Origin of the sequence: Pseudomonas putida (assembly GCF_025905425.1) — a bacterium.
Classification (GTDB): domain Bacteria; phylum Pseudomonadota; class Gammaproteobacteria; order Pseudomonadales; family Pseudomonadaceae; genus Aquipseudomonas; species Aquipseudomonas putida_AF.
Genome location: NZ_CP109603.1, coordinates 470,001 through 583,779, shown reverse-complemented (window position 1 = coordinate 583,779; position 113,779 = coordinate 470,001). Strand labels below are relative to the sequence as shown.

The following is a 113,779-nucleotide window of genomic DNA, read 5'->3' as shown; positions in this document are numbered from 1 at the left end:
TAATACGCCGCGGCCTGCCCCTCGGGCACGTCATACGCCACCAGGCGGAACCCGGATACACGCCGCTCGCGCCCGTCCTCCCACAGCGACACCAGGTCCACGTGCTCGCCAGGCTCGAACCCCAGGCGGCGAATGTCGGCCTCATTGACGAACACCACCTCACGCAGGCCGAACACCCCACGGTAGCGGTCATCCAGGCCATACAGGGTGGTGTTGTACTGGTCGTGCGAACGCAAGGTCTGCAGGATCAGGTCCGGTTTGTCGCCACGGGCCAGCACCTGGGCATTGACCAGTTGCTCCGGCAACTGACTGGCACTGAAACGTGCCTTGCCGGTCGCGGTGCGCCAGTTGCGATCCGCCGCGTTGTTGCCCAGGTGGAAGCCGCCCGGGTGCTGCAGGCGCTCGTTGAAGTCGGCAAAGCCTGGGATCACATCGGCGATCATGCTGCGGATACGGCCGTAGTCGGCAATGGCGTAGTCCCAATCGATCGGCTGCTTGCCCAAGGTCGCCTGGGCCATGCCGGCAACGATGGCCGGTTCCGAACGCAAGTGCGGCGAGCGTGGGCGCAACTGGCCGTGGGAGATGTGCACCATGCTGAACGTGTCTTCCACGGTGACGCCCTGCGGCCCGCTGCCCTGCAGGTCGATCTCGGTACGGCCCAGGCACGGCAGGATCAACGCATCGCGGCCGGTGACCAGGTGCGAACGGTTGAGCTTGGTGGAAATCTGCACGGTCAATGCGCAGTTGCGCAGGGCTGCATGGGTGCGCGGGGTGTCCGGGGTTGCCTGGGCGAAGTTGCCGCCCAGGGCGATGAACACCTTGGCTTGCCCTTCTTCCATGGCCTTGATCGCCAGCACAGCGTTATGCCCATGGGCGCGGGGCACACGGAACTGGAAGCGTTTTTCCAGGGCATCGAGCAACCCGGCCTTGGGCTTCTCGTCGATACCCATGGTGCGGTCGCCCTGCACGTTGCTATGGCCACGCACCGGCGACAGGCCAGCGCCGGGTTTGCCAACGTTGCCGCGCAGCAGTTGCAGGTTGACGATTTCCTGCACGGTGGGCACCGAGTGGCGGTGCTGAGTAATGCCCATGGCCCAGCACATGATGACCCGCTCAGCCTTGCGGTACATACGCGCAGCCAGTTCGATCTCGGCTTGGGTCAGGCCCGACTGCTCGACGATATGCGCCCAAGAGGTGGCCTCTACCGCCGCCAGGTAGGCATCGACGCCGCTGGTGTGCTCGGCGATGAAGGCATGGTCGAACACCGCCGGCTCGCCCTTGGCCTGGGCCTCACGCTCCCACTGCAGCAAATACTTGGCAATGCCACGCATGGCCGCCATGTCGCCGCCCAGGGCCGGGCGGAAATACGCGGTGTTGGTCGGCTCGGAGCCATTGCTGAGCATCTCGAAGGGGTGCTGCGGGTGCTGGAAGCGCTCCAGGCCACGTTCCTTCAGCGGGTTGAAACACACCACCTGAGCGCCACGCTTGACCGCCTCACGCAGCGGTTCGAGCATGCGTGGGTGGTTGGTGCCGGGGTTCTGGCCGATGACGAAAATGGCGTCGGCCAGTTCCAGGTCATGGAACACCACAGTGCCCTTGCCCACGCCGAGGGTTTCCGACATGCCCACACCGCTGGCCTCGTGGCACATGTTCGAGCAATCGGGGAAGTTGTTGGTGCCGTAGGCGCGGACGAACAGCTGGTACAGAAACGCTGCTTCGTTGCTGGCCCGCCCCGAGGTGTAGAACTCGGCCTGATCGGGCGAGTCGAGCGCTTGCAGGTGCTTGGCGACCAGGGCGAAAGCATCATCCCAGGAGGTTTCGACGTAGTGGTCGGTGGCCGCGTCGTAGCGCATCGGGTGGGTCAGCCGACCCTGGAATTCAAGCCAGTAGTCGGTCTGTTCGGCCAGCGCACTGACGCTGTACTTGGCGAAGAATGCAGGGTCTACCGAGCGACCGGTGGCTTCCCAGTTGACCGCCTTGGCGCCGTTTTCGCAGAACTTGACCATGTCGTTTTCCGGCGACTCGCCCCAGGCGCAGCCGGGGCAGTCGAAGCCGCCGTTCTGGTTGGTCTTGAGCATGGCCCGCAGGTTCTTGAAGGCGTTTTCGCTGCCCAGCCAGCTCTTGGTCACGCTCTTGAGCGCCCCCCAGCCGGCGGCGGCGCCTTTGTAGTCCCTGATATGTTCGTCCTGGCTCATGCGGTGAATCCTCACACTCGGTGTTTTTTCCAGACTATTGAGCGTGGGGCAGCGCCGTCCAATCGAAAGATCTTACGGCCTGATAAGCCGTTTCGATCATGGTTTGGTCATTGCCTCGCGCCCCCCGCAACCGTGATAGACGAGATTGATCAACCAGTCGGGGAAAGCAATTTGACGGGGGTGCGGCCAGGTTATAGCTTGGAGCTGAGTCCATCCCATTCGAGCGCAATCGTGGAACAGAACAGCCGGGCCCTGATCGACGGCTTCAACCGGAAAATCGACTATCTGCGGATGTCAGTCACCGACCGCTGCGACTTCCGGTGCGTGTACTGCATGGCCGAAGACATGCAGTTCCTGCCGCGCCAGCAGATCCTCAGCCTCGAAGAACTGTTCCAGGTGGCCGAGCGCTTCGTCGCTTTAGGCACCCGCAAAATCCGCCTGACCGGTGGCGAGCCGCTGGTACGCCAGGGCATCGTCGAGCTGTGCGGGCGCATCGCCGCCCTGCCCGGCCTGCGCGAACTGTGCCTGACCAGCAACGGCTCGCAGCTCGGGCGCTTGGCCCAGCCGCTGTTCGACGCCGGCGTATCGCGCCTGAACATCAGCCTCGACAGCCTGGACGCCGGGCGCTTCAAGCAACTGACCCGCACCGGCGACCTCAACCAGGTAATCGCCGGCATCGACGCCGCGCGCCAGGCAGGCTTTCGCAAAACCAAGCTCAACTGCGTGGTGCTCAAAGGCCGCAACGATGACGAGCTGGCAGACCTGGTGCGCTTTGCCATCGACCGCGAGCTGGACATTACCTTCATTGAAGAAATGCCCCTGGGTGCCATCAGCGAACACCAGCGCGGTGAGTCGTTCTATTCCAGTGACGAAGTGCGCGACAGGCTGGCCGAACAGTTCACCCTGATCGAGTCGACCGAGTCGTCTCAAGGCCCGGCACGTTACTGGCGCCTGGCCGAAGCGGCACATACCCGAGTGGGGTTCATCTCGCCGCACAGCCACAACTTCTGCGCCACCTGCAACCGCGTGCGCCTGACCGTCGAAGGCCGCCTGCTGCTGTGCCTGGGCAACGAGCATTCGGTGGACCTCAAGCAGGTTCTGCGTGCCCACCCGGGCGACGCCGGGCGCCTGGAGAAAGCCATCCGTGACTCGCTGCACCTCAAACCCTACCGCCATCACTTCGAGGTGGGTGGCGAGGTGCAGATCCTGCGTTTCATGAACATGACCGGCGGCTGAACAGCCACCTCTGGATTTCCATGATCGTCCACCCCCGCCCTGATGTGCTGCGCGTGCTGTTCACCCTCAAGGGTTCGATCATCAAGCGCATTGCCTTGCGCTGCCTGATGGTCACCCTGCTGGCCGCGCTGATCGTGCTGGTCGAGCGTCACTACCCGGCATTTTTCTACCCGGTCAGCGCCACGCCTTTCACTTTGCTGGGCCTGTCGCTGTCGATCTTCATGAGCTTTCGCAACAACGCCTGCTACGACCGCTGGTGGGAGGGCCGCAAGGCCTGGGGCAAGCTGATCATCGAGACCCGCTCGTTCGTGCGCGAAAGCGTGGTAATCGCCGACCCGGCGCTACGTGCCGCGTTGCTGCGCAGCTTGTGCGGCTTTGCCCATGCGCTCAATGCCCGGCTGCGCAACGAGGATGACCTGGCAGCCGCCCGGCCTTGGCTGGCCAACCCCGACGCAATCAGCCCGCACAATGTCTGCGACGCCATTTTGCGTGAGGTCGGCGGGCACTGCTCGCGGTTAGCCGAGCAGCAGCAGATCAGCGATTGGCGCTACAGCGTGCTGGAGCAGCGGCTGGTGGGGCTGACGGAAGTACAGGCCACCTGCGAACGGATCAAAGGCACGCCGTTGCCGTTCCCCTATACCTTGTTGCTGCACCGCACCATCTACATCTTCTGCCTGCTGTTGCCGTTCGCCTTGGCTGAACCGCTGGGCTGGCTGGCACCGCTGTTTACCACCATCGTCGGTTACACGTTCTTTGGGCTGGATGCGATTGGCAATGAGCTGGAGGACCCGTTTGGGCGGGATGAGAACGACCTGCCCACCGATGCGCTGGTGCGTACCGTGGAACGCGATGTGCTGGCGGGGTTGGGGGTTGAGCCACTGCCACCGGCGCTGGAGCCGGTGGGGTATGTGTTGAGCTGAGTTTTCTACTGCTTGTGCTGGCCTCTTCGCGGGCAAGCCCGCTCCCACAAGTTTCGCATCAACACTGAACCTGTGGGAGCGTGCTTGCCCGCGAAGAGGCCAGCACAGGCTAACCATTACCCGCGGCTTGCACAGGCCTCGATGGATTTCAGGTGCGGCACGAAATTGCACGGCCGGTGCCGCGCATCCAACTGCTCGGCCAGGATCCCTTCCCACGCCGTGCGGCAGGCCCCGGTCGAACCTGGCAGGCAGCACACCAACGTGCCGTTGGCCAGGCCGGCCAATGCCCGGCTCTGAATGGTCGACGTGCCGATATCGAGAATGGACAACGCCCGGAACAGCTCGCCAAAGCCATCGATACGTTTGTCCAACAGGCATTCAACGGCTTCAGGCGTACTGTCACGCCCGGTGAAGCCGGTACCGCCGGTGATCAGCACCACCTGCACCTGCTCGTCGGCAATCCAGGTGGCGACCTGGGCGCGGATCTTGTACAGGTCGTCCTTGAGCAGCGCACGCGCCACCAGGCGATGGCCGATTTCCACCGCGCGGCTGGCCAGCAGCTCGCCGGAGGTGTCGTTGTCGTAGGTGCGGGTGTCACTGACGGTCAGCACGGCGATGTTGAGCGGTACGAAGACCGCGTCGGGTTTGACGCTCACGTGGGCTACTCCTGAAAGGGCATTGTCACCACGCTAGAGGCACGGCCAAAGGGCGTCCAATCGATATGGCGTACCGGGTGATCAATGACATCTATCGCTGACTTGGTTAAGGTCAGCACAACCAGACGCCAGGCACTCCCATGGACATCAAGCAACTCAAGTTCCTCATCGCGCTCGACCAGACCCGCCACTTCGGCCAGGCCGCAGCACTGTGCCACATCACCCAGCCGACGCTGTCGATGCGCCTGCGCAACCTGGAAGACGAACTGGACCTGGTGCTGGTAAAACGCGGCCAGCGCTTCGAAGGCTTCACCGAAGCTGGCGAGCGCATTCTGGCCTGGGCCCGCACGCTGCTGGCCGCCCACGACGGCCTGCAGGCCGAAGCCGCCAGTTGTCGCGGCCAGGTGGTCGGCAGCCTGCGCCTGGGCACCGTGCCGCTGGCCAGCTTCAACCCCATGCAATTGCTGTTGCCGCTGCGCGAAAAATACCCCGAACTGCAGTTTCAGCTCAGCTCGCACAGCACCGAGCAGATCATGGATGGCCTGAGCCGCAACCAGCTCGACCTGGGCATCTGCTACCTCGACCAGGTCAACGCAAGCTTCTTCGAAGTGATCGAGCTGGGCACCACCACCATGGGCCTGCTGCACGATACCCGGCACTTCCAGTTCGAGGCCGACACCCTGCGCTGGGAAGACCTCGGCGAGATTCCGCTGGGCTTGCTGAGCAAAGGCATGCACTACCGTCAGTCGCTGGACCTGAGTTTCCGCAGCCGCAGCCTGGAACCCAACGCCGTGCTGGAAAGCGACTCGAGCTTCCAGCTGATCCAGGCCATCAACACCGGCGTGTGCTGCGCGATCATGCCCCTCGATTGCGGGCTGGAAGACTTGAGCGACCACATGCGCATCCTGCCCATCGTCGACGCCAGCATCCACAGCCCGGTGGGCCTGCTGCTGCGACGCAGCGAGCCGCGTTCGGCGATTGCCGAGCAGTGCTTTGACGAAGCGAAGTTGCTGTTTCAGCCCACCTGATTCGCCGTCGCCAGACGGTATTGGCGCGGGGTGAACCCCGTCAATTGCTTGAACTGGCGGCTGAAGGCACTGTGGTCGGTGTAGCCGCACTGCATCGCCACCTCGGTGATCGGCAAGTCGCTGTGCAGCAAGCGATGGGCGTGCTCCAGTCGCGCCTTGTGGATCATCTGCCGCGGCGTGAGGTGGAACACCCGCTTGCAGTAGCGCTCCAGTTGCGCCACGGAAATACCCGCGATGCGGGTCAGTTCGCCCAGGCTGATCGGTTGGTGAAAATGCCGTCGAATGTGCTCATCCACGGCTGCCAGGCGCTGGTAGGCAGGGTGGGTGTCGGCGGCTGACTGCAGGTCGACCGAGATGCCCACCAGGCCGATGATGGCGCCTTCGGGGTTGCGCAACGGCCGCTTGTGGGTCAGGCACCAGCCGGGTTCGCGGCTGCCGTACAGGTGCAGTTCGAGCTGGTCTTGCAGGACCAGGCCATCCTTGAGCACGCGACGGTCCTGCTCGGTGTAGCCAGGGCCCAGTTGCGCCGGGAAGACTTCGGCGCTGGTCTTGCCCAGCAAGGGCTGCAGACGCTTGAGGCCGCAGCGCTGGACCAGCGTGTCGTTGGCCAGCACGTAGCGGGCGTCGGGGTCTTTGATGAAGATCGCGGCGTTGGGGATCGCGTCGAGAATCGGCAGCATCAGGGAGACCCCGGCAAGCAAGGCCTCCAGAGTGGCGGGGCGGTGCTGGTCCAAGGACTGGTAGAGGGTTGCCAGGGGGGCTTTTGTCATCTCGATTCTCGGGGGTTTAGGCGACTGGCCTCTTCGCGGGCAAGCCCGCTCCCACAGGTAAACCACTGAACCTGAAGAGAGTGGTGTACCTGTGGGAGCGGGCTTGCCCGCGAAGAGGCCAGCACTGCTGATGCATCTCTGCAGCCCTTGTGCGACATGGCCTCCAGCCTATCCAACCCGCCCCGCTAGCCGCCAGCCTTTTCTGCAACTGTGCCGATTTCGTCACCCGCCCTGCAGAAAACCATCAAGAACCGATGCCCCGATCGGTCCACTCTATGCCCCACGCAAGCCGCCCAAGACCTACAAGAACGCGGCCCAAAAAGCCGCACCTCGTGACATCAGACCTGCCTATCCAAAACCTACAAAAAGGCGCACCCATGTCAGGCAAATTCAAAAAACAGCTGTCACTGCTCGACCTCACCTTCATCGGCCTAGGCGCCATCTTCGGCTCCGGCTGGCTGTTCGCTGCCAGCCACGTCTCGGCCATCGCCGGCCCCGCCGGTATCCTCTCCTGGTTCCTCGGCGGTTTCGCCGTGCTGTTGCTGGGCATCGTCTACTGCGAGCTTGGCGCTGCCCTGCCCCGCGCCGGTGGCGTGGTGCGTTACCCGGTGTACTCCCATGGCCCGCTGCTCGGCTATCTGATGGGCTTCATCACCCTGATCGCGTTTTCCAGCCTGATCGCCATCGAAGTGGTCGCATCGCGCCAATACGCCGCGGCCTGGTTCCCCGAGCTGACCAAGGCCGGGTCCAGTGACCCGAGCGTGCTCGGCTGGTTGCTGCAGTTCGCACTGCTGGGGCTGTTTTTTCTGCTCAACTACCGCAGTGTCAAGACCTTCGCCAAGGCCAACAACCTGGTCAGCGTGTTCAAGTTCATCGTGCCGTTGCTGGTGATCGGTGTGCTGTTCACCTTTTTCAAACCGGCAAACTTCGAAGTCCAGGGCTTTGCGCCGTTCGGCCTGTCGGGTGTGGAAATGGCCGTGTCGGCGGGTGGCATCATCTTCGCCTACCTGGGGCTGACGCCGATCATTTCGGTGGCCAGTGAAGTGAAGAACCCGCAGCGCACCATTCCAATCGCGCTGATCCTGTCGGTGCTGTTGTCCACCGCGATTTACGCCCTGCTGCAACTGGCCTTCCTCGGCAGCATACCGACCGAGATGCTGGCCAACGGCTGGGCCGGCGTGACCAAAGAGCTGGCACTGCCCTACCGTGACATCGCCCTGGCACTGGGCGTGGGCTGGCTGGCCTACCTGGTGGTGGCCGACGCGGTCATCTCGCCAAGCGGTTGCGGCAATATCTACATGAACGCCACCCCGCGCGTGGTCTATGGCTGGGCACAGACCGGGACCTTCTTCAAAGTCTTCACCCGCATCGACGAGCAGTCCGGCATTCCCCGCCCGGCCCTATGGCTGACCTTTGCCCTGTCGGTGTTCTGGACCCTGCCATTCCCGTCGTGGGAGGCGCTGATCAACGTGGTCTCGGCGGCCCTGGTACTGAGCTATGCCGTGGCCCCGGTCACCGTCGCCGCGCTGCGCCGCAACGCACCCGACATGCCGCGCCCGTTCCGGGTCAAGGGCATGGGCGTGCTCGGCCCGCTGTCGTTCATCATCGCCGCGCTGATCGTCTACTGGTCTGGCTGGAACACCGTGTCGTGGCTGCTGGCCCTGCAAATCGTGATGTTCGTGCTGTACCTGCTGTGCGCCCGCTTCGTGCCGACCCAGCACCTGTCCATCGGCCAGCAAGTGCGCTCGTCGGCCTGGCTGATCGGCTTCTACGCCGTGACCATCCTGCTGTCGTGGCTAGGCAGCTTCGGCGGCCTGGGCGTGATCGGCCACCCGTTCGACACCGTGGTCGTGGCTGCCTGTGCCCTGGGCATCTACTACTGGGGCGCCGCGACTGGCGTGCCAGCGCACCTGGTACGCCTGGATGGTGAAGATGAAAGCGAAGCCGCCGCCGACACCTACCCGGGCCAACGCCCTGCCGCTGTCGCTTCCTGACCCCGGCCACCATTCAAGGGACATGCCCATGAAACACATTCACGTCATCGACTCGCACACCGGCGGCGAACCGACCCGCCTGGTCATGAAAGGTTTCCCGCAGCTCAACGGCCGCACCATGGCCGAACAGCGTGACGAACTGCGCGAACTGCACGACCCATGGCGCCGCGCCTGCCTGCTGGAGCCACGCGGCAACGATGTGCTGGTCGGCGCGCTGTACTGCCCAGCGGTGTCGCAAGACGCCACCTGCGGGGTGATTTTCTTCAACAACGCCGGCTACCTGAACATGTGCGGCCACGGCACCATCGGCCTGATCGCCTCGCTGCAACACCTGGGCCTGATCGCGCCCGGCGTGCACAAGATAGACACGCCGGTTGGCCAGGTCAGCGCCACCCTGCATGAAGACGGCGCAGTCACCGTAGGCAACGTGCCCGCCTACCGCTATCGCCAGCAGGTGCCTGTCGAAGTACCGGGCCATGGCGTGGTGTACGGCGACATTGCCTGGGGCGGCAACTGGTTCTTCCTGGTGTCCGAACACGGCCAGCGCATCGAGCTGGACAACGTCGAGGCACTCACCCACTACACCTGGGCGATGCTCAAGGCCCTTGAGGCCCAGGGCATCACGGGCAAGCACGGCGAGCCGATCGACCATGTCGAGCTGTTCGCCGACGACCCCGACGCCGACAGCCGCAACTTCGTCATGTGCCCCGGCAAGGCCTACGACCGCTCCCCCTGCGGCACGGGCACCAGCGCCAAACTGGCCTGCCTGGCCGCTGACGGCAAGCTCGACGAAGGCCAGACCTGGGTCCAGGCGAGCATCACCGGCAGCCAGTTCCAGGGCCGCTACCAGCGCGAGGGCGAGCGCATTCGCCCATTCATTACTGGCCGCGCCCACATGACCGCCGACAGCACGCTGCTGATCGACGAACAGGATCCTTTCGCCTGGGGCATCTGACCCGCCCAGGCCTTTTTATTCGCACCCCGACTGAATACTGCAAGGAGTGACACCCATGAGCGACAACATCTTCACCGGCTGCATGCCTGCCCTGATGACCCCCTGCACCGCCGCGCGCACACCGGACTTCGACGCCCTGGTACGCAAAGGCCTTGAGCTGATCGAAGCCGGCATGAGCGCCGTGGTGTACTGCGGCTCGATGGGCGACTGGCCGCTGCTGACCGAGGCCGAACGCCAGGAAGGCGTGGCGCGCCTGGTGGCTGCCGGCATCCCGACCATCGTCGGGACCGGCGCGGTGAATACCCGTGAAGCGGTCGCCCACGCGGCCCATGCCGCCAAGGTCGGCGCCGCCGGCCTGATGGTGATCCCGCGTGTATTGTCCCGCGGCGCCTCGCTGATCGCCCAGAAGCACCACTTTTCGGCCATTCTGGCCGCCGCACCGAAGCTGCCGGCGGTGATCTACAACAGCCCTTACTACGGCTTCGCCACCCGCGCCGACCTGTTCTTCGAACTGCGCCGCGAATTCCCGAACCTGATCGGCTTCAAGGAGTTCGGCGGTGGCGCCGACCTGCGCTACGCCGCCGAGCACATCACCTCCAAAGACGATGACGTGACCCTGATGGTCGGCGTCGACACCCAGGTGGTACATGGCTTCGTCAACTGCAATGCCACCGGCGCCATCACCGGGATCGGCAATGCCCTGCCCCGTGAAGTGCTGCAACTGGTAAGCCTGAGCAAGCAGGCCGCCAAAGGTGATGCCAAGGCCCGGCGCCTGGCCCGCGAACTGGAAGCGGCGCTGGCGGTGCTGTCGTCGTTCGATGAAGGCTGCGACCTGGTGCTGTACTACAAGCACCTGATGGTGCTCAACGGCGACCGCGAGTACAGCCTGCACTTCAACGAAACCGACGCCCTCACCGATGCCCAGCGCAACTACGCCGAGCAGCAATACGCGCTGTTCCGTCAGTGGTACGCCAACTGGTCGGCCGAGCAGAACGTCGCCTGATCACTGTGGGAATAACCGTGGGAGCGGGCTTGCCCCGCGAACACCGGCAAAGCCGATGCCATGCACCGTGGTGCCTGCTTCGCGGGTAAACCCGCCCCCACAGGGTAAGCGCTACACCCTTGCACCTGAATCTGACTCCATAGGAGGCTCCATGCCCCTGACAGGCAACCTGCTGATTGGCCAAACGCCGGTAACCGGCAGCCACGACGCCATCCGCGCCATCGACCCGGCCACCGGCCAAGCGCTCGAACCCGCCTACCTCGGCGGTACCGGTGAGCACGTGGCCCAGGCCTGCGCACTGGCCTGGGCGGCGTTCGATGAATACCGCGAGACCTCGCTCGAACAACGGGCACACTTTCTTGAAACCATCGCCGAACAGATCGAAGCCCTGGGCGATGCCCTGATCGACCGCGCCGTCGCCGAGACGGGCCTGCCCAAGGCACGCATCCAGGGCGAACGCGGCCGCACCTGCACGCAACTGCGCACGTTTGCCCGTGTGGTACGTGCCGGCGAGTGGCTGGACGTGCGGGTCGACAATGCCCTGCCCGAACGCCAGCCTCAGCCGCGCCCCGACCTGCGCCAGCGCCAGGTGGCCCTGGGGCCGGTGGCGGTGTTTGGCGCCAGCAACTTCCCCCTGGCCTTCTCGGTGGCCGGCGGCGACACCGCTTCGGCGCTGGCCGCTGGCTGCCCTGTGGTGGTCAAAGCGCACGGCGCCCACCCTGGCACCAGCGAGCTGGTTGGCCGGGCAGTGGCCCACGCCGTGAAGCAATGCGGCCTGCCCGAAGGCGTGTTCTCGCTGTTGTACGGCGCAGGCCGTGAGGTGGGGATTGCACTGGTCAGTGACCCGCGTATCAAGGCCGTCGGTTTTACCGGCTCACGCAGCGGTGGCGTTGCGTTGTGCCACGCCGCTCAGGCACGCCCGGAGCCAATCCCGGTGTATGCCGAGATGAGCTCGATCAACCCGGTATTCCTGTTTGAGGCAGCCCTGCAAAGCCGCGGCGAAGCACTGGCGCAAGGTTTCGTCGCTTCGCTGACACAAGGCGCCGGGCAGTTTTGTACCAACCCTGGCCTGGTGATCGCCCGTCAAGGGCCGGCGCTGCAACGCTTCGTCACCGCCGCCAGCGAACAGGTGCAACGCACTGGCGCCCAGACCATGCTCACCCCCGGCATTTTCAACGCCTATGAAACAGGTGTCGGCGCACTGGCCGAGAACAGCCATGCCCAGGTTGTCGCCAGCGGTCAGCCAGCGCAAGGCCCTAACCAATGCCAGGCCCAGTTGTTCGTGACCCAGGCCAGCGCGTTTCTGGCCGACCCGGCGCTGCAAGCCGAAGTCTTCGGTGCCGCATCACTGGTGGTGGCGTGCGACAGCGACGCGCAGATTCGTCAGGTTGCCGAGCACCTGGAAGGCCAACTGACCGCTACCCTGCAACTGGACGAGGCGGATATCGACAGTGCCCGCGCACTGCTGCCGACCCTTGAACGCAAAGCCGGGCGCATCTTGGTCAACGGTTGGCCGACCGGGGTCGAAGTGTGCGATGCGATGGTCCACGGCGGGCCGTTCCCGGCCACCTCCGATGCCCGTACCACGTCGGTGGGCACAGCGGCGATCCTGCGCTTCCTGCGCCCGGTGTGCTACCAGGACTTCCCTGACGCTCTGCTGCCAGCGGCCTTGCAACACGGCAACCCACTGCAACTGCGCCGGTTGCTCGACGGCAAGCGGGAAGGCTAGGCCATGGTCGAGCCGCTTAACGCTGCTGAAACAGACATCGCCGTGGTCGGCGCCGGCATCGTCGGCGTCGCCTGTGCCCTGCAGCTGGCAAGGCAGGGCCGTCGGGTGCTGTTGATCGACCGCGAACAACCCGGCCACGGCGCCTCTTTTGGCAACGCCGGGCACTTGGCTACCGAGCAAGTATTCCCGATCGCCGACCTGTCGATCCTGAAACGCCTGCCCAGCATGCTCATGGACCCCATGGGCCCGCTGCGCCTGGACTGGAAATACCTGCCCAAGGCCATGCCCTGGTTCACCCGCCTGCTGCTCAACCTGCGGGCGGCGCCGTTTCAACGCAGCGTGGCCGGCATCCGTGCGCTGAACGAAGGCAGCCTGGGGGCCTGGCAGCGTTTGCTGGCATCCATCGAGCGCGGCAACCTGCTCAAGGAAGATGGCTCGTTGCTGGTGTTCGAACGCCCACAATCACGCCAGGCGCTGGAGGCCTTGCGTGCGCGTATGCGCCAGCAGGCCGTGCCGGTGGACTTCTGGTCGGCCGAAACGGTGCGCACAGCGGCCCCGCAGTTGAGCCCGTCGCTTCTGGGTGGCCTGTTCTTCCCGCGTACCGGGCACTTTCTCGACCCCTACCGGTTGGTCTGCGAACTGTTCGAAGCGGCCAAGGCCTGTGGTGTGCGCTTCGTTCGGGCAGCGGTCAGTGACGGTCAAGTGGAGGCTGCCGGCGTCACCTTGAGCAGCGACCAGGGCCCGCTGAAAGCCCGTCAGGTGCTGGTGGCCTGCGGCGCGCATTCGGCGAAGCTCACCACAGCCCTCACCGGCAAGCGGGTACCGCTGGACACCGAGCGTGGCTACCACTTGATGTTGCCGGGTGAACATCAACGGCTGCCGTTTGCCGTCACCTCGCTGGAGCGCAAGTTCATCATGACGCCCATGGCCGAAGGCTTACGGCTGGCCGGCACGGTGGAGTTCGCCGGGCTCGATGCGCCGCCGAGCATGCAGCGGGCGTGGCAGTTGCATCGGCTGAGCAAGGGCTTGTTTCAGCAAGATCTGGATGCCGAAGGGGCGACACCGTGGATGGGGTTCAGGCCGTCGTTGCCGGACTCACTGCCGGTGATCGACCGGGTGTGTGATGGGCGGGTGATGCTTGCGTTCGGGCATCAGCACCTGGGGCTGACCCAGGCAGCGGTGACGGCGGAATGGGTGGGGCGGTTGGCTGACCGGGAGAGAGGGCCGCACATGGAGGCTTACCGGCTGGACCGGTTCTGATCAGGGCCGGCCTCTTCGCGGGGCAAGCCGGTCCCACAGGCTCCCCGCTGGCCTTGAGGTTGGCGGCTACTTGTGGGAGCGGGCTTGCCCCGCGAAGAGGCCGGCCCAGGCTACTGAATAATCAGCAACTCAGCGATAACGCTCAAGCCAGTGCGCATAAGGCGCCGGCAAGGTCCACGACGCTTTATCCACGCCCAATTCCTTGGCCGCGAAGTACGCCCAGTGCGGGTCAGCCAGGTGCGCACGCCCTACCGACACCAGGTCGAGCTGATTGGCTTTAAGCGCGCCTTCAGCCAACTGCGGCGTACCAAAGCCCCACGCCGACGTCACCGGCAGGCCAGCCTCGCGGCGTACGCGCTCGGCAATCGGCCCCATGAACGCCGGGCCCCAGGGGATGTTGGTTTCAGGGATGGTGAAACCGACGCTGACACTCAGCAGGTCCAGGCCACCGGCTTTGAACATTCGGGCCAACTCGATGGATTCGTCCAGGGTCTGCTCATCGCGGCCGTCATACTCCAGCACACCAAAGCGGGCCGTCAGCGGCAGATTTTCTGGCCAAACCTCACGCACGGCGGCCAGGGTCTCCAGCAGGAAGCGGCTGCGGTTCTCGAAGCTGCCGCCATAGGCGTCGGTACGTTGGTTGGAATGCTCAGAGAAGAAGCTCTGGCCCAGGTACCCGTGGGCAAAGTGCAGCTCGATCCACTCAAAGCCCGCATCACGTGCACGGCGGGCGCCATCGACGAAGTCCTGCTTGACCCGGGCGATGTCGTCCAGGGTCATCTCGCGCGGCACTTTCGGCAGGTGGGCGCCGAAGGCGATGGCCGATGGGGCGATGGTGTCCCAGCCGCGGGCATCGTCGGCGGCGATATGGTCGTCACCTTCCCACGGGCGGTTGGCGCTAGCCTTGCGCCCGGCATGGGCGATCTGAATGCCCGGCACCGAGCCTGCAGCCTTGATCGCCTGCACCATCGGCACGAACGCCTGGGCATGGGCGTCACTCCAGATACCGGCGCAGCCGGGGGTAATGCGCCCTTCCGGCGCTACCGCCGTGGCCTCGACCACCACCAGGCCGGCACCGCCACGGGCCAAACCGGCCAAGTGCACGTGGTGCCAGTCGTTGACCATGCCGTCTTCGGCCATGTACTGGCACATTGGCGGGATGGCAATGCGATTGCGCAGGGTGACGTCTTTGAGGGTATAGGGTTCGAACAATGCGGACATGAGGGACTCCGGGGTCATTTGAATACGATAGTTCGATCATAATCGAACTATGGCAATAATTGAAAGGCCCGTTATCATGTCGACCATGCGAGCCTACAAACATCCCAACCCTGAAGACCTGATCCTCGAGCGCCTGCTTTACGCCCTGAGCGACCCCGTGCGCATGGAGATCGTGCGCCACTTGGCGGGCGTTGCCGAGGCCAGCTGCGGCGAGCTGGATGGCGGCCGGCCGAAGTCGAGCATGTCGCACCATTTTCGCGTGTTGCGCGATGCGGGGCTGGTGCATACGCGTAATGTCGGCACTACCCATATGAACTCGTTGCGCAGTGAAATGCTCGACGAACGGTTCCCTGGGTTACTGACGTGCATTCTTCGGCAGCAATAATTCCTGTGCGGGCCTCTTCGCGGGGCAAGCCCGCTCCCACAGGAGATTAGCGGGGTATCTGTGGTATCGGGCTTGCCCGCGAAGAGGCAGGCATGAACAACATCACAGGTCTTTCTTGATCAGTGCAAACCTGCACACCTGCCCTCCCCTCAACATGCATTCCTCATGGCTGACCTCTGCGCCTCCCAACGCCCCGATCAACGCCAGGTCCAGCTCGCAGACCACGGGATGCGCCTTGGCCAAGTGATGGAACACACAATTGTGCGCCACGATCTGCGGCTCCCCGGCTGAACGAAAGAACACCTCGGCCTCATACCCGGCCGTGTTCATGTGCTGCACGATGCGCGCCTCATCCACCACCTGCTGTTCCAGGTCCGCCGCCAGCTTGCGCCCCAACTGGCGCATCAGCACCCGCAGGGCGTCATGGCCGATGATCCCGGCCACTTCACCGATCAGCAGATTGGCCAACAGCGGGTACTGCCGTGGGAACAGCTCACGGGCATGCTCGGTGAGCTGGTGCAGTTGCTCCGGGCGCCGCCCGGTGGGCCGGGTGGCGCCGCGCATCACCAGGCCGTCGCGCTCCAGTGCGGCCAGGTGCTGACGCACGGCCGTACGCGTAATGGCCAGGGCCTGCGCCAGGTCGTCGATGCTCATGCCTGCCGGCTGGTGCAACAACGCATGGAGCAGGTCCTGTTGGGTACGGCCAAGCCCTTCGAGCATCAGAACTTGTCCGGGAACTGCTTGACCAGCGCTGCCGTCAAGGCGTCCGCCAGTGCCAGGATATGCTCGCGCATCATCCCCCAGGTGCGTGCCTCACCGGCGTAGTCGCCCGCGGCAAGCTGGTCGATCTGCGCAATATGATGGCCGCCATGGGCGCCCAGCATGGTGATCAGCGTCTGCTCGGGCAGGTTGGGGTTGGCCTTGGCCAGGAACGCGGCAATCGCCTTGGCGTTGCTGGTCAGGTCATCGACGGCGGCCTGCTGGCCTTTTTTGTCCTTGCCCACGGTGGCATCACTGTAGTGCTTGATGGCACCCCAGTGGCCGGCGAGCAGTTTGAGCAACTGGTCGGCTGCCGTCTGGCCGTACAACGGCGCAATGCTGTTGGCGATCCGGGTGGCATCGGCGACCACTTCGTTGGCCGCGACTTCGGCTTGCTTGGCATTGCCGGCCTGGTTGGCCACAGCGTAGTTGCGGACCCAGAAAATGTGCTCGACCCAGAGGTCGCGCAGGGCCAGGCGCGTGGTCAGTGCACCAGCTGCGGCGGGTTTGGCGGCGGGGGTAGCGGTTGAGTAACTCTGGCTCCATGCCGGCTGTGCGCACAGCGCTAGCAGCAGTAAGGCAGCAATCTTGAGGTTCATGACGGCACCCTCCTGGAGGGGGATCGACTGACAAGATTAATTTAAGCATCAAAATATGTTTTTATTAGTTCCCGCCTGGGTTTCCGATCAGCGGCTTTGCCCGGAAACAAAAAAGCCACGAGGTCACCCCCGTGGCTTTCGTTCACAACAGTGTCGCTTACAGCGCCATGTCGTTCTCAGGCTTGCTTTCAACCGGCTGGGTTGGCGCACCGCCGAAATCAACGCTCGCGTCGATCACTGGCGGCTTCTCCAGCTGCAGCACTTCAGCGGTGTAGTTCCACTCTTTCTGCGTGGCGGCTGCCGAATCATTGAGCTTGGTGCCATAGCTCGGCACGATTTCTTTGATCTTGGCTTGCCACTCAGGCGTTGCCACTTTCTCTTTGAACACGGTTTCCAGCACGGTCAGCATGATCGGTGCAGCAGTCGATGCACCTGGCGAGGCACCCAGCAGGCCGGCAATGGTGCGGTCTTCGGAGGCCACGACTTCGGTGCCCAGCTTCAGCACGCCGCCCTTCTCGGCATCACGCTTGATGATCTGCACGCGCTGGCCCGCCTGCCACAGGCGCCAATCTTCTTTCTTGGCGTTCGGGAAGTAGGTGCGCAGGGCTTCGAAGCGGTCGTCGTCAGACAGCATCAGCTGGCCAGCGAGGTACTCCACCAGCGGGTATTGTTCGATACCGACCTTGGTCATCGGCCACACGTTGTGCAGCGTGGTGCTGCCCAGCAGGTCGAGGTACGAGCCGTTTTTCAGGAACTTGGTCGAGAAGGTGGCGAATGGCCCGAACAGGATCACCCGCTTGCCGTCCAGCACGCGGGTGTCCAGGTGCGGTACCGACATGGGCGGTGCGCCAGTCGAGGCAATGCCGTAGGCCTTGGCCATGTGCTGCATGGCAACGGTCGGGTTCTCGGTCACCAGGAACGAGCCACCCACCGGGAAGCCTGCGTATTCCTTGGCCTCCGGGATGCCCGACTTCTGCAGCAGCTTCAGCGCGCCGCCGCCGGCACCGATGAACAGGAACTTGGCGTCGGTGGCCGATTCGGTACCGTCCTTCAGGTTCTTGTACTCGACGTGCCAGGAGCCGTCCTTGTTGCGGGTGATGTCCTGCACTTCGCTGGACAGCTTCAGGTCGAACTTGTCCTGGGTCTTCAGGTGGCCAACGAACTGGCGGGTGATCTCGCCGAAGTTGACGTCGGTGCCAATCGGCGTCCAGGTCACGGCCAGCTTCTGGTTCGGGTCGCGGCCTTGCATCATCAGCGGGACCCACTTGGCGATCTGCGCGTGGTCCTCGGAGTACTGCATCGGGCGGAACAGCGGGCTTGCCTGCAGCGCGTCATAACGCTTCTTGAGGAACTTGATGTTGTCATCGCCCCAGACGAAGCTCATGTGCGGGGTGCTGTTGATGAACGAATGCGGGTTCTTCAGCACACCCTGACGCACCTGCCACGACCAGAACTGGCGGGAGATCTGGAAGGCTTCGTTGATTTCGATGGCCTTGGTGATGTTGACGTTGCCGTCTTTGTCTTCAGGGGTGTAGTTCAGCTCGGCCAGCGCGGAGTGGCCGGTACCGGCGTTGTTCCAGCCGTTGGAGCTTTCTTCGGCGACGCCGTCCAGGCGCTCGACCATTTCCATCGACCAGCTCGGCTCCAGCTCGTGCAGCCAGACCGCCAGGGTGGAGCTCATGATGCCGCCGCCGACCAGCAGCACGTCGACTTTCTTGGTTTCTGCCGCGTGCGCTTGCATGACGCTCGCCGCGACAGCCAGACCCAGCAAGGTCTTGCCAGCTTTCTTGAACATTGATCGATTCCAATGATTAGCACGTAAGGGAGGCCTAGGCTGGGCCTCGTATCTCTCTGTCCTTTAGCGCGCGCTTGTTATTGATCATTGGAGTCAGCAGCCAAGAGAAACAGTCAACGCACAGCCGATGGTCGAGTTGACCCGCCATGGCTGAAACGATTTTCCGATTGTAACTGAATTGCCAGCACAAACAAATTGAGGGGCTGTGCGTCAAGGCGACAGGTTGTCCCAGGTGTACGGAAAAGTGGATACGTGGACGACTGCTGGAAAAACAAAAGACCCCGGCCATTTGCATGACCGGGGTCCTTGGATCACGCCGCAAGCGCCGCGATCAGGGTATCGCCAAGATTACTGCTGCTGAGGCAGTTTATCGATTGGGCCGCAGCCACCGATGACCTTGGAGATGGAAACCGAAGGGTGGAACAGGTAGTCGTACGAGCAGTTCTTCTGCTGGTTGTAGACTTGACCAGTGCAGCCGGACAGCAGGGCAACGCCCGAAACGACAGCAACGGCAACAGTGGCTTTCAACAGCTTTTTCATACTAAGTCCTTTAAATGAATCGTCGGCCATCGTACTGATGGCGTCCGAATCATACAGAACCAAGGCATTGGATCCAAGTCGCTCAGGCCGTGATGTAACAATACGTCGCGTTATCGCCGTATTAATGGACAGTTGAAAAGTAGGCCGCAGCGGAAGATAGTCTGTAGTTCTGCCCCGCATCTGCACGCTTACAGGAGTTTCCCCATGCTCGGTGTTACCGACTACGGCGCCTTTGTCATCGCCTTCATCATCGTCCTGGCCATCCCCGGCCCGGGCAACTTTGCCTTGATCACTGCCACGGGCAAGGGCGGCATCAAAGCTGGGCTTGCGGCAACCTGCGGGGTGATTCTGGGTGACCAGGTGCTGCTGTGGCTGGCCGTGGCCGGCGTTGCCACCCTGCTTGCCGCCTACCCCGCCGCCTTCCACGTGGTGCAATGGGCGGGGGCTGCGTACCTGGCCTACCTGGGGCTGCGCATGCTGCTGAGCAAACCTGGCGGCGCCCCGCGTGCGAGCCGCATGGACAACGGCCATTACTTGCGCCAGACGATGATGATCACCTTGCTCAACCCCAAGGCGATCATGTTCTACATGGCGTTTTTCCCGCTGTTTGTCGACCCGGTGAAGCACCAAGGGTTGGTGACCTTTGGCTTCCTGGCGGCGACCGTGGCGGTGGTGACGTTCCTGTATGGGTTGATTGCGGTGGTGCTGACCCACAAGCTGGCCGAACGCATGCGCGCGAACCCACGGATTGCCAACCTGTTCGAGCGGTTGGCGGGGGCTTGCCTGGTCGGGTTCGGGATCAAGCTGGCGGCGATGCGCTGAGGGTTGTCATTCGGGTTCGAGATTGCCGGGGCTGCTACGCAGCCCCAGGGTTTATCCAGAACGCATAAACAACAGGAGAGCGCAGTTCTCATTTCCTGGACTATAAAGGATGGCAAATCAGCCTTCCGCCCTACAGCTAACCTTCAGTTTTTTCCCCTATCTTGTAGTCCATTTCCCAAACATACTGCCGATCCGCTCAAACTGTTGCGAGTGCTTGGGTCGCGCTCTAGTCTCGCCCTGTCGTTGCCAAATCAACGACTGGCTTTGACAGGCCGACAACCCAAGTTTCCGTTACAGCGCTTCATGGCGGCTGTACATAGGGCACATTCGTGTGCGCCGGGTTGCTTGGGTACCGGTCTGTCAACCTGTGTATAGCTGCCTCCATTCGTTTGACAGCGTTGCCAGGCAGCTCCACTTACCCAAGGAGCTTTCATGCGCAAGATAGTCCCCGATCCGCCCTACTCCCTCGATTCCTCGCAGATACTGCAGGACACCCTGATCCAATCCACAGAGTACGTCCTCTGTGCCCTCTTCGTAGCCCGCCAATCCGTGCAACTCAAACCCACCTCCCCCAGCTCGATCGTGATGCAGGCAGTCATCCACGAGATGGAGGCAGTACAAAGCCTGGTGGAGTCCGCCTTGATGCAATTGCAGATGCAGCCGCACATCCCCGCAGCGCCGGGCACGGTGCATTGAACATTCGAAAAGCTGCGTAGCCAGGCCCGGCCCCTTCGCGGGCTTGCCCGCGAAGAGGCCCGACCCGGCACTAAAGATTCCAGGGAGTTCAAATGACGACTACAGCCACCCCAAAGCCGCCCACTACCGTCGGCCTGACAACGTTCTACCAAGGCGAAAACCAAACCCACCCACTCTTTCGCATCGAACCCGGCATCTGCTGCCAAAGCGCCCGCGAACAGGCATCCGAGCTGATGGGCTACGTACGCGACATGACCCTGACCGGGTTGATGGATGGCGATCAGAAGTTGATCTGGGCTTCGCATTACCTGAGCGCGATGGCCAAGGCACTGCTGGATGATGCGGAGCTCGGGATGATGAAGCATTAACGCCAGACAACGAAAAAGCCCCGCAGATTTTCATCTGCGGGGCTTCTCGATATATGGCGGAGAGATAGGGACTCTAAGATTTCAGTTCTACAGCCCACAAACCACGGCATCTATTGGCTTTTGTAGGCTTGAGTGGTCAAAATGAGTGGTCAAATTGGAGATTACTCAGATGGCCGACCACCTCACCCAGAAAGATGGAGAATCGACATGGTATGTCCGTATGGCAGTGCCTGCCGATGTGCGGCATGCCTTTGGTGGGCGTGCCAAGCTAATCAAGACCACCGGCACCAGCAACCGGGCCGAAGCGATGGACAGACGACTACCGATCCTCGCACAGTGGAAGGCTCAAATTGCAGCAGCAAGGGAGCGGAAGCTCGTATCAGGCGACCAGTGGCGACTTGCTCAGCACCAAGCAGGACTGGGCATTCAGACGAGCCGGAGTAAGGCTGTCAACTTCCTGCTCACACCACCTGACTTAAGCACACCACCGCCCCCACCACCTAGGGGACGGGCTGCCCTGATACAAGACCTTCACCGCATGGCTGATGATTTAAGATCAGATGGGATCAACGATTTTGCGGATAGATTTATTAACCATGCGGATAAGATGTTGCGGCTCTTTGAGAAAGGCATAACGCCACTCGAAGGTCTCGAACTACAAAACGATCTTCTGATGATTACAGCAGACATGGAAGCAGCATGTATTGCAGAAGAGTACAGTCTTTCTGACGCTGAGCATCAGGAAGCAAAGGCAATCGTGCATAACCCAGCAATATACAAACCTGTCAGCCCCATTACAGATGGTCGCTTAGAGAAATTCCGTGCTTACCGAGTTAAGGAAGGCATTGCAAACAAGACCATAGACCAGCAGGAAAGCAAGCTCAAGAAGCTCTCCCAGCATCTACGCGATCAAGGGAAACCCTTGACCAATGAGACTGTCGCTGGATGGCTGGAAACGCTCAATTTATCAAGCAAGACCAAAGCCCAGTATCTATTAGCCGGTTCAACATTCTGGAAATGGGCGATGAAAACCGAATCACACTGGCAGGAATTGCATAAAGGTCAGGACAACCCATTCAAAGAACAAGAACTCCCAAAAGTGCGTGGCAAAGCTAAAGTAGATGCATCACGGAAGGCATTCACCCGAGAGCAGATCGAAGGTCTCTACACAGTCGCTCAGGCACAAAAAAATCAAAAATTGTGTGACCTAATAATGCTTGGCGCGTACACCGGATGCCGAATTGAGGAAATTGCACAACTTCGAAAAGAATCAATTTCGAAAATTGAAGGTGTATTAAGCTTCAAAATTGGCGAAAGTAAAACCGCTGCCGGCATTAGGGAAATACCAATACATCCAGCAATCCAAAGCACGGTAGCTCGACTGATTGCAGATAGTGCTGATGGATTCTTACTCCCCAGCTCAGCAGGCAACCAATACGGCATCAGATCAGACTCACTCAGCAAGGCATTCGGTAGACTTAAAAAAGCGGAAGGTTATGGCACGCAGTATGTATTCCACAGTGTACGATCCATGGTGGTTACTCTATTGGTCCGAGCAAATGTACCCGGGCCTACCATTGCAAACATTGTGGGGCATGAAACCGGCACTGTTACATATGATGTGTATGATGAAGGTGCCAGCCCGCAGCAGAAACTAGATGCGCTATCTAAGCTGTCATTCAAATTCAATTAAATGCTCAAATACATGCAACATCTATTGACAAAAACCGAGTTCAATTGATATTATTAATCAATATCTGAAATTGTTTTAAGTTCGATTTCAGATATTCCTCTATGTCGTCTGACATTTGCTGAGTGCTGTATTTCTCATCTCTGCGCAGCTCTCACGCCTTTGGGTTCCCTCTAATTTCCCCAAAGTCACCTATTCTTTCCTTATGCCCTCTACCGCTTGCGGTTTGAGGGCTTCTTTTTGTCCAACGGATTACCCGTTCCGGGCTCTATATAACACAACATAACCACTCAATTCATAACCCAAGGAGGTCTTATGACGAATACCCGTACCTGCTGTATCTGCAACAAATCGCTTCAACATAGACGATCAGACAGTCGAACCTGCTCTAGCTCTTGCAGATCGAAACTCTTTCGCTCCAACAGAAATCAAACAATGTTGGTAAAGTTTCATGTGCCGCACATCATCTTTACCGAGCTTACAGTTAAGGCTTTCTCGGCCAATCAAACCATCAATGAGTACTTGAGCGATCTGGTGGTGAATCAATGAATAACTGGCTAGTCATCCATCGTCAATCCAACCTAATCGTTAACTGCTTTGAAGACTGCAAGCCAGAAAGAATTGCTGCCCAACATAAATTGATAGAGGTGTCAGAGTTCGTACTAAATAAGTACTTTGCAACGCTGGCCAAGCACACGGATGGTTCGTGTGTGGACTCTGGTGAGTTCGCATTAATCAGCCCAAGCTTCCTCGAAGCGCTCAATGCCTCTTAATCCTACATCTGCCCTACACCCTACATGCCTCTAGAGCGCTCTACGGTGCGTTTAGAGCGATGTTTCTTTAGGCAAGGCTACCCTACGCACCCCCTATATTTGCACCTCTCCAGCCTTTGATTTACGGGGGCTCAATAACCCAAAACAGCCGAGTCCGAGACGTTTATCCACCTTATATTAAAAGGAGTACTTATGAGCTTACATGATTTTGAAAGACAGCTTGCAATTGAGCAGGTGACTCACTACCGCCGTTTACAGGCAGCAGCTGCTGCAAGTGGGGATAAGGCTGAATATCGCCGCCGTGTAGATCAGATTGACATTCTCACTACCAAGCACAACCTACACCTAAACAGACATGGGGAATCTGAATGAAACAAAACAACTTTATGACAGCTTTTGCGAGAGTTGTAGAACGTCATAAACGAAAGCCACACAGGCAGAGCGTGGCACAAGAAATTAGGGCGCCCATTGCAAAAGCACCGATTACACACACCGCTCCAGCAGTTATTAAACCCAAAGAGTTCGATCCCGCCGAACACAGGGCCAAAGTAATGACTGCGTTTTATCAATATATGCACAAAAGAGGAATAAAATAATGTCTGAGAAGATCCAAATTAACGGTGCCCCACCGAAATGGAATGATGCTGAATTTAAGCGTCGCCTAGAAGATGCTGTGAAGCTCTACAAGCTCACCACGCAATCAAAGCAAGGGGTATATGCACCCTTGCCACATGACTTCCTTGAGCTTGTTGCTGCCAAATTTGCAGAGGGATACACCATCGCCCGCAATCATGCGGTAGCTACGGACCCACTCCATTACAGCTGCATGCTCATAAAACCAGAACATCTGCAAGAGCAAGATATTGCAGAGTTAAAAATAAAAGTGAAATTTGAGTACGTCGAATGGTTGGAAGCGGAACACTCCCGTTATCAAGATCTACTGCGGCAGCAACTAATCCAGAAGCTACAAGAGAAAGAGCGCAAGGCTGCTGAGACAGCTAAAGCCAAACAGCTGGCTCAGATAGAGGCAGAAGTGCAAGCCTGTTACTCGCCTTTGGAGATCCCTGCGTAATCCAACCTGAGCGTTAACAATGAAAACAACAGGATTAAAAAGCCTGCTAGCTATTGCTGGTGGGCTTTTTTTGTGTATACAAAAAGGTTTCCAAACCCTTTTGATCCCGATAAATGCTGGGGATGGCCGGTGTGGGTGCTAAACGCACAGTCAGTTTCCACTCTCATTTATGAGTGGATACAACGGATTCAACAGGTTTTTTATGAAATCGTGAACGATCCCCAGCGACCACAGGCCTAGGACGCATTCTCAGGCGATTCTGGCACGATCTGGCCTTGGTGGTATTAAAGGGCTAGCGGGTTATAGGAGAGGCGCTGCAATCGGCTCGGTTTAAGCCGTAGCTGGGGAGTGGTTTTAGGGAGGAATCAACGCGGCAGCGGTAGATTACGGACCGGCCGGTTCGCCATGAGCAAGAAATTTATTGACTTTCCGGGGCTATAAGAGTATAAGCACCACCTCTAATTTCAGCACCCAATCTCCACACGACCGCTTTCGTTTTACGAACTGCGCATCGTAGGAGGTTTTGTCATGCCTGCGATTTGAGCAGTTACACCACCACACTGAAACGGCACCACCGAGAGGAATGCCTATGAACTGAACTTGAAAAGGAGAATCAAAAATGTCGTACCCACTTGCCTCGAATCCCCCAAGCAATACCGCATCCCACCCCACCACTGTCCACCCGGCCATCCTTCTTTCCCAAGCGGAATTGGAAGTACCAAATGCACGCAAGGGGAAGGCTTACGTTGCTCCGTTCCTTAACGTCGACGGACTGTTGATCAGTCCAACAACAGGCGAAATCTTTGGCTACGATGACAAGCCTTCCGCTTTCAGCGAACGCCCTGACTACCGACCAGAACTCAGCAAGTGTCGGAGTGCTGACGACCTAGAGCAGCACCTGAAATACGTTGATCGACGTAAGCTGCCACCACATACACTCCACTCCCTGACTGACGCTCAAGATGCAGGTCTTGGTACATGGGTCCGTAGCCATAAACAGGTTGACTGCCGTATTACAGTCCCGATGATGAACACACTGAGCCAACTGCACGAACTGGTTCTGTACCGGAACATTATCCTCATGTCCCAAACCGATCTGGCGAAGGCATTGGGTACGACAACCTCAAACCTGATGAATAAGCTGAGCACGTTGATCAGCAGCAACATGGTCAGAGTCAGCACCTCAAGAAATGGCGGCATTCGCTCGGGTGAGGTCAAGCTGACGATCAATCCACGGCTGATCTTCCGAGGTGATGATGCCAAGCGGGATGACTACATCAAGCACTGGTATCGTGACTGGACAACCGTCCACCCTCAATCAGCATCAAGCATGAATAAAGGTGGATGGAATGACAGCACCGCTGCCGTAGAAGCTCTTGCCGCTTGACCCTAAATGCTGGCTGGTGACCTTGCGTAGCTTCTCATCACTTTTCCAAAAAAGCTACGCGAGAAATGCTCTGCAGGCCACGAAAATCAAGGGGTAAGCAAAATTCCTTATACTATAAAAAAGAGTTTTCTTCACTTGTGGGCAAGGTGGCCACGGGGGAACCTCAAGAAAGACAACATAGTTCTACGATAGGATCGCAGGTGGGATTCTCATTCAACTAAACCAATCAATAAGACTGAGCGATAGCCAGTCCCTGCCGCACTGCTGATCCAATACCCTGCAACACAGGGTAAAGCACTTGCAGTGGAGCATGAATGCAGAGATTGCCTCTAATGGGCAACGCTCCTAGATGATGTACTCACAGCACCTTGCTGTGGGAGCACATCCTTTGTGGTCCCACAGGATTAAGGTCAGTAGGTAAGTGTAATTGACAGGATTAAAGTTTAGAGGCGCTATCTGTCATCTTGTCGTTTTCTGCCTTGATTGCCTTGTGAGCAACATCTTTGTTTATCACTGACACCCTGCTTTTATCAATGGTGTCATAATATCTTTCCAGCACTATCGTGACTTTTTTCCCATCCCAATAGATTTTCTCATTTCTGAATGCGGCGCCAACTTTTGTCTTAACAGTCTCTGAGGATTGTTTTAGAGGCTTTCCATACTTTTGCAATAGCATGGACTTGACCGTGTCGTAGTTTTCCTCTTTCGTTGTAAGCCGTATTTCTCGAATCTGAGACTCGTGCGTCATCACCGCCGCACCGTAACCTATCCCTAGCGCTGGTGTATAACGTAGAGAGTAGTAATTTGTGACGTACGGTCGCTCGTAGCACATCTCTTCTGGAGCGTTAAAGTCATAGTCCTCAGGGCACTGCTTTAGCTGATAAATTAGATTTTCATCTAGCTGGATGCCTATAAAACTGGTTGGCTCTTGAGCCCACACTTCTGCTTCTGTGTTTTTCTTAGCCCCATGAGCTGCGGTAGCAGTAAATACTACTGCCAACAAGAGTGCCTTTCTTACTTCCATAAACCCCCTCCAGTTAGGCCATTGGCCTCAAGCGTCCATTCATCAGCAAATGCTCAAACCTAAGCGCTGAGCAGTGGCGGACGGCCATCATCCTCATTCCAATGATGCCACATCAACCATTTTTTCACAGTATATTGTGAAGACCTGATTTCCCCTACGTCCGACAGTCCCTCTCTTCATCACGGGGGGGGGGACAGGCTTTGGACATCGGGCTGGCATTTGGGAAGGTTCTTCGCAAAAGGCGGAAGGACGCGGGACTCACACAGGAGCAGCTAGCTCTTGAAGCTGACATTCAGCGGAATTACGTCAGCCTCATTGAGCGCGGCCTTAATCAGCCCACCATAACCATTATCTTCAAGCTAGCCGGTGCTTTAGGATGCAGCCCGTCCTGCCTTGTTGAGGATGTGGAGATGCTGGTTGGCGCTGGTAGCTGAGCCACACCGCCTCAGATTCCCCTATACGCCCTCTACAGATTCCGCTATAGGCCGATTCGATTAGCTACTGATTCCAGTTTCGGTTGTCAGTCATTTGCCAACAATCTAATCCTGCTATTTACGCTGATCACCCCTAATTAACAGAATGGTATTTTGTAAATTAGCCAACCCCCGAAAACACTGGACTTGGCACCGTTGGCTATGATCTAATTAACACATCACCAGAGAATTCCATGGAGTGTTAATTAGGATGAACACTGTCGAGGCGGTCAAGACACAGGGTGAAGCCGAAACCATCAGCCGAAAGCTGATCAAGAATGCGAAAGGCAACACGCTTTACGCCGACATCTGGCGTTTTGGTGTGAACACTGCCCTCCGCATCAGTGACCTGCTGAGCATCACCTTTGAGGAAGTCCAAGGCAGTCGCCTAGTGGTTAAGGAAAGCAAGACGGGTAAGACCCGTGACATCGAACTCAACGTTGCAGCCAAGGCCATCATTGAGCGTCGTAGGGCAGCACACCCTGCTCACACCTACTTGTTTGAAGTTGATAGCAACCGCGCGAAGGGTAAGCCTGTGTCTCGTGTGGCAGTAGCCAATGCCTTTAAGGCCGTAGGCGATGAAATGAGCCTACAACTAGGCACGCACTCCATGCGCAAAACAAGGGGTTGGCTCATGTACAGTGCCGGTACGTCAATTGAGTTGATCTGCAAGACACTGAATCACAGCAGCCCCGCCGTAACCATGGCGTACATCGGTATCACTCAAGCCGAGGTTGATGCCACCTATCACCAGTTTGTGTTCTAGGGCATGAGGCTCTCAGCTTCGATCTGAGAGCGCTCGACACCAGCACATAACCCCCCGCCATGACTTCCATACCAAAGGCCCCGTATTGAGCTTATTTGGAGCTTCTGCGGGGCGTTCTTGTATGTGTCCACCGGATTTGGAGAATCCTTGACGGATAGGCCAGCCCGAAAAGCGCAGACGGCTCAGCGGTGGTGCTATGTCGCAGGGGGATTTCTGACCATTGAGATATCTAGGCCGTCTTTGAATGGGCTGGCTGGAATGGGGGGGGGTAAAATCGCAGCGTTGATCATTCCTCCCCCACCTCATTGTTAGCGCTCTTTATCTGTTAACAGCTGAACACTCGCGCCCGCGTCGAAAATCGAAAGCTCCAAGGGTTCACTACCGTCAATCTGCACAGAAAGGTCTACTGATTTTTTCCGGTCGTAATGGCGAGCAGGACCGCTTGGCACCACATTTCCATGGTATTCCACTACTTTACCAAGCTTAGAAAATTCCTCTGCGACAGCTCTCAAAACACGGGATCTAGCGATGTCGGTGTGCTTTAGGATTTCTCCAGGAATCTCGATTCCTCCCTCTTGCTCCTTGCCCTCCCATACATAGAAGTAGTTCACTGTTTGGCAGTGATTTTGGTCTGTCATGCCCTATCTCCTTGATTTATGTGACGGTACTGACGCTGATGCGCAGGTTAGCATGATGCCATTCGCTAGGTAGGACACGGCATGAGATTTGGCAGTAGCAGTTTTGCCTCAACGTGCCTTGGTTGACCAACCAAAATCCAGATTCTGGATTCAGGGGGGGAGTTGATAGCCTAAGCTCACTCCCCTCCCCTGCATGAGCCTTGCACATGGACAAAGCCACCATCACCGCTGTCACCCTTGAACTGCTGCATCTGAACCAAATAGCCATACGGGCGGCGATTGTGGAAGTCAGTATATGGGTACGTCGACGCGGTTCGACTAACGTTCACGACAACACGATGACGGCACTGTAGGCGCTCGATACGACGCAGGAGCAATCACCGAGGACATCGAGCGTCTACGGGATTGAGTGGTCAAACCCAGTGGTCAAACGCAAAAAATCGGAGACGAAAAAAAACCCCGTAAATCAACGATTTACGAGGCTTTTTCCGATATGGCGGAGAGATAGGGATTTGAACCCTAGGTACTGTTGCCAGTACAACGGATTTCGAATCCGTCCCGTTCGACCACTCCGGCATCTCTCCAATGGCGCGCATCATACCAGCGAATTCTTGAAACGCAAACCTTTATTTCAAAAAAATTCGCGTGGTATCAGGCGCTTGCGTGAACGGGCCGCTTACAGCGGCACGCCCAGGCGCTTGGCAACTTCTTCGTAGGCTTCGATTACGTCGCCCAGACCCTGGCGGAAGCGGTCCTTGTCCATCTTCTTGCGGGTTTCTTTGTCCCACAGGCGGCAGCCGTCTGGGCTGAATTCGTCGCCCAGGACGATCTGGCCGTGGAATACACCGAACTCCAGCTTGAAGTCGACCAGCAGCAGGCCGGCGTCATCGAACAGCTTGTTCAGCACTTCGTTGACTTTCAGCGACAGCTTTTTCATTTCGACCAGCTGCTCGGCGGTGCCCCAGCCGAACGCAACAACGTGGGATTCGTTGATGAACGGGTCGCCCTTCTCGTCGTTCTTCAGGAACAGTTCGAAGGTGGACGGCTCCAGCTTGATGCCCTCCTCCACGCCCAGGCGCTTGACCAGGCTGCCCGCCGCATAGTTACGCACCACGCACTCGACCGGGATCATGTCGAGCTTCTTCACCAGGCACTCGTTGTCACCCAGCAGCTTGTCGAACTGGGTCGGCACGCCGGCTTCTTCGAGCTTTTGCATGATGAAGGCGTTGAACTTGTTGTTCACCATGCCTTTGCGGTCGAGCTGTTCGATGCGCTTGCCGTCGAACGCCGAGGTGTCGTTGCGAAACAGCAGGATCAAGCGGTCGGCGTCGTCGGTCTTGTAAACCGATTTGGCCTTGCCGCGGTAAAGTTCTTCGCGTTTTTCCATGATGGGCTCCGCTTGCTTGAGTAGTTGGGCTAGGCGATTTCGCGCCAGTCGAGCCCGTGTTCCTGATTCGCCACCTGAAGCCAGTCCGGGTCGCACCCAAGGGTGTCGACGAAGCACTGGCGGGCCAGTTGTGGCAGGTTGTTCTTGCTGCTGAGGTGGGCCAGCACCAGGTGTTGCAGGTTGCTCCAGCCCAACTCGTCCACCAGGCGCGCAGCCTGATGATTGTTCAAATGTCCTTGCGCGCCACCTACCCGCTGCTTCAAGAAAGACGGATAGTGACCGCGTGCCAGCATGTCGCGGCAGTGATTGGCCTCGATCAGCAGGGCATCCAGGCCCTGATAGCGCTCCAGCAACAAGGCATCGTACGAGCCCAGGTCGGTGAGCATGCCAAAGCGCCGCCGACCGTCGCTGAGCACATACTGCAACGGCTCGTAGGCGTCGTGTTCGACGCGCGCTGCCGTCACCTCCAGGCCACCGATGCGCAGGCTGTCGCCACACGCGAGAAAACCGGCCACCTCCACCGGCTTGCGCAAACCGCGCAAGGTCCCTTGGCTGAGGTAGACCGGTACATTGTAGCGCCGCGACAGCAGCCCCACCCCATGCACGTGGTCGGCATGTTCGTGGGTGACCAGCACCGCGCTCAGCTGTGCCGCCGTGACCCCGAGCAGCGCCAGGCGCCGCTCGGTCTCACGCAGGGAAAACCCGCAATCGACCAGGATGAACGTGTCACCACTGGCGATCAGCGTGCCGTTTCCCTGGCTGCCGCTTCCGAGTACTGCGAAGCGCACTTAACCCAGGTGGTCCTGAATGGCGCTCAGCACACGGCGGGCGACATCGGCCGGAGCCACGGTGTTGATGTTCTTCTCGACCGTTACCTGGACGCTTTCACCAACCTTGCTCAGGCGCACCTGGTAGCGTTCGGCACGGGCTTCACGCTCTTCCTTGGTCGGTGCGCTGCCGAACATGCGGCTGAAGAAGCCAGGCTCGTTCTGCTTGTCGTCAGGCTTTTCGGACAGGTTGATGTAGTACAGGCCCAGGCTGCGGTTGATGTCTTCGACACGCCACTCGCCACCCTGCTCCAGGGCACGACCCACGCTGGACCAGGCGCGATCCAGGTCGGCGCCCAGGTACAGCACCGGGTTGCCGCTGCCGTCTTCGCTCAGGCTGACGCGGCTCGGGGCATCGAAATCGCGCGCGGCCAGCAACGAGACCGAACCGCCCTTCTCGGCGCCGCGGTTCATGCTGGCGAGCATTTCGTCGACCAGCAGGGCATCGGCGCCGGTATTGCTGGAGGTGGACGGGAAACCAGGCTCGGCAGTGCTGCCTGCCGGGCGTTCGACGCTCACGACGTACACCTCGGAGGTGTTGCGCTGCACGCCGGGTTCCATGCGTACACGCACGCGCACTTCGCTGTCACCGCTGCTGGCGGTGCTCGCCAGGCGCTGACCGAGGGACGCGGAGAGTTCGTCGAAACGCTGCCAGGTGGTGTTGAATTCGCCTGTCTGTGGGCGCTCTTCGGCAATGCGGAAACCATTGTCTTCAAAGAACTGACGGGCCGCTGGCCAGACTTCGGCCGGCGAGCGCTGGGCCAGGACCCAACGGCTGTTACCGCTGCGCTGCAGGCTGAAGTCGCTGACCTCGGCACCGGCCGTCAGGGGTTGTGGACGCGGGACTTCGAACTCGCCGGTGGCACGGTCATCAGCAACGTTACGCGGAATAGGCAACAGCGGGTCGAGACGCTTGACGTTGCTGGCGTCCGGCGGCAGTTGCATCGGCGCGGTCGGGTGCGCCTGCAGGTAATCGCTGCCGCGGTCGCGGAAATAACCCTCGTCGCCCCACAGCCAGCCGCAACCGCTGGTGCTGGAAATGATCAGGGCAAGGGCGGAAAGACCAGCCAGTCGCTTCATGCGGTGTACTTCCTCGATTAAACCAGTACGCCGGACTGGCGCAAGGCAGTACGGACTTTTTCGTGACAGCCTTCGCTCAGCCAGGTCAGCGGCAGGCGAATGCCCTTGTGCATCAGGCCCATTTCGACCAGCGCCCACTTCACCGGAATCGGGTTGGCTTCGCAGAACAGGTCTTTGTGCAGCGGCATGAGTTTTTCGTTGATCGCGCGGGCCTTCTCGGCATTGCCCGCAAGGGCGGCCTCGCACAGATCGGCCATTTCGCGCGGGGCGACGTTGGCGGTCACGGAGATGTTGCCCTTACCGCCCAGCAGGATCAGCTCGACCGCAGTCGGGTCATCGCCGGACATGACGATGAAGTCCTTGCTGACGCCATCGAGGATGGCCTTGGCACGGGCCAGGTCGCCGGTGGCTTCCTTGATGCCGATGATGTTCGGTACGGTCGACAGGCGGATCACGGTCTCGGCCTGCATGTCGCAGGAGGTGCGGCCGGGTACGTTGTAGAGGATCTGCGGGATGTCGACGGCTTCGGCGATGTGCTTGAAGTGCTGGTACAAGCCTTCCTGGGTCGGCTTGTTGTAGTACGGCACGACCAGCAGGCAGGCATCGGCGCCAGCGTTCTTGGCGTTCTGGGTCAGGTGCACGGCTTCCGAGGTGGAGTTGGCGCCAGTGCCCGCGATGACCGGAATGCGGCCAGCGACACGCTTGACCACGAACTCGATGACCTCGATGTGTTCTTCGACAGTCAGGGTGGCCGACTCGCCGGTGGTACCGACGGCGACGATCGCATGGGTGCCGTTTTCCAGGTGGAAGTCTACAAGTTTGCCGAGGCTGTCCCAATCAAGACGCCCTTGTGCATCCATGGGTGTGACCAATGCCACCATACTGCCCGCAATCATGTAACTGCTCCTGCCGGAAAAAGAGAGCGGTAATGGTACTGGGGGCATCGGCCTTGCACAAGCGAAGCAGGCGGGCGGAGCATTCCCCTCGGCGGCTTATTTCGCTACCCTTGACCCTTTGATCGGTGCAGCGCGGCCCGCCGGGCCGTCGACCTTGCTCCCCGCCGGCGTCCACGACCTCGCATGCGAGCCCCGGGCCCTGCCGACTGGAGGCTTTTGCCTGTCCTGCACCGACCGCTCATCGCTTTAGGAATGCTGCATGTCCACCCCCACCGTCCGCGAACAATTCCTTGTCATCAGTGCCCTGGGCCCAAACCCCATGGAACTGGCCAACGTCCTCAGCCGCGCTGCCTTCGAGAACCGCTGCGCGGTGGTCACTTCGCGCCTGAGCCGCCATGGCGAGACCAGCGCCCTGGTGCTGCAGGTCGGTGGCAGCTGGGACGCCCTGGCGCGTCTTGAAGCTTCCCTGCCGAGCCTGGGCAAAAAGCACGGCCTGACCCTCGATGTGGTACGCAGTGCCGACCAGGAGGTACGCCCGCAGGCGCTGCCTTACGTGGCCTATGTCAGTGCGGCCTACCGCCCGGACATCATCAACGAGCTGTGCCAGTTTTTCCTCGACCACCGCGTCGAGCTCGAAGCCATGACCTGCGACACCTACCTGGCGCCGCAGACCGGCAGCAGCATGCTCAACGCCCAGTTCACCGTGATCCTGCCGGCCGGCACCCAGATCAGCTGGCTGCGTGACCAGTTCCTGGACTTTGCCGATGCCTTGAACCTGGACGCGCTGATCGAGCCTTGGCGCCCACAGAACCCCATGTAAGGAAGCCCCATGGCCGTAGCACTCGATCAACCCGTCGCCGATTTCCAGGCCCAGGCCACCAGCGGCCAGACGGTCAGCCTCGCCGAGCTCAAGGGCCGCCAGGTGGTGGTGTACTTCTACCCGAAGGACAGCACCCCAGGCTGCACCACAGAAGGCCAGGGTTTCCGTGACCAGCATGAGGCCTTTGCCGCTGCCAACACCGTGGTGTTCGGCGTGTCGCGCGATGGCATCAAGTCACATGAGAACTTCAAGGCCAAGCAAGGCTTCCCGTTCGAGCTGATCAGCGACAAGGACGAGGCCCTGTGCCAACTGTTCGACGTGATCAAGCTGAAGAAGCTGTATGGCAAGGAATACATGGGCGTGGACCGCAGCACCTTCCTGATCGACAAGGACGGTGTGCTGCGCCAGGAATGGCGCGGGGTGAAGGTACCGGGGCATGTGGATGCCGTTTTGGCGGCGGCACAGGGCCTGAACAAGGCTTGAGATTGATTGGGGCTGCTCTGCAGCCCCTGTTTCATTCAGAGCAATGGCGAAACACTGGGCTCCTGCCGCGGCCAGGCATCCAGCACCGCCTTGAACAGCGTCGCCAGCGGGATCGCGAAGAAAATCCCCCAAAAGCCCCACAGCCCGCCAAACAGCAGCACCGCGCAGATGATCGCCACCGGGTGCAGGCTCACCGCCTCAGAAAACAGCAGCGGCACCAGCACGTTGCCATCCAGCGCCTGAATGATCGCGTACACCGTCATCAGGTAGATGAACTGGTCCCCCCAGCCCCACTGGAACAAGGCGATCAGCGTCACCGGCACGGTTACCACCACCGCGCCCACATAGGGCACCACCACCGACAACCCCACCAGCAGCGCCAGCAAGGCCGCATAATTGAGCCCCAGGCTGATGAACGCGATGTAGGTGGCAACCCCGCAGATCAGGATCTCAATGCCCTTGCCGCGAATGTAGTTGGCGATCTGCCGGTTCATCTCGTTGCCCACCCGGTTGAGCAACGTGCGCTCGCGGGGCAGATAGCCAACCACCCACCGCCCGATCATCTCGCGGTCCTTGAGGAAGAAGAACACCAGGATCGGTACCAGCACCAGGTAGATCATGGCATTGACCAGCAGTGGCAGGCTCGACAGCGAGAACGTCAGTGCCCACTGGCCGAACTTGCCGATTTCACCGCGCACCGACTCGATGGCACGCAATACCTGCTCATCCGACACCAGGTGCGGGTAGCGCTCAGGCAAGAGCAGCAACAGCGACTGCCATTTGCCCAGCATGCCCGGCAACTCGTTGAACAGGGTAATCAGCTGATGCCAGAGCAATGGCACCAGCACCAGCAGGATGACCGCCAACGCCCCCATGAACAGCGCGAACACCACTGCCACCGCCAGCCGGGTAGGGACACGCAGGCGCTCCAGGGCGTTGACCAGGCCCTGCATCAGAAACGCCAGGACCATCCCCGCCAGCACCGGCGCCAGCATGCCGCCCAGGGTCAGTACCGCGGTAAACGCCAGTATCAGCAGGACCGCCAGCACCACCGCCTCCTCATCGGAGAAGTAGCGCTGCATCCAGTCGCGAAGCACTTTGAACATTGACGATCCTTGGTTAAGACTCAGGCCTTGCGCAGCCAGTAGGTATAGAGACCGGCCTCGGCCGTTTCGTGCAGCAGCGTATGACCGGCCAACTTGGCAAAAGTGCGGAAGTCACGCTGCGAGCCGGCATCGGTGGCAATCACCTTGAGCACCGCGCCGCTGGCCAGCCGGTTGAGCTCCATCTTCGCCTTGAGCAGTGGCAGGGGGCAGTTCAGCCCGCTGGCATCGAGTTCGGCGTCGCAGGTCAGGGTGTCACTCATCGGGGTTCTCCACGTGCGGGGCAGACGTCTTTGGTAACAGGCCCGCTAGGATACCGCCACTGGTCGCCAACGTGTGAGCGGGCTACAGTAGAGGTCTTTGACCCGACGCGAGCTTCGTGCATGAATCTACTGCGCCCTACCCTGTTGACGCTGGCCTGCCTGATGGCCCTTCCCGGCCATGCTGACGACCTGCCATCACTGGGTGATGCCAGCTCCGCGATCGTCTCGCCGCAACAGGAACACCAGCTCGGCCGTGCCTGGCTCAGCCTGTTGCGTGGCCAGGTCAACCAGTTGAACGACCCGCAGCTCAAGGACTACGTCGAAACCAGCGTGTACCGCCTGGCCGAAACCAGCCAGCTGCAGGACCGGCGCCTGGAGTTCATCCTGATCGACAGCCGCGAGCTCAACGCCTTCGCAGCCCCTGGCGGTATTGTCGGGGTCAACGGCGGCTTGTTCCTCAATGCCCAGACCGAGGGCGAATACGCCTCGGTACTGGCCCACGAACTGGCGCACTTGTCGCAGCGCCACTTCGCCCGTGGCGTCGAAGCCCAGCAACGCATGCAGTTGCCGATGATGGCCGCGCTACTGGCGGGCATCGTGCTGGCTGCCGGGGGCGCTGGCGATGCGGGCATCGGCATGATTGCCGGCACCCAGGCGGCGGCGATCCAGGAGCAGCGGCGCTTCTCGCGACAGAACGAACAGGAAGCCGACCGTGTCGGTATTCAGAACCTGGAAAAGGCCGGCTACGACCCGCGCAACATGCCGAGCATGTTCGAGCGCCTGGCGCGCCAATACCGCTACGATGCCAAGCCGCCAGAGTTCCTCCTGACTCACCCGGTTACCGAATCGCGTGTTGCCGACACCCGCAACCGCGCCGAGCAGGCGCCCAAGGGCGGCATCGAGGACACCCAGCGCTACCAGTTGATCCGTGCCCGCGTGGCACTCACTTATGAGGGCACCCCGGGCCTTGCCGCCAAGCGCTTCCGCGCCCAGCTTGACGAAGACCCCAAGCTGGACGCCGCACGCTATGGCCTGGCCTTGGCCCAGATCAAGGGCGGGCAGCTCAACGAAGCCCGCGAACTGCTCAAGCCGCTGCTGGCCAAAGCGCCCAACGACATCACCTACAACCTGGCGCAGATCGACCTGGACATCACCAACAACCGCCTCGCTGATGCACAACAGCGCGCCGAGCGCATGCAGGGGCTGTATCCGGGCAACTACCCACTGAAACAGGTGCGGGCCGACCTGCTGGTCAAGCAGAACAAGCCGGCCGAGGCGGAAAAGGTCCTGAACGACCTGCTCAAGAGCCGGCCGGATGATCCGGATGTATGGTACGACGTGGCCGAAGTGCGAGGGTTGTCGGGCAATACCATCGGCTTGCACCGGGCACGGGCCGAGTACTTCACCTTGGTCGGGGACTTCGACCAGGCTATCCAGCAGTTGGATTACGCCAAGCGTCGTGCGGGGAGCAACTTCCCGCTGGCGTCGCAGATTGATCAGCGCCAGCGCGAAGTCATGGAGCAGCAGCGGATGGTCAGGGAGATGATGGGCCGTTAGGGCCACCTGAACCGGCCCATTCGCGGGGCAAGCCCGCGCCCACAAAATCTCCAGTGCCCATAAGGCGAGTGCAGTACCTGTGGGAGCGGGCTTGCCCCGCGAATGGGCCGCAGAGCGGCCCCAGCACTATCAGGCGTTACCCGAGAGCTTCAAACGCGCCGCCTGGGTGAAGTCCAGCATGCGGTTAAGCGGCTTGATCGCCTTGGGCACCAGCGCCGGATCAACGAAAATCTCGTTGCTGCCAGTGCGCAGGCAATCCAGCACCCGCTCCAGCGTGTTCATCGCCATCCACGGGCAGTGCGCGCAGCTACGGCACGCCGCGCCGTTACCGGCAGTCGGAGCTTCGACGAATTCCTTGTCCGGGCACAGCTGCTGCATCTTGTAGAAGATGCCGCGGTCGGTGGCGACGATAAAGGTCTTGTTCGGCAGGGTCTGCGCGGCTTTGATCAACTGGCTGGTGGAGCCTACTGCGTCGGCCAGGTCAATGACCGATTCCGGCGATTCGGGGTGAACCAGAATCGCGGCATCCGGGTAGAGCGCCTTCATGTCGGCCAACTGGCGCGACTTGAATTCTTCGTGGACGATGCACGCGCCGTCCCACAGCAGCATGTCGGCGCCGGTCTGCTTCTGGATGTAACGGCCCAGGTGCTGGTCCGGGCCCCAGATGATGGTCTCGCCGTTGTCCATCAGGCTTTCGACGATTTCCAGTGCGCAGCTCGATGTCACCACCCAGTCGGCACGGGCCTTAACGGCCGCCGAGGTGTTGGCGTAGACCACTACGGTGCGTTCCGGGTGCTGGTCGCAGAACGCCGAAAACTCTTCGACCGGGCACCCCAGGTCGAGGGAGCAGGTGGCTTCCAGGGTCGGCATCAGCACGCGTTTTTCGGGGGTGAGGATTTTTGCCGTCTCGCCCATGAAGCGCACGCCGGCGACGATCACGGTTTGGGCGGGGTGGTTCTTGCCGAAGCGGGCCATTTCCAACGAGTCGGATACGCAGCCGCCAGTCTCTTCGGCCAGCGCCTGGATCACCGGGTCGCAGTAGTAGTGGGCGACCAGCACGGCATTCTGGGCCTTGAGCTCGGCAGCGATGGCCGCACGGTATTCGGCCTCCTGCTCGGCTGTCAGCGGGTTGGGCTGTTTGGCGTCGAGGTGAGCCTGAACCAACAGGCGTTCGGAAATCTGGGTCATGATCGCTGGACCTGCAGGCGCGTGCGCGCGTCAAATCGAGTGTATCACCCGGCCCTGGCAGATCGGCTAGGGGCGCCGGACGGCGAACAGGCCATCACGGCCCTCTGCGGGCGCGGATTATTATCGGACGCCGAAGGCTACAGACAATCGAGGGAATTCAAAAGGGGTTTTTGTGCAGCCTGTACCGGCGATAGGGCCGGTACAGGCTCAGCCGATCAACCTTGCGGCTGCAAGGCTGCAAGGCGCAGGGACATGAACATGGCGAACGCTTCCACAGTCATTTTCTGGCCATTGAAATCGACCATGCCATCGGCATAGTGCAGGCTGCTTACCACATCATCGCCCTGCACCGTGGCCATGCCGCTCTGCAGCGCCATCATGCCGACCATTTCACCGGCCTGGCTGGACTGCATGGCGATGGCCTGGGCATCGGTCTGCCCTTCCAGCAAGGCCTGCAGGGTGGCCAGATCGCCGATCATCGGCTTGGACAGCGACAGTTTGCTCTTCACCTCGGTGATCAGTTGCTTGCTCAACTGGTCAGGCGGCAGGTCGAAGGATGTCGGGCTGGCAAAGTCCATTGCCAGATTGAAGCGGCTCTCGCCGTTGGCCGTCTTCAACGACAGGTTTTCCACGGCCAACTTGGGCTTGGACGCCAGAAGCTGTTGCAGGTCGCCCTGGAACTTGGCCTTCTCGGTTTCGCTCATCTGGATTTGCGGCACCGGCTGGCCCGCTGCGGCCGCCGCCTCGAACTCCGGCACATGCGCCTGATACCAGTGCGACAGCGATTGCAACGCCGGCGCGTTGAGCGACTTGATGCTCACGGCCAGCTGAGCATTGCCGACTGCACGGCCATCCCAGGTGATATCCGCCAGCTTGTAATCCACGCGCCCACCCACCGTGTCCGGGCCATCGAGGGCTTGCACGGCATTCTGCTCAAAGCCTTTGATCGACAGCACCTGCTGCTTGGGCCCCAAGGTGACCTTGGTTTCAGCCAGCGACAGGTCGACGTTGCCGACATAGATCGCGTCATGCTCGGTGGCCGCCAGGTCGCCGTCAACTTTCAAGCCCTTCAGCTCGAACGTGGCAGGCGGCTGATCGTCGCGCACGAGTTTCATCTCGAAGCGCTCGGCGCTTCCCTGGAATTTCGTCGCCTTGCCTTCGCGGTCACCGCGCAGTTGCAAGTGCATGCCTGAGAAATCGAGGCTGTTACCATCGGTTTCGTTGACTTTGACAGGCGCCAGCAGGACCTGGCTGTCGACATCGCCGCCGTAGCCCAGGCTGGTCTGCGCGCTGACCGGTGCCTGTTCGCCCGCTGCGGCGAACCAGGGAGCGGTGAAGTCGTCCTTCTGCAGCGTGCTGTTGCTGACCGCCAGCACAGGCATCAGCTTCAGCGCCTTGACCCGCGACCAAGGGAACGGGCCATGCTCGATACGGTCGGTCAGGCCCACGTCGAAATTGGCCATTTCGTCGTCGCCAAGGTTGATGTCCTTGGCTTTGAGCCGGTACTGGGCAGTGCTACTGAAGAGGTGCCGATCCAGCGAGACCAGTTCGACGGTCATGCTGCCACCAACGCCCACCAGGGCTTTCTTCAGTTCGGCGTTGCTGCGCTTGATGGAATACTCCAGCTCCGCAGGCAGGCGCTCGCCGGTGTACCAGGCGCCAGCGGTGGTTGCGACGGCGATGGCGATGGCCAGGCCGGAAAGGATGCCTACTGATTTCTTCATGAATAAAACCGATTGCTGTCCATAAGGGCTTACACACGGCCAAGCTGCCGCACAAGGCCTGAAGAATATCACCGCAGCCAGGGGTCGAAGCAGAGAAATCCCACCTTTGGGCAGCGTCTGACAGGTTAGAGGGAAACACCTCATTCGTTAAATTTTACGAACAGTAAAATCGATCAAAAACGCACATAAACGCGCAAAAAGCGAAGAAACCCCCGTTAAAATCGATAAATATTTCAATATAGCAACATCTTGTCATGTTTAACTTGACACTCATCGCGCCATCGTTTTTTATTTTCACCACTTGCGGCGCCCCGCACGCGCCTCCCTTTGCTCCAAACAATAAAAGGTGAACAACATGGAGCCCACCCGCTCGCCCTTGCCGCATGCGCAATCCCCTGCGCCTGCCGTTCACGCCCAGCCGCAGGAGCCATGCCAGCATGCAGCCTGATCACAGCGGTTCCGGCAGCGGACAATTCCACAAATCCCTGCGCCTCTGGCACGTGGTGATCATCGGCCTGGCCTACCTGACACCGATGACCGTGTTCGACACCTTCGGCATTGTCTCCGGCATCACCGCCGGGCATGTGCCCAGCGCCTACCTCCTGGCGCTGGCCGGCATCCTTTTCACTGCAGTGAGCTACGGCACCCTGGTACGACGCTTCCCACAATCGGGCTCGGCCTATACCTACACCCAGCGCGCCATCAACCCGCACGTAGGCTTCCTGGTGGGCTGGTCATCGTTGCTGGACTACCTGCTCCTGCCCATGGTCAACGCACTGCTGGCCAAGCTCTACCTGTCGGCCATGTTCCCCGAAGTGCCGGCGTGGGTGTGGGTGGCTGGGTTCGTCAGCCTGATCAGCCTGATCAACATGCGCAGCATCAACCTGGTGGCACACTTCAACCTGTTGTTCGTGGCGGTGCAGGTCGCGATCATTGCCGTGTTCATCTACCTCTGCGTACGGGGCCTGGACCACGGCGAAGGGCTGGGCACCACCTGGAGCCTGTTGCCCTTCGCCGACAGCCAGACCCATCTCAGCGCCCTGGCGGCTGGCGCAACCATCCTGTGCTTCTCGTTCCTGGGCTTCGATGCAGTGACCTGCCTGTCGGAAGAAACCCGCGACCCAGGCAAGACCATTCCCCGGGCAATCTTCCTCACCGCGCTGATCGGCGGGATGGTGTTCATCCTGGTGTCGTACTTCATTCAGGCCTACTTCCCGACCATGGCGCGCTTCCATGACCAGGAAGCGGCGCTGCCGGAAATCGCCCTGTACGTCGGCGGCAAGCTGTTCCAGTCAGTGTTCATCGCCTGCACCGTGATCAATACCATCGCCTCGGGCCTGGCCTCGCAGACCAGCGTATCGCGCCTGCTGTACGTGATGGGGCGCGACAACGTGATCCCGGCCAGCATCTTCGCCCGCCTGCATTCGCGCTACAAAACGCCCGTCATGAACATCGCCGTGGTCGGGCTGATCGCTTTGTCGGCGATCTTCTTCGACCTGGTTACCGCCACGTCGATCATCAACTTCGGCGCCTTGGTCGCGTTCAGCTTCGTCAACCTGTCGGTGATCAACCACTGCTACCTGCGCGAAGGCAATCGCAAGGGACTGGCCAACAAGCTGAAGTACCTGGTGCTGCCGACCATCGGCTTTTGCATCATTGTTTCGCTGTGGCTGGACCTCAACGAGCACTCGCTGATGTTTGGCGGTCTCTGGGCATTGCTCGGGGTGATCTACCTGGCCTGGCTGACCAAGGCCTTCAGGGTCGCACCCCCGAACTGCATCGCTGAATGACCCCCGCCGCCGACAACGCCCGCGCCTGATCGCGGGCGTTGTCCTTGATCGAAAAGGAAAGCCCTCATGCCGCTGCGCCGCCTCTCCATCCAGTGGAAGATCACCCTGCTTGCCGGCCTGTGCCTGCTGGCCATTGTCGCCCTGCTGGTCGCCACCTCGCTGACCCAGGCCCGGCGCAGCGCAGCACTGGTCAACCAGGCCAATACCGAAATGCTCGACCAGAGCGCGCGCCTGCGCCTGCAGGCTCACGCCCAAACCCAGGCGCTGCGCATCCAGCGCTACGTCATGGACGCTTATCAATATGGCAATGGCTTTCGCCGCCTGGTGCAGGTGCTGAAAGCCCGTGGCGGCAGCGACCTGCGCGCCGAACTGACCCGCGAAGCGCGTGCCAGCCTGGCCGGCAACCCAGATGTGATCGGCCTGTACCTGGTGTTCCAGCCCAATGCCCTGGACCACCAGGACAGCCAGTTCGTTGGCCAGGATGCCGTGGGCAGCAACGACAGCGGGCGCTTCTCGCTGTACTGGTCACAACCCCGCCCCGGCACCCTGGAACACGAGGCCATGCCTGAGTCGATGCTGGCCGATACCCGTATCAGCACCAGCGGCAGCCCCCAGAACCGCTGGCTGACCTGCCCGCAAGAGACGGCCCAGACCTGCATGCTTGAGCCGTACCTCGACGAGGTCAATGGCCGTCAGGTGCTGATGACCAGCATTGCCCTGCCCCTGCTGGACAACGGCAAGGTCATCGGCGTGGTAGGCCTGGACATTGGCCTGGACAACTTGCAACAACTAAGCCTGGACGGTCGCGAGGAACTGTTCGATGGCCAGGGCCAAGTCAGCATAGTCAGCCCCGCCGGCCTGCTGGCGGGCCACAGCCGTGACAGCACCCAGCTCGGCAAGGTGCTGGACAAGGCCGTGGCAAGCGGCCTGCTGCGCGTTGCCCACCCGTTCGCCCCCATCCCCGACGCCGCCCCCTGGCAGGTGTTGCTGGAGTTGCCGGAAAGCGTGCTGCAAGCGCCAGCAGTCGCCCTCAACCAACGCCTGGACGCGCACAACCAGCGCGCCAACATTACCAGCCTGCTGATCGGCCTCGGCGCTGCTGTGCTGGGCCTGGCGCTGGTCTGGCTGACCGCCCGCGGCGTAACCCGGCCGATCCTTGCCGTAGCGGCGCGCCTGGAAGACATCGCCAGCGGCGAAGGCGACCTGACGCGCCGCCTGGACTACGCCCGCCAGGACGAACTGGGCCAGCTGACCGGCTGGTTCAACCGCTTCCTCGACAAGCTCCAACCGGTGATCGCCCAGGTCAAAGGTTCGCTACAGGAGGCCCGCGGCACCGCCGACCAGTCCGCAGCCATCGCCAGCCAGACCAGCAACGGCATGCAGCAGCAACACCGGGAAATCGAGCAGGTGGCCACGGCCGCCAACGAAATGAGCGCCACCGCGTTGGACGTCGCCCACAATGCCTCGCAGGCAGCCCAGGCCGCGCGTGGCGCCGACCAGGCCAGCCGCGACGGCCTGCAGCTGATTGCCAGCACCCGCCAGGCCATCGACCGCCTGGCAGCCGACATGAACACCGCGATGGACGAGGCCCGCGCCCTGGAAAGCCGCAGCGAGCAGATCGGCACGGTGCTGGATGTGATCCGCGCGATTGCCGAGCAGACCAACTTGCTCGCGCTCAATGCCGCGATCGAAGCGGCACGCGCCGGCGAGGCCGGACGCGGCTTTGCCGTGGTCGCCGATGAAGTGCGCAGCCTGGCGCAACGTACTCAGGTGTCGGTCGAGGAGATCCGCCAGGTCATCGAAGGCCTGCAACAAGGCACCCAGGATGTGGTAGGCGCCATGCATGAAGGCCAGCGCCAGGCCCAGGCCAGCGCAACGCGCATGGAGCAGGCGCTGCCAGCGCTGCAGCGTATCGGCGAAGCGGTGGCGGTGATCAGCGACATGAACCTGCAGATCGCCTCGGCGGCGGAAGAGCAGAGCGCAGTGGCCGAAGAAGTGAACCGTAACGTGGCTGGCATTCGCGATGTGACAGAATCGCTGTCTGGCCAGGCTGATGAATCGGCGCGGATCAGCCAGGCGCTGAACCGGCTGGCCAATCAGCAGCAAGCCTTGATGGAGCAGTTCCGCGTTTAGTCTGTACTGGCCTCTTCGCGGGGCAAGCCCGCTCCCACAGGATGGTCGCCAGCCTTGAGGGCGGTGTCGCACCTGTAGGAGCGGGCTTGCCCCGCGAAGAAGCCAGTACAGGCAACCCACCTTTTTGAAAGAGCTTTACCCATGGAAGCAGCAAACAAAACCCCCTTCTTCGACATCACCAGCGAGCAAGGCCTGCTACGCACCTCGATCGCCGTCACCTTGTTCATCGCCACCATCGGCATCGCCTTCGGCCTGGCATCCGGTTCGTTCTCGATCATTTTCGACGGCGTCTATTCCCTGGTCGACGCCAGCATGAGCGGCCTGTCGCTGGTGGTGGTCAAACTGATTACCTCGCACGCCACCAGCCTGCAGATGTCGCGCAAATTGCGCGAGCGGTTCACCATGGGCTTCTGGCACCTGGAACCGATGGTCCTGGCGCTCAATGGCATCCTGCTTAGCGGTGTGGCCCTGTATGCGCTGATCAACGCCGTCAGCAGCGTGCTGCAGGGCGGGCGGCATCTGGAGTTTGGCATTGCCATGGTTTACGCGTTACTGACCGTGATTGCCTGCGCCACCATCGCGGTCGTCGAAGCACGCGCCAACCGCAAACTGGGTTCGGACTTCGTGCGCATGGACGTCAAGGGCTGGGTGATGTCAGCAAGCATTACCGCCGCGTTGCTGATCGCCTTCTGCTTTGGTTATGCGGTGCAAGGCACGCAGTGGGAGTGGATGTCTCCATACATCGACCCAGCGGTGCTGGCGCTGGTCTGCCTGGTGATCATTCCATTGCCGCTGTCGGTGGTACGCCAGGCGTTTTCGGAAATTTTCCTGGTGACGCCAAGCGACCTCAAACTGCATGTCGACGAAGTCGCCAAGGCATTCGTCGCCCGCCACGGGCTGCAGTCGTACCGCGCCTATGTGGCCAAGGTCGGGCGCTCGCGGGAAATCGAGCTGTACTTCATCGTGCCTACGGGCATGGGCGCGAAGACCATCGATGAGTGGGATGCGCTGCGCAATGAAATCGGCGACGCCGTGGGCGGCGAAGGGCCGGACCGCTGGTTGACCGTGGTGTTTACCGGTGATCCGGAGTGGGCCGAGTAATCGGGCCGCTTTGCGGCCCATCGGCGGCAGCACAAGCCAGAAACGACAAAGCCCGCGACCGTTGCCGGTAGCGGGCTTTGACTTACTGCGTATGGTGGGTCGTGTAGGATTCGAACCTACGACCAATTGGTTAAAAGCCAACTGCTCTACCAACTGAGCTAACGACCCGTTGGATGGCGCGTATAATACTGATTTCTAACGAGAAATCAACACCTCATCATAAAATTTTTCAAAAATAACGCGTCGGGTCCGTAATGCCGGCGGCCTTGAAACCATCGGCACGCAGGCGGCAGCTGTCGCACTTGCCGCAGGCACGGCCCTGGTCATCGGCTTGGTAGCAGGAAACCGTCAGGCTGTAGTCCACACCACGGGCGATGCCGGCCTGTACGATCTGCGCCTTGCTCATGTTCTGCAATGGCGCCTGGATACGGAAGCCCTGCCCTTCGACACCCGCCTTGGTCGCCAGGTTGGCCATACGCTCGAAGGCTTCGACGAATTCTGGGCGGCAGTCCGGGTAACCGGAATAATCCACGGCATTGACGCCGATGAAGATGTCACGCGCTTCAAGCACCTCCGCCCAGCCCAGGGCTAAGGACAGGAAGACCGTGTTGCGCGCAGGCACGTAGGTGACCGGGATACCCTTACCGGGGGCTTCCGGTACATCGATGCTGCTGTCGGTCAGGGCTGAGCCACCAATACCGTCCAGGCTCAGGCCAATGACCTTGTGCTCGACCACGCCCAGATCACGCGCGACGCGGGCGGCCGCATCGAGCTCAGCCCGATGACGCTGGCCGTAGTCGAAACTCATGGTGTAACAGCTGTAGCCCTCAGCTTGGGCCATGGCCACGACGGTGGCCGAGTCCAGGCCGCCAGACAGCAGGATTACCGCGCGTTTCTCAGTCATGTACTGCTACTCCTCAATCAACGTCCGGGTTCGTCGTTCCACAAAAGCTTGTGCAGCTGCAACTGGAAACGTACGGGCAGGTTGTCGGCAATGATCCAGTCAGCCAGGTCGCTCGCGCTCACCTGATGGTGACTAGGCGAGAACAACACCTCGCCGGCACGCTCGGCCAGGTTGTACTGGATCAGCTTGGACACGGCCCAGTCATAATCCTCGCGGGAGCAGATCACGAACTTGACCTGGTCATTGCGGGTCAGGTGCTCGATGTTCTCGTAGCGATTTCGGTGCGACTCCTCGGAGCCTGGGGTCTTCAGGTCGACCACGCGACTGACGCGGGTGTCGGTACCCGAAATATCCAGCGCGCCACTGGTCTCCAGCGAGACTTCGTAGCCGGCATCGCACAACTGCTGGAGCAACGGCAAAGCATTGGGCTGGGCCAACGGCTCACCGCCAGTGACGCAGACATAGCGCGGTTTGAAGCCGGCCACCTGTTCCATGATCGAATCGAGGGTGCGAAGGGTGCCGCCAGTGAACGCGTAGGCACTGTCGCAGTACTGACAGCGCAGGGGGCAACCGGTCAGGCGCACGAATACCGTGGGCAGCCCAGCCGTTCGTGTTTCACCCTGCAAAGAGTAAAAGACTTCGGTGATGCGTAATGTGTCTTGCATGATCGCCACGGGCGTGACAGCTAAACAGGCTGTCCGCCTCCGTCAGGCACTGTCGCGGACTCGACATGGCGTTATCCGCAGCAGCGTGTTTAAGAAAAAGGGCAGTAATTCTAACGAAAAAACCCGCGACTGGCGCGGGTTTCTTTCGAAGGGTGCAGCTTAGAGCTTCTGCAGGTCACGCTGCGCCAGTTGCGCGGCAGACGTGCCGGGGTACTGGGTGATGACTTGCTGCAAAATGCCTTTGACCTTGTCGGTGTGGCCCATGCGGCGTTCGACGTCGGCCAGCTTGTACAGCGAATCAGGCACTTTGCTGTGCTTGGGGTACTTCTGGCTCACCTGGGCAAATGCCTGGCTGGCACCTGGCAGGTCACCCTTGGCCAGGTTCACCTCACCCAGCCAGTACTGGGCGTTGCCGGCGTACTGGCTGTTGGGGTATTTGCGCAGGAAGGCGTTGAACGCCTGGCTGGCCTTGTCGAAGTCCTTCTGCTTGATCAGGTCGAAAGCGGCATCGTAATAGAGCTTCTCTTTCGCCGGATCACCGGGCTCGCTGCTGGCGGCCGGTTGTTGTGCAGCAGCGCCAGCGGCGCCTGCTGCTGCACCGGGGGCGGCATTGGATGCACCACCGGTAGCGGAATTGTCAGGGGTCGCGGCAGGCGCGGCACCACTGTTGATGCGACGGTCCAGATCCTGGTAACGCTCCAGGTTCTCCTGCTTCATGCGCGACACATCGTTTTGCAACTCTTCGATGATGCCTTGCTGGCGGGAAAGCTGATCCTGCATCTGTTGCAGCTGCATGAACAGCTGCCCCTGCGCAGAGGCAGGGGCCGAAGCCCCTGCCCCGGCATAGGCGCCGCTCGTGCCATAACCCGCAGGCGGATAACCGCCTGCGTTGTCATCTACTACAGGGATCTCAGCCCAGGCCGCGAGCGGCAGGCTGAGTGCGAGGACGGTTACAACACGGCGGCACATTCGCATAGGAACTTACTTACGCAGTTCTACGCGACGGTTCTGAGCCCAGGATTGCTCGTCGTTGCCAGTGGCAACAGGACGCTCTTCACCGTAGGAGACCAGTTCCAGTTGAGCAGGGGAAACGCCCTGCAGAACCAGGTAACGCTGAACGGCCTTGGCACGACGCTCACCCAGAGCCATGTTGTACTCGCGGGTGCCGCGCTCGTCGGTGTTGCCTTCCAGAACAACGCGGTTGCCGTTGGACTTCAGGTCCTTGGCGTGAACGTCCAGAGCGCGCATGGCTTCTGGCTTCAGGTCCGAGCTGTCGTATTCGAAGTAGAAGGTGGTGATTGCGCGCAGGGCGGCTTCTTCGCTCAGGGAACCGTCAACGGCGCCGGTGTTTGCACCGTAGCCAGCGTTCGGATCGACAGCAGCGCCTTCACCAGCGTTGTCGCCGCCCTTCGAGGAGCAACCTACAGCTACAGCCATGGCCAGAGCCAGCGCAGCGAATTTACCAAACTTCAGCATTTCCATCGTGAAACTCCTAATGAAACCCCAGTGTGTTAAGCAAAACGTATTACGCCGCAATCAGTTCAGGAAAGGGGACCAGGACGGTTCTCTGACTTCGCCTTGAGCGGTAGGAAGTGGGAGCCTCACGCGGCCATTAAGCGACACGAGCATCAAGACTCCCCGGCCCTGCTGGCGGGTGGCGTAGATTAGCATGGTGCCGTTTGGCGCAACAGTGGGAGACTCATCAAGACTTGTTTCAGAGAGAATCTTTACACTTCCGCGCTGCAAGTCCTGTGCCGCCACTTTGAAGTTGGTGAAGCCCTGCTGACGGTGGATCATCACCAGCGTCTTTTCGTCCGCCGAAAGTTTCGGGTTGGCGTTGTAGTTGCCGACGAAAGTTACGCGCTCGGCGCTACCACCACTGACCGACTGTTTGTAGATCTGTGGCTTGCCACCACGGTCGGAGGTGAAGTACAGGGTGTTGCCATCCTTGCCCCAGAACGGCTCGGTGTTGATACCGGGGCCGGCAGTGACACGGCTGATCTGACGCGAAGCCACGTTCATCACGTAGATGTCCGGGTTGCCATCTTTGGACAGCACGAACGCCAGGCGCGAACCGTCAGGCGACCAGGCCGGCGCACCGTTGAGGCCTTCGAAGTTGGTGACCTGCTCACGGCGACCGGTATCGATGTGCTGAACGAAAATGCGCGGGCGCTTCTGCTCGAACGACACATAGGCAATACGCTTGCCATCCGGTGCAAAGCGTGGCGACAGGATCGGCTCACGCGATTGCAGCAGGGTCACCGCCCGAGCACCGTCGTAGTCCGAACGCTGCAGGGTGTAACGGGTGTTGTTGGTGGAGAAACGCTCGGCCGTCACGTACAGCATGCGCGTCGAGAACGCACCCTTGATACCGGTGAGTTTTTCGAACGACTGGTCGGCGATGTAGTGCGACATGTCGCGCAGCTGGTCAACGCTGCCCGCCACGCTACCGGTCAGCACTTGCTGCTCGGTGGCGACGTTGAACAGGGCGTACTGCACCTGCAGGCGCCCGCCCGACGGCACGATGCTGCCGACCATCACGTACTGGGCACCCAGCGCTTTCCAGTCGCGGAAGATGACTTCGCTGGCCTGGGATGGCTGGCTGATCATGTTCTGCCGTGGGATCGGCGAGTAGTAGCCGGAGTTGCGCAGGTCGTTGCCAATGATGTCGGCCATGTCTTCGGGCAGCACGCTGCCGCCCTGCAGACCGAACGGCACTACCGCGATGGGCGTGGCCCGGTCGCTGCCACTGGTGACCAGGATGTTCTTTTCATCTGCCACCGCCATGCCTGCTACGCAGCAGAGCATGACCAGCAGTCCTCTCAGACGTTTAATCACAACGCTAGATCCTCAGGTGTAAATGTCATCTTGAACGAACGATACTGATTGAAATCGCTCGGCTTCATACCCTGCATTTCGGTCAGACGACCGATGTTCTTCACTGCTGCCACCGCCGAACTGTCGAACGGACCGTCGCCACTGGAGCGCAGAACGCTGGCATTGGTGATGGTGCCATCTGGCAACATGTTGATCTGCAGGACCACCGTCATGCCCTTACGCGCGGAAGGCGGACGCGCCCAGCCTTCGGCCGCTCGCAAACGGATCAGGTCGTCGAAACTGCCGGCCACCTGGTCGCCTTGCTCATCAGCCAGTGCCTGCTGCCGCTCGGTGGTGTCGGACAACAGCTCGGCCAGGGCCTGGGCTTTCTTGTCTTCCGCCGACTTGCGGGCCGCTTCCTGTGCCTTTTTCTTCTGGGCGTCTGCCGCGGCCTTTTTCTTGGCCTCTTCAGCTGCCTTCTTCTTCGCATCCTCGGCCGCCGCTTTCTTCTTGGCGTCCTCGGCTGCTTTCTTCTTGGCCTCTTCGGCTGCCTTTTTCTTGGCGTCCTCGGCGGCTTGTTTTTTCGCTTCCTCGGCAGCCTCTTTCTTGGCGTCCTCGGCGGCTTTCTTCTTGGCCTCTTCCTCAGCCTTTTTCTTGGCGATGTCGGCCTGTTGCTTCTCGGCGGCCTTCTTCGCCTCCTCGGCTTTCTTGGCTTCGGCGGCTTTCTTGGCCTCGGTGGCCTTGGCAGCTTCCTCAGCCTTCTTGGCTTCGGCGGCTTCAGCTTTCTTGGCCTCGGCGGCCTCAGCCTTCTTGGCCTCGGCAGCCTCGCGAGCCTCCTCGGCCTTTTGAGCGGCGTCGGCTTTCTTTTGTTCCGCGGCCTTCACGGCCTCTTGCTCGACCTTCTTCTGTTCAAGCTGCTCGACTTCGGTCTGGCGCGAGGCGGTTTTCTTCGCTTCCCCGGCAATCTTCTGATTGGTCTGGGTAGTCGCCTGGCTCTTGGACTTGAGCTGATACAGGGTAGCTTGGACGATCGGCTTGGAAGGCGGCAGTTCAGGCGTCATGGCAAAACTGACGAACAGCATGGCGAACACCAGCACATGCAGGCCGATGGCCCAGACACTGGGCCAGAAGTAGCTTTCCGAGGCGGATGGCTCTCGCTGTTGCATCAGGGCGCCTCGGTAATCAGGCCAACGTTACCGACACCGGCCTTCTGCAACCCGCCCATGGCGCCCATGACGGCGCCGTAGTCGACAGCCTTGTCGCCACGAATGAAGACCTGGGTCTGCTTGCCCTGGTCACGGCCGGCGGCAATGATCTTGGTCACTGCGTTGGTCATGTCGGGCAAGGTCATGGCCTTGTCCATCTGCTTGTCGGTATCGACTTCGCTGCCGAGGTTCCAGTAGTAGGTTTTGTCGGCCTTGATGGAGATGGTGAGGATCTGGACGTTGTTGTCCTGCGGCAAGGCTTCACTGGAAACCTTGGGCAGGTCGACCTTCACGCCCTGGTTGAGCATGGGGGCCGTCACCATGAAGATGACCAGCAGCACCAGCATCACGTCGATGTAGGGCACCACGTTCATCTCGGCGACCGGCTTGCGTTTGTGGCGAACTCGGGCCATGGGCTTCTACCTGATTACTCTTCGCTGGTGTGCACTTTGCGGTGCAGGATCGCCTGGAACTCGTCGGCGAAGGTGTAGTAACGACCGATCAGCACTTCGCTGCGCGCGGCGAATCGGTTGTAGGCGATAACCGCAGGGATTGCCGCGAACAGGCCGATGGCGGTGGCGATCAGGGCTTCGGCGATACCTGGGGCAACCGTGGCCAGGGTGGCCTGCTGGGCGCTGGCCAGGCCGCGGAAGGAGTTCATGATGCCCCACACGGTACCGAACAGGCCGATGTACGGGCTGGTCGAACCAACGGTGGCGAGGAATGGCAGGCTCTGCTCGAGCTTTTCTTCCTCACGCGAAATGGCCACGCGCATGGCCCGGCCAACGCCTTCCATGACCGCGTCCGGGTCGACACCCGGCTGCTGGCGCAGGCGCGAGAACTCTTTGAAACCTGCGCGGAAGACCTGCTCCACGCCCGAATCCGGGTCTGGGTTGCTGCCTGCCTGACGGTACAGCTTGGACAGGTCGATACCCGACCAGAAGCGCTCCTCGAAGGCATCCAGCGCACGACGACCGGCGCGCAGCATGGTGCTGCGCTGAAAGATCATGATCCATGAGGTGACCGAGGCGGCCACCAGGATCAGCATTACCAGCTGTACCACCACGCTGGCATTGCTGACCAGACTCCACATGGAGGTATGGTCGACGACGTTAGCTTCCACGCTTATTCTCCTGCATTCGATTGTGTACCCGAGCCGTCCGCCATAAAGGCGTCGCGCAGCTGGGGGGGTATGGCTCGGGGTTTGAAAGTGTCGGCGCGCACGGCGGCCACCAGGAACTGCCCCTCGCAGAGCAGCGTTTCATCCTTTTCCCGCCAGACCTGCTGTACGAAACGCAGGCTGGCACGATTGAGTTCAAGTACTTGCGCGGTAACCCGCAGTTCATCGTCCAGACGCGCCGGCGCGTGGTAGCGCGCCTCGCTGGAATGGACCACGAACAACAGGTTTTCACCGGCCAGCTGCGATTGGGAAAAGCCCAGATGCCGCAGCCGCTCGGTACGCGCGCGCTCCATGAATTTCAGGTAGTTGACGTAATACACCACGCCGCCCGCATCGGTGTCTTCGTAATAGACGCGACAACGGTGGGCGAACGGTTCGAGCTGATTTTGCGCGCGCATACTCTAGTGCTTACTCCTCAGCTTGCCAATCCGCTGCGGCAACTGTTTTTTCTTCATTAATGTCTTATTGCCAGCGCGCCAGTGGCATGCCAGCGGTAGGACCACAAAAAGCCGGGTTTGATCTGTCATTCATCGCCTGGCTCGGAAAAATCACCACCCTCCCCCAGGCGCCCGGGAATATTCAGGCCAAAGTGCAGGTAGGCATGCCGGGTGACCACGCGGCCGCGCGGCGTGCGCATGATGTAACCCTGCTGGATCAGGTAGGGTTCGAGCACGTCTTCGATGGTGTGGCGCTCTTCGCTGATGGCGGCCGCGAGGTTGTCCACGCCCACCGGGCCACCGTCGAACTTCTCGATCATGGTCAACAGCAGACGGCGGTCGGAATGGTCGAAACCACGCTCGTCGACATCAAGCAGGTTCAGCGCCAGGTCAGCCACAGCCTTGGTGATCTGGCCCTTGCCGCGCACTTCTGCATAGTCGCGCACACGGCGCAGCAGGCGGTTGGCGATACGTGGCGTGCCACGGGCACGCCGGGCGATTTCGAAGGCGCCCTGGTCTTCGATGACCAGGCCTAGGATGCCTGCGGAACGGCTGACGATGGTCGCCAGGTCCTTGTCGCTGTAAAACTCCAGGCGCTGGACGATGCCGAAGCGGTCACGCAGCGGGTTGGTCAGCATGCCGGCGCGGGTGGTGGCCCCCACCAGAGTGAAGGGCGGCAGGTCGAGCTTGATCGAACGGGCGGCAGGCCCTTCGCCGATCATGATGTCGAGCTGGAAGTCTTCCATCGCCGGGTAGAGCACTTCTTCGACGACCGGTGAAAGCCGGTGAATTTCGTCGATGAACAGCACGTCATGGGGCTCAAGGTTGGTCAGCATCGCCGCCAAGTCGCCCGGGCGTTCGAGAATAGGCCCCGAGGTACTCTTGACCGACACGCCCATCTCGTGGGCGATGATGTTGGCCAGGGTGGTCTTGCCCAACCCTGGCGGGCCGAAGATCAAGGTATGGTCAAGCGACTCGCTGCGCCCCCGGGCGGCCTGGATGAACAGCGACATCTGCTCGCGCACCACGGGCTGCCCGATGTAGTCGTCCAGGCGCAGGGGGCGGATCGCGCGGTCCTGGACCTCTTCGCGGTCACGCCCACTGGCGGCGATCAGACGGTCGGCTTCGATCACTTGGTAATCATCCCTTTGAGGCTGCTGCGGATCAGTTCTTCACTGCTCAGGCCCGCCTTGTCCTTGATGGCGGACACTGCCTTGCTGGCTTCCTGCGGCTTGTAGCCCAGGGAGACCAACGCACTGACGGCATCGGCCTCGGCCGAGGAGGCGCTGCTGGCCGGTACCGGCCCGTCGGACACCAAGGTGAACATGGCCGGCGAGGTTTCCCAGGCCTTGAAGCGGTCCTTGAGCTCGACCAGCAGGCGCTCGGCGGTCTTCTTGCCAACACCCGGCACGCGCACCAGGGCCGAGGTGTCCTGGGCCTGCACGCAACGCACCAGCTCGTCGGCCTCCAGGCCCGACATCAACGCCAGCGCCAGCTTGGGCCCGACGCCATTGAGGCGAATGAGTTCGCGGAACAGTTCGCGTTCGCGCTTTTCGTGAAACCCGTAGAGCAGATGGGCGTCTTCGCGAACCACCAGGTGGGTGTGCACGGTAACCGTTTCGCCGACCTTGGGCAGGCGATACAGGGTGGTCATGGGCACTTCCAGCTCATACCCCACGCCATTGACGTCGATAATCAGGTGCGGCGGTTGCTTTTCCGCCAGGGTGCCGCGCAAACGTCCAATCACGTTCCGATCCTTCCTCTCGGGGAGCCGGTCAAAGACCGCTCAACCCTATCAGCAAATGCGACGGGTGAACCTGTCACCCGAACAAAATGTGTATCAGCGCATGAAGCGCCTACAGACGCAAGCGCCCACCGCGTCGCCGTGCCGTGGCCAGGCCATGCGGCACCAGGCTGGAGCGGGTATGGGCATGGCACAGGGCGATGGCCAGGGCGTCGGAGGCGTCGATCTGGGGTTTCTGCGTCAACTTGAGCAGGTGCATGACCATCATCATCACTTGCTCCTTGTTGGCCCCACCCGTACCCGCGACGGCCTGCTTGACCTGGGTAGCACTGTACTCGGCGATTTCCAGCCCTGCCTCGGCTGCCGCCACGATCGCCGCCCCGCGGGCCTGGCCAAGCTTGAGCGCCGAGTCGGGGTTACGGGCCATGAACACCCGTTCGATGCCCATGGTCACCGGCTCGTGCTGCTTGATGATTTCGCTGACACCGCGAAAGACGATCTGCAAACGTTCGTGCAACTCACCACTGCCCGTGCGGATACAACCCGACGCCACATACTCGCAACCACGGGCGGTCTGGCGAACCACGCCGTAACCGGTGATTCGCGAGCCTGGGTCGATACCAAGAATCAGAGTCATAACGCCTGCAATGTCGTTGCAATCAGTAGTGGCCATTCGCGGGCAAGCCCGCTCCCACAGAAACCGTGTGGTACCTGTGGGAGCGGGCTTGCCCGCGAATGGCCGCAAAGGCCAAAGGAAAACCTTAGCCGAGTTTTTCCATGATCTCGTCGGAAATCTGGGCATTGGAATAGACGTTCTGCACGTCATCCAGGTCTTCGAGCATGTCGATCAGCTTGAGCACCTTCTCAGCGCCCTCCAGGTCGAGTTCGGCACTGGTGGTCGGCTGCATGACGATCTCGGCGTCATCGGCCTTGAAGCCAGCCTCTTCCAGGGCATTACGCACGGCGTAGAAGCTGCTGAAGGAGGTGAAGACGTCGAACGAGCCGTCGTCATTGCTCACCACGTCGTCGGCATCGGCCTCCATCGCGGCTTCCATCAAGGCGTCTTCATCCACGCCCGGCGCGAAGCTGATCTGGCCCTTGCGCTCGAACAGGTAGGCCACTGAACCATCGGTACCGAGGTTGCCACCACACTTGGTGAAGGCATGACGCACGGCAGCAGCGGTACGGTTGCGGTTGTCGGTCATGGCTTCGACCATGATCGCCACGCCACCGGGGCCGTAGCCCTCGTAGCTGAGCTCTTCGACGTTGTCGCTTTCGTTGGTGCCAGCACCACGGGCAACGGCGCGGTCGATGATATCGCGGCTCATGTTGGCGCCGAGGGCCTTGTCCAGCGCCAGGCGCAGACGCGGGTTGGACGCCGGATCACCCCCGCCTTGCTTGGCGGCGACGGTCAGCTCGCGGATCCACTTGGTGAAGACCTTGCCTCTCTTGGCATCCTGGCGCTCTTTGCGGTGCTTGATGTTCGCCCACTTGGAATGACCAGCCATAACGACTCCAAATTCTTTGAAACACAAACAATTGCGCCCCTGACGGGGCGCAACGACAAAAAAACCTGCGCCGTAACGCAAAGGCGCATCCATCTGGATGCGCCCGGGGTCCGCTTACTCGACCTTGGTCTGTTCGCGCAGGCGGATGTGCAGCTCGCGCAAGGCCTTGGCGTCGACCAAGCCTGGGGCCTGGGTCATGACGCAGGCAGCGCTCTGAGTTTTCGGGAAGGCGATCACTTCACGGATCGACTGGGCGCCGGTCATCAGCATGACCAGACGGTCCAGGCCGAAGGCCAGGCCACCGTGAGGCGGCGCGCCGAACTTCAGGGCGTCGAGCAGGAAGCCGAACTTCTCTTCCTGTTCCGCCGCTTCGATACCCAGCAGACGGAACACCGCCTGTTGCATCTCTTTGCGGTGGATACGGATCGAACCGCCACCCAGCTCGGTGCCGTTCAGCACCATGTCGTAAGCACGCGACAGCGCGGTGGCCGGGTTGGCCTCCAGCTCTTGCGGGGAGCACTTCGGTGCAGTGAACGGATGGTGCAGCGCAGTGAAGCTGCCGTCTTCGTTCTCTTCGAACATCGGGAAGTCGACAACCCACATCGGCGCCCATTCGCAGGTGTGCAGGTTGAAGTCGTTACCGACCTTGATCCGCAGCGCGCCCAGGGCTTCGCTGACGATCTTGGCCTTGTCGGCGCCGAAGAACACGATGTCGCCATCGACTGCACCCACGCGATCGAGGATCACGTTGAGGTTGGCTTCCGGGATGTTCTTGACGATCGGCGACTGCAGGCCTTCGACACCCTTGGCGCGCTCGTTGACCTTGATGTACGCCAGGCCCTTGGCACCGTAGATGCCGACGAACTTGGTGTACTCATCGATCTTGCTGCGCGGCATGCTGGCGCCGCCTGGCAGACGCAGGGCGGTAACGCGGCATTTTGGATCGTTGGCAGGGCCTGCGAAGACCTTGAAGTCGACGTCCTTGAGCTGATCGGCAACGTCGACCAGTTCCAGCGGGTTGCGCAGGTCTGGCTTGTCGGAACCGTAACGGCGCATGGCTTCTTCGAAGGTCATGTGCGGGAACTCACCGAACTCCAGGTCCAGGACTTCCTTGAACAGCTTGCGGATCATGCTCTCGGTGAGGCCCATGATCTCGGATTCATCGAGGAAGCTGGTCTCGATGTCGATCTGGGTGAATTCCGGCTGGCGGTCAGCACGCAGGTCTTCGTCGCGGAAGCACTTGGCGATCTGGTAGTAGCGGTCGAAACCGGCAACCATCAGCAGCTGCTTGAACAGCTGGGGCGACTGCGGCAGGGCAAAGAAGCTGCCGGCGTGGGTGCGGCTCGGCACCAGGTAGTCACGCGCACCTTCTGGCGTGGCGCGGGTGAGGATCGGCGTCTCGACGTCGAGGAAGCCGTTTTCGTCGAGGAAACGACGGATGCTGCTGGTGATGCGCGAACGCAGGCGCAGCTTGTCGGCCATTTCCGGACGACGCAGGTCGATGAAGCGGTAACGCAGGCGGGTTTCCTCGCCGACGTCGGAGTATTCGTTGAGCGGGAACGGCGGCGTTTCGGCCTCGTTGAGCACCTGTAGCTCGTAGCCCAGCACTTCGATGCCACCGGAGGCCATGTTCGGGTTGACCGCGCCTTCCGGACGGCGGCGTACCTTGCCGGTGATCTGCACGACGTACTCGCTGCGCACGCGGTCGGCGGCGGCGAAGGTTTCGGCGCGATCAGGGTCGAATACGACCTGGGCCATGCCCTCGCGGTCACGGATGTCGAGGAAGATCACCCCGCCGTGGTCGCGGCGACGATGGACCCAGCCGCAAAGGGTGACTTCCTGGCCGTCCAGGCTCTCGTTCAGTTGGCCGCAATAATGGCTGCGCATCATGATGGTGGTTTCGCTTCTCGTGATTCGTGTATTCGGTGGAGGCCTTGGCCGCCCAGAGGGCTAATACTGCAAGACCCGGTCACAGCATTCAACTCAGTCGGCCTTGTCGCCGCCTGCCAGATTCTTTTTCGCCCCGGTCTTGAAGTCGGTTTCGTACCAACCGGTACCGCTCAGGCGAAAGCCGGGTACCGACAGCAGCTTCTTCAGCGCCGGCGCCTGACAGGCCGGGCAATCGGTCAGCGGCGCGGCGCTGATCTTCTGCAGCGCTTCCATGCGGTGCTCGCAGGACGCACATTGATAGTCATAAAGGGGCATGGGTGTCTCTCGTCAACCATAAACGCTGGCTGCCGGGGCAGCAAAAAGCGGGATTATATATGGTTAGCAAGCACTGCGCAGCCCGCCTGGCGATCAGCGTGCACTCGGCGGATCAAGTAGCCAGGCGACGCAGATCACGCGGATCAGGCCGCTGAAGTTGCGGACCCCACCCTGGCGCAGATGCACCTCGCGGTCCACATAGGACAGCACCGCGCTGACCGAACAGCAGTTGGCCGCGGCGATACGCTCCAGGATCCCCCAGTAGACCGCCTCCAGGCGCAGGCAGGTGGAAAACCCGTTGAGCCGCACCGAGCGCGAAACCGGCCTGATCTGCAACATGTCGAAGTCGGCCTTGAAGGGGTCGACGCATTGCTTGCTCGGCCAGCGTCCCTGGCCACCGCCTCGTTTGTGTTCTTGCATCATGCCTGCCATTTGGCCACTCCATCGCGACTGCCATGGCCCCTGCACCCGGGCCTCTACGGCAACCATGAAGCGCCAGCCTGCGCCTTCGAAGCAGCGGCAAAACCTTCCCGCAGAAACGCAAAAAGCCCGACTGCACTACCGGCAGTCGGGCTTTTCAGGCGTTTCTGACGCTACGCGGCGACTATCTATCGTCGAGCAAGGAGCGCAGCATCCAGGCAGTTTTTTCGTGCACCTGCATGCGCTGGGTCAGCAAGTCGGCGGTCGGCTCATCGCTGACCTTATCCACCGCCGGGAAGATGCTGCGTGCAGTGCGCACCACCGCCTCCTGGCCCTGGACCAACTGACGGATCATTTCGTCCGCCGCCGGCACGCCCTCCTCCTCCTTGATCGAAGAATGCCGCGCATAAAAGGCATAGGACCCCGGCGCCGGGAAGCCCAAGGCACGAATCCGCTCGGCAATCGAGTCGACCGCCAGCGCCAGCTCGGTGTACTGCTCTTCGAACATCAGGTGCAGGGTACGGAACGACGGACCGGTGACGTTCCAATGAAAGTTATGGGTTTTCAGATACAGCACATAGGTATCCGACAACAGGCGGGACAGCCCATCGACGATGGACTTGCGATCTTCTTCACTGATACCGATATCGATTGCCATGAAGTTCCCCTTTCCATAAGGCTTGATGATCAAGCGGGCCCTTCACACTGTATCAACACTTGGTAAAAGCCGCCTGTGACATAGCGCAACACATCGGCTGCAGTGGCCTGCGGTTTGAGTACCCTGCCCCTTTGCTGTTAAATAGGCAGGGTGCCACCCGTGCGGACTGTTATTGCCGGGTGCATAGGCTGGCCCACCACGTGTTCGCGCTTTACACCTCATGCGCACCGTGTCGCCAGCTCTTCCTGTGATCAGCTTGTCAACTGTGAGCCAACCCCATGTTCAAGATCGTCCATCTGGTGACGGGCGTAGCGGCTTTGCTGCTATCGCTCATACCCAGCCTGAAAACCGATGCAACACCCTTCCTGCAGCAACCTGATGCGGTCTACCTGGCGCTGCTCGGCCTGCTTAACCTGGTATTGGCCCCGGTCGTGCCGTTGTACTACCGAGGTGCCCGGCAACAACTGCAACACCTGGCCTGCGCCCTGCTGGTGGTGGCCGTGGTGCTGCAGACCTTGACGCTGCTGGCTCGGCCCGAGATGGGCAACCTGGCGGCGCTGGTCTGCGCGGCACTGGCCGTGGCCCTGCACCTGGCCGCAGGCTTCGCCCGTGGCAACAGAAAAGCCCGCGCCAGCCAGAACGCGCCCCTGGAGGCCGGCAACCGCGATACGGGTACGGTCAAGTGGTTCAACACGTCCAAAGGCTTTGGCTTCATTTCCCGCGATTCGGGCGACGACATCTTTGTGCACTTTCGCGCCATTCGCGGTGAAGGCCACCGCATTCTGGTCGAAGGCCAGCGCGTCGAGTTTTCGGTCATGCACCGTGACAAAGGCCTGCAGGCCGAAGATGTGGTCGCGGTAACCCGTCGCTGACCTTGCCAGCCCTGGTGCAATGCCAGGGCTGCCTGAACTCAATAATGAGGTGGCGGCGCCTCTTCTCCCTCGCTGCCGTACTGCCCCACCATCTCTTCGTAACGCTTGAGCAGCTCGGCCATCTGCAGTTGCAGGCGTTCGATCACCCGCCCCTGCTCGACCACCACATCATTCAACGCCTGGAGCGTATCGTCCTGGAACGCCTGCCGGGTTTCGAGCTCGATGATTCGCGATTCAGGTGACATTTCAGGCCTCCTGGTAATCGTCGTTGAGCAGCGCGCGAAGGCGCTGACGGATGGCATCGACCTGCCCCGGCGCATACTCGACGGCCGGCACCTTGCCCCACACTGGCGCTGGCCAGGCGGCGTCATGCTTGTGGCGAACGATCACATGCATGTGCATCTGGCTGACCACATTGCCCAGCGTGGCAACGTTCATCTTGTCAGCCTCGAACTCGCGCTTGAGCGCCTCGGCCAGGTACGTGGTTTCTGTCCACAGTTGCGCCTGGTCTTCCTGGCTCAAGTCGAACAACTCGCTCACGCCGGCGCGCCGAGGCACCAGGATGAACCAGGGGTAATTGGCATCTTTGCTGAGCAGCAAACGGCACAACGGAAAGTCTCCAAGCACCCAAGTATCTTGCTGCAAACGCGAATCCATCTCAGCCACTACCAACCTCCAACACTCAATAACGGGCCCGCGACACACGGGGCTATCGCGCAAGGATACCTTGCTTCGCGTGCGCCGGCATGCCACAGCCGCCCTGCACTGCACACTTTAAGTTCATGAACACCCGCAGCGTGCACAGCCGCGGTAACACACCGCTACTTTTCGCACCAAAATGAGGCCGCAAACGAGCACGGCACTACGCTTTTACCCACTCGAATGACACTGCATTAACAGTGATCGGTAACACATTGACTTTTATGACAGCTTTTGGGTTTGAAACGGACAACTTATCCGGCACACCATCAGACAAGCCTCACCCCGTGTTTCCGGTACTTTCCGACCTTCGGCACCCGCGTTTGTGAAAATTTCATGAACCGGGGTTAATTTTGAGCACGGTTGTTGCATTCCTTCCCCACCAAGTCGGCACGGCATCTGCATTGAGCGATGTACGCGACAAATAACAACAGCCGCTTTGGATACACCAGGGAGTTTCCCTAACCGGAATCTGTAGTTACAGATTCGTGACGGTGACAGGAACAGCGCTGGCGTTGTACGACCCGGAAACCGGGGCGTGATTTGCGACATGGAAATACCTTAAAGCGACATGGCCATAAAGTTCACGAAACGATGAATATGCCCATATCGCCAACAACAGTCAGCGTGCTATACATTTCCGCCGACATAACAAGAAAGAGCTGCCCCATATAACTAGAAAACTTGGGCGCAGCGGTACTCTTCCTAAAAACCAAAGGAGCAAATCACGATGCGCGTGATGAAGTGGAGCATGATCGCCCTGGCCGTTTCGGCAGGGACCTCGCAATTGGCCTTCGCCTCTGCACAAGACGAGTCCAAGGGTTTCATCGAAGACAGCCAGCTGAACGTCAAAACTCGCATGCTGTACTTCAGCCGTGACTTCCGCAACAACCCAGCCGGCAGCCAGAGCCGCGTGGAAGAAACCGGCCTTGGCTTCCTCGGCACTTACGAATCGGGCTTCACCCAGGGCACCGTAGGCTTCGGCGTCGACGCCATCGGCATGCTCGGCCTGAAACTGGACAGCGGCAAAGGTCGTGCTGGCACCGGCCTGTTCCCGACCGGCTCCGATGGTCGTTCGCAGGATGATTACTCCGAGGGCGGCGGCGCTGTAAAAATGCGCATTTCCAATACCGTGCTGAAGTTCGGTGACCAGTTCACCGCCATGCCGGTATTCGCCACTGATGACAGCCGACTGCTGCCAGAAGTTGCCGAAGGTGGCCTGATCACCAGCAACGAGATCGATGGCCTGACCCTGAACGCCGGTCACTTCACCGCCATGAATGCCCAGGCTCAGACGTTCCACGACAGCCTGAACCTGACCGAAGCCAACATCTTCGGCGGCACCTACGCTGTCACCGACAGCTTCAGCACCAGCATCTACTACTCGCGCGTCGAAGATCACTTCCGCAAGTGGTACGGCAACATCAACTGGGCGCTGCCGATCAGCGACAAGCAAGGCCTGGTGTTCGACTTCAACATCTATGACACCAAATCCATCGGCGACAACCGCACCGGCGCGTTCGTCAGCAAGTCCGACGGCAGCAACGAACTCGACAACATCGCAGCCAGCTTGTCCGGTGCCTACAACATTGGCGCCCACACCTTTACCCTGGCCTACCAGAAGGTCAGCGGTGACGGCGACTACGCCTATGGCGTAGACGGCGGCGGTACCGTGTTCCTGGCCAACTCCATCGCCCGTTCCGACTTCAACGCCGAAGACGAGAAGTCCTGGCAGGCGCGCTACGACCTGAACTTCGCCGAGTTCGGCGTACCAGGCCTGACCTTCATGACCCGTTACGCGCGCGGTACCGGTGCAACCACCCGTACCACCGACAACGGCAAGGAATGGGAACGCGACATCGACGTCAAATACGTCATGCAGAGCGGCCCGGCGAAGGACCTGAGCTTCCGTGTCCGTCAAGCTACCTACCGTTCCAGCGACGGCGTGTACTACGGTTCGAGCTCGATCGACGAACTGCGTCTGATCGTCGAATACCCGCTGAGCATCCTGTAAGCCTCGCTTATAGTGCCCCGCACCTGAAAAAGCCCGGCACGATTGCCGGGCTTTTTCTTGGCTGACAATTGCCACGCCCTGGGGCATCCTGTACGCCTTCGTTTCGCCCCCGTACAATGCGGGGTCATTTCAACGTCTTAGGCAATCGACACGGCCCACCATGCGCACCAGTCAATATTTGCTCGCCACCCAGAAAGAAACCCCTGCCGACGCAGTGGTCATCAGCCACCAGCTCATGCTGCGCGCCGGCATGATCCGCAAACTGGCCTCTGGCCTGTACACCTGGCTGCCGATGGGCTTGCGAGTAATGCGCAAGGTCGAAGCCGTGGTACGCGAGGAAATGAACGCCGCCGGCGCCCTGGAAGTGCTGATGCCAAGCATCCAGCCTGCCGAACTGTGGCAGGAATCCGGCCGCTGGGAGCAGTACGGCCCAGAGCTGCTGCGCCTCAAGGACCGCCACAACCGCGACTTCTGCGTTGGCCCGACCCACGAAGAAGTCATTACCGACCTGGCCCGTAACGAGCTGTCCAGCTATAAACAGCTGCCGCTCAACATGTACCAGATCCAGACCAAATTCCGTGACGAGATCCGCCCGCGCTTCGGCCTGATGCGCGGCCGCGAGTTCATCATGAAGGACGCCTACTCCTTCCATGCCGACCAGGCTTCCCTGCAGGAAACCTACGACCGCATGCACCAGGCGTACAGCAACGTCTTTACCCGCCTGGGCCTGGACTTCCGCCCAGTGCAAGCCGACACCGGCTCCATCGGTGGCAGCTACTCGCACGAATTCCACGTCCTGGCCGAATCCGGTGAAGACGATGTGATCTTCAGCGACAGCTCCGACTACGCCGCAAACATCGAGAAGGCCGAGGCCATCCCACGTGAAACCGTGCGCCCTGCCCCTGCCGAGGAGCTGCGCCTGGTCGACACGCCGGATGCCAAGACCATCGCCCAGCTGGTCGAAAACTTCGGCCTGCCGATCGAGAAGACCGTCAAAACCCTGATCGTGCGCGGCGCCGAAGAAGGCAAGCTGATCGCGCTGATCATCCGTGGCGACCACGAGCTCAACGAAATCAAGGCCACCAAGCTGGAACAGGTTGCCGACCCGCTGGTCATGGCGACCGAAGCTGAACTGCGCGACGCCATCGGCGCCGGTGCAGGCTCGCTCGGCCCACTGAACCTGCCACTGGAATGCATCATCGACCGTTCGGTTGCCCTGATGAGCGACTTCGGCATCGGCGCCAACATCGACGACAAGCACTACTTCGGCGTCAACTGGGAGCGCGACCTGCCGGTTCCGCAAGTCGCCGACCTGCGCAATGTCGTCGAAGGCGACCCGAGCCCGGACGGCCAGGGCACCCTGGTGATCAAGCGCGGCATTGAAGTCGGGCACATCTTCCAGCTCGGCACCAAGTACAGCGAGGCACTCAAATGCCAGGTACTGGGCGAGAACGGCAAGCCGGTGGTGCTGTCCATGGGTTGCTACGGCATCGGCGTGTCCCGTGTGGTCGCTGCCGCCATCGAACAGAGCTACGACGAAAAAGGCATCATCTGGAACGACGCCCTGGCGCCTTTCCAGATCGCCCTGGTGCCGCTGCGCTATGAAACCGAGGTGGTTCGCGAGGCGACCGACAAGCTGTATGCCGAACTGACCGCCGCCGGCTTCGAAGTACTGCTGGACGACCGCGACAAGAAGACCAGCCCTGGCATCAAGTTTGCCGACATGGAGCTGATCGGCATCCCGCACCGCATCGTCGTCAGCGACCGCGGCCTGGCCGAAGGCAATCTGGAATACAAGCACCGCACCGAACAGGATGCTCAAGCGCTGCCACTCAATGAAGTGCTGTCCTTCCTGCAGGCCCGCGTTCGCCGCTGATAATCAATGCACGAGTGATCATGTCCAAGCGAAGTACCTTTACCCTGGGGGGCGCCGCACTGTGCGGCGCCCTGCTCATCAGCGGCTGCGCCAACCAGATGTCCCAGCGCAGCGAGCACGAGGAGCGCGTCGAGCGAAAGCTGCTCGAACACAGTCTGCAGATCGATGTCGGCGAGCCGAAGGTGATGGAGCTGCCGCAACGACGTGTGCGCGTGCATGAGCAAAAGCGCTTCGAAGTCACCGAGTTCGAAGTCACCCGTCGCTACGACCGCTACACGCCCTACCAGCCCTGGCGGGAGATCTACGAGATCCCGCTGGGTGCGGTGGCTGTGGTGGCTGGCGTGGGGGCCAACGTGGTCAACGTCTTCGCCTTGGGTAACCTGCCTGAAAGCGTGACCCACGACTGGCTCAGCTATGGCGTGGCGGGGCTCAACCCGTTCATGAACGTGCAGTCCAACGGTCGCGCCCAGCAGAACCTTGCCGGGATCAGCGAAGTACAAAAGGACAAACGCGAAGAATCCACCAGCCTGCCCTGGAGCGAGCGCCTGGTTGAGGTCAAGGCCGGCAAGATGAACCACGAGCTGACCACCGACAGGAACGGCGTACTGCGCCTGAACCTGCTCGACAGCCCGTTCTCGGAGCAGAACCTCAACCACATCGGCACCCTGCACCTGCAGGTGGTCGATGAGGACAATGCGGTGCGCGGTGACGCCAGCCTGCTGGTCAGTGCCACCCTGCGCAACAAGCTGCTCGAAGCCCACGAACTGATCTTCGACGACCTGGAAGACGATGATGTCGGCCAGTGGGTGCACCGGGTCAAGCGCCTGTCCGAGCTGGGCCTGGAAGAGGAAGCCAGTGAAATGGAGCAGAGCCTGATCGAGCTGACGCGCAACGATCCGGAACTGCAGCAGGAATTCTTGCAATCACTGACCAAGGCCACCGGGCGGTTAGTGGCTGATCCTGGCGTGCAATAAATGACGTGCAGTAAATGAACAGGGCCGCTTTGCGGCCCTTGTTCATTTAGGTGGAAACAACTCCAGTTGCTCATGCGCACCGCGCAAATCCCGCAGCCTTACCCCTACGCCCAGCAAGCGCACCGGCTTGCCACCCCGTGCAAACGCCTGCTTCAGTAACTGCCGGTAACTCTCCAGATCCCTGCCCGCCCCCGCCTGCTCCATTGTCGTCTGGCTGAAGTCATGGAACTTGACCTTGACGAAAGGCTTGTCCGGCCGATAGCTGCTATCCATACGGGCAATGCGCTCATCAAGGCTGTCGAGCAATGCAGGAAGGCGTTCCAGGCAACTGGCCAGATCCGGCAGGTCGGTATCGTAGGTGTTCTCCACACTGACCGATTGCCTGCGGCTATCATTGTGCACGGCGCGATCGTCAATACCCCGCGCCAGCCCCCACAGCCGCTCACCAAAACTGCCGAACTCACGCACCAGCGCCAGGCGCGACCACTCACGCAGGTCAAGGCACGTGTCGATGCCCATCCGCGCCAGCTTGTCCGCCGTAACCTTGCCCACGCCGTGCAACCTGGCCACCGGCAAGGCAGCGACAAAGGCTTCGACCTCACCCGGGGTGATGACAAACAGCCCGTTGGGCTTGCGCCAGTCGCTGGCAATCTTGGCCAGGAACTTGTTGGGTGCGACACCCGCCGACACCGTGATATGCAAGGTACGGGCGACGCGCCGGCGGATATCTTCAGCAATACGCGTGGCGCTACCGGCATACCACTGGCTATCGCTTACATCCAGGTAGGCCTCATCCAGCGACAACGGCTCGATCAGCTCGGTGTAGTCACGAAAAATGGCGTGAATCTCACGCGATGCCTCGCGATAGGCTTCAAAACGCGGCTTGACGATCAACAAGTCAGGGCACAGCTTGAGCGCATGCCGCGATGACATGGCCGAGCGCACACCATAGGCGCGCGCTTCATAGTTGCAGGTGGCGATCACCCCGCGATGCTCGGCCGACCCGCCGACCGCCATGGGCCGACCGGCCAGGCGCGGGTCATCACGCATCTCGATCGCGGCGTAGAAGCAATCGCAGTCGACATGGATGATCTTGCGCAAGGACATGGATGACCGTCAGTACTGTAGATTCATACAGATAGTATCGCATGCCCCCTCTGGCGCAACAGCCTGCGCGCCGCATCGTTCGACAATCGGCCTGAAAGCCCCGCCCCGCCTGACCCGCACGCATTAATCAAACGCTAAGGGTTTGAACGAAAAAGGTTTTTTAAGTAAAAACGCTTGACATAGGTGCGTAAATCCGTAGAATTCGATCTCACAGGCGCGGGATGGAGCAGCCTGGTAGCTCGTCGGGCTCATAACCCGAAGGTCGTCGGTTCAAATCCGGCTCCCGCAACCAGATTCGAGAAAAGGCCACTGTTAACGCAGTGGCCTTTTTCTTTGCGCTAAAAAAAGACGACAGCCAAAAAGTTACGAGAAATCAAGTGTTAGCGCTTGACACTGAATCGTTAAACTGTAGAATGCGCCCCACAGACGCGGGATGGAGCAGTCTGGTAGCTCGTCGGGCTCATAACCCGAAGGTCGTCGGTTCAAATCCGGCTCCCGCAACCAAATAAAGAAAAGGCCACTGTTAACACAGTGGCCTTTTTCTTTGCATCGAAAATGATGCCGAAGAAAATAGGTTGAGAAATCAACAATTAACGCTTTACACAGCTTCAACAAGCTGTAGAATGCGCACCTCTGACGCGGGATGGAGCAGTCTGGTAGCTCGTCGGGCTCATAACCCGAAGGTCGTCGGTTCAAATCCGGCTCCCGCAACCATATTCGTCAGAACAAACCCCGCCTGTGTAACAGCAGCGCGGGGTTTGTTGTTTTTGGGTCCCATACGTTTCGTCGCCTCGCAACCCGCTTGCCTTCAGCCTTTCCCCCAGGCTTGAGATGTCGCACTCAGGATGAACTATCTTTAACCCTGCCAGCCCGCTGAAAGCGTCTGTGCCCGGAGTAATATTGGATACGTTTTCCTAAGGGACTTTCACTTGGCCGCACCTCTCCCTCGCCTCGCGCTATCGGCTCGGGGTATTGATTCATGACCTCCCACAACCCCGAACCTCCGGTGCCGCTCGCTACGGCGCTACCGGCTGCTGCGCAGCGCCTGCCCATGATCGAGCGACTGAGCCGCTACCGCCAGCCCATTGGCCTGGCGGTAACGCTGGTACTGTTCGCCATGGCATTGGTTGCCTGCCGACACCTGCTGAGCGAACTGGACATCTATGCACTGCACGATGCCATGCTCAGCGTGCCGACGCAGTCACTGCTGGGTGCCTTGCTGGCTACGGCAGCCGGGTTCGTCATTCTGCTGGGGTACGAATGGTCGGCCAGCCGCTATGCCGGCGTGAAACTGCCTGCGGGTAGTTTGATTCTGGGCGGCTTCAGCGCCTTCGCCATCGGTAACGCTATCGGCCTGTCAATGCTCTCGGGGGGCTCGGTGCGCTACCGCCTGTATGCCCGACAGGGGCTTGGGGCCGCAGAAGTCGCACGGATGACCGTGTTTGCCAGCCTGTCCTTGGGCTGTGCACTGCCGCCTCTGGCGGCCTTGGCGACCTTGAGCGATCTGCCGGCCGCCTCGACTGCGCTGGGCCTTTCGCCGGGCCTGCTGGCAGGCATTGCCGCAGCCGTACTGGTGCTGTTTGCGGTGCTGGTGATGGGGCTTTACCGCAGACGCCTGGCCGAACAACCGTTGGCCGATAACCTGCTGGTTCAACTGGGCCGCCGCACCTTGCGCCTGCCGGGCGCTCGCCTGGCTGCCCTGCAAATGCTGATCACTGCCCTGGACGTGGCCGCCGCCGCCACCGTGCTGTATCTCCTGCTGCCAGTGGCACCGCCGTTTGGCGCCTTTATCCTGGTCTACCTGCTGGCCCTGGCCGCTGGCGTACTCAGCCATGTACCCGGTGGCGTCGGCGTGTTCGAGGCGATCTTGCTGGCCGCCTTTGCCGACCAGTTGGGCGCCGCGCCACTGGCTGCCGCCCTGCTGCTGTATCGCCTGATCTATGTGGTGCTGCCGCTGCTGCTGGCCTGTGTGCTGCTGCTGGCCAACGAAGCCCGGCGCCTGCTGTTCGCGCAACAGGCCATCAAGGTCGCCTCGGGGCTGGCCGCACCGGTGTTGTCGATCCTGGTGTTTCTGTCTGGTGTGGTACTGCTGTTCTCGGGTGCCACGCCTGAGATCGACACGCGCCTGGAACACATGGGGTTTCTGGTCCCCCATCGCCTGATCGATGCATCGCACTTCGGCGCCAGCCTGATAGGCGTGCTCTGCCTGCTGCTGGCCCAAGGCCTGCGCCGACGCCTGTCTGCGGCCTGGCTGTTGACCACGACATTGCTGCTGGTCGGTGCATTGCTGTCATTGCTCAAGGGCTTCGACTGGGAAGAAGCCTGCCTGCTGACCTTCACCGCCGCGCTGCTTGCCCTGTTCCGTCGCTCGTTCTACCGCCCCAGCCGCCTGCTGGAGCTGCCCTTCTCGCCGGTATTCCTGGTGGCCAGTGCCTGCGTGGTCGGTGCTTCAGTGTGGCTGCTGCTGTTCGCCTATCAGGATGTCCCCTACAGCCACCAGTTGTGGTGGCAGTTCACCCTGGATGCCGACGCACCGCGTGGCCTGCGCGCCGCCATGGGCAGCGCGGTGCTGTTGCTGGCAGTCGCCCTGACCTGGCTGCTGCGTACCGCACCACCGGTGATCCACCTGCCCGATGACGAAGAGCTGCAACGTGCCAACCGCATCCTGCTGGCGTCCGACCAACCCGATGGCGGCCTGGCCCTGACCGGCGACAAGGCCTTGCTGTTCCACCCCGGTGACAACGCCTTCCTCATGTACGCCCGTCGCGGTCGGAGCCTGGTCGCCTTGTATGACCCGATCGGCCCCGCCCAGGAGCGCGCCGAGATGATCTGGCAGTTCCGTGACCTGTGCGACCTGCACCACGCCCGGCCAGTGTTCTATCAGGTCCGGGCGGAGAACCTGCCGTTCTACATGGACATTGGCCTGACCGCACTCAAGCTCGGCGAGGAAGCCCGGGTCGACCTGCGCCGCTTTGACCTCGAAGCCAAGGGCAAGGAGATGAAAGACCTGCGCTACACCTGGAACCGCGGTGGCCGTGACGGCCTAAGCCTGGAAATCCACGAGCCCGGTCACGCCCCGCTGGCAGAGCTCAAGGACATTTCCGATGCCTGGCTGGGTGGCAAGAACGTGCGCGAGAAAGGCTTCTCGCTCGGGCGTTTCAGCCCCGAGTACCTGCAGCACTTTCGCATCGCCCTGATTCGCTTCCAGGGCCGGCCGGTGGCATTTGCCAACCTGCTGGAAACCCACGGCAACGCGCTGGCCAGCCTCGACCTGATGCGTGCACACCCCGAAGCACCAAAGCTGACCATGGAATTCATGATGATCGGGTTGATCCTGCACTACAAAAGCCACGACTACGCCCGCTTCAGCCTGGGCATGGTCCCGCTTTCCGGGCTGCAGCCACGGCGCGGTGCGCCCTTGACCCAGCGCCTGGGCTCGATGGTGTTCCGCCGCGGCGAACAGCTCTACAACTTCCAGGGGCTTAGACGCTTCAAGGACAAGTTCCAACCGGACTGGGAACCCCGTTACATGGCCGTGCCGGCCGGGCTCGACCCGCTGGTGGCACTGGCCGACACTGCCGCCCTGATCGCTGGCGGCCTGACTGGATTGGTGAAACGCTGATGATCCGACGCTATTGGCTGTACCTGGTGATACCGCTGCTGCTCGCCGCCCTGGGCGCTGCCGTGGCCTTCTGGCTGTGGACGCGCCCTGCGCCCGAGGCGCGCCTTGAGCAGCTGACCCTCAATAACACCAGCATTACCCGTGTCACCCCTGGCGTGCACGCCAAGGCCCGGGTCGCCATCGGCGTACCTCAGGACCAGGCCCTGACCGACAAGCAGTTGCTGGACCTGAGCCAGGCCGGGGAAGCCCAGCTGGTGCAGGTGATCCTGCCGCCCAACGACTGCACCCTCCAGCAACAAGCGCTGGACCTGGCATTGGCCCAGCTGTCGGAAAAACCGACTTTGGTGGCCGGTATCGGCCCAGGCGCGGCACAGGCCTGGCGTTGGCTGGCCGCACAGACCGACGACAAGGCGCGGGCCATTTCCGTCGACTTCACCCTGGAGCAACCCGGCTGCCAGGCCGCGCTGCCCAAGTCAGCGGCCCATGGCCATTGGAACGTCGCCTGGAACGACAACCCGGATGACGCCAGCGCAGCCTTCGTGCGCGACCAGGCCAACGCCGAAACCAGCATCAGCGATTACGACATCCACTTGCCTCAGGTGCTCAAATTGCAACTGACCCAAGCCCTGGTCGGTCACGATGGCAATGCCCTGGCCATTCCGGTGGTCGAGGTGCCGGCTGGGCAAACCACTGATACCGTCACCTTGTTTCTCTCTGGGGACGGCGGCTGGCGCGACCTGGACCGCGACGTGGCCGGGGAGATGGCCAAACTGGGCTACCCGGTGGTCGGCATCGACACCCTGCGCTATTACTGGCAACACAAGACCCCCGAGCAAAGCGCCGCCGACCTGTCGGAACTGATGCAGCACTATCGCCAGAAATGGGGTACCAAGCGCTTTGTATTGACCGGCTATTCGTTTGGCGCCGACGTGCTGCCAGCGATCTACAACCGCCTGCCGGCCGAGGACCAGCAACGCATCGACGCGGTGATGCTACTGGCCTTCGCCCGCAGCGGCAGTTTCGAGATCGAGGTCGAAGGCTGGCTGGGCAAGGAAGGCCAGGAGGCACCCACTGGGCCGGAAATGGCCAAGCTGCCTGCGTCCAAGGTGGTGTGCGTGTATGGCGTGGAAGAGACCGACGAAAGCGGTTGCACCGAGAAGACGGCCGTCGGTGAGCGCCTGAAGCTGCCGGGTGGGCACCACTTCGACGAGAACTACCCTGCCCTGGCCAAGCGCCTGATCGGCGAGATCGAGACGCGCCAGGGCAAGTCGAGTGTGGCGGAACAGAACTGAGAGCCTTTTTGTAGGCCTGGGCACCAGGCCCATCAGGCTGCGGATCAGATCTCGACCTGGGTGCCCAGTTCGATCACCCGGTTCAACGGCAGATTGAAGAACCGCAGATTGCCGTTGGCATTCTTGAGCAAGAACGCGAACAGATTTCCGCGCCAGCGCGACATGCCCTCCAGCCGCGAAGCAATCACTGTTTCGCGGCTGAGGAAGTAGGTCGTGCGCATCGGGCTGAAATCCAGGTCCTCCAGATGGCACAGCTTCAAGGCCGCCGGCACGTCCGGCTCGTCCATGAAGCCAAAATGCAACAGGACGCGGAAGAACCCGTCGCCATAGGCTTCCACCTCGAAGCGCTCCTGCTCCGGCACCCGTGGCCGGTCCTCGCTGACCACCGTCAGCAGCACCACCTGGCTGTGCAGCACCTGGTTGTGCAGCATGTTGTGCAACAGCGCATGGGGTACGGCGTCCGGCCGCGCAGTCAGGAACACGGCTGTGCCTTCGACCCGGTGCGGCGGTTGTATGCGGATGCTGCTGATGAATACCGGCAGCGGCAGCGCACCCTCATCGATACGTTCTACGAGGATCTGCTTGCCGCGCTTCCAGGTGCTCATCAACAAGTAAAGAACGCCGCCCGCCAGTACCGGGAAGGCCCCGCCCTGCACGATCTTCGGCACGTTGGCAGCGAAGAACAGCCCATCCACGAACAGAAAGCCCAGCAGAATCGGCACCGCCAGCACCGGGGGCCACTTCCATAGCAGCAACATCACCGCCGACACCAGAATCGTGGTCATCAGCATGGTGCCGGTGACCGCCACACCGTACGCCGCGGCCAGGGCCCCGGAAGACTCGAAACCAATGACCAGCAGCACCACGCCGACCATCAGCGTCCAGTTCACCGCACCGATGTAGATCTGCCCCTGCTCATCGCTGGAGGTGTGCTGGATCTGCATGCGCGGTATGTACCCCAGCTGAATCGCCTGACGGGTCAGGGAGAACGCCCCGGAAATCACCGCTTGCGAAGCAATCACCGTGGCCATGGTTGCCAACCCCACCAACGGCAGCAATGCCCAGGAGGGTGCCAGCAAGTAGAAGGGGTTGCGCGCCGCCTCCGGGTTTTGCAGCAGCATTGCGCCCTGGCCAAAATAGTTGAGCACCAGCGCCGGCAGCACCAGGGCGAACCAGGCGCGGGCGATGGGTTTACGGCCGAAGTGGCCCATGTCGGCGTACAGCGCCTCGGCACCGGTCAGCGCCAGCACCACGGCGCCGAGAATGGCCACCCCCATGCCGGGATGAACGATGAAGAAGTTCACCGCCCAGCCTGGGTTGAACGCCCTGAGCACTTCCGGGCTCTGCGAGATGCCATGCACCCCCAAGGCCCCTAGCACCACGAACCAGGCCACCATGATCGGGCCAAACAACTTGCCGATCTTCTCGGTGCCATGCTTCTGCACCAGGAACAGCGCCACCAGCACCACCAGCGAGATCGGGACCACCCAGTGATCGATGCCGTCGAAGGCCAGGCCCATGCCCTCTACAGCCGACAGCACCGACACTGCCGGGGTGATCATGCTGTCGCCATAGAACAGCGAAGCACCAATCAACCCGCAGATAACCATCAATGTACGCAGCCGTGGATGGGCCGCCGTGGCCCGCCGCGCCAGTGCGGTAAGCGCCATGGTGCCACCCTCGCCTTGGTTGTCGGCACGCAGGATGAACATCACGTACTTGAACGACACCACCCACAGCAGCGACCAGAGGATCAGCGACAGGATCCCCAGCACGCCGTCATGGTTGACCGGCACTCCATAGCCACCGGTAAAGACTTCCTTGAGTGTATACAGCGGGCTGGTGCCGATATCGCCATAAACCACCCCGACAGCCGCCACGAGCAGGCCCAGCGACCGCGTCGCGCCCTGCTTTCCCTCGTGTCCGCCTTCGGCATGACTGCTTGCCTGAACCATCGACCACTCCCGCAGACGGCCCTCTGGGCCGATAGAATTCACCCCCGCGCCTGGGCATGGCAGATGCCTAGGCGCAACGGCGCGAAGCATAGCGCAGCGTTCGTCGTATTTCTGCTAGTCAAGCGACCTTACGCTCGCTAGAATTGCGCACTTTTTGATCAGAGGCGCCAAAAAGCGCCCGTCAAGATCGCCCCCGTTTCCGGCCGGGCGACCTGTATTCAATACCGAGGTTAGTCATGTCCACCACTCCCGCCACTCCTAAGGTAGGTTTCGTAAGCCTGGGTTGCCCTAAAGCCCTGGTCGATTCCGAGCGCATTCTGACCCAGCTGCGCATGGAAGGTTATGAAGTCGTGCCTACTTACGAGGACGCCGACGTGGTGGTGGTCAACACCTGCGGCTTCATCGACAGCGCCAAGGCCGAGTCGCTCGAAGTGATCGGCGAAGCGATCAAGGAAAACGGCAAGGTCATCGTCACCGGCTGCATGGGTGTCGAGGAAGGCAGCATCCGTGATGTGCACCCGAGCGTGCTGTCGGTTACCGGCCCGCAGCAGTACGAGCAGGTGGTCAACGCCGTGCACGAAGTGGTACCGCCGCGCCAGGACCACAACCCGCTGATCGACCTGGTGCCGCCACAGGGCATCAAGCTGACCCCGCGCCACTATGCGTACCTGAAAATTTCCGAAGGCTGCAACCACAGCTGCAGCTTCTGCATCATCCCGTCGATGCGCGGCAAGCTGGTCAGCCGCCCGGTGGGTGAAGTGCTGAGCGAGGCCGAGCGCCTGGTCAAGGCGGGCGTCAAGGAGATCCTGGTAATTTCCCAGGACACCAGCGCCTACGGCGTCGACGTCAAGTACAAGACCGACTTCTGGAACGGCCGCCCGGTCAAGACCCGAATGCTCGAGCTGTGCGAAGCGCTGAGCAGCCTGGGCGCCTGGGTGCGCCTGCACTATGTGTACCCGTACCCGAACGTCGACGACGTGATCCCGCTGATGGCCGCCGGCAAGATCCTGCCGTACCTGGATATCCCCTTCCAGCACGCCAGCCCCAAGGTGCTCAAGTCGATGAAGCGCCCGGCCTTCGAAGACCGCACCCTGGCGCGCATCAAGAACTGGCGCGAGCAGTGCCCTGAGCTGGTGATCCGTTCGACCTTCATCGTCGGCTTCCCCGGCGAGACCGAAGAAGACTTCCAGTACCTGCTCGACTGGCTGACCGAAGCCCAGCTCGACCGCGTCGGCTGCTTCCAGTATTCGCCTGTCGAAGGTGCCCCGGCCAATGACCTGGGCCTGGACGAAGTGCCAGATGACGTCAAGCAGGACCGCTGGGACCGCTTCATGGCGCATCAGCAGGCCATTAGCAGCGCCCGCCTGCAACTGCGCATCGGCAAGGAGATCGAAGTACTGATCGACGAAGTCGAGGAGCAAGGTTCGGTTGGCCGCAGCTTCTTCGATGCACCGGAGATCGACGGCAGCGTGTTCATCGATGGCGACCACGGTTTCAAACCGGGCGACAAAGTGCGTTGCCGGGTGGTGGATGCCGACGAGTACGACATGTGGGCTGAGCCTGTCTGATCGACGCATCACCTTTGTAATGCCGGGGGCTGCAAAGCAGCCCCAACATCTCCCAGGCCACTTCTGGCTTTTGCATCTATGTTTTCCTCAATCCACAGGAGGAATACGCGGATGGTCCAGGTCTCGACGCTACAAACACCACACCTGAGCGATTACCCCGAACTGACTCAGGTTTGGGAAGACTCAGTGCGCGCGACCCACGACTTCCTGCCTGATGCCTACATCGTCCTGCTTCGCGAGCATGTACTGCGCCAGTACCTCGACGCGGTCATGCTGATCTGTTGCAAGGACCGACACCAGCGTATCCAGGGCTTTGCCGGGGTGTCCAAGCGGCAGGTGGACATGCTGTTCGTCGCGCCCGCCTGGCGCGGCAAGGGCATTGGCAAGCGGCTGCTGCACTATGCCATCAAGGAGCTCAATGCCGAACGCCTGGACGTCAACGAACAGAACCCCCAAGCCTTGGGGTTCTATCTGCACGAAGGTTTTGAGGTAGTCGGCCGTTCAGAGACCGATGGGCTGGGGCAGCCCTACCCCTTGCTGCACCTGCGACTGATCCGCGCAGAGGCCTGACCCGGCTGCCGTACTCTCTCGCCAAAACGGCGTAAATGACACAGATTCCCAGCCCTTCGGCCGTTCAGGCAGGTACAATGACGGCCTTTCCCTGCCTTTGCGAATCGTCGTCATGTCTGAGCCCGTCCGCCTGTCCAAACGCCTTATCGAGCAGTTCGGCTGCTCCCGCCGCGAAGCCGAGCTGTATATCGAAGGCGGCTGGGTCACGGTCGATGGCGTGGTGGTCGAGCAGCCGCAGTTCAAGGTCGAAGGCCAGCAGGTCGCGCTGCTGCCCGGCGCGCGTGCCGAGAACCTTGAGCCCGTGACCCTCCTGCTCAACCAGCCTGCCGGCCTGGACACCGAGTCGGCACGTATCAGCATGACCATGGACAGCCTCAGCGAGGCGCACCGTGAAGGGGTACGCCCCCTGCATGGGCACTTCACCAAGTTGTCCTGCATTGCCCCGCTGGAGCGCGGCGCCAGCGGCCTGCAGGTGTTCACCCAGGATTGGCGGGTTTCCCGCAAGATCGACGCCGACCTGCGTCGCCTGGAGCAGGAATACATCATCGAAGTCAGCGGCGAAGCCACGCCACAGGCGCTGGAACGCCTGGCTCGTGGTGTCATGCGCAATGACCGGGAGCTGCCCAAGGCCAAAGCCAGCTGGCAGAACGAAACCCACCTGCGCCTGGCCTTGAAAAACCCGCAACCGGGGCAAATTTCCGAGCTGTGCGCCAGCCTGCGCCTGCAGATAATCAGCATGCGCCGCATTCGCCTGGGCGGTGTGTCCATGGGCAAGCTGCCACTGGGACAGTGGCGTTACATGGCCTCCAGCGAACGCTTCTAAGCAATACCGCCGCGCCGGATCGCGCGGCTCAGAACAGGATTCGAGTCAAATGAACCACAACGATGTACTGCGCAGCCTGCGCTACATGCTCAAGATCAACGATGCCAAAATGGTCGGCATCATCAAGCTGTCTGGCCTGGACGTCACCGCCGAGGCCTTGGCCAACTACCTCAAGAAAGAGGAAGAGCCAGGTTTCGTGCGCTGCCCCGAGCCGGTCATGGCGCACTTTCTTGATGGCCTGGTGATCCACCGCCGTGGCAAGGACGACAGCCGCCCTGCACAGCCGGTCGAACTGCCGGTGACCAACAACACCATTCTGAAAAAGCTGCGGGTCGCATTCGAGCTCAAGGAAGAAGACCTGCACGTAATACTCAAGTCGGTCAACTTCCCGGTCTCCAAGCCCGAGCTCAGCGCCCTGTTCCGTAAGGTCGGCCATGACAACTACCGGCCCTGCGGCGACCAACTGCTGCGCAACTTCCTCAAGGGCCTGACCCTACGCGTGCGCGGCTGAGTGGCCATGCAGCATACGGTTTCATCGGTCGGCATCGTCCGCTCCTGCTTCAAGGAAAAGTTCGCCATCCCGCGCCAGCCACAGCTGGCACCTGCGGCGCGTGGTGTGCTGGAGTTGCTGCCACCGTTCGACCAGGGTGATGCCGTGGCGGGCCTGGAACAGGTCAGCCATGTGTGGCTGCTGTTTCTGTTCCACCAGGCCCTGGAAGACACGCCACGCCTGAAAGTGCGCCCACCTCGCCTGGGCGGCAACAAGAGCATGGGGGTGTTCGCCACCCGTGCCACCCACCGGCCCAACGGTATCGGCCAGTCGGTGGTACGCCTGGAGGGCGTCGAGCCGGGGCGCCTGCTGCTTTCCGGGATCGACTTGCTCGATGGCACCCCGGTGCTGGATATCAAGCCCTACGTACCGTACGCCGACAGCATTGCCGGCGCCCGTAACCAGATGGCCAGCGAAGCACCTGCCGCAATCGCCGTAGCGTGGCACGACAATGCCCTGCCCCAGGCCCGCGAGCATGCCCTGCGCCTGGGTGAACCCCTGGTGGAGCTGATCGAGCAGTGCCTGGGACAGGACCCTCGACCGGCGTATCAGGTACCCGCACCGGAGCGGGTATACGGGGTGAAGTTCTGGGATGTGCAGGTGCGCTGGCACTATCCGCAACCGGAACAGATCCGCGTGCTGGAAGTGGTCCTCGACCGTTGATCCAAGCAGCTACAAAAAAGGCGACCCGAAGGTCGCCTTTTTCATTTCAGCGCGCGATCAGCGAGCCGGGCCTTCAGCCACGCCGAGGTCGTCGGTCGGGCGAGTATCTTCCAGCGGTGCGCCGCCGGATGCCAGTTCCGATGCCAGCTTGTCGTCGTCCATTTCGTTGACCCACTTGGCCACGACCACGGTAGCAACGGCGTTACCGACCAGGTTGGTCAGGGCGCGGGCTTCGGACATGAAGCGGTCGATACCCAGGATCAGCGCCAGGCCGGCAACCGGCAGGTGGCCAACAGCCGACAGGGTGGCGGCCAGCACGATGAAGCCCGAACCGGTCACGCCTGCAGCACCTTTGGAGGCAACCAGCAGCACCAGCAGCAGGGTGATCTGGTGGGTGATGTCCATGGTGGTGTCAGTCGCCTGGGCGATGAACACGGCAGCCATGGTCAGGTAGATCGAGGTGCCGTCCAGGTTGAACGAGTAACCGGTCGGGATCACCAGGCCAACCACGGATTTCTTCGCACCCAGACGCTCCATCTTGGCCAGCATGCGTGGCAAGGCGGACTCGGAGGAGGAAGTGCCCAGCACGATCATCAGCTCTTCGCGGATGTAGCGGATCAGCTTGATGACGCTGAAGCCGTGGGCGCGGCAGATACCACCGAGGACCACCAGGACGAACAGCAGGCAGGTCACGTAGAAGCAGGCCATCAAGTAGCCCAGCTGCACCAGCGAACCCACACCGTACTGGCCGATGGTGAAGGCCATGGCGCCGAAGGCACCGACCGGGGCCAGTTTCATGATCATGTTGATGATGTTGAACATGACATGGGCGAAGCGGTCGATCAGGTCGAGCACCGGCTTGCCATAGCTGCCCAGGCGGTGCAGGGCGAAACCGAAGATCACCGAGAACATCAGCACTTGCAGGATGTCGCCGTTGGCGAAGGCACCGACCACGGTGTTGGGGATGATGTTGAGCAGGAAGCCAACGGTGGTCTGCTGCGCGCCGGCGGCGGCGTAGGCGGCCACGCTGCTGGCGTTCAGGGTGGAGACGTCGATGTGCATGCCAGCGCCTGGCTTGACCACGTTGACGACGACAAGGCCAATGATCAGGGCGATGGTGGAAACGATCTCAAAGTACAGGAGCGCGTAGCCGCCGGTCTTGCCTACCGACTTCATGCTCTGCATGCCGGCGATGCCGCTGACCACGGTGCAGAAGATGATCGGGGCGATGACCATCTTGATCAGTTTGACGAACCCGTCACCCAGGGGTTTGAGGGCGACGCCGGTTTCCGGGTAGAAGTGGCCGAGCAGGATGCCGATGGTGATGGCGACCAACACCTGGACATACAGGGATTTGTACAGCGGCTGACGTGTCGTCATGGCTAATTTCCTCAAGTGTGCCGGTTTCACCCTTCCCAGGGCGAAGGCACCTGAATCGCTAACCCTCCTGCACATGGAGGGATTTGTCGTTGTGTTCGAGCTGCCTGGGCAGGCCTCTGCCAGGATCAATAGCAAGGGCAATGCCAAATTGCCCAAGAAGGGTGCAAAGGCACTGTTTGCTAGGGATCATTGCCCAACGACAGGGCGAAAAAGCTGAGGAAGGCTGGCGGATTTCCGCCCGGTGGCGGGATTTGTACAAGGGCGGATGGCGGGAATCCGCCCATCATGGGCCGCTACTGGCTGCAGATCAATCCAGCTTGAAGGTGATCCGGAACGCTGCACCACCCAGCGGCGAATCGCCCAAACTCAAGCCGGCGTCATAGCTGTCGACGATGTCCTTGACCACCGCCAGCCCGATGCCCTGCCCCGGGTGCTGGCTGTCCAGCCGCTCACCACGCTCCAGAATGCGCTCGCGCTGATCGGCCGGTACCCCCGGCCCATCGTCTTCAATGCACAGCGTCAGTTGCCCTGGCGCCTCTTCCAGGCTTACCCGCACCTGGCCCAGGCTCAGCCGGTAGGCGTTCTCCAGCAGGTTGCCAAGCAGCTCCAGCAAGGCGCCCTGCTCCATTGGTACCTGCGCGGCCTCGGGGATCTCCAGTGCGACGCTGACACGCTTATCTCGATAGACTTTGGCCAGCGTGCTGCACAAGCTGTCGAGCAGCGGCTTGAGCAGCACGCTGTGGCGCACCAGGCCGCTCTTGCGCAAACTGGCGCGCTGCAGTTGATAGTCGATCTGCTGGCTCATGCGTTCGATCTGGCTCTGCAGCACCCGCGCCTGTTCGCGCTCGCCGCTGCGCTGGCGCAGGCTCTCGCCGACCCCCTGCAACACCGCCAACGGTGTCTTGAGGCTGTGCGCCAGGTCGTCCAACGAGTCGCGATAGCGCTGACGCTGCTCACGTTCGCTGTGCAGCAGACGGTTCAACGAACCGGTCAGGCGCAGCAGTTCACGCGGGTGCTCGCCGCTCAAGCCGTCCCGTGCCCCCGCCTCGACCTCGTCCAGCTCCCGGCTCAACCGCCGCAGCGAACGCAGCCCCCAGGTCAAGCCGGCCCAGAGCAGCACCAGCAGCGCCAGCAGCGCGGCGCCAAACCCCAGGTAGAGCTTTTCGCGCAGGCCATCGAGGGTGTGCTGGTACTCGCGCACCGGCTGCAGCGCAACGATGCTGTAGGCCGCGCTCTGGCCGCCGAGCAGCTTGATCTCGACGTCATAGACGAAGAACTCATCGCCATTGGCCTGATGGGTGCGGGCGAATTCGTTGCCACGGCCGTCATAGCGGGGCCGGTAGTTGATGTTCTGGTCTGCAGTGGCCCGTGACTGCCACACCAGGTTACCGTCGCGGTCGAAGATATAACCCAGCAGGCCGGTGTAGGGCAGGTTGTAGCGCTCGTCCGGCAACAGGGTGGGCATCTGCAACTGGCCGTGCTCAATGCGGGCGGCGGAGATCAGCGTGGTCACGTCCGAGGCCAGGCGTTGCTCGATGGACTCCTGCAGGGCCAGGCTGAACGCCTTCTGCAAGGCAGGCAGCAGCGCCAGCATGAACAGCAGCGCCAGCACTGCGGCGGCCAGCATCAGGCGCACCCGCAGGGAGCGGATCATCGGCAGCGCTCGGTGAACAGGTAACCCAGCCCGCGCACCGTGTCGATGGGTTTGAACCCCTGCTCACCCTCCAGCTTGCGGCGCAGGCGCCCGACCAGCACCTCGATGACATTGGGGTCCCGTTCTTCATCGCCTGGATAGAGCTGCTCCATCAGACGGTCCTTGGCCACCACCTGCTGATGATGGCGCATGAGGTATTCGAGGATGCGGTATTCGTAGGCGGTCAGGGCCAGGGGCTGATCGTCCAGGGCCGCCTGTTTGCGGTTGAGGTCGAGTACCAGTGGCCCTGCAGCAATGGTCGACTGGGTAAACCCGCTGGAGCGGCGCAACAGGGCGTTGAGGCGCGCCTCGAGCTCTTCGAACTGAAAGGGTTTGACCAGGTAGTCGTCGGCACCGGCGGCCAGGCCTTCGACCTTGTCCTGCCAGTTGCCACGGGCGGTCAGGATGAGGATGGGGAAAGTCTTGTCCTGGCTGCGCAGGCGGCCGATTAGTTCCAGGCCGCTCATGCCGGGCAGCCCCAGGTCGATCACGGCCAGGTCGAAGTGGTACTGCTCGGCTTGGTACAGCGCCTCTTCGGCGTCGGCGACGGCCTGGACCACGTGGCCGCTTTCGCCCAGACGGGTGTAGAGGTGATGGCGAAGCAGCGCTTCGTCCTCGACCACCAGCAGTTTCATGTGAAGCTCCTTTTTTTATGGCCTGTGCCGGCCTCTTCGCAGCACAAGGCTGCTCCATCGGGCGATCTCTGCGCCTGGAGCAGCCTTGTGCTGCGAAGCGGCCGGTACAGGATAACAACTACCTCAGAACTTGTAGTTGGCCGACAGGTAAGTCTGTGCACTGCTGGTCAGGCGCAGGGTGCCGTCCTTGGGCCCGCCACTGGCGCCAACCTCAGTAGCGGCATTGGTGCGCAGGTAACGGTAGCCCAACTCCACCGAAGCCTTGTCGGTGATTTCCTGGATCACGCCTGCCTGTAGGCCCACGGCGTAGCCATAGTCGGTATCACGGCTGGCACCTGGGGAGTCCTGGGTCAGCTTGGTCATGCCCAGGCTGCCACCGCCGAACAGTTTGGTGGTGTCGCCCACCGGCAGGAACAGGTCATAGCTGCCCAGCAGGTTTTCCTGGCGCAGCTTGAGGCCGCTGTGGTCGCCCGAGACGTTGTCGTAGGTCATGTAGTAGCGACCCTGGTCGTTGATTTTGCCGACACGTACACCCCAGGTGTCGTCCTTGCCGATGATGCCGTCGGCGTTCAGGTGGTCGGTGTTGCGCTGCAGCAGGCCGGACTTGCGGACTTTGTCGCTGGTCTGGCCATAGGTCAGGCTGGCGAAGGTGTCGTCGGCGGCCTGGGCGGTGGTGACGCCAGCGGCGCAGACGGCCATGGCGGCGAGCAAGGTATTGATGGTTTTCAAGGCTTCGTACTCCAGTTGGATGCGCTGTTTCGGTCTGGAAGCTAGAGTAAGGAAGGCACCCTGAACCGTGACTGAACCCTGGCTGAACCACGGCTGAACGAACTGTCCGCAAGACAAGGAGTTGTAAACATGCGTGCCCTGCTAGCCCTGACCCTGATGTGCAGCGCCGCCCTCGCCCAGGCGGCAGTAGTGACCCGCGAGATCCCCTACCAGGACGACGACGGCAACCGCCTCGTCGGCTACTACGCCTACGACGATGCGCTGGACGACAAGCGCCCAGGCATCGTCGTGGTGCACGAATGGTGGGGCCTGAACGACTATGCCAAGCGTCGCGCACGAGACTTGGCTGCGCTGGGCTACAAGGCGATGGCCATCGACATGTACGGCGATGGCAAGCACACCGAGCATCCGCAGGATGCCCAGGCATTCATGGCCGAAGCGATGAAGGACCCGGCCGCGGCGGCGGCGCGTTTCGACGCCGGCCTCGAACTGCTGAAAAAGCAGCCGAACGTCAACAAGCATCAACTGGGCGCCGTGGGTTACTGCTTCGGTGGCAAGGTGGTACTCGATGCGGCGCGTCGGGGAGAGAAGCTCGATGGCGTGGTGAGTTTTCATGGCGCGCTGGCCACCCAGACACCGGCCAAGCCTGGCGTGGTCAGGGCCGACATACTGGTTGAACACGGCGCGGCGGACAGCATGGTCACCGAGGAGCAGGTCACCGCGTTCAAGGCGGAAATGGACGCGGCCAAGGTCAATTATCAGTTCGTCAGCATCCCCGGGGCCAAGCATGGCTTCACCAACCCCGATGCCGACCGCTTGAGCCATGGCGAGCATGGCGGGCCGGACATTGGTTACAACAAGGCCGCCGATGAAAGCGCGTGGGCGGATATGCAGGCGTTCTTCAAGAAAGTGTTCAAGTAACGATCGCCGGGGCCGCTTTGCGGCCCATCGCGACGCAAGGCCGCTCCCACACATCCGTCGCGGCTGGCACAATAGCGCCCATGAACAGACTCCCCACTTGCTGCGCCCCACTCCAGCACCACTGGCCCCTGCCTCGGCCGCTGCCGGGCGCCGTCCTGGTCAGTTGTGCCTTCGACCCCGCTCACCTGGCTGCCGACGACTTCCAGCGTGCCGGCATTGCACAAAGCGCCAGCCTGCAACGCTCGGTGGCCAAGCGCCAGGCCGAGTACCTGGCCGGCCGTGTCTGCGCCCGCGCCGCACTGCAACACCTTGACGGCCGCGACTATGTGCCAGGCACCCATGAAGACCGCTCGCCCATCTGGCCTGCCGGCATCCACGGCTCGATCACCCACGGCAAAGGCTGGGCCGCTGCCATTGTCGCGGGCCAGGGCAGTTGCCGCGGCCTGGGCCTGGATCAGGAGTCACTGCTGGATGACGAACGCGCCGAGCGCCTGATGGCCGAAATCCTCACGCCAGCAGAACTTGAGCGCTTGGACCGCAACCAGCTCGGCCTGGCAGTGACCCTGACCTTCTCGCTCAAGGAAAGCCTGTTCAAAACCCTCTACCCGCTAACCCGCCAGCGTTTCTATTTTGAGCACGCCGAAGTGCTGGAATGGTCGGCCGAGGGCCTGGCCCGCCTGCGCCTGCTCACCGACCTGTCACCCGAGTGGCAACAGGGCAGCGAGCTGCAGGGCCAGTTCTGCCTTCAAGACGGCCACCTGCTCAGCTTGGTCAGCGTCTGACCCTCACTGCGGCGCCTGTGCCCGTGGCCAGCTGAGGCTGAAGCAGGCGCCGCCAAGGGCCTCGCTGCGCCCTACCGTGGCCCGGCCTGCGTGCCAGTAGATGATCCGCCGCACGATCGACAGGCCCAACCCATGCCCGCCCGAGGCACGCGTGCGGCTGTCGTCGAGCCGGGTGAAGGGCGTGAAGATGCGGTCCCAGACGCCTTCCGGGATACCCGGCCCGTCATCTTCCACATCGACCCTGCAGCGTTGCTGCCCCAGCTGGTAACTCAGGCGCACCTCGCCCTCGGCATGGCGCATGGCGTTGCTCACCAGGTTTTGCAGGGCCCGGTGCAGGTAGCGCGGCTCGGCCTCAACCCAGGCGCCATCTGATTCAGCGCCTTGGCAGGCGCCGCGTACCACCTTGATTTCAGCCCGCAGCGGCGCAAGTTCTTCGATCACCCGGTCCAGCAATGCGTCGAGATCGACCCGCTGAAACTTCAGGGCCGGCGCGCCTTGCTCAAGGCGCGCGTAGGTCAGCATCTCGTCGACCAGCTTGTCCAGGTCCTGGATGTCGCCATCCATGCCGGCCAGGTGCTTGGCGCGGGCCTGGTCGGTGCTCGCGGTCTCGATCATCTCCAGGCCAAAACGCAGCCGCGCCACCGGTGTGCGCAGCTCGTGAGACACCGCCCGCACCAGCTCGCGCTGCATGGTCAACGAGCGCTGCAGGTGCTCGGCCATGCCGTTGAATGCTGCGGCCAGGCGCCCGACCGAGTCAGCGTCACCGGCCGGTACACGGGTGTCCAGGCTGCCCTGGGCAATACGCGTGGCGGCGATTTCCAGGCCCGACACCCGCCGCTCCAACTGACGCACCAGCAGGTACACCACCAGCCCGATCAGGCACAGCCCGAGGAAGGCGATCAGAATCAACAACTGCGGCGGGTACGGGTTGAGCTGATGCAATGGCCCGATTTCCAGCACCCAGGGCGACCCCGACAGGCCCGAGAACACCCGGATCGAATCGCCATCCTTGCCCAAGGCCATGACCGTGTCGCCCTCTTCGACCCGACGCCGCTGGTCGTCGTCCAGGCCGACCCGCTCCAGGCGCTGCAGGGCAATATCAAAGCCAAAGCCCTTGCTCTGCTTGATCTGCGCCAGGCGCTGCTGCTGCTCGGTCACCGGGTAACGCACCAGTTCGTCAGCCAACAGATAAAGGGTGGCCCGCGCCAGTTGCTCGCTGACCTGCTTGACCTGGGCCACCAGCAGCACATCCTCGCGGCCAACCTTGCGCAGCACCTGTGCGGCGTGCGGGCCGGTCTTCTCTACCACCACCAGGCCACGATGCAAACGGGCACGCTGGCCACCGTCGAGGGTACGCGCCGACATCGGTTGCAGCGCCAGCGGCACACCGAGCAAGCGCTCCCACATCAGCAGCGAGCGCTTGCGTTCGGTGTCGTTCTGCCCGGCCAGGTTGTCGGCCATCAGGCTGAAGGTGCCCTGGGCCAGCCCCTCACGGTGCTGGGCGGCGCGCACTTCGTTGACCAGGTGCAGGCTGAGCACGCCGAGCAGCGCCACCAGCACCAGCACGCCGAGCATGCCGCCATAGATGCGCAGAAAGATCGAGTTGTTCATGGCGCCTCGCCGACGAACAGGTAGCCCTTGCTGCGCAGGGTCTTGATCAGGCGTGGGTGGATCGGGTCGTCGCCGATCTTGGGGCGAATCTTGGAGATGCGCACATCGATGGAGCGGTCCTGGCCGTCATAGCCGACACCGCGCAGGGCGGTGAAGATCTGTTCGCGCGACAATACCCGGCCGGCATTGCTGGCCAGCAGCCAGAGCAGGTCGAACTCGGCGCCGGTCAGGTCTATCAGCTGTTCGCCAAGCCGGGCTTCGCGCAGGCGGTTGTCGATGTGCAGCGGGCCGAATGCCAGGTCTTGGCGCTTGCTTTCCGGTGCTTCGCTGCGCCGCAGCAAGGCCTGGATACGGGCCAGCAACACGCGCGGGCGCACCGGTTTGCAGACGTAATCATCGGCGCCCAGGTCCAGGCCCTGGACCTGATCGAGCTCGTCGCTGCGGGCGGTGAGCATGAGGATCGGGCCTGCGTAGTGGCTGCGCGCCCGACGGCAGATACTCAGGCCGTCTTCACCGGGCAGCATGAGGTCGAGAATCACCAGGTCAGGCTGGCTGTCGACGATCCGTCGCACGGCGCGGCCACCATCGCCCTCGACTGCGACATCGAAGCCGTTGGCCTGGAGGTATTCGGCGGTGAGCTCGGCCAAACGCTGGTCGTCTTCGACGATAAGGATGCGCGGTGTGGGTTGGTCCATGGCTTTTGCCTTTCAATTGTTGTTCTTCTATCGCCGATAGTACGTCCCGCCCCAGGCACTGCCAACCAACCTGCCGTGCCTCACAAGCCACTGGACTGAACCGTTTTTTGTGGTAGGGTTCGCGCCCTCAAAATTCTGCCGTGGGGCAGCGCGCCGAAGAAAAATACTGCAAACCACTTGGCACAAGGCCTACAGGCCATACCCACAAAGTACGCACAACTTATCCACAGGCGCTCGCCTTGCAAAGACCCTGATACCGCATTATCTTGTATCCCGATCGCAGCGAACCACTACATGTTGGGGTTCGTGCAAAATCACACACAAAAGTCAACCCGGCAAATTATTCGATTTTCCGGTTGAACTTCAGGTGATTTGACCAGCCATACCGCTCCAGCGGACTACTGAACTGCAACAGCTTTTGGGTACTGCCCAAAGCCTTTGACTTCGGCCAGGGAGCGGCAAGCTATTGCCCCTTATTCCTGAGTCTGTCCCGAAGTCGGTACGCCCGAGCGGGCGGATGCGTGCGCATGACGCATCCCCCGCACGGGTGATCGAGCAAGTGGACGGAACGGTGGGCGCCCAAAAGGCGCCTGTACAATATAGAAACTGTGGAGACACCCACCCATGCAAACCGACACAACTCGCGAGAACCCGCAGGCCCAGGTGCCGCAGGCCGCCGATTCCAACCAGGATCTGGCTGCCACCGCGCCCGGCCAACTGCGCGTGATCAAGCGTAACGGCACTGTCGTCCCCTACACCGACGACAAGATCACCGTGGCCATCACCAAGGCGTTCCTCGCAGTTGAAGGCGGCACCGCCGCCGCCTCGTCGCGCATCCACGACACCGTCGCGCGCCTGACCGAGCAGGTCACCGCCACGTTCAAGCGTCGCATGCCATCGGGTGGCACCATCCACATCGAAGAAATCCAGGACCAGGTCGAACTGGCCCTGATGCGTGCCGGTGAGCAGAAAGTCGCCCGCGACTACGTGATCTACCGCGACCAGCGGGCGAAAGAGCGCGCCACCCGCGCCAACACCGACGCCGTGGTCGAGCCACACCCAAGCATCCGCATCACCCTGGCCGACGGCAGCCTGGCGCCGCTGGACATGGCACGCCTGAACACCATCATCAGCGAAGCCTGCGAAGGCCTGGCCGAAGTCGATGGCGACCTGATCCAGCGCGAAACCCTGAAAAACCTGTACGACGGCGTGGCCATCAAGGACGTCAACACCGCCCTGGTGATGACCGCCCGTACCCTGGTCGAGCGCGAGCCGAACTACTCGTTCGTCACCGCCCGCCTGCTGATGGACACCCTGCGTGCCGAAGGCCTGGCCTTCCTCAGCGTTGCCGACAGCGCCACCCACCACGAGATGGCTGACCTGTACGCCAAGGCGCTGCCGGCCTACGTCGCCAAAGGTATCGAGTTCGAGCTGCTGAACCCGGCCCTGGCCGACTTCGACCTGGAAAAACTGGGCAAGGCGATCAACCACGAGCGCGACCAGCAGTTCACCTACCTGGGCCTGCAGACCCTGTACGACCGTTACTTCATCCACAAGGATGGCGTGCGCTTCGAGCTGCCACAGGTGTTCTTCATGCGTGTGGCCATGGGCCTGGCGCTGGAAGAGAAAGACAAAGAAGCCCGTGCGATCGAGTTCTACAACCTGTTGTCGTCCTTCGACTACATGGCCTCGACCCCGACCCTGTTCAACGCCGGTACCCTGCGCCCGCAGCTGTCCAGCTGCTACCTGACCACCGTGCCGGACGACCTGTCGGGCATCTACCACGCGATCCACGACAACGCCATGCTGTCGAAATTCGCCGGTGGCCTGGGCAACGACTGGACCCCTGTGCGTGCACTGGGCTCCTACATCAAGGGCACCAACGGTAAATCCCAGGGCGTCGTACCCTTCCTGAAAGTGGTCAACGACACCGCCGTTGCGGTCAACCAGGGTGGCAAGCGCAAAGGCGCTGTGTGTGCCTACCTGGAAACCTGGCACCTGGACATCGAAGAATTCATCGAGCTGCGCAAGAACACCGGTGATGACCGTCGTCGTACCCACGACATGAACACCGCCAACTGGATCCCAGACCTGTTCATGAAGCGCGTCTTCGATGACGGCAAGTGGACCCTGTTCTCGCCGTCGGAAGTGCCTGATCTGCACGACCTGACCGGCAAGGCCTTCGAAGAGCGCTACGAGTACTACGAAGCCCTGACCGAGTACAACAAGATCAAGGTGTTCAAGACCATCCAGGCCAAAGACCTGTGGCGCAAGATGCTGTCGATGCTGTTCGAGACCGGCCACCCATGGCTGACCTTCAAGGACCCGTGCAACCTGCGCTCGCCGCAGCAGCACGTGGGCGTGGTCCACAGCTCGAACCTGTGCACCGAGATCACCCTGAACACCAACAAGGACGAGATCGCGGTCTGCAACCTGGGCTCGATCAACCTGCCGAACCACATCGTCGACGGCAAGCTGGACACCGCCAAGCTGCAACGCACCGTGAACACCGCCGTGCGCATGCTCGACAACGTGATCGACATCAACTACTACTCGGTGCCGCAAGCGCGTAACTCGAACCTCAAGCACCGCCCGGTCGGCTTAGGGATCATGGGCTTCCAGGACGCACTGTACCTGCAGCACATCGCCTACGGTTCCGACGCTGCGGTCGAGTTCGCCGACAAGTCGATGGAAGCGGTCAGCTACTTCGCGATCCAGGCGTCCTGCGACCTGGCCGACGAGCGTGGCGCCTACGAGACCTTCCAGGGTTCGCTGTGGTCCAAAGGCATCCTGCCGCTGGATTCGCAACAGATCCTGATCGAGGCCCGTGGCCAGAAGTACATCGACGTCGACCTGAACGAGACCCTGGACTGGGCGCCGGTGCGTGCTCGCGTACAAAAAGGTATTCGTAACTCGAACATCATGGCCATCGCGCCGACCGCCACCATCGCCAACATCACTGGCGTGTCGCAGTCCATCGAGCCGACCTACCAGAACCTGTACGTGAAATCGAACCTGTCGGGCGAATTCACCGTGATCAACCCGTACCTGGTTCGCGACCTGAAAGCCCGCGGCCTGTGGGACTCGGTCATGATCAACGACCTGAAGTACTACGACGGTTCGGTCCAGCAGATCGAGCGTATCCCGCAAGAGCTCAAAGACCTGTACGCCACCGCGTTCGAAGTCGAGACCAAGTGGATCGTCGATGCCGCCTCGCGTCGCCAGAAGTGGATCGACCAGGCCCAGTCGCTGAACCTGTACATCGCCGGCGCTTCGGGCAAGAAGCTGGACGTGACCTACCGCATGGCCTGGTACCGTGGTCTGAAGACCACCTACTACCTCCGTGCCCTGGCCGCGACCAGCACCGAGAAGTCGACCATCAACACCGGCAAGCTCAACGCCGTTTCCAGCGGCGGCGACAGCGCCCCGGTCCAGGCCGCCGGCCCGGCCCCTGTGCCGAAGGCTTGCGCGATCGACGAGCCGGATTGCGAAGCCTGCCAATAAGGCGTTCGCACCGCTGAGGTGACCATGCCGTCTCAACCGCCTTCGGGGGGTTGAGGCGGCATTTTTTTTGCGGCAAAAAAGCCCGTAAGCGGCCGTTACACTACTCCCACCAATAGGTGCTGATCAGGGTCAAAACACCATATGCTGTGTCTGCAAAAAAAAATCACACAAGATATAGGATCTGATCTCATTTAGGGCTAGACTCACACCCCGTGGTGGAACAACAGGTTTCAGGTGAACGGAAGCACGCAACGCCGGTCGAAAATATACCTTTGCATGGCCTTTGCACCGCCCCGATCCACCCTGAATTCCGGTATACTTCGCGCCCCCAAAAAGGGTTGAGCTAATGATCAACTGCGAGACGCAAGCGCCGCTTGCCCAGACCGCATGTTTTATCGTGGCCGTACAGCTTTCAAGTGGCTTGGCCCCTCGCTCGAGGTTAGGACAAGCGCTGACTCGAACAACTTCAAACGTGACGAGAGCCCGCTCTCACTGCCTGCCGTAACGCCTGATGGGCCTTGCGCAGTACAGGCATCACCTCAAAATCCAACCGGTTGCCGCTAGCAACCCTCAAGCAGGAGCCAAACCATGCTGAGCTGGGACGAATTCGACAAGGAAGACGGCGAAATAGCCGCCAAAGGCAACACCCCTGCGCAGGCCAACGCCGCTGCCACCCTCGACAAGCTCGACAGCGCCGGCGGTGCCGCCGCCCTGGAAGCCCGTGCCGCTACCGCTTCTGACTCCGAAGCCGTAAAACGCGCCAAAGCCGCCCTCGACGCCCTCGACGTTGCCGAAGGCCTGGCCGAGCTGGAAGGCTCCGCCGCCCGCGTCGCGGTCGACGAAAAGCGCATGATCAACTGCCGCGCCGACCTTAACCAGCTGGTACCGTTCAAGTACGACTGGGCCTGGCAGAAGTACCTCGACGGCTGCGCCAACCACTGGATGCCGCAAGAGGTCAACATGACCGCCGACATCGCCTTGTGGAAAAGCCAGGACGGCCTGACCGAAGACGAGCGCCGCATCGTCATGCGTAACCTGGGCTTCTTCTCCACCGCCGACTCCCTGGTTGCCAACAACCTGGCCCTGGCCGTGTACCGCCTGATCACCAACCCGGAGTGCCGCCAGTACATCCTGCGCCAGGCCTTCGAAGAGGCGATCCACACCCACGCCTACCAGTACTGCATCGAGTCGCTGGGCATGGATGAAGGCGAGATCTTCAACATGTACCACGAGATCCCGTCGGTCGCGAAAAAAGCCGCCTGGGGCCTGAAGTACACCCGCGCCATCTCCGACCCGGAATTCAACACCGGCACCCCGGAAACCGACAAAGAGCTGCTGCGCAACCTGATCGCTTACTACTGCGTTCTGGAAGGCATCTTCTTCTACTGCGGCTTCACCCAGATTCTGTCGATGGGCCGCCGTAACAAGATGACCGGCGTTGCCGAGCAGTTCCAGTACATCCTGCGTGACGAGTCGATGCACCTGAACTTCGGTATCGACGTGATCAACCAGATCAAGATCGAGAACCCGCACCTGTGGGATGCCTCGATGAAGGAAGAAGCGACCCAGATGATCCTGCAAGGGACCCAGCTGGAGATCGAATACGCCCGCGACACCATGCCGCGCGGTGTACTGGGCATGAACGCAGCGATGATGGAGGACTACCTCAAGTTCATCGCCAACCGTCGCCTGACCCAGATTGGCCTGAAGGAAGAGTACCCAGGGACCACCAACCCGTTCCCTTGGATGAGCGAGATCATGGACTTGAAGAAGGAGAAGAACTTCTTTGAGACGCGGGTGATTGAGTATCAGACGGGTGGGGCGTTGAGCTGGGATTAACTTAATCATCAGCCCTTCCCAGCCATAACAGGTATCACATTAAGCCACTCACGCCGACAAGGCATGAGTGGCTTTTTTATAAGTTCTGGATACACCAATAATAACAACCCAGGCATTTTCAACCCGCGTTCTCGGCAATACCGCATTCGTAGAACAACGCATCTATTAGTGATTCAGCAGGAGCCTGTTGGAGCGGGCTTGGCCCGCGAACACCGGCGAAGCCGGTGCCATACTCCGCGTGGCCCCATTCGCGGGGCAAGCCCGCTCCCACAGGATTGGCAGGCCGACTGCTTATGCAACCCAAAGGGCGACAACCTCATTGTCGATCACCTGGTAAACCAACCGGTAGCCACTGCTACGCAGTTTGATCTTGTAGCAGTCCGGAAACGCATGCAGCCGATTGGGGCCTCAGTGCCCTACGCAGGCAGCGCCATGCGGTACTCGATCACCCCCGGCTTTTCAGCGATCCAGTCATACAGCCGCTGTGCCGTCTGGTTGGTTTCCTGGGTATGCCAATACAGCCGATCGCACTGTTTCTCCCGCGCCTGGCCCTGAACGAATTCGATCAACTGCTTGCCAACCTGCTTGCCTCGCGCACTTGGGCAGACGTACAGGTCTTCCAGATAGCAAAAGTCGTTACGCCCCCAGGTCGAGCGATGGAACACAAAATGGACGAAACCGAGGATGCGCTCACCGTCCGTGGCGACGGCGCAGTGCACGGGCTCTGCCGGGTCGAAAAAACGGGCCCAGGTCAGCTCGGTCGTGGCCTTGCTCAGTTCCACTTTGTAGAACGCCTGGTACTGGTCCCAGTAGGCGGACCATTGTGGAAAATCGCTCTGCTCCAACTCACGAACCGAAACCAATGTTTGTGCAACTGTCATCGTGAAACCCCTTTCAATGTGGGAATGGTCTGAAAACAGGTGCATTTATAGCGATAGAATGGCTGGAATATCCCCGCCACTTTCTACAAGTGAACCAGACCAATGTTCAAGCATGCCCAGCTGCAATCGGTCAAAGCCTGGATGAGCGACCCAGCCCATGGGGCGTTGTCGCTGCATGTGCGGATCCAGCGGGCGATTCGCCAATTGATCCTTGATGGTGCATTGCCGGTCGGCAAGTCACTGCCGGCTTCCCGGCCACTGGCCCAGTCGCTGGGCGTCTCGCGGGATACCGTGGAGGCGGCTTACAGCCAGCTGCACGCAGAGGGCTTCATCGAACGGCGCGTGGGCAGTGGAAGCTTCGTGTCGCAACGCGCGCGGCACCTGCCGCTGCGAAAGCGCCAACGCGAGGTTCTGTGCAATGAGCCACCGCAGTTGAGTCGCAGAGCGATGGCAGTGTTGCAGAGCGGGGGCGTGCACAACTTTCAAGCGCCCCGCCCATTCGCCCCCGGAGTGGCCGAGACCCGGCACTTTCCCCTGGCGATCTGGGAGAAGCTGGAGCGCCAGGTGTACAAGGAATACGGCACCCAGGCATTGGAGCACAGTGCGCCACAGGGCATGGCCTGCCTGCGCAGTGCGATCGCTGACTACCTTAACCTTGAACGCGGGGCGCAGGCGTCTGCTGATCGGGTGCTGATACTCACCAGCTCACAGCAGGCGCTTGGCCTGTGCGCGCAGGTGCTCATGGATGCGGGCGATCAGGTGTTGGTCGAAGACCCGCTCTACCAAGGCACGCGCAAAGCCGTCGCCGCCGCAGGCCTGGAAAGCGTACCCGTGCCAGTGGACGAAGGCGGCATGCAGGTGGAAAGCATGGCCAGGCTGGCGACCAATGCCAGGGCGGTGTTTCTGACGCCGTCTCATCAATACCCCACCGGCGCGACGTTGTCGCTGGACAGGCGCCTGCAGGCCATCGAATGGGCAAGGCAGCAACGCGCCTGGATCATCGAAGATGACTACGACAGCGAGTTCCACTACGAAGGCAGGCCGACGGCCTGCGTGCAGGGCCTGGACCCGCATCAACGGACGCTCTACATCGGCACCTTCACCAAGTCGCTGTTCGCCGGGCTACGCATCGGCTACTTGCTGTTGCCGCCTGCTCTCGTCGCGCCAATGACCTGTGCACGCACGCTGCAGGATGGGCATACGGCGTCCATTGCCCAGCTGACCCTAGCGCGCTTCATGGACGGTGGGCACTACACGGCGCATGTGCGGAGCATGCGGGCGCTGTATGCCGCGCGCCGGGACATGCTCGCCGAACTGGTGCACAAGCACCTGGGGGCGTTTCTGGCGCCTACCATTCCGGCCGGAGGGCTGCAGATACCCTGCCATTTCGTGCAGGACTTCCCAGAAGATACCGTGGTCAGGGCGGCGAATGCGGTGGGGATCGACTTGTTGGGGCTCGGCAGTTTGTATGCATCGCCGAGGAATGACGCAGGCCTGTTAATGGGGTTCGCGGCGCTGACGCCTGGCGAGATGCGTTTAGCGGTAGAGAAGCTGGCGAAGGTGTTTGCGAGACTTAAGTAAAGGGCTCGCCCTCGCCACCAAGGCATCGATGTGCCGTACTGGGGCGCCCAGAGACGTGGTCGAGGGCGAGACCGTTTCTAAGTTTAAAAGCAATTGCGGCTGCATCAACTCATCGACTGGAGCAGCGCACTGTTTTCGTCGATACGGCCTTGCACGGTTTGCAGCGTGTCCTGGGTGATCATCTGCGGGTACATACGCTCGGCCATGCTCGTAAACTGGCTGGCTGCAGCGCATATACGGTCGATGATGGCGGCGGCGGACGCCGGCGTAACTTCTGCTTCGCTTGCCAGGGCCAGTATCGCTTTGCGGTCGATCGCCAAGGCCTCACCCATCACATCCATCTGATGATAGCCGCCAGAGCCTTCGCAAAACGTCACGTCATACGCGGGTGCCAGTTTCCACTCGCCTGCCCGAGACATCACGTAAGAAAAATTCTTGGGATGGTCATCGCGGTTATTGAACACCACGTTAAACACAGCTCGCTCAAAGGCTCGCGCTTTCTCTCGCAGGTCGTTGGTGCACAGATGAGTCGCCCGCAAGAAGTTGATGTAATCCAGCGCACCGGGTGACCTGAAGTCGGCACCGGTATAGGCCGCCAGGCTCTGCATCGGCACACGCAGATCACCCTGGCGATCAAAACGTCGACTGGCGAAGGCCGCCAGCCCATTTGGCAAACTGAAATGCTGGGTATCCGGCGTCGGGATGCCGCACTGACGCAGGCACTCGGCATAGACCATTTCGATGGCGCAGACTTCTGGGTGCTCTTCTCGCGCCGGGAACTTGATCAGCCACGCTTCCAGACCTGTCTTGGCAACGGTAGTGAAGGCCCCGGTGTATGGATCGCGATAGGCCAAGGCTTTAGGCCTCGCGCCTTGAGGGGAGCCGCCCACCAGCAACAGCTTCTGCAGAAACGCGCCTCCGTCCCCCTTGAGCACCTCTTGTACCTCGGCGGCCAGCACGTCGAGCGGGATATGCTCCTGCGGTTGCAGCCCCTCGGCCGCAACGGGCTCGAACGAAAGGGCCCCCATGGCGTTATTGCCGATGTAAGCCAACCGCTCCAACGGCCCTACGCGAGCAACGTTGAGCCCACGGCGCTTGAAGAGGCGGTCCATCAGCAGCATGCCCCAGCCATCTGGCATCGCATCGTAGACAGGCCCCGGCAAACCGGACTGATGGGCCGGGAAGCCTCTACGCAACGCATCACCTTGCAATGGCATGGCATACGACGACAACTCAAGGCCACGTTGCTTCGCTTCGCTGCTGTACTCGAACACTATCTGCGGACGGCTAGAGACGGCTGTGGTGGACACGAGTGTGCCCCACAGCCAGCGCTCACCCCAGCCTTGATAATAGATGCGCACTTGCTCAAGCATTGTCGTGCTTGCTCCTGATACGCTGCCGCTTGGCACTCTGCTCATAGCGATGCAGGTCAGCGAGGCTGTCCAGTTTGGGCAAGAAAAGGCTTTCCAGCTCCTTGCCGCGCCCTAGCACCATGGCCACCCTGACCAGGTTCTCAAAGCCGACATTACGCCCAGCCTCCAGATTGGACACGGTATTGGTAGCGATACCAGCCCTGCCAGCCACATCCGCCTGCGTCATCTGCTGCGCTAGCCGCTCGGTGCGCAAACGTTCGCAAAGACGTTTTACGACCTCACTCGGCTTGCTGAGGCTTAAATCCAGCATAACGTGCATTAAACCCATGAAATCCACTTAATACACAACATAGTAGTACTCTGGCCTCAGCGCGATCAATTTCTTTAGAAGCAAAATTTTGTGTCTTATATTGAATAATATTCGTTTATACACAGAATACTGGAATTAAAATAAAGTGCGCGTACACGATCTTGATGTTAGGCGGCCTATCAGAAAATTCATGCACGCCTGCCTACGCATGGCTCAGTGATCTCGCCTTCATCGCACCACAAAGCGTTGACATCCCCACCACCACTTGATAAAAATCGCCACAGTTGTACGACAACGCATAACAAAAACAACAATCAGTGGACGATCGCCATGTCGACATCAATCGCGCTATCCCCCCACGTTTCACCGTTCCCAATTTCGTCACCTGCGGCCACAGCGCCGTAAGCCCGTTTCACCCTCCCTGGCCCTGACCGGCCCGTTACCCACCCGCCCCTGCCGCAGGCCGCTCGCGCGTGCCCGGTGGACGGGCCGCCACACCCTTTTGCGGAGCACAACAATAATGAAAATCTGCCAAACCCTCCCCTTTGCCTTGCTCGGCGTCGGCCTGCTCGGCAGCCTGCCGGGCACCACTGTGGCGGCGGGCTTTGTCGAGGATGCCAAGGCCACGCTCGGCCTGCGCAATTTCTACATCAACCGCAACTTCACCAACCCCAGCAACCCGCAAAGCAAGGCTGAGGAATGGACGCAGAGCTTTATCCTCGATGCGCGTTCGGGTTTCACCGAAGGGCCGGTCGGGTTCGGCGTGGATGTGCTGGGGCTGTGGTCGGTCAAGCTCGATGGCGGTGGCGGCACCTACGGCACCGGGCTGCTGCCGCGCCACGACGATGGGCGGCCGGCCGATGACTACGGGCGCCTGGCGGTGGCGGGCAAGGCGCGGGTTTCGAAGACTGAGCTGAAGATCGGCGAATGGATGCCGGTGCTGCCGATCCTGCGCTCCGACGACGGCCGCTCGCTGCCGCAGACGTTCCGCGGGGGGCAGGTCACCTCCAACGAAATCCGCGGGCTGACGCTGTATGGCGGGCAGTTCCGTGGCAACAGCCCGCGCAATGACGCGAGCATGGACGACATGAGCTACGGCGGTGGGCTTTCGGACCGCTTCAACTTCGTCGGTGGCGAATACAAGTTCAACCAGGACCGCACATTGGTCGGGCTGTGGAACGCAGTGCTCAAGGACGTCTACCAGCAACAGTACTTGCAAGTGAGCCACAGCCAGCCCTTGGGTGACTGGACCCTGGGTGCCAACCTTGGCTACTTCCATGGCAACGAAGACGGCTCCGAGCGTGCCGGGCAGTTGGACAACAAGACCTATTCGGGGATGTTCTCGGCCAAGTATGGCGGCAGCACCTTCTGGGTCGGCCTGCAGAAAGTTGATGGCGATACCTGGATGCGGGTCAATGGCACCAGCGGCGGCACGCTGGCTAACGACAGCTACAACTCCAGTTTCGATAACGCCAACGAGCGCTCGTGGCAGGTGCGACATGACTTCAACTTCGTCACCGTCGGGGTGCCGGGGTTGACGCTGATGAACCGGTACATCAGTGGGCAGGATGTGCACGCAGGGGCGGTTACCGATGGCAAAGAGTGGGTACGGGAGACGGAGCTGGCGTATGTGATCCAGAGCGGGGCGTTCAAGGATTTGAGCGTGAAGTGGCGCAACTCGAGCATTCGCCGGGACTACAGCAACAACGAGTTTGATGAGAACCGGTTGATCTTCAACTATCCGTTGTCATTGTTGTAAGAGGGGGCCGCTTTGCGGCCCATCGCGGGCAAGCCCGCTCCTACACGGACCGCGTGAAGCCTGTAGGTGCGGGTTTGCCGCAATGAGGCACACAGGGTCACAGAATTAACATTGACAACTCTGGAACCCGCTGCCGATAATTCAGCCAAGTCATACGACAACCTACAACAACCAACAATGAGCCGGCCATGACCATTACTCCCCTCAATCGCCTGCTGCTCACCGGAGCCGCAGGCGGCCTGGGCAAGGTCCTTCGCGAACGCCTGCAAGGCTACGCCGAGGTCCTGCGCCTTTCCGATATCAGCCCGATGCCACCTGCCGCGGGCCCGCATGAAGAGGTGGTGGCCTGCGACCTCGCCGACAAGGCTGCCGTCCACGCACTGGTCGAAGGCGTGGACGCCATCATCCACTTCGGCGGCGTGTCCACCGAACATGCCTTCGAAGACATCCTCGGCCCCAACATCTGCGGCGTGTTCCATGTCTACGAAGCGGCGCGCAAACATGGCGTCAAACGCATCATCTTCGCCAGCTCCAATCACACCATCGGTTTCTACCACCAGGACGAGCGCATCGACGCCCACTCCCCGCGCCGCCCCGACAGCTACTACGGGCTGTCCAAATGTTACGGCGAGGACGTCGCCAGCTTCTACTTCGATCGCTATGGCATCGAGACCGTGAGCATCCGCATCGGCTCGTCGTTCCCGCAACCGCAGAACCCGCGCATGCTCTGCACCTGGCTGAGCTACGACGACCTGGTGCAACTGATCGAGCGCGGGCTGTTCACGCCCAACGTCGGCCACACCATCGTCTATGGCGCCTCCGACAACCGCACTGTGTGGTGGGACAACCGCCATGCCGCGCACCTGGGCTATGCGCCTAAAGACACCTCAGAGGTGTTCCGCGAAGCGGTCGAGGCACAGCCGTCGCCTGCCGCCGATGACCCGAGCATGGTCTATCAGGGCGGCGCCTTCGCCGTGGCCGGACCGTTCAACTGACCCCAGCGCGCCAGGAGGCACGGCCATGAACTGCGAACTGATCGTCGATGCCCGCAACGGTACCGGCGAAAGCCCTGTGTGGCACCCTATCGAACAGGCCCTTTACTGGGTCGACATCCCCGCCCGCACATTGCACCGCTGGCAGCCCAACGGCGCTCACAACACCTGGCAAGGCGACGAGATGCTCGCCTGCATCGCCCGCACCGAACAGGGGTGGGTCGCGGGCATGGAAAGCGGCATTTTCCAGCTCGAAGCCAACGCCGATGGCAGCCTCGACAGCCGCCTGCTCAGTGCCGTCGAACATGCCCAGGGCGGCATGCGCTTCAACGATGGGCGCTGCGACCGCCAGGGCCGTTTCTGGGCCGGCACCATGCTCATGGACATGTCACAAGGTGCCCATGTCGGGGCGCTGTACCGGCATGACGGCGAAGGGCAATTGCACCTGCAGCAGGACGGCATGATCGTGCCCAATGGCCTGGCCTTCAGCCCCGACGGCACACGCATGTACCTGTCGGACTCGCACCCCAACGTGCAGAAGATCTGGGTGTTCGACTACGACATCGACAGCGGCACGCCCCACAGCAAGCGCCTGTTCGTCGACATGCACGCCTTCCCCGGCCGCCCCGACGGTGCCGCCATCGACCAGGACGGCTGCTACTGGATCTGTGGCAACGACGCCGGCCAGATCCACCGCTTCACCCCCGAAGGCCGCCTCGATCGCTCACTCAGCGTGCCGGTGAAGAAACCGGCGATGTGCGCCTTTGGCGGCGCCAACCTGGACACCCTGTTCGTCACCTCGATCCGCCCTTCGGGCATCGACCTCTGCGACCAGCCGCTGGCCGGCGGGGTATTTGCCTTCGAGCTTGGCATCAAAGGCCTGGAGGAACCTGCCTACCGGGGCTGAACGCCCGCTCTGCCACGCACACTTGCACACACGAAACCGGATAATAAAAACCACGGAGTTTCATCATGACGTTCAAACGCAAGCTGCTCCTTGCCGTACTCCCTTTCGCCTTCAGCGTGTCGATGCCAGCCTTTGCGCTGGACATCAAGTTCGCCGAGATTCACCCGGCCGGCTACCCGACCGTGGTTGCCGAACAGAACATGGGCAAGAAGCTCGAAGCCGCCAGCAATGGCGAGATCACCTTCAAGATGTTCGCCGGTGGGGTGCTCGGCTCCGAGAAGGAAGTGATCGAACAGGCACAGATCGGTGCCGTGCAGATGACCCGCGTCAGCCTGGGAATCGTCGGCCCGGTAGTGCCGGATGTGAACGTGTTCAACATGCCGTTCGTGTTCCGCGACCATGAGCACATGCGCAAGATCATCGACGGCGACATCGGCCAGGAAATCCTCGACAAGATCACCCACTCCGAATTCAACCTGGTAGCCCTGGCCTGGATGGATGGCGGTTCGCGCAGCATCTACACGAAAAAACCAGTACGCAGCCTCGAAGACCTCAAGGGCATGAAGATTCGCGTGCAGGGCAACCCGCTGTTCATCGACATGATGAACGCCATGGGTGGCAACGGCATCGCCATGGACACCGGCGAAATCTTCAGCGCCCTGCAGACTGGCGTGATCGACGGCGCCGAGAACAACCCGCCCACCCTGCTTGAGCACAATCACTTCCAGAGCGCCAAGTACTACACCCTCACCGGCCACCTGATCCTGCCTGAGCCGGTGGTGATGTCCAAGACCACCTGGAACACGCTCACCCCTGAGCAGCAGACCCTGGTGAAGAAAGTCGCACGTGAAGCGCAGATGGAAGAACGTGCGCTGTGGGACGCCAAGTCGTCTGCCAGCGAAGAGAAGCTCAAGGCTGCCGGTGTCGAGTTCATCACCGTCGACAAGAAGCCGTTCTTCGAGGCCACCGCATCGGTACGCGAGAAGTACGGCGCGCCTTACGCCGACCTGATGAAGCGTATCGAAGCCGTCCAGTAATACCGGCCCCTTCCAAGACGACCTCGGCAGTGCGGCGCCCGCCGCCCTGTCGCTTTGGTGATGCCTATGAAATCGCTATTTCTGAACGTGAACGACACGCTGTACCGCAGTTGCATCTGGATCGCGGGCCTGTCGATCCTGACCATGACGCTGATCATCCCGTGGGGCATCTTCGCCCGCTACGTGCTGGGCACCGGTTCCAGCTGGCCGGAGCCGGTCTCGATCCTGCTGATGGTGGTGTTCACCTTCGTCGGTGCCGCCGCCAGCTACCGGGCTGGCGCGCACATGGCGGTGGCGATGATCACCGACCGCCTGCCACCGCTGCAGCGCAAAGTGGTCGGGCTGCTGGTACAGGTGTTGATGATTCTGGTGTGCGTGTTCATGACCTACTACGGCGCCAAGCTGTGCATCACCACCTGGAACCAGTACCTGGCCTCGCTGCCCGGCATTCGCGTGGGCATGACCTACGCGCCGATCCCGGTGGGTGGCGTGCTGACGCTGATTTTTGTCGTGGAAAAACTCCTGCTGGGCGACCAAAGCAACCGCAAGGTGGTGCGCTTCGACCTGGCTGAAGAAAGCGAAGGAGCTGCGTAAATGGATGCGTTCATTCTGTTGGGCAGTTTCATCGCGCTCATCCTGCTGGGCATGCCGGTGGCCTATGCGCTGGGGCTGTCGGCATTGATCGGTGCCTGGTGGATCGATATCCCGCTGCAGGCGATGATGATCCAGGTCGCCAGTGGGGTTAACAAGTTTTCGCTGCTGGCGATTCCGTTCTTCGTGCTGGCCGGCGCGATCATGGCCGAGGGCGGTATGTCCCGGCGGCTGGTGGCATTCGCCGGGGTGCTGGTGGGCTTCGTGCGGGGCGGGTTGTCGCTGGTCAACATCATGGCCTCGACGTTCTTTGGCGCTATCTCGGGCTCGTCGGTGGCCGACACCGCGTCGGTGGGTTCGGTGCTGATTCCGGAAATGGAGCGCAAAGGCTACCCGCGTGAGTTCTCCACCGCCGTGACTGTCAGTGGCTCGGTGCAGGCACTGCTGACCCCACCCAGCCACAACTCGGTGCTGTACTCGCTGGCGGCGGGTGGCACGGTGTCGATCGCCTCGCTGTTCATGGCTGGGGTGATGCCCGGGCTGTTGCTGAGCGCAGTGATGATGGGCCTGTGCCTGATCTTCGCGAAAAAGCGCAACTACCCCAAAGGCGAAGTCATTCCGTTGCGCCAGGCGCTGAAAATCGCCGGTGAGGCGCTGTGGGGGCTGATGGCGATGGTCATCATCCTCGGTGGCATTCTGTCGGGTGTGTTCACCGCGACCGAGTCGGCCGCCGTGGCGGTGGTCTGGTCGTTCTTCGTGACCATGTTCATCTACCGCGACTACAAATGGCGTGACCTGCCCAAGTTGATGCACCGCACGGTACGCACCATCTCGATCGTGATGATCCTGATCGGCTTTGCCGCAAGCTTTGGCTACGTGATGACGCTGATGCAGATCCCCTCGAAGATCACCACCACGTTCCTGACCCTGTCGGACAACCGTTACGTGATCCTCATGTGCATCAACTTCATGCTGTTGCTGCTGGGCACGGTAATGGACATGGCGCCGCTGATTTTGATCCTGACGCCGATCCTGCTGCCGGTGATCAATGGCATCGGCGTGGATCCGGTGCACTTCGGCATGATCATGCTGGTGAACCTGGGCATCGGTTTGATCACGCCACCGGTGGGCGCGGTGCTGTTCGTGGGCTCGGCCATCGGCAAGGTGAGCATCGAGTCGACGGTGAAGGCGCTGCTGCCGTTCTACCTGGCGTTGTTCCTGGTACTAATGGCCGTGACCTACATCCCTGCCATCTCGCTCTGGCTGCCCAGCGTGGTGCTGTAAAGCCAAATGGGGCCGCTTGCGGCCCCATCCTCTTTTGCAAATGGATCCTGCACATGGCTGTTCCCTCCTCTGCCCCACCTCTCTTTCCTCGCAAGCTGGCGATTGCGCTATTGGCGCTGCTGGCATGCTCGTTCGCCGCCAACCACGTTGCCGCGCGCATCGCCTTCGATGACGGCACCGGCGTGCTGCTGGCGATTCTCTGCCGCTCAGGCATCACCTTCCTGGTCCTGGCCTGCCTGCTGTTGTGGCAGCGCCAGGCACTGGGCCTACCGACGGGTACGCGGCGCTGGCAACTGCTGCTCGGCCTGCTGATCGCCACGCAGAGCCTGTGCCTGTATTCGGCGGTGGCGCGCATCCCGGTGGCACTGGCGCTGCTGGTGGGCAATACCTTCCCGATGTTGCTCGCGCTGCTCACGTGGGCGCTGGGCGGCGCGCGCCCGACGGGCCGCACCGTACTGTTCATGGGCCTGATTCTCTGCGGCCTGGTGCTGGCGCTGGATGTACCGGCACGGCTGGCCGACAGCGCCGACGCCAACCCGCATTGGGCCCAGGGCGTCAGCCTGGCCTTCTGCGCCGCGTGTGCCTTCGCCTGCGCGCTGTGGATTACCGATCACAAACTGGCCGCCGTGCGCGGCCCGGTACGCAGCCTGCTGACCTTGCTGATCGTGTTCTCCAGCATGCTGGTCGCAGGCGTAAGCGGCGTGATGCCTTCCGGGCTGTCGCTGCCCGCCAGCACCAGCGGCTGGGCGGCGTTGGCCAGCCTGGTGGTGCTGTATGGCGTGGCCTTCACCCTGCTGTTTGTCTGTGTGCCCCGGCTGAACATGGCGCAGAACGCACCGGTGATGAACATCGAACCGATCGCCACCCTGCTGCTGGGCTGGGCGTTGCTCGATCAGCGCTTGAGTACCTTGCAACTGATGGGTGGGGCCGTGGTGGTGTGCGGCATCGTACTGTTGACCTACCGCCGGGCGAGCTGAGCAAACCCTTCTGAAAGGAGCCGCTGATGGCTGTCACCGAACTGCACCTGCAAGACCACCTGACCCGCCTGAGCCTGGCGCCAGAACTGGGCGCCAGCCTGATCAACTGGGAAGTGAAGGCGACCGGGCAGGCGCTGCTGCGCCACTCCGACCAGGCCGCGCTGGCCAGCGGTACGCCGCGGCAACTGGCCTGCTACCCGTTGGCGCCCTGGTCCAACCGGATTGCCGAAGGTGGTTTCGCACGGCCCGAGGGCTGGCTGGCCTTGGCGCCCAACACCGCACATGACGCCTACCCGATACATGGCACGGCCTGGCAGCAGGCCTGGCAGGTGGACCACCACAGTGAGCGCCGTGCCCGGCTGACGCTCGACAGCAAGGTGCCATTTGCCTACCGGGCGACGCTGGATGTGCACCTGCAGGCGGGGTGCCTGAACCTTGACTTGCATGTGACCCACCTGGATCGAGCGGCCACCTGGTATGGGCTGGGGCTGCATCCTTATTTCCCGCGCTACCCGGACACTCGCCTGAGCGCTGCGGCGCAGCATGTGTGGCTGGCTGAACAAGACCGGCTGCCATCGTGCCGGGCAGCGGTGCCGCAAGACTGGCGCTTCGAGGCACCTGGCGCGCTGCCAGCGACTGGGGTGGATCATGCATTCGGCGGTTGGCCTGGCAGCTGCGTGATCGAACAGCCCAGCGCGGGCTATGCCCTGCAATGCACTGCCAGCGGTTGCGAGCACTTCCTGTTGTTCTGCCCCCCGGGCAAGGCGTTTTTCTGCTTCGAGCCGGTCAGCCACCCGATCAACGCGCATCACCTGCCAGGGCGACCAGGGTTGCGGTTGCTGCAGCAGGGTGAAGCGATGAGCTTGGGGTTCAGGATGCAGTATCGGGCGCTGTAAACGGGTTGCCTGTATTGGGGCCGCTCTGCGGCCCCACGACCTCAAGCTTTAAACAAGCACTTCGCCAGTGGCCACGCCCTGACGCGCCACCGGCTCACCCCGTACCTCGCGCGCGACCTTCCACACCAGCACCGCCGCAATGATATCGAACGCTGCCAGCACCACGAACAGCGGGCTGTAGCCTATCTGCGTCACCAAAATCCCGAACACCAGGGTAAACACTGCCGCCCCCAGGTAACCGCACATCCCGCCCATGCCTGTCGCGGTAGCCACCTGATCCTTGCTGAACGAGTCCGAGGTGATCGAGTACAGCGCCCCCGACAGCGTCTGATGCGCAAAACCGCCAATGCACAGCAGCAAAATCGCGGTATACGGGCTTTCCACCAGGCCGATGCACGCCGGGCCGATCATGCAGCTGGCACCAAACACCAGCACCATCTTGCGCGAGGTGAACAACGACACCTTCAAGTAACGGTGGAACAACGGGCTCAGGTAACCGCCGAGCACGCAACCGATGTCGGCAGCGAGGAACGGCAGCCAGGCGAACATCGCCACTTCCTTGATGTTCATGTGCCGCTCAGTCATCAGGTACAGCGGGATCCAGGCATTGAAGGTCTGCCAGGCCGGCTCCGAAAGAATGCGCGCCGAGGCGATGGCGTAGAAGTTGCGGGTCTTGAAGATGCGCTTCCAGGCGCCCTTCTCACGTTTCTCGTCCTTGAAGTGCGCTTCCTGGCCAGAAAGGATGTAGTCACGTTCGTCGCTGCTCAAGCGCTTCTGATCGCGTGGGTGCTTGTAGAACAGCATCCACAGCACGGTCCAGACGATGCCAGATACCCCGACGATCACGAAGGCAAGCTGCCAGCCGCTGTGCAGGATCGCCCACACCACCAGGGGCGGCGCCAGCAAGGCACCGAGTGAGGAGCCGATGTTGAACCAGCCGATGGCCACCGAACGTTCCTTGGCCGGGAACCATTCGGTGGTGGCCTTGACGCCGGCAGGCAGGCCGGCCGCCTCGGTCATGCCCAACACGCCGCGCATAAACGCCATGCTCTGCCAGCCCGTGGCCAAAGCCGCGCCGGCACAGGCCACCGACCAGGCCATGGCGAACACGGCAAAACCCAGTTTGGTGCCGATGAAGTCGATGAACCAGCCGGCAACCGGCTGCATGAGGGCGTAGCACACCTGCCAGGCGGCGACGATCTTGGCGTATTGCTCGGTCGTGATGGAGAGGTCGGTCATCAAGGTGGGGGCAGCCACCGAGAGGGTGTTGCGGGCGAGGTAGTTAACGACGAGCCCAGCCGTGACGAGGCTGACCATCCACCAACGGATGCCTTTCATCTTCATGGATCACCTGAATATTATTTTTAGAGGCGCGGGTGATTGGCTCAATGCCGGCATGGCGAATTGAGACAATTTGTTTCAGGCGAAGATTGCCATGTCATAGGTCGTCGTACAACACAAATTATTAACTGGAACGCTATGGACTGGCCTGACGCGATGAGATCAAGCCAAAAAATCAGATTGTTGTACGATCTCAATCCAGCCCTTGGGCACGCAGATCATGGGCCAGCATGTCGATGAACGTCCTCACCTTGGACGACCCGTACTTGCTCTCCCGGTGCAGCACATGAATCGGCCAGGGCGCCTCCTCATACTCGGCAAGAATCACCTGCAACTGCCCGTTCGCCAGCTCGTCCGCCACCTGATAAGACAGCAACCGCGCAATACCCAGCCCACCACTCGCTGCGGCGATCGCCCCATCATTGCTGGTCACCGTCAGCCGGGGCTTCATGCGCACCAGGGTCGGTTCATCGGCCACACCGAACCGCCAACCGGCCCGGGGCGACAGATTGGTCGTGCCAATTACCGCATGACCCGGCAAATCCGAAGGGTGCTGCGGTACGCCATGACGCGTCAGGTAATCGGGTGAGGCACAGAGCATGCGCCGCACCCTGCCCACGCGCAGCGCCTTGAGCCCGGAGTCTGGCAGCGGGCCGATACGCACAGCCACATCCATCCCCTCCTCGACCATGTTCACCACCCGGTCGAGGAAGTACGCAGACACGTCGACATCGGGGTAGCGCTGCAGGTAACGAACGATGCACGGCATGACGTACTTCTTGCCAAACAGGATAGGCGCGGTAACGGCCAGATCGCCTTTGGGCGTGGCATTGATGCCAGCCGCGGCTTCATTGGCCTCGTGGATGCTGGCGAGGATGTGCCGGGTGTCCTCAAGATAGCGGCCACCTGCCTCGGTCAGGCGCACACTGCGGGTGGTGCGCAGCAGCAGCTTGACCCCTAGCTGCTCTTCCAGGGCACTGACGGCACGGGTGACCGCTGCGGGCGAGATGTCCAGCCGGCGGGCGGCAGCGGCGAAGCTTTCCAGCTCGCCGACTGCGACGAACACCTTCATCAGGTGAATCTGATCCATGCCGGCTCCTGGGGTGTCGGGGGGTTATCGGGTATCTGCGGTTTTATACTGCCTGTACAACTGAAATCAAAGCTCAAGCACCAGCCCTGCTTCCTCCCCTTTACCCGGCACGGCACAGCAGATCAGTACCGCCCCCGCTTCAGGCATCTCCGCTGGCGGGTTCGGGTAATGCACCTGCCCGCTCACCACCTTGGTCTTGCAGGTGCCGCATGAACCTCCCCGGCAACTGAAATCCGGCGACAGCCCGCGCGCCTCGGCAAGCTCCAGCAAGGTGCCGCTGCCCGGTACCCAGCGCGCCTCCTTGGCCGAGCTGGCGAAGTACACCGGCACAGGTTCGCTCGCAGCCGGTGGCTGTGGCAGCACAGGTTGGTCGTCATCGGTGTGCCGCCTGAGGGTCGAAGGCCCGAAGGCTTCGGCGTGTATGCGAGCGTCGGGCACGTGCACGGCGCGCAAGCCTTCATACAGGTCCTGGGTAAAACTGGCTGGGCCACACAGGTAAACGTCGTAGTCATCCAGCGTCAGTGTGGCCTTCACCTGCTCGATGCCAAGCCGGCCAACATGCTCGTAGTCACGGCCCTGCACAGCAGTTGCTTCCGGCTGGCTCAGGCAGCGGTGCAGGCTCAACAGCTCGCCCGCCTCCTGTCGCAGGCTGTCGAGCTCTAGCTGGAACGGCAAGTCAGCCAGGCTGCGCGCACCGTGAAACAGGTGAATACGCCGTGCCTGACGCTTGGCCAACTGCTCGCGCAGCATGGCGATCAGTGGGGTGATGCCCACGCCCGCGCCGATCAGCACGATCGGCCGTTCGCTTTGCTCATCCAGGGTAAAACTGCCCATGGGTAGGCGCACGTCGAGCAGGTCACCCACGGCGATGCGCTCATGCAGATAGCGCGATGCCGGGCCCTGAGCCTTGACGCTGATGCGCAGGTAGCCGTCCGACGGCGCGCTGGAAACGCTGTAGGTGCGAATCAGCGGGGCATCACTGCCCAACGCAATGCGCACTGGGATGTGCTGCCCCGGTGCAAACGCCACCGGTGCATCTGCTGCCAGATACAGCGAGCGTATATCCCGGCTCTCCTGCTCCAGGCGCACCACGCGCCACGCCAACCATTGACGCTGGCGTTCGCGCTGCTGCAGGCGCTGTTCGGCCTCGGCCCAAGTGCCGGTCATCAGGCTGGTTGGCGCGTACGCCTGCAATGCCCAGCGTAGCGACACCGCAGCCGGGCGCCACACCACCTGCTCGACATCCAGCGTCCACAGCCGCTCGGCACCCTCGAACGCGTTGATGGCAGGGCTCTGCAGTATCACCTCGGTACGCCCACAGAGCTGCAGTACATTGCCAGTGGCGAAGTCGATGAACAGCAAGCCTGCCTGCGGGTTGACCAGCAAGTTGCCCAGTGTGTTGAAGTGCAGGTTGCCGGCGTAATCGGGAATGGTCAGGCGGTTGCCTTCGACTTTGACGAACCCTGGCCGGCCGCCGCGGTGCGACACATCCACAGAGCGCTGACCGCCTTCATGGTCAACGAAGCTTGCGACAAAGAAGGTGTCGGCCGTCTCGATCATGGTGACCGCACGAGCATCCAGCGCTGTCGCATCGAAGCGACCTTGTGCGGGCTCATCGATGCGGGTGTAGTCGCGCAGCTGGATGTACTGTGGGCAGTTGCCGAACGACTGCTCCACTGTCACGTGCAACTGCCCGTGGGTTGCCTGGGTGATCAGGCCGTTGATACGGTTGCGCCGACGGGTATGCAGCTCGATCCCCAGCAGCCCTATCGCCTGCCCGCTCAGCAGCCCTTGTGTAGCGGGGTCATCTGCTTTCAGATTCGCATTGATCAGCAACCGCCGTGGATCAGGCGAACTGACAAAACCTTCCGGGCCTTCGAGCAGGGTTGCCCACGGCTTGCCGTGGGCATCCACGCTGCCCGCCACCATGAACGGCAGTTGCTGATAGAACGCGCGATGCTGGTCAGGCATGTAGTCGCGAATAACCTTTTGCCCGAACACCTCCATGCGCTCCGACACACCGACCTTTTCCTGCAGGATCTTCTCACCGCTGTGCCAAGGTGACGCGCGATGGTCTGGGAGCTTACGCATGGGGGCATTCCTCGCAAGGGTGCGGATTCAGACAGTGGCTTGCAGGCCCACCGCTGTGCGCGGCATAGGCACGAAACCTGGCAGCGCTTCGATACGTGCCAGCCAGCTGCGTACGTTGGCGTAGGGCTCCAGCGAGACGTTGCCTTCCGGTGCGTGGGCGATGTAGGAGTAGTTGGCAATGTCGGCGATGGTAGGTTCGCTGCCTGCCAGGAAAGACCTCTTGGCCAGTTCGGCGTCGATCACCTTGAGCAGGGTATGGGCGCGACTGATGACTTCATCGGTGTTGAACGAGGCACCGAACACCGTGACCAGGCGCGCGGCGGCAGGGCCAAAGGCCAGTGGGCCTGCTGCGACCGACAGCCAGCGTTGCACGCGAGCGGCTGCTGCGGGCTCTTCGGGCAACCAGGTACCGTGGTCGTATTTCTTTGCCAGGTACACCAGGATGGCGTTGGAATCGGCGATGACAGTACCGTTGTCATCGATGACAGGGACTTGGCCAAAGGGGTTGAGGGCAAGGAACTCGGGTTGCTTGTGCGCACCTTTGGCGAGGTCGACGAAGACCAGCTCGGTGGGCAGGTTCAGCAGTGAGAGCATCAGTTCGATGCGATGGGCGTGGCCAGACTTGGGGAAGTTGTAGAGCTTGATAGGGTTCGACATGGGCTTGGCTCCTGGTCAGCGCCGGGATGGGCTGATGCAGGCCATGTTGGACCGATTCGACCCGCAGCAGAATCAGCGCTGGGGGGAAACCATAATTTCGCTTAGCGGAATAATGCTTGTAGAAGCGGCGTTAATCCGCTTCTACAGAGGAATGCATTGGCTACATTTTCGGCTCAGTGGTGCTGATTGTGAAAGCGATACAGCTGACGTGCCGCCTCGATCACGTGAGGCACACACGCTTGAATGTCCTGTTCACTCATTTGATCGAGCAACTCGAAGTTGTCTTCCAGACCATGCAGCGAAATCGCCTTGAGCAACTGATCCTGCTCTGGCGGCAACTCGCCCCAGTTAGCGACCTGCGTACCGCGCATATAGCCGAAGCACCACTCCTCCATGATGATTGAAGTACCTTGCTCGCCTTCTCCCTCTTCGAACACCGGTTCGAAGTGATCGACGTTGTCAGCGAGTTGTTCCGCCACTTGGCTGGCATAACGCAACATCAGCGCCGTGTACGCCTCTTCATGGGCAGGCTTCTTGAATTTTGGCACCTTGCCACCCGCAACTGCAGGCAACCATTGTTCGGGGAGGACAGTGGCCGGGGAACTGGCCAGGGCAGTAAAAAAGCCATTGAGCTCGGCCAGGTTGATCACTGAGTAATCGTTGCCGTAAGTGATCAACAGATCTTCAAGGCGATCGAGTTCTTTTTCGCTGAGCGCGGGGAGCATGTGCGGGTGTCCTGGGTGAAGATTTGCGTGCACCCTAGCACATGGGGAATCGATCAAGGAATTTGTTGCCTGGCCCAAAGCGTTCGCGGGGCAATTCGGATTACCCCGCGAACAGGCCGTCAAGCCTTATACCGCCAGCGCGCGCTCACGCAGCTCGCTGTTGAGGATGCGGTCGTTCTCGCTGTAGTCAACCGGGCAGTCGATCACGTGCACGCCTGGGGTCTTGATGCAGTGCTCAAGCAGCGGCAGCAAGCCTTCGGCGCTTTCCACGCGGTGGCCATTGGCACCGTAGGCTTCGGCGTATTTGACGAAGTCCGGGTTGCCGTAGTCCAGGCCGAAATCGGTGAAGCCCATGTTGGCCTGCTTCCAGCGGATCATGCCGTAGCCGTCGTCACGCAGGATCACCACGGTGATGTGCATGCCTAAGCGTACTGCCGTTTCCAGCTCCTGGCTGTTCATCATGAAGCCGCCGTCGCCACACACCGAGATTACCGGGCGGTCCGGGTACACCAGGTGCGCGGCCATCGCCGACGGCAGGCCTGCGCCCATGGTTGCCAAGGCATTGTCCAGCAATACGGTGTTCGGCTTGTGGGCCTTGTAGTTACGGGCAAACCAGATCTTGTAGATGCCGTTGTCCAGGGCAACGATGCCCTCGGATGGCAGCACGCGACGGATGTCGGCCACCATGCGCTGTGGGTAGACCGGGAAACGGTCGTCATCGGCGCCTTCGGCGATCTGCGCTTCGTTTGCTTCACGGATGGCCATGAGGCGGGTGAAGTCCCAGTGCGAAGTGTCGCTCAGCGCTTCGCTGATCTGCCACACGGCGTTGGCGATGTCGCCGATCACTTCGACCTGCGGGAAGTACACGGCATCGACTTCGGCGGAGCGGAAGCTGATGTGAATGACTTCGGTGCCGCCACGGACCATGAAGAATGGCGGCTTCTCGATCACGTCGTGGCCGATGTTGATGATCAGGTCAGCGGCTTCGACGGCGCGGTGCACGAAGTCACCCGACGACAGTGCAGCGTTGCCGAGGAAGCGCGGGTGGCGCTCGTCGACTACACCTTTGCCCATCTGGGTGGTGATGAACGGGATACCGGTTTTGTCGATCAGTTGCTTGAGGACTTTGGCGGTCATCTTGCGGTTGGCACCGGCACCGATCACCAGGATCGGGTTGCGGGCGTTTTGCAGTTTCTGCACAGCAGCTTCGATGGCCACGTGCTCGGCCAGAGGTCGACGGTGCAGGCTGCGCGGGATCGGCAGTGCGTCGGTTTGCTCGGCGGCGATATCTTCAGGCAGCTCCAGGTGCACGGCGCCTGGTTTCTCTTCTTCAGCCAGACGGAACGCTTCACGCATGCGAGCCGGAATGTTGTCAGCCGAGGCGAACTGGTGAGTGTACTTGGTGATGGGGTCCATCATGCCGCACACGTCGATGATCTGGAAGCGGCCCTGTTTGGACTTCTTGATCGGCTTCTGGCCGGTAATCATCATCATCGGCATGCCGCCGAGGTAGGCATAGGCACTGGCGGTGACCAGGTTGGTCGCGCCGGGGCCGAGGGTCGACAGGCTGACGCCGGTCTTGCCGGTCAGGCGGCCATAGGTCGCGGCCATGAAGCCCGCAGACTGCTCGTGGCGGGTCAGTACCAGCTTGATCTTCGACTTGCGCAGGGATTCCAGCAGGTCGAGGTTCTCCTCACCGGGAATGCCGAACACATACTCGACACCTTCGTTTTCCAGGCATTGCACAACGACATCGGCGGCCTTGGCCATCTTGCTCTCTACCTCAAGTGATAGGACGGTGAAAGTCCATAAATGCGCAGCACGGCACGCTGGCATCGCTCTATCCGGGCGCGAGGTTGCCCCGAACCTAAGTCTTGACGCAGCCTAGGCAGGGCAAAGTCACGTGTACGAACAGGAATAATTGTCGCACCCTTGAGCACGGTTGGAGAGGTACAGGACGGACAAAACATCTTTGCCAGAAGACAGCGCTTCGAGGGTAAAAATGCTAGAAAGACAAAACCCCTACCTGCTCGCGCAGATAGGGGTTTTGCGAAATGAATCTTGACGATGACCTACTCTCACATGGGGAAACCCCACACTACCATCGGCGATGCATCGTTTCACTACTGAGTTCGGGATGGGATCAGGTGGTTCCAATGCTCTATGGTCGTCAAGAAATTCTGTAGCCAGAATGTCCAGATGGACAGCCCAGCGAATTCGGATATGCGATATGTGTGGTTACGAACTTTCGGTTATTTCGTCTTCACCACCACAATTCGGCGTCTTACGCTCAAATTGCTTGGGTGTTATATGGTCAAGCCTCACGGGCAATTAGTATTGGTTAGCTCAACGCCTCACAGCGCTTACACACCCAACCTATCAACGTCGTAGTCTTCGACGGCCCTTTAGGGGATTCAAGATCCCAGTGAGATCTCATCTTGAGGCAAGTTTCCCGCTTAGATGCTTTCAGCGGTTATCTCTTCCGAACATAGCTACCCGGCAATGCCACTGGCGTGACAACCGGAACACCAGAGGTTCGTCCACTCCGGTCCTCTCGTACTAGGAGCAGCCCCTCTCAAATCTCAAACGTCCACGGCAGATAGGGACCGAACTGTCTCACGACGTTCTAAACCCAGCTCGCGTACCACTTTAAATGGCGAACAGCCATACCCTTGGGACCGGCTTCAGCCCCAGGATGTGATGAGCCGACATCGAGGTGCCAAACACCGCCGTCGATATGAACTCTTGGGCGGTATCAGCCTGTTATCCCCGGAGTACCTTTTATCCGTTGAGCGATGGCCCTTCCATACAGAACCACCGGATCACTAAGACCTACTTTCGTACCTGCTCGACGTGTTTGTCTCGCAGTCAAGCGCGCTTTTGCCTTTATACTCTACGACCGATTTCCGACCGGTCTGAGCGCACCTTCGTACTCCTCCGTTACTCTTTGGGAGGAGACCGCCCCAGTCAAACTACCCACCATACACTGTCCTCGATCCGGATAACGGACCTGAGTTAGAACCTCAAAGTTGCCAGGGTGGTATTTCAAGGATGGCTCCATGAGAACTGGCGTCCCCACTTCAAAGCCTCCCACCTATCCTACACAAGCAAATTCAAAGTCCAGTGCAAAGCTATAGTAAAGGTTCACGGGGTCTTTCCGTCTAGCCGCGGATACACTGCATCTTCACAGCGATTTCAATTTCACTGAGTCTCGGGTGGAGACAGCGCCGCCATCGTTACGCCATTCGTGCAGGTCGGAACTTACCCGACAAGGAATTTCGCTACCTTAGGACCGTTATAGTTACGGCCGCCGTTTACCGGGGCTTCGATCAAGAGCTTCGCTTGCGCTAACCCCATCAATTAACCTTCCGGCACCGGGCAGGCGTCACACCCTATACGTCCACTTTCGTGTTTGCAGAGTGCTGTGTTTTTAATAAACAGTCGCAGCGGCCTGGTATCTTCGACCGGCATGGGCTTACGGAGCAAGTCCTTAACCCTCGCCGGCGCACCTTCTCCCGAAGTTACGGTGCCATTTTGCCTAGTTCCTTCACCCGAGTTCTCTCAAGCGCCTTGGTATTCTCTACCTAACCACCTGTGTCGGTTTGGGGTACGGTTCCCAGTTATCTGAAGCTTAGGAGCTTTTCTTGGAAGCATGGCATCAACCACTTCGTCGCCTAAAGGCAACTCGTCATCAGCTCTCGGCCTTGAGATCCCGGATTTGCCTAAGATCTCAGCCTACCACCTTAAACTTGGACAACCAACGCCAAGCTGGCCTAGCCTTCTCCGTCCCTCCATCGCAATAACTGGAAGTACAGGAATATTAACCTGTTTTCCATCGACTACGCTTTTCAGCCTCGCCTTAGGGACCGACTAACCCTGCGTCGATTAACGTTGCGCAGGAAACCTTGGTCTTTCGGCGTGGGAGTTTTTCACTCCCATTGTCGTTACTCATGTCAGCATTCGCACTTCTGATACCTCCAGCAAGCTTCTCAACTCACCTTCACAGGCTTACAGAACGCTCCTCTACCGCATCATCATAAGATGATACCCGTAGCTTCGGTGCA

At 61.1% G+C, this 113,779-nt stretch carries 104 protein-coding genes, 5 tRNA genes, 2 rRNA genes and 1 pseudogene (2 of these 112 only partly in view); 54 read left to right on the top strand and 58 right to left on the bottom strand.

The genetic code is table 11. The annotated features are described in order from the left end of the window. A protein-coding gene (locus OGV19_RS02710) for an FdhF/YdeP family oxidoreductase (RefSeq protein WP_264312013.1) crosses the window boundary here: on the bottom strand, positions 1-2,195 show its 5' portion. 136 nt of this gene lie to the left of the window's left edge; 2,195 of the gene's 2,331 nt are visible here — the first part of the coding sequence; the start codon lies at positions 2,193-2,195; the stop codon falls past the left edge of the window. A gap of 231 nt (positions 2,196-2,426) precedes the next feature. On the opposite strand from OGV19_RS02710, the gene moaA reads away from it, so the two are divergent. Together moaA and OGV19_RS02700 are read left to right on the top strand one after the other, a co-directional pair. Then, on the top strand, positions 2,427-3,431 hold the full coding sequence (gene moaA / locus OGV19_RS02705; protein ID WP_264312012.1) for a GTP 3',8-cyclase MoaA: 1,005 nt from the start codon (positions 2,427-2,429) through the stop codon (positions 3,429-3,431). A gap of 20 nt (positions 3,432-3,451) precedes the next feature. Then, positions 3,452-4,351 (top strand): bestrophin family protein, encoded by a 900-nt coding sequence (locus tag OGV19_RS02700; protein WP_264312011.1) that lies wholly within the window; start codon positions 3,452-3,454, stop codon positions 4,349-4,351. Between the two features lie 116 nt (positions 4,352-4,467). Here the strand turns inward: OGV19_RS02700 and moaB are convergent, their stop codons facing one another. Continuing rightward, positions 4,468-5,007 carry a molybdenum cofactor biosynthesis protein B gene (gene moaB, locus OGV19_RS02695; RefSeq protein WP_264312010.1) on the bottom strand — a complete coding sequence of 180 codons (540 nt, stop codon included), beginning with the start codon at positions 5,005-5,007 and terminating at the stop codon, positions 4,468-4,470. Positions 5,008-5,147: 140 nt separating this feature from the next. Here moaB and OGV19_RS02690 point away from each other — a divergent pair, with 140 nt between their 5' ends. Then, positions 5,148-6,035, top strand: coding sequence for a LysR family transcriptional regulator (locus OGV19_RS02690; protein WP_264312009.1), 888 nt, complete (start codon positions 5,148-5,150; stop codon positions 6,033-6,035). Here the strand turns inward: OGV19_RS02690 and OGV19_RS02685 are convergent. Further along, complete coding sequence (locus OGV19_RS02685) at positions 6,023-6,805, bottom strand: AraC family transcriptional regulator (RefSeq protein ID WP_264312008.1); 783 nt, start codon at positions 6,803-6,805, stop codon at positions 6,023-6,025. The two genes, OGV19_RS02690 and OGV19_RS02685, sit on opposite strands and share 13 nt — an antisense overlap. 377 nt (positions 6,806-7,182) lie before the next feature. Here OGV19_RS02685 and OGV19_RS02680 point away from each other — a divergent pair, with 377 nt between their 5' ends. The 5 genes from OGV19_RS02680 to OGV19_RS02660 all read left to right on the top strand — a co-directional run bounded on the left by OGV19_RS02680 (position 7,183) and on the right by OGV19_RS02660 (position 13,746). Next, a complete protein-coding gene (locus tag OGV19_RS02680) occupies positions 7,183-8,799 on the top strand; it encodes an APC family permease (protein WP_264312007.1) in 1,617 nt (538 codons plus the stop codon). Positions 8,800-8,827: 28 nt separating this feature from the next. After that, positions 8,828-9,754, top strand: a complete 927-nt coding sequence (locus OGV19_RS02675; RefSeq protein ID WP_264312006.1) for a 4-hydroxyproline epimerase — start codon at positions 8,828-8,830, stop codon at positions 9,752-9,754. 55 nt (positions 9,755-9,809) lie between these two features. Next, positions 9,810-10,757, top strand: coding sequence for a dihydrodipicolinate synthase family protein (locus tag OGV19_RS02670; protein ID WP_264312005.1), 948 nt, complete (start codon positions 9,810-9,812; stop codon positions 10,755-10,757). Between the two features lie 151 nt (positions 10,758-10,908). Next, complete coding sequence (locus tag OGV19_RS02665; RefSeq protein ID WP_264312004.1) at positions 10,909-12,486, top strand: aldehyde dehydrogenase (NADP(+)); 1,578 nt, start codon at positions 10,909-10,911, stop codon at positions 12,484-12,486. A gap of 3 nt (positions 12,487-12,489) precedes the next feature. After that, positions 12,490-13,746: an NAD(P)/FAD-dependent oxidoreductase gene (locus OGV19_RS02660; protein WP_264312003.1), complete on the top strand. Its 1,257-nt coding sequence runs from the start codon at positions 12,490-12,492 to the stop codon at positions 13,744-13,746. Positions 13,747-13,875: 129 nt separating this feature from the next. Here OGV19_RS02660 and xenA read toward each other — a convergent pair whose 3' ends face one another. Next, a complete protein-coding gene (gene xenA, locus OGV19_RS02655; protein WP_264312002.1) occupies positions 13,876-14,967 on the bottom strand; it encodes a xenobiotic reductase XenA in 1,092 nt (363 codons plus the stop codon). Positions 14,968-15,016: 49 nt separating this feature from the next. Between xenA and OGV19_RS02650 the strand changes: the two genes are divergently transcribed. Further along, positions 15,017-15,352: an ArsR/SmtB family transcription factor gene (locus tag OGV19_RS02650; RefSeq protein ID WP_264312001.1), complete on the top strand. Its 336-nt coding sequence runs from the start codon at positions 15,017-15,019 to the stop codon at positions 15,350-15,352. A 102-nt stretch (positions 15,353-15,454) separates the two neighbouring features. On the opposite strand, the gene OGV19_RS02645 is transcribed toward OGV19_RS02650, so the two are convergent. From OGV19_RS02645 to OGV19_RS02630, 4 genes are all read right to left on the bottom strand, one after another. Then, positions 15,455-16,072 (bottom strand): helix-turn-helix transcriptional regulator, encoded by a 618-nt coding sequence (locus tag OGV19_RS02645; protein ID WP_264312000.1) that lies wholly within the window; start codon positions 16,070-16,072, stop codon positions 15,455-15,457. Continuing rightward, a complete protein-coding gene (locus OGV19_RS02640) occupies positions 16,072-16,710 on the bottom strand; it encodes a hypothetical protein (protein WP_264311999.1) in 639 nt (212 codons plus the stop codon). The genes OGV19_RS02645 and OGV19_RS02640 overlap by 1 nt, the downstream gene beginning before the upstream one ends. Positions 16,711-16,867: 157 nt before the next feature. Beyond that, positions 16,868-18,505, bottom strand: a complete 1,638-nt coding sequence (mqo, locus tag OGV19_RS02635; protein WP_264311998.1) for a malate dehydrogenase (quinone) — start codon at positions 18,503-18,505, stop codon at positions 16,868-16,870. Between the two features lie 348 nt (positions 18,506-18,853). Continuing rightward, a complete protein-coding gene (locus tag OGV19_RS02630; RefSeq protein WP_264311997.1) occupies positions 18,854-19,045 on the bottom strand; it encodes a DUF4223 family protein in 192 nt (63 codons plus the stop codon). A gap of 204 nt (positions 19,046-19,249) precedes the next feature. On the opposite strand from OGV19_RS02630, the gene OGV19_RS02625 reads away from it, so the two are divergent. The 8 genes from OGV19_RS02625 to OGV19_RS02590 all read left to right on the top strand — a co-directional run bounded on the left by OGV19_RS02625 (position 19,250) and on the right by OGV19_RS02590 (position 25,853). Beyond that, positions 19,250-19,867, top strand: coding sequence for a LysE family transporter (locus OGV19_RS02625; RefSeq protein ID WP_264311996.1), 618 nt, complete (start codon positions 19,250-19,252; stop codon positions 19,865-19,867). Positions 19,868-20,299: 432 nt separating this feature from the next. Then, entirely contained in the window at positions 20,300-20,563 is a 264-nt protein-coding gene (locus OGV19_RS02620) for a hypothetical protein (RefSeq protein ID WP_264311995.1), read from the top strand. Between the two features lie 92 nt (positions 20,564-20,655). Beyond that, a complete protein-coding gene (locus tag OGV19_RS02615) occupies positions 20,656-20,931 on the top strand; it encodes a DUF3077 domain-containing protein (protein ID WP_264311994.1) in 276 nt (91 codons plus the stop codon). A 169-nt stretch (positions 20,932-21,100) separates the two neighbouring features. Then, positions 21,101-22,624, top strand: a complete 1,524-nt coding sequence (locus OGV19_RS02610) for a tyrosine-type recombinase/integrase (protein ID WP_264311993.1) — start codon at positions 21,101-21,103, stop codon at positions 22,622-22,624. 962 nt (positions 22,625-23,586) lie between these two features. Further along, positions 23,587-23,766 (top strand): hypothetical protein, encoded by a 180-nt coding sequence (locus OGV19_RS02605; RefSeq protein WP_264311992.1) that lies wholly within the window; start codon positions 23,587-23,589, stop codon positions 23,764-23,766. Beyond that, positions 23,763-23,990, top strand: coding sequence for a hypothetical protein (locus OGV19_RS02600; RefSeq protein WP_264311991.1), 228 nt, complete (start codon positions 23,763-23,765; stop codon positions 23,988-23,990). Before OGV19_RS02605 ends, OGV19_RS02600 begins: the two co-directional genes overlap by 4 nt. Then, positions 23,990-24,466 carry a hypothetical protein gene (locus OGV19_RS02595; protein ID WP_264311990.1) on the top strand — a complete coding sequence of 159 codons (477 nt, stop codon included), beginning with the start codon at positions 23,990-23,992 and terminating at the stop codon, positions 24,464-24,466. The genes OGV19_RS02600 and OGV19_RS02595 overlap by 1 nt, the downstream gene beginning before the upstream one ends. Positions 24,467-25,085: 619 nt before the next feature. Then, on the top strand, positions 25,086-25,853 hold the full coding sequence (locus tag OGV19_RS02590; protein ID WP_264311989.1) for a helix-turn-helix domain-containing protein: 768 nt from the start codon (positions 25,086-25,088) through the stop codon (positions 25,851-25,853). A 436-nt stretch (positions 25,854-26,289) separates the two neighbouring features. On the opposite strand, the gene OGV19_RS02585 is transcribed toward OGV19_RS02590, so the two are convergent. Then, entirely contained in the window at positions 26,290-26,877 is a 588-nt protein-coding gene (locus tag OGV19_RS02585) for a hypothetical protein (RefSeq protein ID WP_264311988.1), read from the bottom strand. A 200-nt stretch (positions 26,878-27,077) separates the two neighbouring features. Here OGV19_RS02585 and OGV19_RS02580 point away from each other — a divergent pair, with 200 nt between their 5' ends. Next, positions 27,078-27,311 (top strand): type II toxin-antitoxin system RelB family anti-toxin, encoded by a 234-nt coding sequence (locus tag OGV19_RS02580; protein ID WP_264311987.1) that lies wholly within the window; start codon positions 27,078-27,080, stop codon positions 27,309-27,311. 250 nt (positions 27,312-27,561) lie between these two features. Next, complete coding sequence (locus OGV19_RS02575; RefSeq protein ID WP_264311986.1) at positions 27,562-28,116, top strand: tyrosine-type recombinase/integrase; 555 nt, start codon at positions 27,562-27,564, stop codon at positions 28,114-28,116. A 308-nt stretch (positions 28,117-28,424) separates the two neighbouring features. On the opposite strand, the gene OGV19_RS02570 is transcribed toward OGV19_RS02575, so the two are convergent. Next, on the bottom strand, positions 28,425-28,754 hold the full coding sequence (locus OGV19_RS02570) for a hypothetical protein (RefSeq protein WP_264311985.1): 330 nt from the start codon (positions 28,752-28,754) through the stop codon (positions 28,425-28,427). Between the two features lie 206 nt (positions 28,755-28,960). On the opposite strand from OGV19_RS02570, the gene OGV19_RS02565 reads away from it, so the two are divergent. Beyond that, positions 28,961-29,107, top strand: coding sequence for a hypothetical protein (locus OGV19_RS02565; RefSeq protein WP_264311984.1), 147 nt, complete (start codon positions 28,961-28,963; stop codon positions 29,105-29,107). Positions 29,108-29,248: 141 nt separating this feature from the next. On the opposite strand, the gene OGV19_RS02560 is transcribed toward OGV19_RS02565, so the two are convergent. From OGV19_RS02560 to dapA, 5 genes are all read right to left on the bottom strand, one after another. Beyond that, positions 29,249-29,338, bottom strand: a tRNA-Ser gene (locus tag OGV19_RS02560). Between the two features lie 92 nt (positions 29,339-29,430). Then, positions 29,431-30,141: a phosphoribosylaminoimidazolesuccinocarboxamide synthase gene (gene purC, locus OGV19_RS02555; RefSeq protein ID WP_008097517.1), complete on the bottom strand. Its 711-nt coding sequence runs from the start codon at positions 30,139-30,141 to the stop codon at positions 29,431-29,433. A 29-nt stretch (positions 30,142-30,170) separates the two neighbouring features. Beyond that, positions 30,171-30,929 (bottom strand): MBL fold metallo-hydrolase, encoded by a 759-nt coding sequence (locus tag OGV19_RS02550; protein ID WP_264311983.1) that lies wholly within the window; start codon positions 30,927-30,929, stop codon positions 30,171-30,173. Further along, on the bottom strand, positions 30,930-32,048 hold the full coding sequence (gene bamC, locus OGV19_RS02545; protein WP_264311982.1) for an NlpB/DapX family lipoprotein: 1,119 nt from the start codon (positions 32,046-32,048) through the stop codon (positions 30,930-30,932). 17 nt (positions 32,049-32,065) lie between these two features. Further along, complete coding sequence (gene dapA / locus OGV19_RS02540; RefSeq protein ID WP_264311981.1) at positions 32,066-32,944, bottom strand: 4-hydroxy-tetrahydrodipicolinate synthase; 879 nt, start codon at positions 32,942-32,944, stop codon at positions 32,066-32,068. A gap of 259 nt (positions 32,945-33,203) precedes the next feature. Between dapA and OGV19_RS02535 the strand changes: the two genes are divergently transcribed. Beyond that, positions 33,204-33,764: a glycine cleavage system transcriptional repressor gene (locus OGV19_RS02535; protein WP_172219404.1), complete on the top strand. Its 561-nt coding sequence runs from the start codon at positions 33,204-33,206 to the stop codon at positions 33,762-33,764. A 9-nt stretch (positions 33,765-33,773) separates the two neighbouring features. Next, complete coding sequence (locus tag OGV19_RS02530) at positions 33,774-34,247, top strand: peroxiredoxin (protein ID WP_264311980.1); 474 nt, start codon at positions 33,774-33,776, stop codon at positions 34,245-34,247. A 35-nt stretch (positions 34,248-34,282) separates the two neighbouring features. On the opposite strand, the gene OGV19_RS02525 is transcribed toward OGV19_RS02530, so the two are convergent. Then, positions 34,283-35,353 carry an AI-2E family transporter gene (locus OGV19_RS02525; protein ID WP_264311979.1) on the bottom strand — a complete coding sequence of 357 codons (1,071 nt, stop codon included), beginning with the start codon at positions 35,351-35,353 and terminating at the stop codon, positions 34,283-34,285. A 20-nt stretch (positions 35,354-35,373) separates the two neighbouring features. Beyond that, a complete protein-coding gene (locus OGV19_RS02520) occupies positions 35,374-35,613 on the bottom strand; it encodes a sulfurtransferase TusA family protein (protein WP_264311978.1) in 240 nt (79 codons plus the stop codon). Positions 35,614-35,733: 120 nt separating this feature from the next. On the opposite strand from OGV19_RS02520, the gene OGV19_RS02515 reads away from it, so the two are divergent. Next, the gene (locus OGV19_RS02515; protein ID WP_027594653.1) at positions 35,734-37,170 is read left to right on the top strand and encodes a M48 family metalloprotease; all 1,437 of its coding nucleotides are present in this window, start codon (positions 35,734-35,736) and stop codon (positions 37,168-37,170) included. A 129-nt stretch (positions 37,171-37,299) separates the two neighbouring features. Here the strand turns inward: OGV19_RS02515 and nadA are convergent, their stop codons facing one another. Both nadA and OGV19_RS02505 read right to left on the bottom strand, forming a co-directional pair. Further along, positions 37,300-38,358: a quinolinate synthase NadA gene (gene nadA / locus OGV19_RS02510; RefSeq protein ID WP_264311977.1), complete on the bottom strand. Its 1,059-nt coding sequence runs from the start codon at positions 38,356-38,358 to the stop codon at positions 37,300-37,302. 215 nt (positions 38,359-38,573) lie between these two features. Next, complete coding sequence (locus OGV19_RS02505; protein ID WP_264311976.1) at positions 38,574-40,082, bottom strand: YdgA family protein; 1,509 nt, start codon at positions 40,080-40,082, stop codon at positions 38,574-38,576. 437 nt (positions 40,083-40,519) lie between these two features. Between OGV19_RS02505 and OGV19_RS02500 the strand changes: the two genes are divergently transcribed. The 4 genes and pseudogenes from OGV19_RS02500 (at position 40,520) to OGV19_RS02490 (ending at position 45,106) form a co-directional block, all read left to right on the top strand. Continuing rightward, complete coding sequence (locus OGV19_RS02500) at positions 40,520-41,872, top strand: APC family permease (RefSeq protein WP_264311975.1); 1,353 nt, start codon at positions 40,520-40,522, stop codon at positions 41,870-41,872. A gap of 66 nt (positions 41,873-41,938) precedes the next feature. Beyond that, positions 41,939-43,147, top strand: a pseudogene (locus OGV19_RS27700) (HAMP domain-containing protein); the annotation flags it as partial. A 102-nt stretch (positions 43,148-43,249) separates the two neighbouring features. Then, the gene (locus tag OGV19_RS27695; RefSeq protein WP_413470124.1) at positions 43,250-44,005 is read left to right on the top strand and encodes a methyl-accepting chemotaxis protein; all 756 of its coding nucleotides are present in this window, start codon (positions 43,250-43,252) and stop codon (positions 44,003-44,005) included. Between the two features lie 141 nt (positions 44,006-44,146). After that, complete coding sequence (locus OGV19_RS02490) at positions 44,147-45,106, top strand: cation diffusion facilitator family transporter (protein ID WP_264311973.1); 960 nt, start codon at positions 44,147-44,149, stop codon at positions 45,104-45,106. 92 nt (positions 45,107-45,198) lie between these two features. Here OGV19_RS02490 and OGV19_RS02485 read toward each other — a convergent pair. From OGV19_RS02485 to OGV19_RS02400, 18 genes are all read right to left on the bottom strand, one after another. Beyond that, positions 45,199-45,274 (bottom strand) — tRNA-Lys (locus tag OGV19_RS02485). A 61-nt stretch (positions 45,275-45,335) separates the two neighbouring features. Continuing rightward, on the bottom strand, positions 45,336-46,010 hold the full coding sequence (gene queC / locus OGV19_RS02480; RefSeq protein WP_264311972.1) for a 7-cyano-7-deazaguanine synthase QueC: 675 nt from the start codon (positions 46,008-46,010) through the stop codon (positions 45,336-45,338). A 17-nt stretch (positions 46,011-46,027) separates the two neighbouring features. Continuing rightward, entirely contained in the window at positions 46,028-46,675 is a 648-nt protein-coding gene (queE, locus tag OGV19_RS02475; protein ID WP_264311971.1) for a 7-carboxy-7-deazaguanine synthase QueE, read from the bottom strand. A 159-nt stretch (positions 46,676-46,834) separates the two neighbouring features. Next, positions 46,835-47,650 (bottom strand): tol-pal system protein YbgF, encoded by an 816-nt coding sequence (gene ybgF, locus OGV19_RS02470; RefSeq protein ID WP_264311970.1) that lies wholly within the window; start codon positions 47,648-47,650, stop codon positions 46,835-46,837. 6 nt (positions 47,651-47,656) lie between these two features. Then, a complete protein-coding gene (pal, locus tag OGV19_RS02465) occupies positions 47,657-48,157 on the bottom strand; it encodes a peptidoglycan-associated lipoprotein Pal (protein ID WP_012273762.1) in 501 nt (166 codons plus the stop codon). A 54-nt stretch (positions 48,158-48,211) separates the two neighbouring features. Then, positions 48,212-49,483 carry a Tol-Pal system beta propeller repeat protein TolB gene (tolB, locus tag OGV19_RS02460; protein WP_264311969.1) on the bottom strand — a complete coding sequence of 424 codons (1,272 nt, stop codon included), beginning with the start codon at positions 49,481-49,483 and terminating at the stop codon, positions 48,212-48,214. A gap of 26 nt (positions 49,484-49,509) precedes the next feature. Continuing rightward, entirely contained in the window at positions 49,510-50,658 is a 1,149-nt protein-coding gene (gene tolA, locus OGV19_RS02455; protein ID WP_264311968.1) for a cell envelope integrity protein TolA, read from the bottom strand. Next, a complete protein-coding gene (gene tolR / locus OGV19_RS02450; protein ID WP_012273765.1) occupies positions 50,658-51,110 on the bottom strand; it encodes a protein TolR in 453 nt (150 codons plus the stop codon). Before tolR ends, tolA begins: the two co-directional genes overlap by 1 nt. Positions 51,111-51,124: 14 nt before the next feature. Further along, entirely contained in the window at positions 51,125-51,820 is a 696-nt protein-coding gene (gene tolQ, locus OGV19_RS02445) for a protein TolQ (protein ID WP_008090219.1), read from the bottom strand. Positions 51,821-51,822: 2 nt separating this feature from the next. After that, on the bottom strand, positions 51,823-52,275 hold the full coding sequence (ybgC, locus tag OGV19_RS02440) for a tol-pal system-associated acyl-CoA thioesterase (RefSeq protein WP_264311967.1): 453 nt from the start codon (positions 52,273-52,275) through the stop codon (positions 51,823-51,825). Between the two features lie 125 nt (positions 52,276-52,400). Further along, positions 52,401-53,447, bottom strand: coding sequence for a Holliday junction branch migration DNA helicase RuvB (gene ruvB / locus OGV19_RS02435; RefSeq protein WP_264311966.1), 1,047 nt, complete (start codon positions 53,445-53,447; stop codon positions 52,401-52,403). Then, positions 53,444-54,061, bottom strand: a complete 618-nt coding sequence (gene ruvA / locus OGV19_RS02430) for a Holliday junction branch migration protein RuvA (RefSeq protein WP_264311965.1) — start codon at positions 54,059-54,061, stop codon at positions 53,444-53,446. Before ruvA ends, ruvB begins: the two co-directional genes overlap by 4 nt. A gap of 109 nt (positions 54,062-54,170) precedes the next feature. Further along, entirely contained in the window at positions 54,171-54,695 is a 525-nt protein-coding gene (gene ruvC, locus OGV19_RS02425; RefSeq protein ID WP_264311964.1) for a crossover junction endodeoxyribonuclease RuvC, read from the bottom strand. A gap of 124 nt (positions 54,696-54,819) precedes the next feature. Further along, positions 54,820-55,566, bottom strand: coding sequence for a YebC/PmpR family DNA-binding transcriptional regulator (locus OGV19_RS02420; RefSeq protein ID WP_264311963.1), 747 nt, complete (start codon positions 55,564-55,566; stop codon positions 54,820-54,822). 114 nt (positions 55,567-55,680) lie between these two features. After that, on the bottom strand, positions 55,681-57,456 hold the full coding sequence (gene aspS / locus OGV19_RS02415; protein ID WP_264311962.1) for an aspartate--tRNA ligase: 1,776 nt from the start codon (positions 57,454-57,456) through the stop codon (positions 55,681-55,683). 93 nt (positions 57,457-57,549) lie between these two features. Beyond that, positions 57,550-57,771: an FmdB family zinc ribbon protein gene (locus tag OGV19_RS02410; protein ID WP_033699849.1), complete on the bottom strand. Its 222-nt coding sequence runs from the start codon at positions 57,769-57,771 to the stop codon at positions 57,550-57,552. A 93-nt stretch (positions 57,772-57,864) separates the two neighbouring features. After that, a complete protein-coding gene (locus tag OGV19_RS02405; RefSeq protein ID WP_264313878.1) occupies positions 57,865-58,194 on the bottom strand; it encodes a ribbon-helix-helix domain-containing protein in 330 nt (109 codons plus the stop codon). A gap of 181 nt (positions 58,195-58,375) precedes the next feature. After that, on the bottom strand, positions 58,376-58,849 hold the full coding sequence (locus OGV19_RS02400; RefSeq protein WP_264311961.1) for a Dps family protein: 474 nt from the start codon (positions 58,847-58,849) through the stop codon (positions 58,376-58,378). A 278-nt stretch (positions 58,850-59,127) separates the two neighbouring features. Between OGV19_RS02400 and OGV19_RS27635 the strand changes: the two genes are divergently transcribed. Then, positions 59,128-59,721, top strand: a complete 594-nt coding sequence (locus OGV19_RS27635; RefSeq protein ID WP_319026033.1) for a cold shock domain-containing protein membrane protein — start codon at positions 59,128-59,130, stop codon at positions 59,719-59,721. Positions 59,722-59,759: 38 nt separating this feature from the next. Here the strand turns inward: OGV19_RS27635 and OGV19_RS02390 are convergent, their stop codons facing one another. Together OGV19_RS02390 and OGV19_RS02385 are read right to left on the bottom strand one after the other, a co-directional pair. Then, the gene (locus OGV19_RS02390) at positions 59,760-59,966 is read right to left on the bottom strand and encodes a SlyX family protein (protein ID WP_264311960.1); all 207 of its coding nucleotides are present in this window, start codon (positions 59,964-59,966) and stop codon (positions 59,760-59,762) included. A 1-nt stretch (position 59,967) separates the two neighbouring features. Further along, the gene (locus OGV19_RS02385) at positions 59,968-60,387 is read right to left on the bottom strand and encodes an HIT family protein (protein ID WP_264311959.1); all 420 of its coding nucleotides are present in this window, start codon (positions 60,385-60,387) and stop codon (positions 59,968-59,970) included. Between the two features lie 763 nt (positions 60,388-61,150). Between OGV19_RS02385 and OGV19_RS02380 the strand changes: the two genes are divergently transcribed. The 3 genes from OGV19_RS02380 to OGV19_RS02370 all read left to right on the top strand — a co-directional run bounded on the left by OGV19_RS02380 (position 61,151) and on the right by OGV19_RS02370 (position 65,284). Beyond that, positions 61,151-62,434: an OprD family porin gene (locus tag OGV19_RS02380; protein WP_264311958.1), complete on the top strand. Its 1,284-nt coding sequence runs from the start codon at positions 61,151-61,153 to the stop codon at positions 62,432-62,434. 160 nt (positions 62,435-62,594) lie between these two features. Beyond that, positions 62,595-64,310: a proline--tRNA ligase gene (locus tag OGV19_RS02375; RefSeq protein WP_264311957.1), complete on the top strand. Its 1,716-nt coding sequence runs from the start codon at positions 62,595-62,597 to the stop codon at positions 64,308-64,310. A 20-nt stretch (positions 64,311-64,330) separates the two neighbouring features. Further along, a complete protein-coding gene (locus OGV19_RS02370; protein ID WP_264311956.1) occupies positions 64,331-65,284 on the top strand; it encodes a YceB family lipoprotein in 954 nt (317 codons plus the stop codon). 42 nt (positions 65,285-65,326) lie between these two features. Here OGV19_RS02370 and dinB read toward each other — a convergent pair whose 3' ends face one another. Further along, positions 65,327-66,385 carry a DNA polymerase IV gene (gene dinB, locus OGV19_RS02365; RefSeq protein WP_264313877.1) on the bottom strand — a complete coding sequence of 353 codons (1,059 nt, stop codon included), beginning with the start codon at positions 66,383-66,385 and terminating at the stop codon, positions 65,327-65,329. A gap of 221 nt (positions 66,386-66,606) precedes the next feature. Here dinB and OGV19_RS02360 point away from each other — a divergent pair. The 5 genes from OGV19_RS02360 to OGV19_RS02340 all read left to right on the top strand — a co-directional run bounded on the left by OGV19_RS02360 (position 66,607) and on the right by OGV19_RS02340 (position 71,305). Then, a tRNA-Met gene (locus tag OGV19_RS02360) sits at positions 66,607-66,683 on the top strand. A 135-nt stretch (positions 66,684-66,818) separates the two neighbouring features. Then, a tRNA-Met gene (locus OGV19_RS02355) sits at positions 66,819-66,895 on the top strand. Positions 66,896-67,028: 133 nt separating this feature from the next. After that, positions 67,029-67,105: transfer RNA gene (locus tag OGV19_RS02350), tRNA-Met, on the top strand. A gap of 265 nt (positions 67,106-67,370) precedes the next feature. Then, positions 67,371-70,013: a bifunctional lysylphosphatidylglycerol flippase/synthetase MprF gene (gene mprF, locus OGV19_RS02345; RefSeq protein ID WP_264311955.1), complete on the top strand. Its 2,643-nt coding sequence runs from the start codon at positions 67,371-67,373 to the stop codon at positions 70,011-70,013. Beyond that, on the top strand, positions 70,013-71,305 hold the full coding sequence (locus tag OGV19_RS02340) for a virulence factor family protein (protein WP_264311954.1): 1,293 nt from the start codon (positions 70,013-70,015) through the stop codon (positions 71,303-71,305). Before mprF ends, OGV19_RS02340 begins: the two co-directional genes overlap by 1 nt. Positions 71,306-71,349: 44 nt before the next feature. On the opposite strand, the gene OGV19_RS02335 is transcribed toward OGV19_RS02340, so the two are convergent. Further along, on the bottom strand, positions 71,350-73,260 hold the full coding sequence (locus OGV19_RS02335; protein WP_264311953.1) for a potassium transporter Kup: 1,911 nt from the start codon (positions 73,258-73,260) through the stop codon (positions 71,350-71,352). A gap of 236 nt (positions 73,261-73,496) precedes the next feature. On the opposite strand from OGV19_RS02335, the gene rimO reads away from it, so the two are divergent. The 5 genes from rimO (at position 73,497) to tsaA (ending at position 77,434) form a co-directional block, all read left to right on the top strand. Beyond that, positions 73,497-74,828: a 30S ribosomal protein S12 methylthiotransferase RimO gene (gene rimO / locus OGV19_RS02330; RefSeq protein ID WP_264311952.1), complete on the top strand. Its 1,332-nt coding sequence runs from the start codon at positions 73,497-73,499 to the stop codon at positions 74,826-74,828. A 111-nt stretch (positions 74,829-74,939) separates the two neighbouring features. Next, a complete protein-coding gene (locus OGV19_RS02325) occupies positions 74,940-75,398 on the top strand; it encodes a GNAT family N-acetyltransferase (protein ID WP_264311951.1) in 459 nt (152 codons plus the stop codon). A gap of 112 nt (positions 75,399-75,510) precedes the next feature. Continuing rightward, on the top strand, positions 75,511-76,221 hold the full coding sequence (locus OGV19_RS02320; RefSeq protein WP_264311950.1) for an rRNA pseudouridine synthase: 711 nt from the start codon (positions 75,511-75,513) through the stop codon (positions 76,219-76,221). Positions 76,222-76,270: 49 nt separating this feature from the next. Then, on the top strand, positions 76,271-76,732 hold the full coding sequence (locus tag OGV19_RS02315) for a YehS family protein (RefSeq protein WP_264311949.1): 462 nt from the start codon (positions 76,271-76,273) through the stop codon (positions 76,730-76,732). A gap of 6 nt (positions 76,733-76,738) precedes the next feature. Then, a complete protein-coding gene (gene tsaA / locus OGV19_RS02310) occupies positions 76,739-77,434 on the top strand; it encodes a tRNA (N6-threonylcarbamoyladenosine(37)-N6)-methyltransferase TrmO (RefSeq protein WP_264311948.1) in 696 nt (231 codons plus the stop codon). A gap of 57 nt (positions 77,435-77,491) precedes the next feature. On the opposite strand, the gene OGV19_RS02305 is transcribed toward tsaA, so the two are convergent. From OGV19_RS02305 to OGV19_RS02290, 4 genes are all read right to left on the bottom strand, one after another. Continuing rightward, positions 77,492-78,814, bottom strand: coding sequence for a dicarboxylate/amino acid:cation symporter (locus OGV19_RS02305; protein WP_264311947.1), 1,323 nt, complete (start codon positions 78,812-78,814; stop codon positions 77,492-77,494). Between the two features lie 307 nt (positions 78,815-79,121). After that, complete coding sequence (locus OGV19_RS02300; protein ID WP_264311946.1) at positions 79,122-80,468, bottom strand: ATP-binding protein; 1,347 nt, start codon at positions 80,466-80,468, stop codon at positions 79,122-79,124. Next, complete coding sequence (locus tag OGV19_RS02295) at positions 80,465-81,142, bottom strand: response regulator (RefSeq protein ID WP_264311945.1); 678 nt, start codon at positions 81,140-81,142, stop codon at positions 80,465-80,467. Before OGV19_RS02295 ends, OGV19_RS02300 begins: the two co-directional genes overlap by 4 nt. 123 nt (positions 81,143-81,265) lie before the next feature. Beyond that, positions 81,266-81,871: a porin family protein gene (locus OGV19_RS02290; protein ID WP_264311944.1), complete on the bottom strand. Its 606-nt coding sequence runs from the start codon at positions 81,869-81,871 to the stop codon at positions 81,266-81,268. A gap of 129 nt (positions 81,872-82,000) precedes the next feature. Here OGV19_RS02290 and OGV19_RS02285 point away from each other — a divergent pair, with 129 nt between their 5' ends. Together OGV19_RS02285 and OGV19_RS02280 are read left to right on the top strand one after the other, a co-directional pair. Beyond that, positions 82,001-82,792: a dienelactone hydrolase family protein gene (locus OGV19_RS02285; protein WP_264311943.1), complete on the top strand. Its 792-nt coding sequence runs from the start codon at positions 82,001-82,003 to the stop codon at positions 82,790-82,792. Positions 82,793-82,872: 80 nt separating this feature from the next. Then, the gene (locus OGV19_RS02280) at positions 82,873-83,574 is read left to right on the top strand and encodes a 4'-phosphopantetheinyl transferase family protein (RefSeq protein WP_264311942.1); all 702 of its coding nucleotides are present in this window, start codon (positions 82,873-82,875) and stop codon (positions 83,572-83,574) included. Between the two features lie 3 nt (positions 83,575-83,577). On the opposite strand, the gene OGV19_RS02275 is transcribed toward OGV19_RS02280, so the two are convergent. Together OGV19_RS02275 and OGV19_RS02270 are read right to left on the bottom strand one after the other, a co-directional pair. Further along, the gene (locus OGV19_RS02275) at positions 83,578-85,185 is read right to left on the bottom strand and encodes an ATP-binding protein (protein ID WP_264311941.1); all 1,608 of its coding nucleotides are present in this window, start codon (positions 85,183-85,185) and stop codon (positions 83,578-83,580) included. Next, positions 85,182-85,880 (bottom strand): response regulator, encoded by a 699-nt coding sequence (locus OGV19_RS02270; protein WP_264311940.1) that lies wholly within the window; start codon positions 85,878-85,880, stop codon positions 85,182-85,184. Before OGV19_RS02270 ends, OGV19_RS02275 begins: the two co-directional genes overlap by 4 nt. Positions 85,881-86,504: 624 nt before the next feature. Here OGV19_RS02270 and OGV19_RS02265 point away from each other — a divergent pair. Then, complete coding sequence (locus tag OGV19_RS02265; protein WP_264311939.1) at positions 86,505-89,384, top strand: ribonucleoside-diphosphate reductase subunit alpha; 2,880 nt, start codon at positions 86,505-86,507, stop codon at positions 89,382-89,384. Positions 89,385-89,972: 588 nt separating this feature from the next. After that, the gene (locus tag OGV19_RS02260) at positions 89,973-91,223 is read left to right on the top strand and encodes a ribonucleotide-diphosphate reductase subunit beta (RefSeq protein WP_264311938.1); all 1,251 of its coding nucleotides are present in this window, start codon (positions 89,973-89,975) and stop codon (positions 91,221-91,223) included. 416 nt (positions 91,224-91,639) lie between these two features. On the opposite strand, the gene OGV19_RS02255 is transcribed toward OGV19_RS02260, so the two are convergent. Next, positions 91,640-92,104, bottom strand: a complete 465-nt coding sequence (locus OGV19_RS02255) for a GNAT family N-acetyltransferase (protein WP_264311937.1) — start codon at positions 92,102-92,104, stop codon at positions 91,640-91,642. 102 nt (positions 92,105-92,206) lie between these two features. Here OGV19_RS02255 and OGV19_RS02250 point away from each other — a divergent pair, with 102 nt between their 5' ends. Beyond that, complete coding sequence (locus OGV19_RS02250; RefSeq protein ID WP_264311936.1) at positions 92,207-93,685, top strand: MocR-like pyridoxine biosynthesis transcription factor PdxR; 1,479 nt, start codon at positions 92,207-92,209, stop codon at positions 93,683-93,685. A 104-nt stretch (positions 93,686-93,789) separates the two neighbouring features. Here OGV19_RS02250 and OGV19_RS02245 read toward each other — a convergent pair whose 3' ends face one another. Together OGV19_RS02245 and OGV19_RS02240 are read right to left on the bottom strand one after the other, a co-directional pair. Then, a complete protein-coding gene (locus tag OGV19_RS02245) occupies positions 93,790-95,058 on the bottom strand; it encodes a type II toxin-antitoxin system HipA family toxin (RefSeq protein WP_264311935.1) in 1,269 nt (422 codons plus the stop codon). Further along, entirely contained in the window at positions 95,051-95,368 is a 318-nt protein-coding gene (locus OGV19_RS02240) for a helix-turn-helix domain-containing protein (protein ID WP_264313876.1), read from the bottom strand. Before OGV19_RS02240 ends, OGV19_RS02245 begins: the two co-directional genes overlap by 8 nt. A gap of 520 nt (positions 95,369-95,888) precedes the next feature. Here OGV19_RS02240 and OGV19_RS02235 point away from each other — a divergent pair. The 8 genes from OGV19_RS02235 (at position 95,889) to OGV19_RS02200 (ending at position 103,811) form a co-directional block, all read left to right on the top strand. Continuing rightward, positions 95,889-97,127 (top strand): OprD family porin, encoded by a 1,239-nt coding sequence (locus OGV19_RS02235; RefSeq protein WP_264311934.1) that lies wholly within the window; start codon positions 95,889-95,891, stop codon positions 97,125-97,127. Positions 97,128-97,315: 188 nt separating this feature from the next. Then, a complete protein-coding gene (locus OGV19_RS02230) occupies positions 97,316-98,122 on the top strand; it encodes an NAD-dependent epimerase/dehydratase family protein (RefSeq protein WP_264311933.1) in 807 nt (268 codons plus the stop codon). Between the two features lie 25 nt (positions 98,123-98,147). Beyond that, positions 98,148-99,026 (top strand): glucurono-1,5-lactonase, encoded by an 879-nt coding sequence (locus OGV19_RS02225; RefSeq protein ID WP_264311932.1) that lies wholly within the window; start codon positions 98,148-98,150, stop codon positions 99,024-99,026. 65 nt (positions 99,027-99,091) lie between these two features. Continuing rightward, entirely contained in the window at positions 99,092-100,063 is a 972-nt protein-coding gene (locus OGV19_RS02220; protein ID WP_264311931.1) for a TRAP transporter substrate-binding protein, read from the top strand. A 66-nt stretch (positions 100,064-100,129) separates the two neighbouring features. Further along, a complete protein-coding gene (locus OGV19_RS02215; protein WP_264311930.1) occupies positions 100,130-100,657 on the top strand; it encodes a TRAP transporter small permease in 528 nt (175 codons plus the stop codon). Then, positions 100,658-101,938, top strand: coding sequence for a TRAP transporter large permease (locus OGV19_RS02210; RefSeq protein WP_264311929.1), 1,281 nt, complete (start codon positions 100,658-100,660; stop codon positions 101,936-101,938). A 53-nt stretch (positions 101,939-101,991) separates the two neighbouring features. After that, positions 101,992-102,915 (top strand): EamA family transporter, encoded by a 924-nt coding sequence (locus OGV19_RS02205; protein ID WP_264311928.1) that lies wholly within the window; start codon positions 101,992-101,994, stop codon positions 102,913-102,915. Between the two features lie 26 nt (positions 102,916-102,941). After that, complete coding sequence (locus OGV19_RS02200) at positions 102,942-103,811, top strand: aldose 1-epimerase (protein WP_264311927.1); 870 nt, start codon at positions 102,942-102,944, stop codon at positions 103,809-103,811. A 48-nt stretch (positions 103,812-103,859) separates the two neighbouring features. On the opposite strand, the gene OGV19_RS02195 is transcribed toward OGV19_RS02200, so the two are convergent. From OGV19_RS02195 to OGV19_RS02160, 8 genes are all read right to left on the bottom strand, one after another. Further along, entirely contained in the window at positions 103,860-105,155 is a 1,296-nt protein-coding gene (locus OGV19_RS02195) for an MFS transporter (RefSeq protein ID WP_264311926.1), read from the bottom strand. Positions 105,156-105,345: 190 nt separating this feature from the next. After that, a complete protein-coding gene (locus tag OGV19_RS02190; protein WP_264311925.1) occupies positions 105,346-106,242 on the bottom strand; it encodes a LysR family transcriptional regulator in 897 nt (298 codons plus the stop codon). Positions 106,243-106,308: 66 nt separating this feature from the next. Next, on the bottom strand, positions 106,309-108,333 hold the full coding sequence (locus OGV19_RS02185; protein WP_264311924.1) for a pyridoxamine 5'-phosphate oxidase family protein: 2,025 nt from the start codon (positions 108,331-108,333) through the stop codon (positions 106,309-106,311). Positions 108,334-108,360: 27 nt separating this feature from the next. Then, positions 108,361-108,990, bottom strand: coding sequence for a glutathione S-transferase family protein (locus tag OGV19_RS02180; protein WP_264311923.1), 630 nt, complete (start codon positions 108,988-108,990; stop codon positions 108,361-108,363). A gap of 173 nt (positions 108,991-109,163) precedes the next feature. Further along, on the bottom strand, positions 109,164-109,715 hold the full coding sequence (locus OGV19_RS02175; RefSeq protein ID WP_264311922.1) for a UPF0149 family protein: 552 nt from the start codon (positions 109,713-109,715) through the stop codon (positions 109,164-109,166). A gap of 126 nt (positions 109,716-109,841) precedes the next feature. Then, the gene (locus OGV19_RS02170) at positions 109,842-111,485 is read right to left on the bottom strand and encodes an acetolactate synthase large subunit (RefSeq protein WP_264311921.1); all 1,644 of its coding nucleotides are present in this window, start codon (positions 111,483-111,485) and stop codon (positions 109,842-109,844) included. Positions 111,486-111,774: 289 nt separating this feature from the next. After that, positions 111,775-111,890: ribosomal RNA gene (gene rrf, locus OGV19_RS02165) — 5S ribosomal RNA — on the bottom strand. A gap of 135 nt (positions 111,891-112,025) precedes the next feature. Beyond that, positions 112,026-113,779 (bottom strand): 23S ribosomal RNA (locus OGV19_RS02160); it runs 1,139 nt beyond the window's last position.

What these genes read in the sequence shown, in the direction of transcription:
- OGV19_RS02700 (WP_264312011.1), top strand. Translation starts at nt 3,452, where the DNA reads ATGATCGTCCACCCCCGCCCTGATGTGCTGCGCGTGCTGTTCACCCTC.
- OGV19_RS02690 (WP_264312009.1), top strand. Translation starts at nt 5,148, where the DNA reads ATGGACATCAAGCAACTCAAGTTCCTCATCGCGCTCGACCAGACCCGC.
- OGV19_RS02685 (WP_264312008.1), bottom strand. Translation starts at nt 6,805, where the DNA reads ATGACAAAAGCCCCCCTGGCAACCCTCTACCAGTCCTTGGACCAGCAC.
- OGV19_RS02680 (WP_264312007.1), top strand. Translation starts at nt 7,183, where the DNA reads ATGTCAGGCAAATTCAAAAAACAGCTGTCACTGCTCGACCTCACCTTC.
- OGV19_RS02675 (WP_264312006.1), top strand. Translation starts at nt 8,828, where the DNA reads ATGAAACACATTCACGTCATCGACTCGCACACCGGCGGCGAACCGACC.
- OGV19_RS02670 (WP_264312005.1), top strand. Translation starts at nt 9,810, where the DNA reads ATGAGCGACAACATCTTCACCGGCTGCATGCCTGCCCTGATGACCCCC.
- OGV19_RS02665 (WP_264312004.1), top strand. Translation starts at nt 10,909, where the DNA reads ATGCCCCTGACAGGCAACCTGCTGATTGGCCAAACGCCGGTAACCGGC.
- OGV19_RS02660 (WP_264312003.1), top strand. Translation starts at nt 12,490, where the DNA reads ATGGTCGAGCCGCTTAACGCTGCTGAAACAGACATCGCCGTGGTCGGC.
- xenA (WP_264312002.1), bottom strand. Translation starts at nt 14,967, where the DNA reads ATGTCCGCATTGTTCGAACCCTATACCCTCAAAGACGTCACCCTGCGC.
- OGV19_RS02650 (WP_264312001.1), top strand. Translation starts at nt 15,017, where the DNA reads ATGGCAATAATTGAAAGGCCCGTTATCATGTCGACCATGCGAGCCTAC.
- OGV19_RS02645 (WP_264312000.1), bottom strand. Translation starts at nt 16,072, where the DNA reads ATGCTCGAAGGGCTTGGCCGTACCCAACAGGACCTGCTCCATGCGTTG.
- OGV19_RS02640 (WP_264311999.1), bottom strand. Translation starts at nt 16,710, where the DNA reads ATGAACCTCAAGATTGCTGCCTTACTGCTGCTAGCGCTGTGCGCACAG.
- mqo (WP_264311998.1), bottom strand. Translation starts at nt 18,505, where the DNA reads ATGTTCAAGAAAGCTGGCAAGACCTTGCTGGGTCTGGCTGTCGCGGCG.
- OGV19_RS02630 (WP_264311997.1), bottom strand. Translation starts at nt 19,045, where the DNA reads ATGAAAAAGCTGTTGAAAGCCACTGTTGCCGTTGCTGTCGTTTCGGGC.
- OGV19_RS02625 (WP_264311996.1), top strand. Translation starts at nt 19,250, where the DNA reads ATGCTCGGTGTTACCGACTACGGCGCCTTTGTCATCGCCTTCATCATC.
- OGV19_RS02620 (WP_264311995.1), top strand. Translation starts at nt 20,300, where the DNA reads ATGCGCAAGATAGTCCCCGATCCGCCCTACTCCCTCGATTCCTCGCAG.
- OGV19_RS02615 (WP_264311994.1), top strand. Translation starts at nt 20,656, where the DNA reads ATGACGACTACAGCCACCCCAAAGCCGCCCACTACCGTCGGCCTGACA.
- OGV19_RS02610 (WP_264311993.1), top strand. Translation starts at nt 21,101, where the DNA reads ATGGCCGACCACCTCACCCAGAAAGATGGAGAATCGACATGGTATGTC.
- OGV19_RS02605 (WP_264311992.1), top strand. Translation starts at nt 23,587, where the DNA reads ATGAGCTTACATGATTTTGAAAGACAGCTTGCAATTGAGCAGGTGACT.
- OGV19_RS02600 (WP_264311991.1), top strand. Translation starts at nt 23,763, where the DNA reads ATGAAACAAAACAACTTTATGACAGCTTTTGCGAGAGTTGTAGAACGT.
- OGV19_RS02595 (WP_264311990.1), top strand. Translation starts at nt 23,990, where the DNA reads ATGTCTGAGAAGATCCAAATTAACGGTGCCCCACCGAAATGGAATGAT.
- OGV19_RS02590 (WP_264311989.1), top strand. Translation starts at nt 25,086, where the DNA reads ATGTCGTACCCACTTGCCTCGAATCCCCCAAGCAATACCGCATCCCAC.
- OGV19_RS02585 (WP_264311988.1), bottom strand. Translation starts at nt 26,877, where the DNA reads ATGGAAGTAAGAAAGGCACTCTTGTTGGCAGTAGTATTTACTGCTACC.
- OGV19_RS02575 (WP_264311986.1), top strand. Translation starts at nt 27,562, where the DNA reads ATGAACACTGTCGAGGCGGTCAAGACACAGGGTGAAGCCGAAACCATC.
- OGV19_RS02570 (WP_264311985.1), bottom strand. Translation starts at nt 28,754, where the DNA reads ATGACAGACCAAAATCACTGCCAAACAGTGAACTACTTCTATGTATGG.
- OGV19_RS02565 (WP_264311984.1), top strand. Translation starts at nt 28,961, where the DNA reads ATGGACAAAGCCACCATCACCGCTGTCACCCTTGAACTGCTGCATCTG.
- purC (WP_008097517.1), bottom strand. Translation starts at nt 30,141, where the DNA reads ATGGAAAAACGCGAAGAACTTTACCGCGGCAAGGCCAAATCGGTTTAC.
- bamC (WP_264311982.1), bottom strand. Translation starts at nt 32,048, where the DNA reads ATGAAGCGACTGGCTGGTCTTTCCGCCCTTGCCCTGATCATTTCCAGC.
- dapA (WP_264311981.1), bottom strand. Translation starts at nt 32,944, where the DNA reads ATGATTGCGGGCAGTATGGTGGCATTGGTCACACCCATGGATGCACAA.
- OGV19_RS02535 (WP_172219404.1), top strand. Translation starts at nt 33,204, where the DNA reads ATGTCCACCCCCACCGTCCGCGAACAATTCCTTGTCATCAGTGCCCTG.
- OGV19_RS02530 (WP_264311980.1), top strand. Translation starts at nt 33,774, where the DNA reads ATGGCCGTAGCACTCGATCAACCCGTCGCCGATTTCCAGGCCCAGGCC.
- OGV19_RS02525 (WP_264311979.1), bottom strand. Translation starts at nt 35,353, where the DNA reads ATGTTCAAAGTGCTTCGCGACTGGATGCAGCGCTACTTCTCCGATGAG.
- OGV19_RS02520 (WP_264311978.1), bottom strand. Translation starts at nt 35,613, where the DNA reads ATGAGTGACACCCTGACCTGCGACGCCGAACTCGATGCCAGCGGGCTG.
- OGV19_RS02515 (WP_027594653.1), top strand. Translation starts at nt 35,734, where the DNA reads ATGAATCTACTGCGCCCTACCCTGTTGACGCTGGCCTGCCTGATGGCC.
- nadA (WP_264311977.1), bottom strand. Translation starts at nt 38,358, where the DNA reads ATGACCCAGATTTCCGAACGCCTGTTGGTTCAGGCTCACCTCGACGCC.
- OGV19_RS02505 (WP_264311976.1), bottom strand. Translation starts at nt 40,082, where the DNA reads ATGAAGAAATCAGTAGGCATCCTTTCCGGCCTGGCCATCGCCATCGCC.
- OGV19_RS02500 (WP_264311975.1), top strand. Translation starts at nt 40,520, where the DNA reads ATGCAGCCTGATCACAGCGGTTCCGGCAGCGGACAATTCCACAAATCC.
- OGV19_RS27695 (WP_413470124.1), top strand. Translation starts at nt 43,250, where the DNA reads ATGCAGCAGCAACACCGGGAAATCGAGCAGGTGGCCACGGCCGCCAAC.
- OGV19_RS02490 (WP_264311973.1), top strand. Translation starts at nt 44,147, where the DNA reads ATGGAAGCAGCAAACAAAACCCCCTTCTTCGACATCACCAGCGAGCAA.
- queC (WP_264311972.1), bottom strand. Translation starts at nt 46,010, where the DNA reads ATGACTGAGAAACGCGCGGTAATCCTGCTGTCTGGCGGCCTGGACTCG.
- queE (WP_264311971.1), bottom strand. Translation starts at nt 46,675, where the DNA reads ATGCAAGACACATTACGCATCACCGAAGTCTTTTACTCTTTGCAGGGT.
- ybgF (WP_264311970.1), bottom strand. Translation starts at nt 47,650, where the DNA reads ATGCGAATGTGCCGCCGTGTTGTAACCGTCCTCGCACTCAGCCTGCCG.
- pal (WP_012273762.1), bottom strand. Translation starts at nt 48,157, where the DNA reads ATGGAAATGCTGAAGTTTGGTAAATTCGCTGCGCTGGCTCTGGCCATG.
- tolB (WP_264311969.1), bottom strand. Translation starts at nt 49,483, where the DNA reads ATGCTCTGCTGCGTAGCAGGCATGGCGGTGGCAGATGAAAAGAACATC.
- tolA (WP_264311968.1), bottom strand. Translation starts at nt 50,658, where the DNA reads ATGCAACAGCGAGAGCCATCCGCCTCGGAAAGCTACTTCTGGCCCAGT.
- tolR (WP_012273765.1), bottom strand. Translation starts at nt 51,110, where the DNA reads ATGGCCCGAGTTCGCCACAAACGCAAGCCGGTCGCCGAGATGAACGTG.
- ybgC (WP_264311967.1), bottom strand. Translation starts at nt 52,275, where the DNA reads ATGCGCGCGCAAAATCAGCTCGAACCGTTCGCCCACCGTTGTCGCGTC.
- ruvC (WP_264311964.1), bottom strand. Translation starts at nt 54,695, where the DNA reads ATGACTCTGATTCTTGGTATCGACCCAGGCTCGCGAATCACCGGTTAC.
- OGV19_RS02420 (WP_264311963.1), bottom strand. Translation starts at nt 55,566, where the DNA reads ATGGCTGGTCATTCCAAGTGGGCGAACATCAAGCACCGCAAAGAGCGC.
- aspS (WP_264311962.1), bottom strand. Translation starts at nt 57,456, where the DNA reads ATGATGCGCAGCCATTATTGCGGCCAACTGAACGAGAGCCTGGACGGC.
- OGV19_RS02410 (WP_033699849.1), bottom strand. Translation starts at nt 57,771, where the DNA reads ATGCCCCTTTATGACTATCAATGTGCGTCCTGCGAGCACCGCATGGAA.
- OGV19_RS02405 (WP_264313878.1), bottom strand. Translation starts at nt 58,194, where the DNA reads ATGATGCAAGAACACAAACGAGGCGGTGGCCAGGGACGCTGGCCGAGC.
- OGV19_RS02400 (WP_264311961.1), bottom strand. Translation starts at nt 58,849, where the DNA reads ATGGCAATCGATATCGGTATCAGTGAAGAAGATCGCAAGTCCATCGTC.
- OGV19_RS27635 (WP_319026033.1), top strand. Translation starts at nt 59,128, where the DNA reads ATGTTCAAGATCGTCCATCTGGTGACGGGCGTAGCGGCTTTGCTGCTA.
- OGV19_RS02390 (WP_264311960.1), bottom strand. Translation starts at nt 59,966, where the DNA reads ATGTCACCTGAATCGCGAATCATCGAGCTCGAAACCCGGCAGGCGTTC.
- OGV19_RS02380 (WP_264311958.1), top strand. Translation starts at nt 61,151, where the DNA reads ATGCGCGTGATGAAGTGGAGCATGATCGCCCTGGCCGTTTCGGCAGGG.
- OGV19_RS02375 (WP_264311957.1), top strand. Translation starts at nt 62,595, where the DNA reads ATGCGCACCAGTCAATATTTGCTCGCCACCCAGAAAGAAACCCCTGCC.
- OGV19_RS02370 (WP_264311956.1), top strand. Translation starts at nt 64,331, where the DNA reads ATGTCCAAGCGAAGTACCTTTACCCTGGGGGGCGCCGCACTGTGCGGC.
- mprF (WP_264311955.1), top strand. Translation starts at nt 67,371, where the DNA reads ATGACCTCCCACAACCCCGAACCTCCGGTGCCGCTCGCTACGGCGCTA.
- OGV19_RS02340 (WP_264311954.1), top strand. Translation starts at nt 70,013, where the DNA reads ATGATCCGACGCTATTGGCTGTACCTGGTGATACCGCTGCTGCTCGCC.
- OGV19_RS02335 (WP_264311953.1), bottom strand. Translation starts at nt 73,260, where the DNA reads ATGGTTCAGGCAAGCAGTCATGCCGAAGGCGGACACGAGGGAAAGCAG.
- rimO (WP_264311952.1), top strand. Translation starts at nt 73,497, where the DNA reads ATGTCCACCACTCCCGCCACTCCTAAGGTAGGTTTCGTAAGCCTGGGT.
- OGV19_RS02325 (WP_264311951.1), top strand. Translation starts at nt 74,940, where the DNA reads ATGGTCCAGGTCTCGACGCTACAAACACCACACCTGAGCGATTACCCC.
- OGV19_RS02320 (WP_264311950.1), top strand. Translation starts at nt 75,511, where the DNA reads ATGTCTGAGCCCGTCCGCCTGTCCAAACGCCTTATCGAGCAGTTCGGC.
- OGV19_RS02315 (WP_264311949.1), top strand. Translation starts at nt 76,271, where the DNA reads ATGAACCACAACGATGTACTGCGCAGCCTGCGCTACATGCTCAAGATC.
- tsaA (WP_264311948.1), top strand. Translation starts at nt 76,739, where the DNA reads ATGCAGCATACGGTTTCATCGGTCGGCATCGTCCGCTCCTGCTTCAAG.
- OGV19_RS02305 (WP_264311947.1), bottom strand. Translation starts at nt 78,814, where the DNA reads ATGACGACACGTCAGCCGCTGTACAAATCCCTGTATGTCCAGGTGTTG.
- OGV19_RS02300 (WP_264311946.1), bottom strand. Translation starts at nt 80,468, where the DNA reads ATGATCCGCTCCCTGCGGGTGCGCCTGATGCTGGCCGCCGCAGTGCTG.
- OGV19_RS02295 (WP_264311945.1), bottom strand. Translation starts at nt 81,142, where the DNA reads ATGAAACTGCTGGTGGTCGAGGACGAAGCGCTGCTTCGCCATCACCTC.
- OGV19_RS02285 (WP_264311943.1), top strand. Translation starts at nt 82,001, where the DNA reads ATGCGTGCCCTGCTAGCCCTGACCCTGATGTGCAGCGCCGCCCTCGCC.
- OGV19_RS02280 (WP_264311942.1), top strand. Translation starts at nt 82,873, where the DNA reads ATGAACAGACTCCCCACTTGCTGCGCCCCACTCCAGCACCACTGGCCC.
- OGV19_RS02275 (WP_264311941.1), bottom strand. Translation starts at nt 85,185, where the DNA reads ATGAACAACTCGATCTTTCTGCGCATCTATGGCGGCATGCTCGGCGTG.
- OGV19_RS02270 (WP_264311940.1), bottom strand. Translation starts at nt 85,880, where the DNA reads ATGGACCAACCCACACCGCGCATCCTTATCGTCGAAGACGACCAGCGT.
- OGV19_RS02265 (WP_264311939.1), top strand. Translation starts at nt 86,505, where the DNA reads ATGCAAACCGACACAACTCGCGAGAACCCGCAGGCCCAGGTGCCGCAG.
- OGV19_RS02260 (WP_264311938.1), top strand. Translation starts at nt 89,973, where the DNA reads ATGCTGAGCTGGGACGAATTCGACAAGGAAGACGGCGAAATAGCCGCC.
- OGV19_RS02255 (WP_264311937.1), bottom strand. Translation starts at nt 92,104, where the DNA reads ATGACAGTTGCACAAACATTGGTTTCGGTTCGTGAGTTGGAGCAGAGC.
- OGV19_RS02250 (WP_264311936.1), top strand. Translation starts at nt 92,207, where the DNA reads ATGTTCAAGCATGCCCAGCTGCAATCGGTCAAAGCCTGGATGAGCGAC.
- OGV19_RS02245 (WP_264311935.1), bottom strand. Translation starts at nt 95,058, where the DNA reads ATGCTTGAGCAAGTGCGCATCTATTATCAAGGCTGGGGTGAGCGCTGG.
- OGV19_RS02240 (WP_264313876.1), bottom strand. Translation starts at nt 95,368, where the DNA reads ATGCTGGATTTAAGCCTCAGCAAGCCGAGTGAGGTCGTAAAACGTCTT.
- OGV19_RS02235 (WP_264311934.1), top strand. Translation starts at nt 95,889, where the DNA reads ATGAAAATCTGCCAAACCCTCCCCTTTGCCTTGCTCGGCGTCGGCCTG.
- OGV19_RS02230 (WP_264311933.1), top strand. Translation starts at nt 97,316, where the DNA reads ATGACCATTACTCCCCTCAATCGCCTGCTGCTCACCGGAGCCGCAGGC.
- OGV19_RS02225 (WP_264311932.1), top strand. Translation starts at nt 98,148, where the DNA reads ATGAACTGCGAACTGATCGTCGATGCCCGCAACGGTACCGGCGAAAGC.
- OGV19_RS02220 (WP_264311931.1), top strand. Translation starts at nt 99,092, where the DNA reads ATGACGTTCAAACGCAAGCTGCTCCTTGCCGTACTCCCTTTCGCCTTC.
- OGV19_RS02215 (WP_264311930.1), top strand. Translation starts at nt 100,130, where the DNA reads ATGAAATCGCTATTTCTGAACGTGAACGACACGCTGTACCGCAGTTGC.
- OGV19_RS02210 (WP_264311929.1), top strand. Translation starts at nt 100,658, where the DNA reads ATGGATGCGTTCATTCTGTTGGGCAGTTTCATCGCGCTCATCCTGCTG.
- OGV19_RS02205 (WP_264311928.1), top strand. Translation starts at nt 101,992, where the DNA reads ATGGCTGTTCCCTCCTCTGCCCCACCTCTCTTTCCTCGCAAGCTGGCG.
- OGV19_RS02200 (WP_264311927.1), top strand. Translation starts at nt 102,942, where the DNA reads ATGGCTGTCACCGAACTGCACCTGCAAGACCACCTGACCCGCCTGAGC.
- OGV19_RS02195 (WP_264311926.1), bottom strand. Translation starts at nt 105,155, where the DNA reads ATGAAGATGAAAGGCATCCGTTGGTGGATGGTCAGCCTCGTCACGGCT.
- OGV19_RS02190 (WP_264311925.1), bottom strand. Translation starts at nt 106,242, where the DNA reads ATGGATCAGATTCACCTGATGAAGGTGTTCGTCGCAGTCGGCGAGCTG.
- OGV19_RS02185 (WP_264311924.1), bottom strand. Translation starts at nt 108,333, where the DNA reads ATGCGTAAGCTCCCAGACCATCGCGCGTCACCTTGGCACAGCGGTGAG.
- OGV19_RS02180 (WP_264311923.1), bottom strand. Translation starts at nt 108,990, where the DNA reads ATGTCGAACCCTATCAAGCTCTACAACTTCCCCAAGTCTGGCCACGCC.
- OGV19_RS02175 (WP_264311922.1), bottom strand. Translation starts at nt 109,715, where the DNA reads ATGCTCCCCGCGCTCAGCGAAAAAGAACTCGATCGCCTTGAAGATCTG.
- OGV19_RS02170 (WP_264311921.1), bottom strand. Translation starts at nt 111,485, where the DNA reads ATGGCCAAGGCCGCCGATGTCGTTGTGCAATGCCTGGAAAACGAAGGT.